This is a genomic window from Myxococcus sp. AB056 (assembly GCF_006547365.1).
GTDB classification, from domain to species: Bacteria; Myxococcota; Myxococcia; order Myxococcales; family Myxococcaceae; genus Myxococcus; species Myxococcus virescens.
On record NZ_VHLB01000033.1, the window covers coordinates 1 to 82,559 of the forward strand.

Annotated in this window: 70 protein-coding genes; 35 read left to right on the forward strand and 35 right to left on the reverse strand. The window is 69.8% G+C overall.

Translation table 11 applies throughout. The annotated features are described in order from the left end of the window. On the reverse strand, positions 1–408 hold a 408-nt coding region (locus FMP39_RS16495), incomplete at its 3' end, for an RIO1 family regulatory kinase/ATPase (protein ID WP_301340265.1). A gap of 306 nt (positions 409–714) precedes the next feature. Here FMP39_RS16495 and FMP39_RS16500 point away from each other — a divergent pair. The 5 genes from FMP39_RS16500 to FMP39_RS16520 all read left to right on the forward strand — a co-directional run bounded on the left by FMP39_RS16500 (position 715) and on the right by FMP39_RS16520 (position 7,985). Continuing rightward, positions 715–1,404 (forward strand): EF-hand domain-containing protein, encoded by a 690-nt coding sequence (locus FMP39_RS16500; protein WP_141591196.1) that lies wholly within the window; start codon positions 715–717, stop codon positions 1,402–1,404. Positions 1,405–1,444: 40 nt separating this feature from the next. After that, the gene (locus tag FMP39_RS16505) at positions 1,445–4,279 is read left to right on the forward strand and encodes a response regulator (protein WP_141591198.1); all 2,835 of its coding nucleotides are present in this window, start codon (positions 1,445–1,447) and stop codon (positions 4,277–4,279) included. Positions 4,280–4,402: 123 nt separating this feature from the next. Beyond that, the gene (gene gor, locus FMP39_RS16510; RefSeq protein ID WP_141591200.1) at positions 4,403–5,821 is read left to right on the forward strand and encodes a glutathione-disulfide reductase; all 1,419 of its coding nucleotides are present in this window, start codon (positions 4,403–4,405) and stop codon (positions 5,819–5,821) included. An 83-nt stretch (positions 5,822–5,904) separates the two neighbouring features. Next, positions 5,905–7,200 carry a nucleotidyltransferase domain-containing protein gene (locus tag FMP39_RS16515; RefSeq protein WP_141591202.1) on the forward strand — a complete coding sequence of 432 codons (1,296 nt, stop codon included), beginning with the start codon at positions 5,905–5,907 and terminating at the stop codon, positions 7,198–7,200. Continuing rightward, complete coding sequence (locus FMP39_RS16520; protein ID WP_194858424.1) at positions 7,197–7,985, forward strand: nucleotidyltransferase domain-containing protein; 789 nt, start codon at positions 7,197–7,199, stop codon at positions 7,983–7,985. Before FMP39_RS16515 ends, FMP39_RS16520 begins: the two co-directional genes overlap by 4 nt. An 8-nt stretch (positions 7,986–7,993) precedes the next feature. On the opposite strand, the gene FMP39_RS16525 is transcribed toward FMP39_RS16520, so the two are convergent. The 3 genes from FMP39_RS16525 to FMP39_RS16535 all read right to left on the reverse strand — a co-directional run bounded on the left by FMP39_RS16525 (position 7,994) and on the right by FMP39_RS16535 (position 10,931). Then, positions 7,994–9,160, reverse strand: coding sequence for a serine hydrolase (locus FMP39_RS16525; RefSeq protein WP_228558045.1), 1,167 nt, complete (start codon positions 9,158–9,160; stop codon positions 7,994–7,996). A gap of 35 nt (positions 9,161–9,195) precedes the next feature. Then, positions 9,196–9,453 carry a DUF504 domain-containing protein gene (locus FMP39_RS16530; RefSeq protein WP_171410160.1) on the reverse strand — a complete coding sequence of 86 codons (258 nt, stop codon included), beginning with the start codon at positions 9,451–9,453 and terminating at the stop codon, positions 9,196–9,198. Positions 9,454–9,560: 107 nt separating this feature from the next. Then, positions 9,561–10,931 (reverse strand): BamA/TamA family outer membrane protein, encoded by a 1,371-nt coding sequence (locus tag FMP39_RS16535; protein WP_228558046.1) that lies wholly within the window; start codon positions 10,929–10,931, stop codon positions 9,561–9,563. 116 nt (positions 10,932–11,047) lie between these two features. Here FMP39_RS16535 and FMP39_RS16540 point away from each other — a divergent pair, with 116 nt between their 5' ends. Beyond that, positions 11,048–11,779: a M90 family metallopeptidase gene (locus FMP39_RS16540; RefSeq protein WP_194858425.1), complete on the forward strand. Its 732-nt coding sequence runs from the start codon at positions 11,048–11,050 to the stop codon at positions 11,777–11,779. A 69-nt stretch (positions 11,780–11,848) separates the two neighbouring features. Next, entirely contained in the window at positions 11,849–12,802 is a 954-nt protein-coding gene (gene coaA, locus FMP39_RS16545) for a type I pantothenate kinase (protein ID WP_141591208.1), read from the forward strand. A 7-nt stretch (positions 12,803–12,809) separates the two neighbouring features. Here the strand turns inward: coaA and FMP39_RS16550 are convergent, their stop codons facing one another. From FMP39_RS16550 to FMP39_RS16560, 3 genes are all read right to left on the reverse strand, one after another. Beyond that, positions 12,810–14,201, reverse strand: coding sequence for an aldehyde dehydrogenase family protein (locus FMP39_RS16550; protein WP_141591210.1), 1,392 nt, complete (start codon positions 14,199–14,201; stop codon positions 12,810–12,812). 138 nt (positions 14,202–14,339) lie between these two features. After that, the gene (locus tag FMP39_RS16555) at positions 14,340–15,914 is read right to left on the reverse strand and encodes a DUF1570 domain-containing protein (protein WP_141591212.1); all 1,575 of its coding nucleotides are present in this window, start codon (positions 15,912–15,914) and stop codon (positions 14,340–14,342) included. A 100-nt stretch (positions 15,915–16,014) separates the two neighbouring features. Beyond that, a complete protein-coding gene (locus tag FMP39_RS16560; protein ID WP_194858426.1) occupies positions 16,015–16,488 on the reverse strand; it encodes a GNAT family N-acetyltransferase in 474 nt (157 codons plus the stop codon). Between the two features lie 93 nt (positions 16,489–16,581). Between FMP39_RS16560 and FMP39_RS16565 the strand changes: the two genes are divergently transcribed. Together FMP39_RS16565 and FMP39_RS16570 are read left to right on the forward strand one after the other, a co-directional pair. Continuing rightward, positions 16,582–17,652, forward strand: a complete 1,071-nt coding sequence (locus tag FMP39_RS16565) for an AbrB family transcriptional regulator (RefSeq protein WP_228558055.1) — start codon at positions 16,582–16,584, stop codon at positions 17,650–17,652. A 128-nt stretch (positions 17,653–17,780) separates the two neighbouring features. Further along, positions 17,781–18,644 (forward strand): NAD-dependent protein deacetylase, encoded by an 864-nt coding sequence (locus FMP39_RS16570; protein ID WP_141591219.1) that lies wholly within the window; start codon positions 17,781–17,783, stop codon positions 18,642–18,644. Positions 18,645–18,659: 15 nt separating this feature from the next. Here the strand turns inward: FMP39_RS16570 and gspC are convergent, their stop codons facing one another. Next, the gene (gene gspC / locus FMP39_RS16575) at positions 18,660–19,529 is read right to left on the reverse strand and encodes a type II secretion system protein GspC (RefSeq protein ID WP_141591221.1); all 870 of its coding nucleotides are present in this window, start codon (positions 19,527–19,529) and stop codon (positions 18,660–18,662) included. A 372-nt stretch (positions 19,530–19,901) separates the two neighbouring features. Between gspC and FMP39_RS16580 the strand changes: the two genes are divergently transcribed. Next, positions 19,902–20,864, forward strand: a complete 963-nt coding sequence (locus tag FMP39_RS16580; RefSeq protein ID WP_194858427.1) for a trans-aconitate 2-methyltransferase — start codon at positions 19,902–19,904, stop codon at positions 20,862–20,864. Positions 20,865–20,887: 23 nt separating this feature from the next. On the opposite strand, the gene cysI is transcribed toward FMP39_RS16580, so the two are convergent. From cysI to FMP39_RS16615, 7 genes are read right to left on the reverse strand one after another with little or no spacing between them, the layout of a single operon-like run. Then, positions 20,888–22,576 carry an assimilatory sulfite reductase (NADPH) hemoprotein subunit gene (cysI, locus tag FMP39_RS16585; RefSeq protein ID WP_141591225.1) on the reverse strand — a complete coding sequence of 563 codons (1,689 nt, stop codon included), beginning with the start codon at positions 22,574–22,576 and terminating at the stop codon, positions 20,888–20,890. A 24-nt stretch (positions 22,577–22,600) separates the two neighbouring features. Beyond that, positions 22,601–24,427, reverse strand: coding sequence for an assimilatory sulfite reductase (NADPH) flavoprotein subunit (locus FMP39_RS16590; RefSeq protein ID WP_141591227.1), 1,827 nt, complete (start codon positions 24,425–24,427; stop codon positions 22,601–22,603). Then, positions 24,424–26,136: a sulfate adenylyltransferase subunit 1 gene (locus FMP39_RS16595; protein WP_141591229.1), complete on the reverse strand. Its 1,713-nt coding sequence runs from the start codon at positions 26,134–26,136 to the stop codon at positions 24,424–24,426. Before FMP39_RS16595 ends, FMP39_RS16590 begins: the two co-directional genes overlap by 4 nt. Beyond that, positions 26,136–27,053 (reverse strand): sulfate adenylyltransferase subunit CysD, encoded by a 918-nt coding sequence (gene cysD / locus FMP39_RS16600; protein WP_141591231.1) that lies wholly within the window; start codon positions 27,051–27,053, stop codon positions 26,136–26,138. Before cysD ends, FMP39_RS16595 begins: the two co-directional genes overlap by 1 nt. Further along, positions 27,046–27,846 (reverse strand): uroporphyrinogen-III C-methyltransferase, encoded by an 801-nt coding sequence (cobA, locus tag FMP39_RS16605; protein ID WP_141591232.1) that lies wholly within the window; start codon positions 27,844–27,846, stop codon positions 27,046–27,048. Before cobA ends, cysD begins: the two co-directional genes overlap by 8 nt. Continuing rightward, positions 27,843–28,508, reverse strand: coding sequence for a bifunctional precorrin-2 dehydrogenase/sirohydrochlorin ferrochelatase (locus FMP39_RS16610; protein ID WP_141591306.1), 666 nt, complete (start codon positions 28,506–28,508; stop codon positions 27,843–27,845). Before FMP39_RS16610 ends, cobA begins: the two co-directional genes overlap by 4 nt. Beyond that, positions 28,505–29,227, reverse strand: coding sequence for a phosphoadenylyl-sulfate reductase (locus tag FMP39_RS16615; RefSeq protein WP_141591233.1), 723 nt, complete (start codon positions 29,225–29,227; stop codon positions 28,505–28,507). Before FMP39_RS16615 ends, FMP39_RS16610 begins: the two co-directional genes overlap by 4 nt. Positions 29,228–29,922: 695 nt before the next feature. Here FMP39_RS16615 and FMP39_RS16620 point away from each other — a divergent pair. Both FMP39_RS16620 and FMP39_RS16625 read left to right on the forward strand, forming a co-directional pair. Continuing rightward, entirely contained in the window at positions 29,923–30,360 is a 438-nt protein-coding gene (locus tag FMP39_RS16620; protein WP_194858428.1) for a DUF2383 domain-containing protein, read from the forward strand. Between the two features lie 219 nt (positions 30,361–30,579). Next, positions 30,580–31,353: a hypothetical protein gene (locus FMP39_RS16625; RefSeq protein WP_090489643.1), complete on the forward strand. Its 774-nt coding sequence runs from the start codon at positions 30,580–30,582 to the stop codon at positions 31,351–31,353. 13 nt (positions 31,354–31,366) lie between these two features. Here the strand turns inward: FMP39_RS16625 and FMP39_RS16630 are convergent, their stop codons facing one another. Together FMP39_RS16630 and FMP39_RS16635 are read right to left on the reverse strand one after the other, a co-directional pair. Next, entirely contained in the window at positions 31,367–32,461 is a 1,095-nt protein-coding gene (locus FMP39_RS16630) for a hypothetical protein (protein WP_141591236.1), read from the reverse strand. 93 nt (positions 32,462–32,554) lie between these two features. Beyond that, positions 32,555–32,923 (reverse strand): hypothetical protein, encoded by a 369-nt coding sequence (locus FMP39_RS16635; RefSeq protein WP_228558047.1) that lies wholly within the window; start codon positions 32,921–32,923, stop codon positions 32,555–32,557. Positions 32,924–33,433: 510 nt separating this feature from the next. On the opposite strand from FMP39_RS16635, the gene FMP39_RS16640 reads away from it, so the two are divergent. From FMP39_RS16640 to purL, 3 genes are all read left to right on the forward strand, one after another. Beyond that, positions 33,434–34,819 (forward strand): hypothetical protein, encoded by a 1,386-nt coding sequence (locus FMP39_RS16640; protein ID WP_228558048.1) that lies wholly within the window; start codon positions 33,434–33,436, stop codon positions 34,817–34,819. A 36-nt stretch (positions 34,820–34,855) separates the two neighbouring features. Continuing rightward, complete coding sequence (locus FMP39_RS16645) at positions 34,856–35,710, forward strand: metal-dependent hydrolase (RefSeq protein WP_141591242.1); 855 nt, start codon at positions 34,856–34,858, stop codon at positions 35,708–35,710. 292 nt (positions 35,711–36,002) lie between these two features. Then, positions 36,003–39,911, forward strand: coding sequence for a phosphoribosylformylglycinamidine synthase (gene purL / locus FMP39_RS16650; protein WP_141591244.1), 3,909 nt, complete (start codon positions 36,003–36,005; stop codon positions 39,909–39,911). A 72-nt stretch (positions 39,912–39,983) separates the two neighbouring features. Here purL and msrB read toward each other — a convergent pair whose 3' ends face one another. Further along, positions 39,984–40,406: a peptide-methionine (R)-S-oxide reductase MsrB gene (gene msrB, locus FMP39_RS16655; protein ID WP_090489950.1), complete on the reverse strand. Its 423-nt coding sequence runs from the start codon at positions 40,404–40,406 to the stop codon at positions 39,984–39,986. Between the two features lie 189 nt (positions 40,407–40,595). Between msrB and FMP39_RS16660 the strand changes: the two genes are divergently transcribed. Beyond that, positions 40,596–41,033: a CBS domain-containing protein gene (locus FMP39_RS16660; RefSeq protein ID WP_228558049.1), complete on the forward strand. Its 438-nt coding sequence runs from the start codon at positions 40,596–40,598 to the stop codon at positions 41,031–41,033. 45 nt (positions 41,034–41,078) lie between these two features. On the opposite strand, the gene thrS is transcribed toward FMP39_RS16660, so the two are convergent. Together thrS and FMP39_RS16670 are read right to left on the reverse strand one after the other, a co-directional pair. Next, complete coding sequence (gene thrS / locus FMP39_RS16665) at positions 41,079–42,287, reverse strand: threonine--tRNA ligase (protein ID WP_141591248.1); 1,209 nt, start codon at positions 42,285–42,287, stop codon at positions 41,079–41,081. A gap of 279 nt (positions 42,288–42,566) precedes the next feature. Beyond that, complete coding sequence (locus FMP39_RS16670) at positions 42,567–44,384, reverse strand: OPT/YSL family transporter (protein ID WP_141591250.1); 1,818 nt, start codon at positions 44,382–44,384, stop codon at positions 42,567–42,569. Between FMP39_RS16670 and FMP39_RS16675 the strand changes: the two genes are divergently transcribed. Continuing rightward, entirely contained in the window at positions 44,355–45,740 is a 1,386-nt protein-coding gene (locus FMP39_RS16675; protein WP_228558050.1) for an MBL fold metallo-hydrolase, read from the forward strand. The genes FMP39_RS16670 and FMP39_RS16675 overlap by 30 nt on opposite strands. A gap of 20 nt (positions 45,741–45,760) precedes the next feature. On the opposite strand, the gene FMP39_RS16680 is transcribed toward FMP39_RS16675, so the two are convergent. Then, positions 45,761–46,741, reverse strand: a complete 981-nt coding sequence (locus tag FMP39_RS16680) for a hypothetical protein (RefSeq protein WP_141591253.1) — start codon at positions 46,739–46,741, stop codon at positions 45,761–45,763. Positions 46,742–46,840: 99 nt separating this feature from the next. Here FMP39_RS16680 and FMP39_RS16685 point away from each other — a divergent pair, with 99 nt between their 5' ends. Beyond that, positions 46,841–47,659: a methylase gene (locus FMP39_RS16685; protein ID WP_141591255.1), complete on the forward strand. Its 819-nt coding sequence runs from the start codon at positions 46,841–46,843 to the stop codon at positions 47,657–47,659. A gap of 160 nt (positions 47,660–47,819) precedes the next feature. Beyond that, entirely contained in the window at positions 47,820–49,118 is a 1,299-nt protein-coding gene (locus tag FMP39_RS16690) for a carbamoyl-phosphate synthase (RefSeq protein WP_141591310.1), read from the forward strand. Here the strand turns inward: FMP39_RS16690 and FMP39_RS16695 are convergent. The 3 genes from FMP39_RS16695 to FMP39_RS37440 all read right to left on the reverse strand — a co-directional run bounded on the left by FMP39_RS16695 (position 49,108) and on the right by FMP39_RS37440 (position 51,718). Beyond that, positions 49,108–50,550 carry a pyridoxal-dependent decarboxylase gene (locus FMP39_RS16695; RefSeq protein WP_141591257.1) on the reverse strand — a complete coding sequence of 481 codons (1,443 nt, stop codon included), beginning with the start codon at positions 50,548–50,550 and terminating at the stop codon, positions 49,108–49,110. The two genes, FMP39_RS16690 and FMP39_RS16695, sit on opposite strands and share 11 nt — an antisense overlap. Continuing rightward, a complete protein-coding gene (locus tag FMP39_RS16700) occupies positions 50,547–51,398 on the reverse strand; it encodes a glycosyltransferase family 2 protein (protein WP_171443547.1) in 852 nt (283 codons plus the stop codon). Before FMP39_RS16700 ends, FMP39_RS16695 begins: the two co-directional genes overlap by 4 nt. 65 nt (positions 51,399–51,463) lie before the next feature. Continuing rightward, positions 51,464–51,718: a hypothetical protein gene (locus FMP39_RS37440; protein WP_141591259.1), complete on the reverse strand. Its 255-nt coding sequence runs from the start codon at positions 51,716–51,718 to the stop codon at positions 51,464–51,466. Between the two features lie 197 nt (positions 51,719–51,915). Between FMP39_RS37440 and FMP39_RS16705 the strand changes: the two genes are divergently transcribed. After that, positions 51,916–52,665, forward strand: coding sequence for an arginyltransferase (locus tag FMP39_RS16705; RefSeq protein WP_141591261.1), 750 nt, complete (start codon positions 51,916–51,918; stop codon positions 52,663–52,665). Here FMP39_RS16705 and FMP39_RS16710 read toward each other — a convergent pair. Beyond that, on the reverse strand, positions 52,635–53,531 hold the full coding sequence (locus FMP39_RS16710; RefSeq protein ID WP_141591263.1) for an alpha/beta hydrolase: 897 nt from the start codon (positions 53,529–53,531) through the stop codon (positions 52,635–52,637). The genes FMP39_RS16705 and FMP39_RS16710 overlap by 31 nt on opposite strands. 199 nt (positions 53,532–53,730) lie before the next feature. On the opposite strand from FMP39_RS16710, the gene FMP39_RS16715 reads away from it, so the two are divergent. Beyond that, positions 53,731–54,888, forward strand: a complete 1,158-nt coding sequence (locus FMP39_RS16715; protein WP_141591265.1) for a glycosyltransferase — start codon at positions 53,731–53,733, stop codon at positions 54,886–54,888. Between the two features lie 178 nt (positions 54,889–55,066). After that, positions 55,067–56,755: a glutamine--tRNA ligase/YqeY domain fusion protein gene (locus FMP39_RS16720; RefSeq protein WP_141591267.1), complete on the forward strand. Its 1,689-nt coding sequence runs from the start codon at positions 55,067–55,069 to the stop codon at positions 56,753–56,755. Positions 56,756–56,828: 73 nt separating this feature from the next. Here FMP39_RS16720 and FMP39_RS16725 read toward each other — a convergent pair whose 3' ends face one another. Further along, positions 56,829–58,289: a serine hydrolase gene (locus FMP39_RS16725; RefSeq protein WP_141591268.1), complete on the reverse strand. Its 1,461-nt coding sequence runs from the start codon at positions 58,287–58,289 to the stop codon at positions 56,829–56,831. A 207-nt stretch (positions 58,290–58,496) separates the two neighbouring features. On the opposite strand from FMP39_RS16725, the gene FMP39_RS16730 reads away from it, so the two are divergent. Together FMP39_RS16730 and FMP39_RS16735 are read left to right on the forward strand one after the other, a co-directional pair. Continuing rightward, positions 58,497–60,218: a hypothetical protein gene (locus FMP39_RS16730; protein ID WP_141591269.1), complete on the forward strand. Its 1,722-nt coding sequence runs from the start codon at positions 58,497–58,499 to the stop codon at positions 60,216–60,218. 16 nt (positions 60,219–60,234) lie between these two features. After that, on the forward strand, positions 60,235–61,866 hold the full coding sequence (locus FMP39_RS16735; RefSeq protein ID WP_141591270.1) for a cytochrome c family protein: 1,632 nt from the start codon (positions 60,235–60,237) through the stop codon (positions 61,864–61,866). On the opposite strand, the gene FMP39_RS16740 is transcribed toward FMP39_RS16735, so the two are convergent. Continuing rightward, positions 61,856–62,350, reverse strand: coding sequence for a GNAT family N-acetyltransferase (locus FMP39_RS16740; protein ID WP_090489601.1), 495 nt, complete (start codon positions 62,348–62,350; stop codon positions 61,856–61,858). The two genes, FMP39_RS16735 and FMP39_RS16740, sit on opposite strands and share 11 nt — an antisense overlap. Before the next feature lie 202 nt (positions 62,351–62,552). Here FMP39_RS16740 and FMP39_RS16745 point away from each other — a divergent pair, with 202 nt between their 5' ends. Together FMP39_RS16745 and FMP39_RS16750 are read left to right on the forward strand one after the other, a co-directional pair. Continuing rightward, the gene (locus FMP39_RS16745; protein ID WP_228558052.1) at positions 62,553–65,030 is read left to right on the forward strand and encodes a PAS domain S-box protein; all 2,478 of its coding nucleotides are present in this window, start codon (positions 62,553–62,555) and stop codon (positions 65,028–65,030) included. A gap of 43 nt (positions 65,031–65,073) precedes the next feature. Beyond that, positions 65,074–65,907: a 3'(2'),5'-bisphosphate nucleotidase CysQ gene (locus FMP39_RS16750; protein WP_141591273.1), complete on the forward strand. Its 834-nt coding sequence runs from the start codon at positions 65,074–65,076 to the stop codon at positions 65,905–65,907. 22 nt (positions 65,908–65,929) lie between these two features. Here FMP39_RS16750 and FMP39_RS16755 read toward each other — a convergent pair whose 3' ends face one another. Both FMP39_RS16755 and mug read right to left on the reverse strand, forming a co-directional pair. Beyond that, entirely contained in the window at positions 65,930–66,517 is a 588-nt protein-coding gene (locus tag FMP39_RS16755) for a GAF domain-containing protein (RefSeq protein WP_141591275.1), read from the reverse strand. A 131-nt stretch (positions 66,518–66,648) separates the two neighbouring features. Beyond that, entirely contained in the window at positions 66,649–67,149 is a 501-nt protein-coding gene (mug, locus tag FMP39_RS16760; RefSeq protein ID WP_141591312.1) for a G/U mismatch-specific DNA glycosylase, read from the reverse strand. A 231-nt stretch (positions 67,150–67,380) separates the two neighbouring features. On the opposite strand from mug, the gene FMP39_RS16765 reads away from it, so the two are divergent. The 3 genes from FMP39_RS16765 to FMP39_RS16775 all read left to right on the forward strand — a co-directional run bounded on the left by FMP39_RS16765 (position 67,381) and on the right by FMP39_RS16775 (position 70,513). Next, positions 67,381–68,328 carry a 1-phosphofructokinase family hexose kinase gene (locus tag FMP39_RS16765; protein ID WP_141591277.1) on the forward strand — a complete coding sequence of 316 codons (948 nt, stop codon included), beginning with the start codon at positions 67,381–67,383 and terminating at the stop codon, positions 68,326–68,328. A 159-nt stretch (positions 68,329–68,487) separates the two neighbouring features. After that, a complete protein-coding gene (locus FMP39_RS16770) occupies positions 68,488–69,891 on the forward strand; it encodes an amidohydrolase family protein (protein WP_141591280.1) in 1,404 nt (467 codons plus the stop codon). 4 nt (positions 69,892–69,895) lie between these two features. Continuing rightward, on the forward strand, positions 69,896–70,513 hold the full coding sequence (locus FMP39_RS16775; protein WP_141591282.1) for a cupin domain-containing protein: 618 nt from the start codon (positions 69,896–69,898) through the stop codon (positions 70,511–70,513). Between the two features lie 4 nt (positions 70,514–70,517). On the opposite strand, the gene FMP39_RS16780 is transcribed toward FMP39_RS16775, so the two are convergent. Further along, the gene (locus FMP39_RS16780; protein ID WP_141591284.1) at positions 70,518–71,807 is read right to left on the reverse strand and encodes an amidohydrolase family protein; all 1,290 of its coding nucleotides are present in this window, start codon (positions 71,805–71,807) and stop codon (positions 70,518–70,520) included. 58 nt (positions 71,808–71,865) lie between these two features. Here FMP39_RS16780 and FMP39_RS16785 point away from each other — a divergent pair, with 58 nt between their 5' ends. Then, positions 71,866–72,174 (forward strand): hypothetical protein, encoded by a 309-nt coding sequence (locus FMP39_RS16785; RefSeq protein ID WP_011552451.1) that lies wholly within the window; start codon positions 71,866–71,868, stop codon positions 72,172–72,174. A gap of 7 nt (positions 72,175–72,181) precedes the next feature. Here the strand turns inward: FMP39_RS16785 and FMP39_RS16790 are convergent, their stop codons facing one another. Beyond that, a complete protein-coding gene (locus FMP39_RS16790; protein WP_141591286.1) occupies positions 72,182–72,556 on the reverse strand; it encodes a DUF423 domain-containing protein in 375 nt (124 codons plus the stop codon). Positions 72,557–72,651: 95 nt separating this feature from the next. Here FMP39_RS16790 and FMP39_RS16795 point away from each other — a divergent pair, with 95 nt between their 5' ends. The 3 genes from FMP39_RS16795 (at position 72,652) to FMP39_RS16805 (ending at position 74,959) form a co-directional block, all read left to right on the forward strand. Further along, entirely contained in the window at positions 72,652–73,314 is a 663-nt protein-coding gene (locus tag FMP39_RS16795; protein ID WP_141591288.1) for an SET domain-containing protein, read from the forward strand. 165 nt (positions 73,315–73,479) lie between these two features. After that, a complete protein-coding gene (locus FMP39_RS16800) occupies positions 73,480–73,917 on the forward strand; it encodes a hypothetical protein (protein WP_228558053.1) in 438 nt (145 codons plus the stop codon). A gap of 100 nt (positions 73,918–74,017) precedes the next feature. Then, on the forward strand, positions 74,018–74,959 hold the full coding sequence (locus FMP39_RS16805) for an acyl-CoA dehydrogenase family protein (RefSeq protein ID WP_141591290.1): 942 nt from the start codon (positions 74,018–74,020) through the stop codon (positions 74,957–74,959). Positions 74,960–75,133: 174 nt separating this feature from the next. Here the strand turns inward: FMP39_RS16805 and FMP39_RS16810 are convergent, their stop codons facing one another. After that, positions 75,134–76,003: a hypothetical protein gene (locus FMP39_RS16810; protein WP_090489578.1), complete on the reverse strand. Its 870-nt coding sequence runs from the start codon at positions 76,001–76,003 to the stop codon at positions 75,134–75,136. Here FMP39_RS16810 and FMP39_RS16815 point away from each other — a divergent pair. After that, a complete protein-coding gene (locus FMP39_RS16815) occupies positions 75,948–76,748 on the forward strand; it encodes a hypothetical protein (RefSeq protein ID WP_141591292.1) in 801 nt (266 codons plus the stop codon). The genes FMP39_RS16810 and FMP39_RS16815 overlap by 56 nt on opposite strands. A 56-nt stretch (positions 76,749–76,804) precedes the next feature. Further along, positions 76,805–78,115 (forward strand): M18 family aminopeptidase, encoded by a 1,311-nt coding sequence (locus FMP39_RS16820; RefSeq protein ID WP_194858429.1) that lies wholly within the window; start codon positions 76,805–76,807, stop codon positions 78,113–78,115. 12 nt (positions 78,116–78,127) lie between these two features. On the opposite strand, the gene mdoH is transcribed toward FMP39_RS16820, so the two are convergent. From mdoH to FMP39_RS16835, 3 genes are read right to left on the reverse strand one after another with little or no spacing between them, the layout of a single operon-like run. Next, a complete protein-coding gene (gene mdoH / locus FMP39_RS16825; RefSeq protein WP_141591296.1) occupies positions 78,128–80,161 on the reverse strand; it encodes a glucans biosynthesis glucosyltransferase MdoH in 2,034 nt (677 codons plus the stop codon). A 41-nt stretch (positions 80,162–80,202) separates the two neighbouring features. Next, positions 80,203–80,706 (reverse strand): hypothetical protein, encoded by a 504-nt coding sequence (locus tag FMP39_RS16830; RefSeq protein WP_090489571.1) that lies wholly within the window; start codon positions 80,704–80,706, stop codon positions 80,203–80,205. Next, positions 80,694–82,283, reverse strand: a complete 1,590-nt coding sequence (locus tag FMP39_RS16835) for a glucan biosynthesis protein (protein ID WP_141591298.1) — start codon at positions 82,281–82,283, stop codon at positions 80,694–80,696. Before FMP39_RS16835 ends, FMP39_RS16830 begins: the two co-directional genes overlap by 13 nt. Between the last annotated feature and the right edge of the window lie 276 nt (positions 82,284–82,559).

Below are 82,559 nucleotides of genomic sequence, written 5' to 3' on the forward strand. Positions count from 1 at the left end.
GGCTTCCACCATGCGCGGGGCGGGGTGGCCCTCTGGGTCCAGCACCACCTCCATGAGGAGGATGCCCTCGTAGAACAGCACCGGCGTGGGCACGCGCACACCTTGGGCGTGCAGCTTGTAGAGCGAGTCAGACTCCGCGCTCTTCCAGGCATCCTCGGCGGCGTTCTGGCCGAAGCGGCTGCCCTTCTCCATGGCGCGGCGCGTGCGCGAGTTGCGCACCTCGCGGCCTTCCCGGTAGCCCGCGTTGTTGCGGAAGTTGCGCTCGTGGCGCTCCTTGTACAGCTTGGCCGCGACCACCTGGCCGGCATGCTGGACCAGCCATACCTCGGCCTCCTTGCCCGTCTTCAGCTGGCCGATGATGGCTTCGATGATGCCATCGGCCAGGAGGGTCTCTAGCGAGTCATTCATTCCGACGCGGGGTTCCAGTGGGGGCCGGGCAGGATTGGCGGCGCAGTAGCGAGCGTGCGGGCGGCCCTGTTCGCGGCGCACGGCGGCATGTGAACATCTCGCGGGCCCTTCTTGCTACCAACACAGTGCGGCAAGCAGTCAAGAAGGCTGGCGGACGGCCTGCTAGCAGTTTGCCTCCCGGGGTTCCAGGGTAGCCTGGGCTTTGAATACGCGGGGTGGGTCATCTTGGACCATGTTTTGGGCTTGATTCCAGGCCCTCCCCACGGTCCGCGTTCGCCAGGGGACGGAGGCCGCACCCCATAATGGGTGGGTTGGGGCGCGCGCCGATGCTTGGACCCGAACGAGGGAGCGCTACGATGCGCGCGGTCCAGGGAGGGGTTCATCATGGCGACGAAGTCACGCAAGACGGCTGTTGCGAAGAAGTCATCCCGGCGTACCGCGACGGCGAAGAAGGCCACGCCGAAGAAGGCGGCTGGCAAGGCGCGCGGCGCGAAGAAGACCACCGCGAAGAAGAAAACCACCACGAAGAAGACGACGGCGAAAAAGACCACGGCGAAGAAGGCGGCGGCGAAGAAGGCCCCCGCGAAGAAGACGACGGCGAAGAAGGCAGCGGCCAAGAAGACCCCTGCGAAGAAGGCCACCACGCGCAAGGCGGCGACGCGGCGGACCTCCAAGTCCCGGCGTGAGCGGCCCACGCCAGGGGCGCCCTTCGTCGAGCAGGTGGAGACGACGTCCGCGGGGCTCCAGCCCCTGGCGCCCGTCCACGCCGCGGTGGACGAGTTCACCAGCTCCGGCGACGAGGTGCTCGACATCTTCCAGCGGTACGACCGCGACCGGACCGGCACCATCGACCGTGCGGAGTTCGCGCGCTTGCTGGAGGCGCTGGGGCAGAACATCTCCGACGAGGAGTTGGAAATCGCCGTCGACATCGTCGACACGGACCGCACCGGGAAGATTTCCTGGAACGAGTTCAAGGCCTGGTGGAACAGCCGCTGACGGCCCGTCGCAACACCGACCTGATCCGCGCGCGTCTGGCATGATGCGGTCCGAGCGGGCCTTCATTCTCGTGGCAGGGGGAAGGGTGGCTGACCTGGCGTCAAGCGCACATGCAGCGATTTTCGAGCACTCGCGGGATGGAGTGCTCGTGCTGGATGCTGGGCAGCGCATCGTGGAGGTCAACCGCGCCGCGGAACGCATCTTCGGGCCGCGTGGCAGACTCGTGGGGCAGCCGGTGGGGCTGCTCCTGCCCGGCTGGCGTCCTCCCGAGCCCCGCGCTCCCGCCGATGCCGCCCTGCGCGAGACGGAGCTGGCTGGACATCGCCCGGGCGGCTCCGGCCCCGCGCACTACCTGCGGGTGGTGACGCTGCCCCTGTCCGGAGAAGAGGACGGGGGCTGGGTCTTGCAGCTCCATGACATGACGGCCCGCCTGGAGGTGGAGGCCTCGCTCCGGCAGCAGAAGGAGTTCTTCGAGGCGGTGGTCATCAACAGCCCGGTGGCCATCATCACCATCACCCGCCAGTTCCGCGTGCTGTCGTGGAACCCCGAGGCCACGCGCCTGTTCGGGTATTCGCCGGCGGAAGCGCTCGGCAAGCACATCTTCGAACTGGTCGCCACCGAGCCCACCGTCCTCCCGGAAGCGGAGCAGGCGTCGCGCGAGGTCGTGCAGCGCGGGCGGCTGCGCTCCGTCACCCGGCGGGTCCGCAAGGATGGCAGCGTGGTGGACGTGGAGCTGCGGGCGCTGCCGGTGTCGGTGGGTGGGCGGCAGCTCGGCTTCATCGCCATCTACCACGACATCACCGACCTCGAACGGGCACGCAAGGCGGCGGAGGCGGCCAATCAGGCCAAGAGTCTGTTCCTGGCCACCATGAGCCACGAAATCCGCACGCCGATGAACGCCATCATCGGCATGACGGGCCTGCTCCTGGACCGGGCGCTGACGGAAGAGCAGCGCGACTTCGTCGCCACCATCCGTCAGAGTAGCGAGGCGCTGCTGACGTTGCTCAACGACGTGCTGGACTTCTCCAAAATCGAGGCCGGTCGCTTCGAGGCGGAGCTGCGGCCCTTCGACTTGCGCCAGTGCGTGGAGTCCGTCCTGGACCTGATGGCCGTGCGCGCCAGCGAGAAGGGGCTGGACCTGGGGTGTGACCTCGCGCCGCATCTGCCGCAGATGCTGGTGGGCGATGCGTCGCGCCTCCGCCAGGTGCTGCTCAACCTGGTGGGCAACGCGCTCAAGTTCACCGAGCACGGCGGCGCGGTGGTGAGCGTGGAGGGATTGGCCCTGGGCGGCGCGGAGGGCGCGGCGGACTGGGAGCTGACCTTCAGCGTGCAGGACACCGGCCCCGGGATTCCCGACGACCGGCGTACCGGGCTGTTCCAGCCGTTCAACCAGTTGGATGCCTCCGTGTCGCGGCGCTTTGGTGGCACGGGGCTGGGGTTGGCCATCTCCAAGCGGCTGGTGGAGGCCATGGGCGGCACCATCTGGGTGGAGAGCGAGGGCGTGCCCGGACAAGGCACCACCTTCCGCTTCACCCTGCGCGCCCAGGCCGCGCCACAGGCCTACGCGGTGCAGCCGCGCCAGGAGCAGGGGTTGTTGCAGGGCCGGCGCGTGCTCGTCGTGGATGACAACGCCCTGTTTCGAAGGTTGCTGGGCCGGCAGCTCCAGGCGTGGGGCCTGGTGCCCGTGGAGTCCGCGTCGGGGATGGAGGCGCTCGCCCAACTCGAGGCGGGGGCTTCGTTCGACGCGGTGCTCATCGACCACCACATGCCGGGGCTGGATGGCACCGCGCTGGCCGAGCGCATCCGGCAGCGCGATGAGACGCGGGCCCTTCCCCTGGTGCTGGTGTCGACGCCGGGCCGGCGGGGCAATCCCCCCGAGGGCCTGTTCGCGGCCGTGTTGTCGCGTCCGCTGAAGGACTCGCAGCTCTACGACGCGCTGGTGTCGTGCTTCTCGCAGCACCTTCCCCAGCTCCCGGAGCCCCGGCAGACGCGGCCCTCGCAAGCGGGGCCCTTTCCGGGGGAGCGGCCGGGGGACACCGTGCCGCTGGACATCCTCCTGGTGGAGGACAACGCCACCAATCAGAAGCTGGCGCTGCTCGTGCTGGAGCGGCTCGGCTACCGCGCTGACGTGGCGCTGAACGGACGCCAGGCGCTGCAGGCGTTGTCCCAGAAGCGCTACGACGCGGTCCTCATGGACCTGCAGATGCCGGAGATGGACGGCCTGGAGGCCACGCGCCGCATCCGCCAGGAACTGCCGCCCAAGGCGCAGCCCTGGGTCATCGCGATGACGGCCAACGCCATGGACTCCGACCGGGAGCAGTGCTTCTCGGCGGGCATGGATGACTTCCTGGGCAAGCCCATCCGCGTGGAGGCGCTGACGGCGGCGCTGCTGCGCTGCCAGCCCCGGCGTTCGGAGGTGGCACCGGAGCGACGGGTCGCGAGCGGCGCGGTCGCGCTGACGCCGCTGCAAACAGTCATGGAAGGCCTGCCGGACGCGGCGCGCATCCCGGGCCTGGAGTCTGCCGCGCTCGCCCGGCTGTGGGCGGAGCTGGGGGCGCAGGCGGCGCAGATTCTCCCCGAGCTCATCGACACCGCGCTGCACAGCATGCCGGCGCTCCTGGAGGACGCGTACTCGGCGCTGGTGCGTGGGCACGCGGACGACCTGGGCCGGGCGGCGCATACGCTCAAGTCGAACGCGGCCTGGTTCGGCGCCAGCGCGCTGGAGTCGCAGGCCCGCGACATCGAATTGCAGGCGGACTCCGGGCTGCTGGAGGACATGCCCGAGCGGCTCGAGCGGTGTCGGGCGGAGCTGGAAGTGACGCGGCTCTTGCTGGGCCGCCTGCGGGACAGCGTCCTGGCCCTGTCCGGCGCCTGACACGCGGCGAGTGGGGCGGCCCGGATTACGCAGCGGAGGCGCACGTCGACCGTGCGCGACGCCCCATTCGAGCGCTATCTCTTCAGGCTCATTCGCGAATGCCACCGAGGAGAGTCAAAACGCATGGCCCGATACGACTTCGACCTGTTCACCATTGGCGGCGGCTCTGGCGGTGTGGCGGCCAGCCGCAGGGCCGGGGCACATGGGGCCCGGGTGGCGCTGTGTGAGGACCGCGACGTGGGCGGCACGTGTGTCCACCGCGGCTGCGTGCCCAAGAAGCTCCTGGTGTACGGCGCGCACTTCCGGGAGGAGTTCCAGGACGCGGAGGGCTACGGCTGGACGGTCCAGGAGCCGCTGTTCACCTGGAGCAAGCTGCTGGCCGCCAAGGACAAGGAGTTGGACCGGCTGCGTGGCGTGTATGCGCGCTTGTTGCGCGACTCGGGCGTGACGCTGCTGGAAGGGCGCGGGCGCGTGGTGGACCCGCACACGGTGGAGGTGGCCGGAAAGCTGTACACGGCCGAGCGCATCCTGATTGCCACCGGCTCGCGGCCCTACCTTCCGTCCGACATCACCGGCATCGAGTACGCCATCACCTCCGATGAGGCGCTGTCCTTCCCCGAGCTGCCCCGGCGGCTGGCCGTCGTCGGGGCCGGGTACATCGGCGTGGAGCTGGCGGGCGTCTTCCACGGGCTGGGCTCCAAGGTGACGATGTTGATTCGCGGCGCCAGCGTGCTGGGAGGGTTCGATGACGACGTCCGCTCCTTCCTCACGGACGAGATGCGCAAGAAGGGCATCGAGCTGATGACGGACACCTTCATCCGGGACATCGAAAAGCGCGCCGAGGGTGGGGTGAGCCTGCTGACGGGCGGGGGCGAGACGGTGGAGGCGGACGCGGTGCTGTTCGCCACCGGGCGCGTTCCCAACTCGGGGGGGCTGGGACTGGAGGAAGTGGGAGTGACGCTGGACGCGCGCGGCGCGGTGGTGGTGGACGCGTGGTCCCGCACCTCGGTGGAGAGCATCTATGCGGTGGGCGACATCACGGACCGCATCAACCTCACGCCGGTGGCCATCTCGGAAGGGCGTGCCCTGGCGGAGACGCTCTTCAACGACAACCCGACGCGGATGGACCACACCAACGTACCGTCGGCTGTCTTCAGCCAGCCGTCCGTGGCTTCCGTGGGACTGACGGAGCAGGAGGCGCGGGAGCGCCATGGGAAGCTGGACATCTACGTCACCAGCTTCCGCCCCATGAAGCACACCCTGAGCGGGCGCAACGAGCGCACCATGATGAAGGTGGTCGTGGAGCGCGAGTCCAACCGCGTGCTCGGCTGTCACATGGTGGGGGCGGATGCGCCGGAAATCATCCAGGGACTGGCGGTGGCGGTGAAGTGTGGCGTCACCAAGAAGCAGCTCGATGCCACCGTGGGCATCCACCCCACCGCGGCCGAGGAGTTCGTCACCCTGCGCGACAAGCGGCCGGACCCTGACGAGCGGCTGGCGGCGGAGCTGGGCCGTGATGCGGCGGCGTCTACCCGGCGCTGAGGCCCGCCTCGGGTCGGGTCAGGGGGGCGCTCGTCCCGCCGTCCCTGGGCGGCTTTCGCACTGATTCGAGAGGTGACGACCCCATGAGTGATTCATCGACGGAGGCTCCCTCCCCAGGCGGCGCGCGCATCCGGGGGCTGGAGCAGGTGGACCGGTTGTCGGTGCCGTTGCCCCACGGCACCGAGGTGACGACGCGCGTGGAGCGCCTGGCCTCGGGAGGCCGCCGCATTCCGCAGGGCGTCGTGGGCCGTGTGGTCCGCGCGCATGACGGCGGCTTCGACGTGCAGATTGTCGGCGTGGGGGAGGTGTGGTTCGCGCGGGACGAACTGGTGCCCCGGCGTCCGGGGCAGGTGCAGTTCGCCCAGCGCCGCGAGGCGGCCTGGAGCGCGCTGACGCCGTGTGTGGTGCTGGAGACGCGCGTGGGCAGCCATGCGTGGGGGCTCGCCGACGAGCGCTCGGACGTGGATGTGCGCGGCGTGTTCGCCTTGCCGCTCCCCTGGCGGTTCGGACTGGTGGACGCGCCCAGGGATTTGGTGAGCGCGGATGGCAGCACCACGTACTGGGAGGTCCACAAGGCGGTGGAGCAGGCGCTCCGCGCGGACCCGAACACGCTGGAGACGCTCTTCGTGCCGGGCGCGAAGGCGTTGGACCCGGTGGGCGAGTGGCTCCTGGCGGAGCGCGACGCCTTCGTGTCCAAGGCCCTGTTCGGCAGCTTCGGGCGTTATGCCATGAGCCAGCTCGACAAGCTCACGCGCAGCCAGCGACTGGCGGAGCATCGGGACCTGCTGCTCGAATGGCTGTGCGAGGAGCCCGCGCCGGACCTGGACGAGGTGGCGCGCCGGCTGTCGGCCGTGTCGCCCCGCGAGGCGCCGTCGGCGCAGGACGCGCTACTGGCGGCGAAGACCTACGTGAAGCAGCTCTATCGCTCGCTCTGGGACCAGGGGCTGCTGGCGGCCAACGACTTCAAGGCGCTCACCGCCTATGCGCGAAGCGGCGGTCAACGGCCTCCCTCCGCGCGCGAGCTGCGCCCGAAGAACGCCTACAACCTGTTGCGGCTGGTGGCCACGGCGACTGGGTGGCTGCGCCAGGGCACGCCCGTCTTCGAGGCCTCTGGCGCACTGAAGGCGCGGCTGCTGGACATCAAGGCGGGCCGCGTGCCGCTGGAGGACGTGCTGCGGGACGCGGAGGCCCTTGCGCCAGACCTGGAGGCCGCGCACCGGGAGAGCCATCTGCCGGAGCATCCGGACTTCGAGCGCGCGGACCGGTTGTTGCGGCGCGTGGGCGAGGAGCTGGCGCGGCGCTGGGTGCTGAAGGAACCCGGGCCGCTGGGACGTGACGCGCCGGAGGCCCCGGCCATGGGGTGGAGGGATTCGGAATGAAGGGCACCTTGACGGAACATCAACGCGCGATGGCGGACCGGGTGCTGGACGAGGAGTCCCGGCACCGCGCGCATCTGGTCGTCTCCTTGTCCGGAGCGCACGCCTATGGCTTCCCCTCGCCGGACAGCGACCTGGACCTGAAGTCCATCCACGTCGCGCAGACCGCGGCGTTGTTGACGCTGCAGCCCGTGCACGTCCCCACGGAGCGACTGGAGGTGCTGGAGGGCGTGGAGGTGGACTACTCGTCCAACGAGCTGCTGCCGGTGCTCCAGGGCATCCTGCAAGGCAATGGGAACTACCTGGAGCGGGTGCTGGGGGCCATCCCCCTGCGCGTGTCTCCGGAGCTGGAGTCGCTGCGTCCGCTGGTGCGCGCGGTGCTGTCGCGCAAGATGTACCGGCACTACAACGGCTTTGCCCAGGGACAGTTGCGCGAGTGGGAGAAGAGCGGCTTCCGTTCGGCGAAGCGGCTGCTCTACGTGCTGCGCACCACGTTGACGGGGACCCATGCGCTGCGGACCGGCGTGGTGGAGACGGACGTCACGGAGCTCCTGTCGCAGTACGGCTTCGCGGAGGCCCATGCCCTGGTGGAGCAGAAGCTGCGCGGGGAGAAGAGCGAGCTTCCGGAGGCCCTGAGCGAGCGGTGGCGCGGTGAGGTGTCGCGTGCGTTCGAGGTGCTCGAAGCCGCGCGGGCGGACTCGGTGCTACCCGAGTCTCCGCCCGACGAGGCCGTGGCCGCGCTGGAGGCGTGGATGCTGGACCTGCGGCGGAGGCGCTTCGACGGATAGCCGCTGGTTCAGGGGGCCAGCGCCGCCCGGATGAGGGGCTTCACCTCCGTGGAGAGGTGCATCGCGAAGCTGACGACGCCCGCGCCCGGGTCATCCCGCTGAAGGTGCATCCCGAGGACGGCGTAGTAGCCCGCCTCCCGGTCCACCCAGGGCGTCCATCCGAACGCCCCTGGCGAGCTGATGACGGCGCAGCCCTGCGCGGGTGTGGGGCACTCCAGCCACGCCGTCAGGCCATAGCGGAGGTCCAGGCCCATGTCCGCCGCTGGCGAGTTGCCGACGACGACGCCAGGGAAGGGCTCGATGGCCTGTGCGTCGAAGAGCTCCGGCGTGCCCACGACACCTCCGGCATGCGTGCCCCGGTGGAAGACGAGCGCCAGCAGGGGCGCGTACTCGCTCATGGACGCGCGCAGCCCGCCCGCGACCAGGGGATTGGTGGTGCCCAGCGGGTGATTGGGCGCGGTGAAGTAGGTGACGCCTGAAGGCAGGCCCAGCGGCTGGGCCAGCGTCTGGGTGAAGAGGGCGTTCCACGTCTTGCCCGTGCTCACCTCCGCCATGCGCGCGGCGACTTGCAAGTGGGTGCTGCCGTAGTCGAAGCGCGTCCCGGGAGCCGCGACCAGTGGGGTCTGGGCGATGCTGGCGACACAGTCCGCCAGGGTGATGCCGGATTGGAACGTGCAGAGGTGCGAGGGCTGCAGTCCCGACGTGAAGGAGAGCAGGTGTCGCAGGGTGATTCCCGCCTTGTTCCCCGTCCAGCCGAGCACCTGGCCCGTGGTGGAGTCCAACGAGAGACGGCCCTGGCGGATGAGCTCGAAGAGAAGGGTGCCGGACACCATCTTCGACGCGGAGGCCACGGCCACCCGCCGGTCCGGCGCGAAGTCCCCGACGATGTGCTCGTACACCTTGCGGTCCTGCGCGTCGTACACCGCGAGGCCCAGCCCCGGGACGGAGGCACCCGCCTCGGCGACGCGTGCCTCCAGCACGGCGGTCACCGCGGCCCACGGCGAGCCGGCGTCCGGCTCCGGGGTTCCGGCATCGCCAGGAGGGCTCCCCGCGTCGGGCTGGGGAACTCCCGCGTCCGGGGCGGGTGGAGACGCTCCACCATCCGGGGTGGGCGCGTCTGATTCACCACAGGCAGCCAGGACGACTCCAAGGACGACCAGCAGGGTTCGCAACATGCTCGTGATTTTCGCCTCCGTCCCCCTTCAACGCGCTACCCGGGCGGAGGTTGCGGCGAATTCAGCAGGTCCAAGCGCTGCTCGCGGTCCCAGACCACCTGGTGGCCCCGCTTGAAGTACCAGACGCGGTGCCAGGGAATCTCGCCGTCCGGAACGAAGGCCGCGAACGGCATCTCCTCGCGCGTCTCTCCATGGGCGTCGTAGCCGATGGTGAACTCGCGGGGGTCGAACCGCGGGTCCCACTGGATGCGGTGGTAGACCTCGCGGCTGGTCGTGAAGCGTTCGTCGGACATGGCGGACTCGCGGGAAGCGGGGAGGGGAGACGCGCATGTCCTCATGACATGGAGGCATGGCGCGCCGCACCCGACGCCCCACCGCGGGGCCGCCTGACTTGTCGTCCCTAGGACGGATTCACCCCCGCCACCAGATAGAAGCGGAACTCGCCCGAGTTGACGCTGTAGGCCGCGTCCACGCCCACGAGGGGCAGCACGATGTTGCGCAGGTACAGCCGCAGGCCCGCGCCCACGCCCTGGGCCACCGTGGCGTTCCCCAGCCCGCCTTCCGCGTCCGGGAGGTAGCTGCGCACCACGCGCCCATTGACGTCCCGCAACTCCCGGTCCCCGGGCAGCTTGCGCCACATCATCATCCCCGTGTCGGAGAAGGCGACGCCGCGGAAGGACAGCGGGTTCACCGTGAAGAGGGGGAAGTGGTACTCGGCGGTGAAGGACAGGCGCGTGTCGCCCCGGAACTGGCGGTAGACGAAGCCGCGCAGTGAATTGCCGCCCATCACGAACTCCTGATGGAACGGCAGGTCCACCCCCGCCACGGCCTCGCCGCGCAGCACCAGGTTGTGTTCACCCACCAGCCGCAGGCCATGGCGGTACAGCAGTCCGAAGCGCTCGTAGCGGAAGTCACTGCCGACGCTGGGATTGGAGCGCTCGTAGGAAGCCTCCAGGTTGAGGCCTTCCATCACCGCGTGCAGGTTCTGCCGTGTGTCGATGCCCACCATCAGCCGCAGGGACGCATCCTGCTGCGACGGGCCGAGGGAGAACGCGGGCGTCGTCACCTCCTCGGAGGTGTCGGGGGACTTCGCGTCGATGGACATCAGCCGGTACTTGGCCGCCGCGCGGACGCGCTCGAACAGCAGGAAGCCCAGCTCTCCGGCGATGGACGCGGAGTTCATCCGCGTCCGTCGCACCACCTCGGGACGCCGCTGGCCGGAGCCGGCCTGGTACTCGTCTACCCGGTCGCTGCGAAGCTGGCCTTCCAGGCTGAAGCGGAGCTGGGGCAGCCCGAAGAGGTTCGGGTCCAGGAAGCCCGCGAAGATGCCGCTCTCCGCCGTGCTCACCTGGGCCGCGGTCGCGAACTTCTTACTGCGGCCCCAGAGGTTGTTCTCCGCGTACAGCACGCCGCCGCCGACGTTGTCGGATTGCAGCACGAAGGTGGGCGCCACCACCCAGGAGGCCTTGTCCTCCACCTCCAGAATCAGCCGCACCCGGCCTGGCCCGGAAGGCTCGTAGCTGACCTTCACCTCCTGGAAGAGGCCCGTGGCGACCAGCCGCCGCTCGACCTTGGCCAGGTCCTCGAGCGTGAGCGGGTCTCCTTCCCCCACACGCGCATAGGCGCGCACCGTGTCCGGCTGGGTCTTCTCCGGGCCGCGGACCACCACTTCCTCGACGACCGGGTCTGACTCCGTGATTTGCGCCGGTGCCTGGGACGCCAGGAGGCTCAGCCCCAGCGCCGCGCATCGAACCCACACGCGTCTGCTCATCACTCGTTGCACGTCCGTGAAAGGGGCTGCCGGCCGGGCCCGCGAGGCACAATCTACCTCCAGTTTCGTCCCGGGAGGTGCTCCTCGCGCCGTACACGTCTGCTATGCCAGGGCGCATGTTCTCCTTCATCCGCCAGTTCCGGCGTCGGCGACTGCTTCGCCGCCCCATTCCGGAGGCCTGGCTGGGCTACCTCGACGCGCGCGTGCCCTTCTTCCGCACCCTCTCCCCGGAGCTGCGGCAGTCCTTCCTGGACAAGCTCAAGGTGTTCGCGTGGGAGAAGGAGTTCATCGGCGCCGGCGGCCTGGAGGTCACCGACGAGATTCGCGTGGTGATATCCGCCACCGCGGTGCAGCTCGTGGTGCACCTGGGCCTGTCGTATTACGACCGGCTGCGGGAGGTCATCGTCTATCCCAGCGCCTTCCGAATCCCGGACCGCACGGGAGGGGTGCTGGGTGAGGCGAAGAACTGGGGCTCCGTCATCCTCTCGTGGGAGTCGGTGCTCGCGGGGCTGCGCAACCCGGGCGATGGTCACGACACCGCCACGCATGAGTTCGCCCACGTGTTGGACCGGGCCGACGGCGCCTTCGATGGCACGCCCAACCTGCGCGCGTATTCGCATTACCGGGCCTGGAGCGCGGTGATGAGCGAGCACTTCCACAAGCTTCAGCAGGGCCAGCGCCGGGAACGGCAGGTGCTGGATGACTACGGTGGGCTCAACGAGGCCGAGTTCTTCGCGGTGGCCACCGAGTCGTTTTTCGAGAAACCCCGGCAAATGCAGGAGAAGACGCCGGAGCTCTATGAGGAGCTGAAGCGCTTCTACGGGTGGGATCCTGCGGCTGGCACCTGAACGTCCGAGCGTGAATGTCTCGGCTGTGCTACGCGGCGGCTAGGATGTTCATCTCCTGGAGTGGAATCCATGGCCTTAGCCACCGGTCTGTCCCCATCCATGTTCATCGACCTGGAACGGGAGGCCTGGCGGGCGCTGCGTGCCGCTACGCCTCTGCCGCTGAAGTCCGAGGACATTGATGGACTGCGGGGCCTGGGAGAGCACCTCGACCTGGACGAGGTGGTGGACGTCTACCTGCCCTTGTCCCGGTTGCTGAACCTGCAGGTGGCCGCGGCGCAGCGGCTGTGGGCGGAGCAGCAAGCCTTCCTGGGAGGTTCGGCGCAGAAGGTGCCGTACATCATCGCCATCGCGGGGAGCGTGGCGGTGGGCAAGAGCACGACGGCGCGCATCCTCCAGGCGTTGCTGAAGCGGTGGCCGGACCACCCGCGCGTGGAGTTGGTGACGACGGACGGGTTCCTCTTCCCCAACGACGTCCTCACCGAGCGCGACTTGATGAAGCGCAAGGGCTTCCCGGAGAGCTACGACCGGCGCGCCCTGGTGCGCTTCCTGGCGGAGCTGAAGGCCGGACGCGCGGAGGTGGCGGCGCCGGTGTATTCGCACCTCGTCTACGACGTGGTGCCCGGTGAGGCGCAGGTGGTCCGCCAGCCCGACATCCTCATCCTGGAAGGGCTCAACGTCCTCCAGGCCGGGGCGCAGGAGGGGAAGCAGATGCCGGCGACGTTCCTCTCCGACTTCTTCGACTTCTCCATCTACGTGGACGCGCACGAGCACGACATCCGCCGCTGGTACGTCAACCGTTTCCTCAAGCTCCAGCAGACGGCGTTTCGCGACGAGCGCAGCTATTTCCGCCGGTTCTCCGAGCTGAACCACGAGCAGGCGATTCAGCTCGCCGAGTCGGTGTGGGGTGAAATCAACGGGCCCAACCTGGCCCAGAACATCGCGCCCACCCGTTCGCGCGCGCGCCTCATCCTCCTCAAGGGCCCCGACCACAAGGTGAAGCGGGTGAGGCTGCGCAAGTTGTAGCCGCGCATCAGAAGCGCAGGCGGTAGTGGAACGCCTTGGGCCGCGTCAGGGCGTCGAAGCCCAGCGCGCTCAGCGTCACGCCGCGTCCGGAGTCCTTCACGCCGCTCCATGGCAGCGCGGGGTCCAGCGCGTCACAGCGGTTCATGTAGACGGTGCCCGCTTCCAGTTGCCGCGCCAGCCGGTCCGCGCGCTCCCGGTCGGACGTCCACACGCTCGCGGTGAGGCCCAGCCGCGAGGCATTCATCAGCGCCAGGGCCTCCTCGTCCGAGTCCACCGGCGCGATGGGCAGCAGCGGCCCGAAGGACTCTTCGCGCATCAGCCGCGCCTGGGGGCTCACGTCGCGGAGCAGGGTGGGCTCGAAGAACCGGCCCCGTCCTTCCACTTGTGCCGCGCGGCCACCCGTGACGAGCCGTGCGCCCAGGCTCGTGGCATCCTGGACGAAGGACTGCAGCTCGGCGGGGTGCCAGGGCTGGGCGATGGGGCCCATCGTCGTCCGCTCGGACTCCGGGTCGCCCAGCACGTAGGCGCGCACGAGTGGCTCCGCGGCGGCGATGAAGCGCTCGTACAGCGAGCGGTGCACGTACACCCGCTCCACGGCGCAGCAGCTCTGCCCCGCGTTGTACATGGCACCGTCGACGATGTTCTCCACCGTCTTGTCGAAGTCACAGTCCGGCGCGACGTAGGCCGGGTCGTTGCCTCCCAGCTCCAGGCCTATGTGGAGGAATCGCTCACGCGCGGCCGTCTGCATTCTGTGGCCGCCGAGCACCGAGCCCGTGAAGAGGACGTGGTCCACCCGCGCGTCACCGACGAGTTGCTCCGTCCCTGGGTAGTCCAGGAAGATGGCCTGCACCGCGCCATCGGGCGCGCCTGCTTCGGCGAAGGCGCGCGCGAAGTGGCGACCGCACAGGGGCGTGCGCGGCGAGTGCTTCACGATGACCGCGTTGCCCGCGAGCACGGCGGGCGCGATGGCATTCACCGCGGTGAGGAGTGGGTAGTTCCAGGCGGGCAGGTCCAGCACCACGCCCAGCGGCTCCTTCGCGATTCTCCGCTCAAAGCCGTCCTTGGGCGGAAGGACGATGTCCGCCAGGGATTCCTCGGCGATGGCGGCCATGTGGCGCAGGCGTCCCGCCATGCCGCCCACCTCGCCCCGGGCCTGGGACAGCGGCTTGCCCATCTGCCGGGTGATGTCCCGTGCGATGGCGTCGGTGTTCTTCTCCATCGCCTCGCACGCGCGCAGCACCAGCTTCACGCGCTCCGCCACGCTCAGGGCGCGCAGCGCGCGCGACGCGGCGCGGGCTCGCTCCAGTACGGAGTCCAGCTTCGCGGGCGACGTGGGCTCGACCGAAGCGGCGACGTCACCGGTGAAGGGATTGTCGACGATGTGAGTGAACTGGCTCATGGCCTCGCAGGAAAACCATGGACGCGCATTGCGTCATGGGTCCACGAAGTCGCCAGCCGCCCCATCCACCCCGGCGCGTGAGGTACGCGACAGATGGCGTCCGGGAAGTGTTGTCAGCCCATCGCCAGCCTCCGTGCTTCAGGTGTCGGGCGGGGACGCCACGCAGAGGGTGCCGTCCTCGAGCCCGGCGATGCGCTGGCGGAGCAGTTGCTCCAGCTCTGGCGCGCCTTCCTCCTGGATGAACTCCAGGGCCCGGTGCTCCGCCTGCCGTGCCTCCTCGCAAGCGCCGGTGCCGGCCAGCGCCAGGGCCAGCGTGTCCAGGGCGTTGGGGCTCCACGGCGCGAGCGCCACGGCCCAGCGCGCCAGCGGCAGGGCTTCCTCGCTCCGGTCCTGGTTGATGAGCATCCACGCCAGCTCACGCGCCGCGTTGGCGTTGCGCGGATCGAGCCGCAGGGCTTCGCGATAGGTGGCCTCGCGCTCCTCTTCCGCGGCGGGGGCGTGCCGCAGCGCCATGCCCAGCAGCAGCCACGCCTCGCTCTCGTGGGGATGGGCCTCCACGATGCTTCGGCCAATGGCCACCTGTTCGGACGGCGGCGCGCCGCGCAGCTTCGCGGACAGCGCCAGGAGTCCCGTGGGGTTCAGCCGGAGCGCCTCGTCGAGTTCGTCCCTCGCCACCTTCTGGCGGTTGGTGATGAAGGGTTCCCGATGCGCCAGGTGTGCCCCCAGCGCGGCGAGCCTGGCGCGGATGGCATGGACTTGGGCGTCATCGAGGTACTCCTCGACGAAGGCCGTTCCCACGGACGGCACGGAGACGGTTCGCTGCACGAAACGGCGGTTGCGCAGGTAGTCGTAGAGCACGCCGTCGAGCGAGGGGGACATCAGCTCGGGCAGCGCCCGCGCGAGTGCCTGCTCGGGGGCGACTCCCTGGTTGAGCAGCGCCAGGTATTCGGCGAAGGGCTGGGGCCGCTCATTCAGCAGCCAATGCACCAGCAGCCAGCTCCCCGCGTAGTTCGTGCCAACGGCCTGGTCTTGCTCGCGAGCCTCCAGGGTTCGGTCCCACTGGAGGACTCGCTGCATCGTCCAGCCTCGTGCCACGTCCCGCCGGACGCCGTCGAGCCAGGACGTCATTTGCGCGATGGCCGTCCAGTGCGGCACGCCAACGACAGCAGTCTGTCCATCCTCCGAGAGGCGCAGCGTTTCCAGGTACTCGGCCAGTCCCTCGGACAACCAGCGGGGCTGACGAGAGAGTGGATAGGCGCTCAGGTAGTGGGCGAGTTCGTGGTTCAGTGAGGATGAGGACGCCAGGGACATTCCGGAGAAGGTCTGCTCCCAAGTATCGGGCCGTCCCGACAGGACGATGAGTGCCTCGCTGTCGGAGCGGAAGAAGAAGGCGCGCACGCGGCGTGGGTAGAGGCCCTCGAACTCGCGCGGGTTCTGAAGCACGTAGACGTCCAGCTTCGCCATCTGCTGGCCCAGGGACTGCGGCCACATCGACGTGAGGATGGCGGCGCGGGTCCGCTCCAGGCGCTGCATGGCCTCCCGGGCCTCTTCGGCGGGGAGGTCCGTGTGCAGCGTGTAGTGGTCGCTGTCCAGGCGCAGCCAGGGTCGGCCGCCTTCACCCGGGCACGTGGTGAAGCGCGGGCCCACGACGCACGCGAGCTGGGTGGTGGAGAGCAGTGCAAGCAGTGCCCCCATCGCGAGGCCGTGGCGCAAGTCGGGTCGTCTCCTCGGCCGGGGCGCGGTCCCCGGCGCATGGGCCATGTAACGTCTGACCACCCGGGACATAGCGGCGAGTGCTGGCCGTGGCCCGGCGTCAGCGCGTCCCGCCCGCTGGCCGCACCATGTCGATGTGGGGAATGCCGTCCTCGTCATAGACGTCGCCCTGCGTCTGGAAGCCGAAGTCTTCGTAGAAGCGCTGGAGGTAGTGCTGGGCCCCGATGTGGACGGCGGCCTGTGGGTACAGGCTGTCCAGCCGGGCAAGGCCACGCGTAACCAGCTCGCGCCCCAGCCCCTGGGCCCGTGCGCGGGGCGACGTCACCACGCGGCCCAGGCTGCTCTCCTGGGGATACTTCACACCGGGAGGCAGCACCCTCAAGTACCCGGCGAGCAGCCGGGCACCCTGCGACTCCGTGTGGAGCAGCAGGTGTTCCGCGCTCCGGTCGAAACCGTCCACGTCCTGGTAGATGGAGCGCTGCTCCACCACGAAGACTTCCTGTCGCAGGGCGAGCACGTCGTACAGCTCGTCGAGGGACAGCGCCTGGAAGGACTTCCATTGCCAGCATCGCATGAGGAGGGCGTCTAGCACGGGTAAGCGTGCGGGGCTTTCCTCGGCGGATACCCGGCGCATGTCCCACCCTTCATTGGTACGTTCGGCGCCGTGATGACGAATGACTCCGCGCCTGGACGCCGCTCACGCCGCGTGGTGGCCGTCACCGTGGCGACGCTGCTCGCCGCTGGACTCGCGGAGCTCGTCCACCTGCCTGCCGGGGCATTGCTGGGGGCGATGGTGGTGTCCATCGCCGCGTCGCTGACGCTGTCCGTGCACGTCCCGGTGCCGCGCCGGGGGCTGCTGGTGGCGCATTCGGTGCTAGGGGGCGCGCTGTGTTCGTCCTTCTCTCCGGAGGCCTGGAGCGCGCTCGCGGAAAGCTGGGCTGTGTCACTGGGCGCCGTGGTGGGCGTGGTGGCCGTGGCGCAGGGCGTGGCGTGGGGGTGCGCGAAGCTGGGCTACCTGGACTCGCGCACCGCCACCTTGGGGCTGATGCCGGGGGGCGCGTCCGCGATGGTGGCGCTGAGCGACGAGCTGGGCGCGGACGCGCGGCTGGTGACGCTCTTCCAGTTCATGCGCCTGTGCATCGTGATTCTCGTGGCCGTGGTGGTGGGGCGGTGGGTGGGGGATACGCCGGACGTGGCGGTGGCCCGCGCGGCGGACCTGCCGGGCTCGCCGCCACCGTTGTGGGCATGGCTGACGACGGCGGGAGTGTCCGTCGTGGGCAGTTTCCTGGGGCTGCGCTTGAAGCTGCCGGCCGGTGCCTTCCTGGGGCCCGTGTTGCTGGGCATCCCCCTCACGGCGCTGGGCCTGCCGGTGGGCGCGTGGCCTCCGGGCCTCCTCCCGTTGGGCCTGTGGGTGCTGGGCGTGCGCGTGGGCAGCCAGTTCGATGCCTCGGCGGTACAGGATCTGAAGCGCGTCGCTCACGTCGCACTGGCCGCCTCGGTGGCGATGGTGGTGGGGTGTCTGCTGCTGGCGTGGGGCTGGTCCACCGCCACGGGCGTGGACCTGCTCACCACCTACTTCGCGACATCTCCAGGCGGCGCTGACTCCGTGCTGGCCATCGCGCTGGGCACGCGTGCCACTTTGTCCGTCGTGCTGGCGGTCCAGGTGGGACGGCTGCTCTTGATCTTTCTCGTCGCGCCGACGTTCCTGCGCAGGCTGTCTTCCGCCCGGAGCGCGTGAGCCCCCCGCTGGCCGGGCTGGCAGGCGTGCCTGCCCCAGTGGGTGGGGGCAGGTGTGCGCCCGGGAGGTCCCAGGCGAGGGCGGACGTTCGGCGCGGCCAGGGACGCGCGGTTAATATGTAGGCCGCGATGACTGCCCCGCACGATGCCCTGTCTGTCCCCAGCCTCGCTCCGAGCATGGAGGCGCTGGTCTCATTGCTCACGCGCCGCAGCACGGTGGTGCTCACCGGGGCGGGGTGCAGCACCGAGTCAGGCATCCCCGACTATCGGGGGCCCGGGACACGGGCGCGGGCGCGCAATCCCATTCAGCATCGCGAGTTCCTCACGCGCCCCGAGGTCCGGGCGCGCTACTGGGCGCGAAGCCTGAGGGGCTGGCTGCGCTTCTCCTCGGCCCGGCCCAACGCGGCGCACGCGGCGCTGGCGGAGCTGGAGCAGGCGGGCCATGTCCGAGGCCTCATCACCCAGAACGTGGACGGGCTTCACCATGCCGCTGGCAGCTCCCGGGTGATTGAGCTGCATGGCGCGCTGGCACAGGTCCGGTGCCTGGCGTGCGGCGCGCAGGAGGCGCGCGAGGCATTGCAGGCGCGGCTGCTGTCGCTCAACCCTGGCTTCTCCCTCGAGGTGCTGGAGCTGCGTCCGGACGGTGACGCGGACCTGACCTCCGAGCAGTTGTCTTCCTTCCAGGTCCCTGCGTGCCTGGAGTGTGGTGGCACGCTCAAGCCGGACGTCGTCTTCTTCGGAGACAACGTGCCGGTTCCCACCGTGACGTCGGCGTTCGCCCTGTTGGAGGAGGGCGACGCGCTGCTGGTGGTGGGCTCTTCGCTGGCCATCTTCTCCGGCTACCGCTTCCTGGTGCGCGCTTCCGAGCGCCGGATGCCCATCGCCATCCTCAACCTGGGGGAGTGCCGGGGCGTGGAGCTCGCGGACGTGCACCTGGAGGCACGGGCAGGGGATGCGCTCCCCCGGCTCGCGGCGGCACTGGCCCGGAGCTGAAGGGCCATGCGGCAGTCACTTCACGTCGTACACCTTGCGGACCGGGCCCCCTCCTCGCTCGATGTCGAGCTCGAGGTGCGAAGCGCCCCGTAGCAGCATGAAGGCCTCCAGGGCTCTGTCGGGCGCGTCGAGCGAGATGCCATTGACGCGCCGGAGCACGTCACCAGACTGGATGCCGAGCTGCTCGTAGAGGGAGCCCTTCTTGATGGAGAAGACCTTGAAGCCCTCGGGCGTGCCGTCGCGGAAGGCAGGCACCACACGGGCCTGGGTGAGCAGGCCGTCCATATTGGCAAGCGCATCTTCGACAGCGCGGCGGGACACCTCATAGGTGTGCTCACCCACCGTGCGGATGCCCGTCTGCGCGGGCGCGGCGTTCGCCAGGAAGGGCGCGTGTGAGACGCCGCCATGGCGGTCGGCGTGGATGAACTCCTCCCGGCCGTCCACCAGGAAGGTGATGCGCTCGCGCTCGATGGAGACGACGCGAGCGCCCTGCAGGTCGTCACCGGTCATCACGCTGCGGATGCGCTTCGCGTCGAGGTCCTCGATGGAGGCGAGCGACCACTGCGAGTCATGCGCCACCAGGGTGCCGAGCAGCTTCAATCGCAGGGACGTGTTCATGGCCGTGCCGCCACCCGAGGGCGGCAGCTGCTCCGGCGATTTGTCGAGGGTCAGTCCTGTGAGCTTTGCCAGACGACTGCCTTCCAATGCCGCGCGAAGGCGTGAGGCCGCCTCGGCCGGCGAGGCTTGCTCATCCCGCATGTTTGAAACGCGTGGAGTGAATGCGAACTCCACGAGCAGGTTCGTCGTGCTCGCCAGGAGCAGCATGGCGAGTGCGATGAATGTCGTCGTGACGAGCCAAAAGTGCTTCCGGAGTGGGGTGGCCATGGCCGAGTGCCTTTGGGTTCAGGAGTGACACGCGGCCCTTGAGCAAGCACGAGGCCAGGGCCTGAGTGGGGCTGCGCTCACTCTGGACGCCTTGCCCGCACGGGACTTCCCCAGCCACCGCTGTCACGGAAGGGGGACACGTGTGTGACTTGCTGTCACGCCACTTGAAGAGTCCGGACGCGTTCGAGAACGCGCCCACGCGGGATGGTGGCACCACGGGCTCTGGCACGGCCAACCGTTCGGCGAGCGCCGCCAACGGTCAGGTTCGCGACGGCGACCACCGCCACGCGGTACGGGCCTTCGATTGGGGAGATTGTGCGGGGCGCGGAAGGCATGGAACAGGACAGGTGCCGCGCTAGGCTCCGCGCCATCATGTCGAGCCCCACCGAGTCCGCCGCGCAGCCTCGCCGCTTCCATGCCGAGTCCCTGACCCACATCCATCGGCACTTGCTGGCATCGCTCGGGGCGGGGCCTGTCACCATCGAGGTGCCAGACCCGGACCTGGGCAGGGGGTGCTACCCCGGCGAGCGGGTGGGCCCGTCCGGCGCGCTGCTCCATCGGCCCCTGCGCAGTTGGTGCGACCTGGCGGAGGGGCTCGCGTGCCGGCTGCGCACGCCCCGCGCGGTGGATGCGACGCACATCTCGCTGACCTTCGAGCGGCTGGGGCCCGAGGCGCCCTGGCACGCGGGAGGCCAGGCGGACGAAGCGGTGTCACCGCAAGAACGCTATGGCGCGGCCTCCGCATTCGCGCGCCTGCGCAAGCTGGAGGACGCGGGCTTCTTGCTGCCGTGGCTCGAAGCGCTTGGGCGCATCCGGTTGCCGGAGTCCGGCCGCGTGCTCGACCTGGGTGTCAACCGGGGGGATGAGCTGGCGGCGTTCTCGTGGCTGGAGGAGGCCCCGGATGTGCGCTTCGTGGGGGTGGACCACAGTGCCAGCGCCATCGAAGAGGCTCGTGCCCGCTTCCCCGATGCGCGGCACCGCTTCGTCGTCGCCGACCTCAACGCGCTGCCGGAGGACCTGGGACGCTTCCACCTGGTGGTGTCGGTGGGCACGTTGCAGAGTCCCGGCGTGGATGACCATGCACTGCTGCGCAGGCTGGTGCAGGAGCACCTGGAGCCGCGCTCGGCGCTGCTGCTGGGCTTCCCGAATTCCCGCTTCCGGGACGGTGAGGTCGTCTATGGCGCGCGGGTGCGGAACCTTCGCGAGCCCGACCTGTCGCTGCTGGTGAAGGACCTGTCCTTCTACCGTCGCTATCTGCACCAGCACGGCTTCCGCACGTTCCTGGGCGGCAAGTACGACCTGCTCCTCACCGCGGTGCGGGACGCGGGCGAGTGAACGCGCGCGAGGGCCGCGTTGGCTCAGGACGGCCGAGGCTGAGCGGCTGGGCTGGGGACGTGGCCAGCGCGCACCACGAAGTCGCCAAAGCCCTCGCCGGGCTGACGTTCGCGTGCGTAGCCTTCGAACAATGGCTCCAGCGCGGCGAGGATGGCGTCCTCGTCGATGTTCTCCCTGTAGAGGTGACTGAGGCGCTGGCCTCGCGCATCTCCGCCCAGGTGCAGGTTGTAGCGGCCCGGCGCCTTGCCCACGAGTCCTACCTCCGCCAGGTACGGCCTCGCGCAGCCGTTGGGGCACCCGGTGATGCGCAGCAGCAGGTTGGCGTCCTGCAGGCCATGCGCCCGCAGCCGGTCCTCCAGCCGCCCCACGAAGGTAGGCAGGTAGCGCTCCGCCTCCGCCATGGCGAGCCCGCACGTCGGCAGCGCCACGCACGCCAGCGCGTTGCGGCGCACCGGGCTGGCGCTGCGGAAGCTGTCCAGCGCGTGCGCCGTCACCAGCGCGCCGATGGCGTCGCGTGCCTCGGGCGTCACACCCGCGATGACGAGGTTCTGGTTCGCCGTGAGCCGGAAGTCCCCGGTGTGGATGCGCGCAATCTCCCGCAGGCCCGTCAAGTGCGGGGCGCCGGGCCGGTCCGCCACGCGGCCGCTGTCCAGGTGCAACGTCAGATGCCACCGGCCGTCATGGCCCTCCGTCCACCCGAAGCGGTCTCCGTTGTGCTCGAAAGCGAAGGGGCGCGCTGGCTGGAGCGGGAAGCCGAGCCGCTTCTCCAGCTCCGCCGTGAACCAGGGAACGCCGCGCTCCTCCAGGACGTACTTCAGGCGCGCGTGCTTGCGGTTGGTACGGTCCCCGAAGTCGCGGTGAATCTTCACCACCTCCTCGGCGACGGCGAGCGTCTGCTCCGGCGGGATGAAGCCGACGACGTCCGCCAGCCGGGGATAGGTGGCCGCGTCACCATGCGTGGCGCCCATGCCGCCGCCCACGGAGACGTTGAAGCCCACGAGCGTGTCGCCCTCGACGATGGCGATGAAGCCCAGGTCCTGCGCGAAGACATCCACGTCGTTGAGGGGCGGAACCGCCACGGCGGCCTTGAACTTCCGGGGCAGGTACGTGGCGCCGTAGATGGGCTCGTCCTCACCGCCGGCCACCTTCTCCTTCCCCAACCAGACTTCGTAGTAGGCGCGCGTCTTCGGCAGCAGGTGCTCGGAGATGCGCACCGCCCACTGGTACACCGTCTCGTGGACGCGCGAGTCCACCGGATTGGGGTTGCACAGCACGTTGCGGTTCACGTCGCCGCAGGCGGCCAGCGTGTCCATCATCGCTTCGTTGATGCGGGCGATGGTGGGCCGGAGGTCATCCTTGATGACGCCGTGCAGTTGAAAGGCCTGCCGCGTGGTGATGCGCAGCGTGTGGTTGGCGTGCTCGCGCGCCAGGGCGTCCATCACCAGCCACTGGGCCGGTGTGCACACGCCTCCAGGCAGGCGGGTGCGGAGCATGAAGCTGTAGTCGGGCTCCAGCTTCTGCTGACGCCGCTCCTCGCGCACGTCGCGGTCGTCCTGCTGATAGCTGCCGTGGAACTTGATGAGGTTGGTGTCCGGCGTGGCGAGGCCGCCCGTCACCGGGTCCTCCAGGCTCTCCGCCAGACTACCCCGGAGCAGGCGGCTCTGGGTCTTGATGTGCTCCACTTCGGAGAGTGGCTTGGGCTGGTGGCTCATGTCGTTGCTCGCAATCGGAATGGGTCAGTAGACGTCGCGCAGGTAGCGCCGCTGCTCGCGCAGGGTTTCGAGCCAGGCGTGCGCGTCCTCGCGGCTCTTGCCGCCGTGGGTGGAGACGACGTCCACCAGTGCCGCGTGGACATCCGGGGCCATGCGCTGGGCGTCGCCGCACACGTAGAGGTGGGCGCCGCCTTCGAGCCATTCGTAGACGTCACGTCCGGACTCACGCAGCCGGTGCTGCACGTAGACCTTCTGTGCGCGGTCCCGCGAGAAGGCGAGTGACAGCCGGTGCAGCGTCTGCTTCTTCAGGGCCTCTTGCCACTCCGTCTGGTAGAGGAACTGGGTGCGGAAGTGCTGCTCACCGAAGAAGAGCCAGTTGCGGCCCTTCGCTCCGGTCTCCGCGCGCTCCTGGACGAAGGCCCGGAAGGGCGCCACGCCGGTGCCAGGGCCAATCATCAGCACGTCCTTGGCGCCGTCCTCCGGCAGTCGGAAGCGTTCGTTCGGCTCGATGAAGACGCGGACCGTGTCGGCTCCGGCCGTGCGCGTGGCCAGGTGGTACGACGCCGCGCCGAAGTGCCGCAGGTCGAACACCGTGTAGTCCACCACCGCCACCGTGAGGTGCGCCTCTTCGCCCACGCGCTTGGGGCTGGAGGCAATCGAGTACAACCGGGGCGTCAGCCGGCGCAGGGACTGGACCAGCTCCGTGGCGTCCCAAGTGGCCTTGTGGGCGCGGAGTACGTCGATGACCTGATGCCCCGCCAGCAGCGCGCGGAAGGCCTCGGCGCGGCCCGGTTCGAGCACCTCGCGCAGCGCCGCGCTGCCGGACAGCGTGGCGTGCCGCTCCAGGAAGGGGCGGTTGAGCCTGGTGATTTCCAGCTCGTCACTCAGCCAGCGCGCCAGCGGGAGCGTGCGGCCCTCTCGGGTGACCGCCGCTTCTCCGTCGAGGCGCAGCTCGGACAGGAAGGACGCGACCAGCTCCGGCGGATTGTGGGGCCACACGCCCAGCGCGTCGCCGGGGGCGTATTCCAGCCCGGAGCCCGCGAGCGACAGCTCCAGGTGTCGCACGTCCTTGAGCGCGCCGCGTGCGGTGATGCGCTGATTGAGCAGCACCTCCGCCGTGTAGGGCACTTCCTTGGTGAACGCGGGCGTGGCGGGCGGCTCCCGCAGCGGCACGACAGTGGCCGTCACCGCCGTCTGCGGAGTCAGTGCTTCGCGCGCCAGGGTGTAGGCCTGGTCGAGCCAGCCCTTGGCCACGGGCTCGAAGTCCACGTCGCAATCGGCACGCGCCAACAACTGGCTGGCGCCCAGCTCCGCGAAGCGGGCGTCGAGCCGCCGGCCCACCTCGCAGAAGCGCGGGTAGCTGGAGTCTCCCAGCCCTAGCACGGCGTAGCGCAGCCCCTCCATGCGAGGCGCGCGTTTGCCGAGGATGAACTCACAGAAACCGCGTGCGTCGTCCGGCGGGTCGCCATCTCCCTGGGTGCTGATGACCACGCAGAGCAGCTTCTCCTTGGCCAGCTCCCGCACCGGATAGTCGCTGGCCCGGAACAGCCGCGTGGCGACCCCGGCGGACTCCACCTGGTGCTTGAGGCGCTCGGCCAGGAGGCGGCTGTTACCCGTCTGCGTCCCGTAGATGATGGTGAAGTGGCCGGCGGGGGCCGCCACGGGTACGGGCGTCACGGGGACGACGGTGACCTGGGGGGCGCGGACGGCCAGTCCCGCCGTATAGCCGCTCAGCCAGTGCAGGGCGGAGGCGTCCATCTCCTCCACGAGCTTGAGCAGCAGGGCACTCTTGTTCTCACCCAGCAGCGCGTTGATGAACGGGGGAGCATGGGTGGCAGGGGATGCGCTCATCGTGCGGCCTCCCGGAGGGAGATGATTCGGTCGAGGTGTTGCTCCAGGTCTTCAGTGGCTTCCAGCTCCAGCCACGCGGCGCCGGCATCGCGGGCCTCCGCGCGCAGGGCCCGGCGTGTCTGGGGCGTGTCGGTGTGGACCAGGGCCACCAATCCCGCCGCCGCGAGCGCCAGCGCGACCTCCACATCACCGGGGCTGGTGGTGACGTGCCAGCCCAGGTCGAACAGCCGGCGCTCCAACTGGAAGGCGCGTGAGCCCGCGTCCGGCGTGGCGGGCAGCAGGACGATGGCGCCGGGCTGACCCAGCCGTCCCCGCCGCTCGGACTGCGTGATGAGCGACGAGGCCACGTCGCCCTTCGTCGACTCCTCCGCGGGACCCAGGACCATTCCTGCGGCCACCGTGTCGTGCGTGAGCGCGTCGATGACGATGAAGGCGCCCGTGCGGCGGTTGTCGCGGTACGGGTCGGTCAGCAGCGGCCGACGGCACACCACCCGCACCCGGCCGATGTCGTTGAGCGACAGGGACTCGGCGGGTTGCTCGGACAGGTCCGCCAGTTCCTTGCGCCACAGCACCCGCTCGATGTGCGCGGGCGCGGTCCGCGAGGCCTGCTTCACCAGGTAGCGGCGCGAGCAGTCCAGCGGCTGTTCTCCGAACCACACGAGCATCGCGTCGAGCTGGTGGAGCGACAGCGGCGGCTGGTCCACATGGGCCAGCACGTCGCCTCGGCTGGCGTCCACTTCGTCCGCGAGTCGCAGCGTGACGGACGCGGGGGACGCGGCCTCCTCCAGCGGTCCGTCGAAGGTGTCGATGCTCGCCACGCGCGTGCGCCGCCCGGAGGGATGGACCTGGATTTCATCCCCGACGCGGACGGTGCCGGAGGCAATCTGTCCCGCCAGCCCTCGGTAGTCCTGGTGGGGCCGGAGCACGTACTGAACGGGGAAGCGGAAGGGCGCGTCGTCCTGCCGGCGCTGGTGGGGCAGGGACTCCAGCCACGCGAGCAGGCTGCCGCCTTCATGCCAGGGCGTGCGGGCGCTGGGCCGGGTGATGTTGTCCCCGCGACTGGCGCTGATGGGGAAGAGCCGAATGCCCTCGAAGCCGAGCGCGTGGGCGAAGTCCACCAGCTCGGCGCCGATGCGCTCGAAGGTGCCGCGGTCGAAGTCCGTGAGGTCCATCTTGTTCACCGCCACGGCCAGGTAGGGGATGCCCAGCAGCGAGGCGATGTACGCGTGGCGGCGCGTCTGCGGCAGCACGCCCAGTCGCGCGTCCACCAGGATGACCGCCGCGTCCGCGGTGGAGGCGCCGGTGGCCATGTTGCGCGTGTACTGGATGTGGCCCGGCGTGTCCGCGACGATGACCTTGCGCCGCGCGGTGCTGAGGTAGCGGTAGGCAACGTCGATGGTGATGCCCTGCTCACGCTCAGCGCGCAGGCCGTCGGTGAAGAGGGAGAAGTCCAGTTCCTCCCCGTCCGCGCCGGCCGCGGCCTTCAGTCCCTGGGCCAGCGCCTCGGAGGGCACGGACACGGCGGCGGCGGTCCGCTTCGCGCTGGCCTTCCGCACGGCGGAAATCTGGTCCTCGAAGAGCCCGTCGCACTCGTAGAGGAGCCTGCCGATGAGGGTGGACTTCCCGTCATCCACGGAGCCGACCACGACGAGTCGGAGCAGCTCCCGGGAGGCATGCTGGTCGAGCAGTTGCTGCAAGCCGGTGTCCATTAGAAGTAGCCCTCGCGCTTCTTGAGCTCCATGGAGCCCTCTTCGTCGTGGTCGATGAGTCGGCCCTGCCGCTCGGACTGGCGGGCGTTCACCATCTCGTGGATGACGGTCTCCACCGTGGTGGCGGAGGATTCGATGGCGCCGCTGAGCGGGTAGCAGCCCAGGGTCCGGAAGCGCACGCGCCGGAGTTCGGGCTTCTCCCCGGGCCGCAGCCGCATGCGCTCGTCATCCACCATGAGCAGCGTTCCGCCCCGGTCAATGACGGGACGCTCCGCCGCGAAGTAGAGCGGCACCACGGGGATGCGCTCGCGCAGCACGTAGTGCCACACGTCCAGCTCCGTCCAGTTGGACAGCGGGAAGACGCGCATGCTCTCGCCCGCGTCGACGCGGCCGTTGAAGAGGTTCCACAGCTCCGGCCGCTGGCGGCGCGGGTCCCACTGTCCGTGCCGGTCCCGGAAGGAGAACACCCGCTCCTTGGCGCGGGACTTCTCCTCGTCGCGCCGCGCGCCACCGAAGGCCGCGTCGAAGCCATGCGCCGCCAGCGCCTCCAGCAGCGCCTGCGTCTTCATCGCATGGGTGTACTTCTGGCTGCCGTGGTCGAAGGGGTTGATGCCCTCGGCCAGCGCGCGCTGGTTCCGGTGGATGATGAGGCGCAGTCCGTGGCGCGCCACGAAGGCGTCCCGGAACGCATACATGTCCCGGAACTTCCAGGTGGTGTCCACGTGGAGCAGCGGGAAGGGCAGGGGCGCGGGGTGGAAGGCCTTGCGCGCCAGGTGCAGCAGGACCTGGGAGTCCTTGCCGATGCTGTAGAGCATCACCGGGTTGGCGAACTCGGCCACCGTCTCCCGGAGGATGTGGATGCTCTCCGCTTCCAGCTCCGACAGGTGGGACGACCGCGCGAACGTGTGCTCACTCATGACCGCCCTCCGCCACGCGCGCTGGCGCGTGTCCATGCTCCGAGGTTCCTTGCGCCACCAGCGAAGGCAGGCGCCCGCGCAGCGAGACGACCTCGCCCACGATGAGCAGCGACGGCGAGCCGAGCGCGTCACGCGTCGCCGCCTGGGCGATGTGGCTCAGCGGAGCCTCCACCACCCGTTGATGCTCCCACGTGCCCGCCTCCACCACGGCGGCTGGGGTGGACGCGGAACGCCCCGCGCCGACCAGCGCGCGCACCGTCTCCTCCAACCGGCTGCCCGCCATGTAGAGGACCAGCGTCTGGGCCTTCGCCAGGAAGTCCCAGGCCGGCGGGCTGCCGCCTCGGTATGCGGTGGCGAACGTCACCGCCCCGGAGACACCCCGGTGCGTGACGGGAATGGCCGCCGCTGCGGGCACGGCTGTCCCCGCGGTGAGGCCGGGAACGACTTCATAGGGGATGCCCGCCTCTTCCAGCGCGAGCGCTTCCTCACCGCCGCGGCCGAAGACGAAAGGGTCACCGCCCTTGAGCCGCACCACGCGGCGCCCCAGCATCGCCTGGGCGATGAGGATGACGTGAATCTCCTCCTGGCTCACGGAGTCTCCGCCGCCCTCCTTGCCCACGTAGATGAGCCGGGCGTGGGGGCGCGCATGCTCGAGTACGCCAGGGTGGACCAACCGGTCATGAACGACGGTGTCCGCCTCCCGGAGCACGCGCGCGGCGCGCAAGGTCAACAGCTCCGGGTCTCCCGGACCCGCGCCGACCAGGAACACTCGGCCTCTCGTTTGCTCTCTCATCGTGTCTCTCCAGGTATCTTCGAGTGCTCCAACTCCGTGCGGAGCCGAGCCCAGGCGGCCTTGCGCTCGCCTTGCTCCAGCAGCGCGCCGATGTCTCCCACCGCCACCTGCTTCAGCAGCCGCTGGCGCGCTTCGCCTCGGGGCAGGTGTTCGCGGAGCCAGCCGCTGAGTCGCGCCAGCCAGATGTGGTGTCGCGTCACCTGCCCGGTGAGCGTTTTGCGCAGGTGGCTGGCGAGCGCGGGGGCCCGCCCCGCCGAGGACACGGCGACGGTGATGGGGCCGCGCCTGCCGACGGAGGGCAGGGTGAAGTCACACATCGCCGGTTCGTCCGCGGTGTTGACCCACAGGCCCAGGTTTCGGGCTTCGGTGGCCACCTGCCGGCCCACGGCCACGTCATCCGTGGCCGCGAGCACCAGGTGATGGCCGCGCACGTCGCCGGCCTCGTAGCAACGGGGCTGCCACTCCAGGCGTCCATCGGCTGCGAGCCGCCGCAGCGTGGCGGTGGCCTCCGGCGCGATGACACGCAGTCGCGCGCCGGCGTCGAGCACCGCGAGAGCACGGCCCTCCGCGATGGCGCCGCCGCCCACCAGCAGGACGGAGCGTCCCTCGAGTCGAAGGCACACGGGATAATCCAGGGGGTGTGAAGGCATGGCGCGTTTCATCGGACCGGGTGGAGGCCGCACTCGCGGTTCTCCGCGGACTCCCACCACCAGCGGCCCGCGCGCTCGTCCTCGTAGGGTTTCACCGCGCGCGTGCAGGGCGCACAGCCAATGGACGGGTAGCCACGGTCATGGAGCGTGTTGTAGGGCACGCTCTTCGCCCGGACGTAGGCCCAGATGTCCCGGCTGCTCCACGTGGCCAGCGGGTTGAGCTTGAGCAGCCCATGCGCGCTGTCCACCTCCAGCGTCGCCACGTCGGTGCGGGTGACGGACTGCTCACGGCGCAAGCCCGTCACCCACGCCTGTTGGCCCGCGAGCGCGCGCGACAGGGGCTCCACCTTGCGGATGGCGCAGCACGCCTTGCGTGCCTCCAGGCTCTGGCGGAAGGAGAAGTACCCGTTCGTGGACTCCAACTCCTCCACGCGCGCGCGCTCGGGGAAGTACGTCTCCACGGTGACGCCGTAGCGCTTCCGCACCACCTCCATGAGCTCGTACGTCTCCGGGGGCAGGCGTCCGGTGTCGAGCGTGAAGAGGCGCAGGCTGGGCGCATGCTGGCGCGCCAGGTCGATGAGGACCATGTCCTCCACGCCGAAGCTGGAGGCGATGGCCGCGCGCGCACCGAAGCGGCGCTCGGTCCAGGCGAGGAGGTCCTGCGCGGGGGCGTCCTTCACTTCAGCGGCTTCGGCGAGCAGGGCCGAGGCCTGGGGCTGCGAGGGCGACATGGTGACTCCAGGAAAAGAAAAGGCCCGCCTCTTTCGAGGGCGGGCCGCACGAGCAAGAAGGTTCGAGAAGGACGCGCTACACGCTTCTCGATGCTCGGCACCCGCCTGCAGGCGGACACACGGGACACGCACGGCACAGACAGAACGCGCCACCCGTGGCACAGGCGTCATCATTCCCGGCGGGGAGCACGGGAGAGCAGGGGACACGGGCGTCGGCGGTGAAGGTCATGGGAGAGGCGCGGTGCAGGGCTGGCTGGGTGAGGAAACGAAAACGGCCCGGTTCCTGGGAGAGGAGACCGGGCCGGGAAGAGCGCGAGCAGGGAGGCTTGGAAGGGCGTCCCGTGTGCGCGTCAACAACCCAGGTCCGGCTGACGACAGCAGGCACACGACGGACAGCAGCGGCTGGCAAACGGCGCGGCGGTCGGTGTGGGGAAGTGCGTCATCGCGAACACCTACGCTAGCGGCTGTTTCAGGCGCGCGTCAACCCGTCCACCTCAATGCGGTATGCGGGGCTGGGCCAGTCCGAGGGGACGCCCGCTCGCCCGCACGCCTGGGGAGCGGGACGCGGCGCCATCGGGTGAACGTCCGCGCAGACCTTGGAAGGAGGCGGGGAGGCGAGCCCTCGTTGCCCATGCGGCAGCGGGCATCACCTTTTGCGGCAAGCCGGATTCACCCGTCACCCATGGAGGCCATCGATGGCGAGCACCAACAAGGACGTCGAGATGCTCAACTCGTTCCTGCGCGGCGAAATCTCCGCCGTGGAGACCTATCGCAAGGCGATCGGGCACGTCTCGGACGGACTGGCTCGTGACGCGCTGGAGTATTGCCAGCACGACCATGAGCACCGGGTCGAGGAGATTCGCGAGCGCATCCTGAAGATGGGCGGTGAGCCCGTGGAGAGCTCGGGCATGTGGGGCACCTTCGCCAAGCTGGTTCAAGGCGGCGCGGACATCCTGGGCGAGAAGGCCGCCATCCAGGCGCTGGAGGAGGGCGAGGACCATGGCCTCGCCGACTACCAGCGCGACGCGGACCAGGTGCATGGCGAGAATCGACGCTTCGTGCGGATGGAGTTGATTCCCGCGCAGAAGCGGACGCATGAGCGGCTCAGCCGTCTCAAGCGCACCCTCCACTGAGCGCGTGCCGCGCGGATGCGCGCCGGCCGGGTGTCTCGTTCCGGGCGCCCGGCCGGATTTTTCTCAACCCGTGCGACACGACACCGGCTTGAATCCCCGGGCATCCCGCCCGTCTCAGTCCACGCGCGGCGCCCTGTATCCTCCCCTGATGGGGTGTTGGAGCTTGTGCGCAGGGCATGCGATACCTGGGGTAGCTCGTCGCGTTGAGGGAGGCGGAGCATGTCGCCGGACCGCGGTTCATCGGAACGGGAGCCACGCCCGGAGCAGGTCTCCGGCGAGGAAGCCCGGACCGTGCCCGCGACCTCCACCTCGCTCATGGACGCCAGCCATGCGGGGACGCTGAGCGCGGGTTGTGAAGCCCTCTTCCGCTCCACCGAGACGACGCTCCAGTGGGCCTGGCGGGTGCTGAAGTGCGCGAAGGCGGGTCCGGGCGCGGGCCCCCTGGCCACGTCCGCCCGTCAGTGCGCGCTCGAGTTCCTGGATCGCGTCCCGCCTCATGTGCGCCGCGGCGTGGCGGAGCTCCTGGGGTACAGCAACCTGTGGCAGGCGGTGTGTACGCGGCTGGGACGCCCGGTGGCGCGCTCCACCGAGGAGCTGCAGCATGAACTGGGCGAGGACCTCCAGGTCCTGCTCCACGGCGCCCAGGCGCGGCTGGGGACCGCCGCCGCGCTGGAGCAGGGGCTCCTGGTCCACCTGGGGCGGCTGCGCGATTCCCGCCGGGGGGAGCCGGGCGCGCCGCTGGAGCTGCGCGCGGCCCTGGACGCCTTCACCCACTCCCTGTCCGAGCTGATGACCGCGGCCAGCGCCTACCGCCGCGCGTGGGAAGCCGCGGAGACGGAGCTGTCCGAGTCCGCGGCGTGGCTGGGCGCCGGAGACCCGGGCTTCTGCTCGTGGATGGCGGACCACCTGTCAGAGACAGTCTTCGCGTGGCGCAACGCCCACGCCTCCGTCCGCACGCTGCGCGAGCTGGGAGAGCTGTCCCAGCAGTCGTAGCCGGACGCCTGCCTCAGGCATCCACGAGGATGCGGTGCCGGTACAGCTCCAGCAGGACGTCCTCGGACAGGTCCGCCTGCTTGTGCTCGCGCAGGTGCTTGCGCACGGCGTCCACGGGCTCGCGTCCGGTGAAGTCGACGAGCAGTCCATAGGCTTCACCGGGCAGGGCCACGGCGTCGTATTCGCTGTACGCGCCCAGGGCCACGCTGCCGTCCTGCATCCACTGGACGGTGGCATCGGGGTTGAGCTTGAGCGTGCGCGGCAACTTTGGCGCCACGGCGGTGTGGCGGAGCTTCTCCAGCGTCTTCAGCTCGATGGTGCCATCCAGGCCCAGCAGCTTCTCCACGCCGTCCGGGGGCAGCGCCTTCACCAGGCGGTAGCACTCCCGGAAGTAGTCGAGCTCGAGTCCCTCGTAACCCTGCCACAGCGCCGCGTAGGTCTTGGCGGGCGGCGCGGTGTCATCCAGGTCCTCCACGGTGAGCGGCCCGGGCTGCGTCTCCGCGCGGTCCTTGCCCGACAGCACGTAGTCGGGGAGGAGCTGGAGCGCCGTCCAGCGTGACAGCTGGATTTCGGCCAGCGTCAGGTACGTCTTGAGGGACATCCAGAACTTGCGACCGTCCGCGCCCGCCACGTACTTGCAGAAGAAGGTGGAGCAAACGGCTTCGCGGTAGGGCCAGATGGTGCAGCCGCCGCTGTCCGCGGAGTAGTAGCCGCAGCGCAGGGACGCGGCCCGGCCGAAGAACTGGTGGCCGTTCTTGTAGAGGAACTGGAACTTGGCGGGAGGCTTCACCCACTGCGGCGTGACGCCCACGCGGCTGGCGATTTTTGCCTCCATGCGGCGCCGGCCCTCGGCCAGCTCGGGGCGGTCATCGGACAGCAGCGCGCCCACCAGGTAGTTGGGCAGGCGCGGCGAGTACGTGCAGCACTTGGTGTCCGGCCGGAACATGCGGCTCACGCCGTCCACGGAGTCGACGGCGCCCTGCGCGGAGTCCTGGCTCATGGCGCAGTTCGAACAGGTGGCCTTGCTCTCCTCGGGAACGTCCTGCCGGAAGAAGTCAGGAAGAAGGTCGCGGTAGAGAAGGGGAAGGCTGTCGAGCATGCGTGGCATGGCGGCTCCGGGAAGGTGTCCACCGACGCGCCGGACTCACTGGCGCGGGCTTTCTTCCCGGAGCCTGACGAGCGGAACGACGCGTCGAGCGGCCTAGAAGTAGCAGATGGAGTCGAAGCCGCAGTAGCCCTGACGGTCTCCGCACTGGCAGTCGTAGTCATCCGCACAGAACATCGCCGAGCAGAAGGGGCCACCTGAGCCGCCGGAGCCTCCGCCCGTTCGATAGGTGTACTCGCACATGGAGTTCACGCAGGCGGCCGTCTGCGCACTGGGACACGCGTTCGCACACTCCCAGTCCTCGTCACAGAAGGACTGGAAGCAGATGGCCAGCGAGGACTCGGCGCTCGCGCTGTTCTCACAGAGCGCCTCGGGCTCGGAGTTGATGGGGTCAGCCGCCGCGACGGTCGCGAACGTCAGCAGCAGGGCGGCACTCCAGGCGAAGGGACGGGGGATGAAAGACATGGATGCTACTGAGCCGACACCCCGGGCGGGAGTGCATGGGAATGTCAGGCTGTCAAAGAATACCAGGATGTGTCTGGGGTGAAGGCAGGCGTTCTTGCTCGCTTGCATTCAATGTCAGACATTCGTGCTGGCCGACGTGGCACGTCGCGCGAAGATTCCGTCCCGGCTGATGCACTGCGTATCACGCCCGCTGCGTGAGCTGCCCATGCGCTCCGTGAGGGGACGCCTTCGTGAGTCGTGTTTCACCCGCGCAGGCAGGTCAAAAAGCATGGCTGTAAGTGAAATAACGCTATGACCTGACGGTACAGGTGGCGTGTCCGGTAGGCTACGCAGCCAATGCCGTGGGTCATCCCCCCGTTGACCACTCGGAGGTGTGCCATGGACGGATCCGGTCCCCTCCCGTTTCCGGTTGAAGCCCAGGACGTTGGCGTCATCGGACGCGTGCATGCTGCGCTGACACATCAGTTTCCACACCTGCATCCGGCGGCGCGTCAAGCCATCAGCGGGCTCGTGCGTTTCTGCGACGGGTGGCGGCGGCTGTTTCCGGCGCGGCGGCCGACCCAGGTGGTGCCCGCGCTGACGACGTGGGAGCAGTTCCTGACGACCGAGCCCCGCTCGCGCCGCATCATGGTGACGGTGCAGCCGTTGGGCGTGGAAACGGACGGTGGGACGTGGGCACCGGTGCTGCTGGCGCGTGTGGCGCGCTGGTACCGCGACAGTCGCGGCGTGCGCCGGCAGAACCAGCCCCTGGACGTCTGGGTGGCGCGCCTGGGCCGCGAAGGCTCCGATGCACGCCAACGCGTCCAGGACGCGGACGTGCTCACCGCCGCCATCACGTGCGAGGACGGTGGGTTCCAGGTGGTGCGTTTGTCGCTGGACGACGCGGCGCTGACGCCTGATGCGGTGGCGGCGTTGCTGGCGGGCACGCCCAGCCGCTCGCTGGCCGAGGCACGCCGGGATGGCTTGTTCCCGCAGGTGCTGGTGGACCGCGCCTCGCGAGGCGACAGCGCCTGGACGTCCCACCTGCTGACGTCGAGCGCCTGGCTCGGTGCGAGAGTGGACGCGGCGACGGGCGCCCTGGAGCTGAGCTTCGACCACCTGGTGATGGATGGCACCGCGATGGCCGAGCTCTCGCTGGCCGCCTCGGAGGGCTTGCCGCGCAGGGAGGGCCGCGCGGCGCCGGGCGAATGGCTCACCGGTCCCGAGGAGCCGTCGCCGCTGCTGCGAGTGGAGCTTCCGGAGGGGCTCGACTTCCGGAACCTCACCTGCGCGATGCTCCAGGCGGTGCAGCGGGCCGGCGAGGGTGTGTTCCCCGTCGACAATCCCACGCTGCTGGTGCCGGTGCTGCCCGCGTCGCCGCACACCGTGGCGCGGAAGTGGCGGCGCATTGATATCGCGGTGGTGCCCTCGCGGACGCGCACAGGGCCGATGACGCCCGCGCACGTCGCGCACCTGCTGGAGCAGACGCGGCGGGGCGGCGGCGTGCTGAAGGACATCTTCTCCACGTTGTACTCACCGGCGCTGCCGTGGTGGTTGCCCTCGCTCACCACGCACGGCTTCGCCTTCACGCCCTTGCTGCGGCAGGTGCCCGCCGCTCTGGGAGGCAATGCCCTGCTGTCCAAAATCACCTTGGAGGTCGACGATGATGAAGCGCTGGCGCGGCATTCCCCGCTCTTCTTCAACACGATGCGACCGCTGTGTTCCGTGGGGGGCGGCGTGGCCCTCTGCGTGACGGAGGTCCTCCACGCGACGCCCTCGGGCGTGCGCAAACGCTTCTTCGCGGCGCTCGCGGGCAGTGGTGCCCTGGGCACGCGCGAGAAGCTGCTGGCCTTCCGGGATGTGCTCGTCGCGGAGGCGGTCAGCAGGGCCCGGCCGCGACGTCCGGCACTCCCTTGAATGAACCTTCCTGGTCTTCCGTCACGAGAGCTCTCCATGGTCTCCCCCCACGACCCCGGACGCATCCGGCCGCGACCGCACCTCCAGTTCCCCTTCGACGCGAGCTTCCCACGCATCTGGCACCGCAACGGCCCTGGCACCACGCACCTGTGGAACGGGCTCAACATGCTCTTCCCCCAGGGCGAGCGGTTCTTCGTGCGCAGCGTCAACCACTACATGCCGCAACTGGCGGACACGCCCGCGCTGCACGCGCAGGTGAAGGCATTCTTCGCGCAGGAAGGCAAGCACGCGCGCGAGCACCAGGACTACATCGAGCTGCTGGAGTCCCAGGGCTACGACATCCGCCGCTTCATGCGGCGGTACGAGTCATTCCTCTGGGGCGTCATCGACGCGAAGCTTCCGCCGTCGCTGCGGCTGTCCATCACCGCCGCGCTGGAGCACTACACGGCGCTGATGGGGGAGAACACGCTGACGCTGGGCGTGTTCTCGGACGGCCACCCGGCGATGCGCAACCTCATCGAGTGGCACGCCGCCGAGGAGATTGAGCACAAGGCGGTGGCCTTCGACGTGCTGCGGAAGGTGGCACCGGGCTATGGGCTGCGCGTGCTGGGCATGGTGCTGGGCGTGTTGTCCCTCTTTGCCCTGTGGTTCGCCGCCACGGTGACGCTGCTGCGCCAGGAGCGTGGGCTGGGGTGGACGGGGCTGCTGCGCGAGCTGTGGCGCGCTCACCGGAAGGACCCGGTGCTGTTCCAAGTGCTGGGGCGGGGCTTGCGGCAGTACCTGCGCCCCTCCTTCCACCCGCTGGACAATGACAACCTGGAGTTGGCCCGGGCCCACCTGGCGCCGCTGGAGGCGCCGCCTCCGGAGGTCCCGGAGCGCGAAGCGGCATAGCGGCGCGAGCGCGCGCCTGGTGAGGGGGCATCCCGCGCGGGGGCCCTGGAGGAGCGTGAAGGTTGCTTGCTCCTGCGATGCCCCGTCCGGCGCCCTGCAGGAATCGGTCAGTCTGTTGGCGGAGCTTCCCGCTTTGTCACGTGCGCCGTGCAGGCTCTGACGTGCGGCTGACACCTACCGTGGCTCCTGCCCGCATGTCCGGCAGGCGTCCCGGCGCGAACTCTTCACGCGCCGGGCCGACACACGGTGATAAGGACGGTCCCGCTGTTACCCAGAGCCACGATCTCGACCCATGTCCAGCATGCACACCCTGCGTGGGGCTCCGGCCCTTTCTGACTTCAGGCTCGCCAAGCTCCTGGCCCAGTGCCGTGAGCGGGTGCCCTCCGTTTCATCCGTCTATGCGGAGTTCGTGCACCTCATCGACGCTCCGGCGCCCCTCTCCGAGGCGGACCTGGCCACCCTGGGCCGCCTGCTCGACTACGGGCCCCGCGTGGCCACGGGCGCGCGCACCGGCAGCCTGCTGCTCGTGCTGCCTCGGCCGGGCACCATCTCCCCCTGGTCGTCCAAGGCCACGGACATCGCCCACAACTGCGGCCTGGGCGAGCGGGTGCGGCGCATGGAGCGCGGCACTGCCTTCTTCATCGCGGGCCCCGACGGGCAGGCGTTGCAGGACGCGGGGCTGGAGCGCCTGACGCCGGTGCTGCATGACCGGATGACGCAGGCGGTGGTGGGGCGTCTCGAAGACGCGGCCATCCTGTTCGCCGGGCACACGCCCCGGCCCTTCACGACGGTGGACGTGCTGGGCGGAGGCCGCGCGGCATTGGCGACCGCCAACCGCGAGCTGGGCCTGGCCCTGGCCGACGACGAGATGGACTACCTGGTGGCGCGCTTCACCGAGCTGAAGCGCAACCCCACCGACGTCGAGTTGATGATGTTCGCGCAGGCCAACAGCGAGCACTGCCGGCACAAGATCTTCAACGCGAGCTGGACCATCGACGGCAAGCCGCAGGAGCGCTCGCTATTCCAGGCCATCAAGAACACCTACGTCCAGCACAAGGAAGGCGTGCTCGGCGCGTACAAGGACAACGCGGCCGTCATCGAAGGCTTCGAGGTGGACCGCTTCTTCCCGTCCCCTGAATCCGGTGAGTGGGGCTCCGTGCGCGAGCCGGCCCACATCATGATCAAGGTGGAGACGCACAACCACCCGACGGCCATCTCCCCGTACCCGGGCGCCGCCACCGGCGCGGGCGGCGAGATTCGCGATGAGGGGGCCACCGGCCGTGGCGCCCGGCCCAAGGCGGGCCTCACCGGCTTCAGCGTGAGCCACCTGCGCATCCCGGGCTTCGAGCAGCCCTGGGAGCAGCCCTACGGCAAGCCGGACCGCATCGTCTCCGCGCTGGACATCATGGTGGACGGCCCCCTGGGCGGCGCGGCCTTCAACAACGAGTTCGGCCGGCCGAACCTCACGGGCTACTTCCGCAGCTACGAGGTGCAGGTCCCCACGCCCGGTGGCGTGGAGGTGCGCGGCTACCACAAGCCCATCATGATTGCCGGTGGCCTGGGCAACATCCGCGCGTCGCACGTGCAGAAGGGGCGCCTGCAGCCGGGTGACAAGCTCATCGTCCTGGGTGGGCCCGCGATGCTCATCGGCCTGGGCGGTGGCGCGGCGTCCTCCATGGCGCAGGGCGCGAGCGCGGCGGACCTCGACTTCGCCTCCGTGCAGCGGGACAACGCGGAGATGGAGCGGCGCTGCCAGGAGGTCATCGACAGCTGCTGGGCGCTGGGCGACAAGAACCCCATCCGCTCCATCCACGACGTGGGCGCCGGCGGTCTGTCCAACGCGGTGCCGGAGCTGGCCCACGACAACGACCTGGGTGGACGCCTGGAGCTGCGCGCGGTGCCCAACGCAGAGCCGGGCATGTCGCCGGTGGAGATCTGGTGCAACGAGGCGCAGGAGCGCTACGTGCTGGGCGTGGCGCCGGAGGACCTGGCCCGCTTCGCCGCCCTGTGTGAGCGGGAGCGCGCGCCCTTCTCCGTGCTGGGTGACGCCACCGCCGAGCAGACCCTGAAGCTGGGGGACACGCAGTTCGGCAACGCGCCCATCGACCTGCCCATGGACGTGCTGTTCGGCAAGCCGCCGCGTATGCACCGTGACGTGACGTCGCGCCGGGTGTCGTTCGAGCCGCTGAAGCTGGATGGCTCGCTGGCGGTGCTGGCGGAGCGCGTGTTGAGCCACCCCACGGTGGCGGACAAGAGCTTCCTCATCACCATTGGCGACCGCACCGTGTCCGGGCTCAGCAGCCGGGACCAGATGGTGGGCCCCTGGCAGGTGCCGGTGGCGGACTGCGCGGTGACGCTGTCCACCGTGACGAGCACCACGGGCGAGGCCATGGCCATGGGTGAGCGCACGCCGCTGGCCCTCATCGACGCGGCGGCCTCGGCGCGAATGGCGGTGGGCGAGGCGCTCACCAACATCGCCGCGGCCCGCATCGGCAAGCTGTCCGACGTGAAGCTGTCCGCCAACTGGATGGCCGCGGCGGGCAGCCCGGGCGAGGACGCCAGCCTCTACGCCGCCGTCCATGCGGTGGGCATGGAGCTGTGCCCCGCGCTGGGCATCACCATCCCGGTGGGCAAGGACTCCATGTCCATGCGCACCGTCTGGGAGGAGGGCGGTGCCCGCAAGGCCGTGACGTCGCCGGTGTCGCTCATCATCTCCGCGTTCGCGCCGGTGCTGGACGTGCGCAAGTCCCTGACGCCGCAGTTGGTGGACGTGGCGGACGACACGCGGCTGCTCTTCATCGACCTGGCGCGCGGGAAGCAGCGGCTGGGCGGCTCCGTGGTGGCGCACGTCAACGGGCAGGTGGGGCCGGAGAGCCCGGACGTAGAGGACCCGGCGCTACTGCGGGGCTTCTTCACCGCGGTGCAGGCGCTCAGCGAAAGCGGCTCGCTGTTGGCGTACCACGACCGTTCCGACGGCGGTCTGTGGGCCACGCTGTGCGAGATGGCCTTCGCGGGTCGCTGCGGACTGGATGTGGACCTGGCGCCGCTGGGCGGTGACGTGGCGGCGGCCCTCTTCAACGAGGAGCTGGGCGCGGTGGTGCAGGTGCGCGCCTCGGATGTGGCGCGCGTGCGCGAGGTGCTGGCGCAGCACGGCCTGTCACGGGATGTCCACGAGCTGGGCCGCCCGGTGACGGCGTTGCAGGTGCGGGTGCGCCACGGCGGCGACACATTGTTGGCGGAGGACACGTTGGCCCTGCGCCGCACGTGGTCCCGCGTCAGCTACGAGATGCAGAAGCTGCGCGACAATCCCACCTGTGCGGACCAGGAGTCCGCCGCGAGGACTGACGCAGCGGACCCGGGCCTGTCGCCGAAGCTGACCTTCGATCCGGCCCAGGACGTGGCCGCGCCCTTCATCGCGAAGGGGGCCCGTCCTCGGGTGGCCGTGCTGCGCGAGCAGGGCGTCAACAGCCAGCAGGAGATGGCCGCGGCCTTCACGCGGGCGGGCTTCGCCGCGGTGGATGTCCACATGAGTGACATCCTGTCGGGGCGGGTGTCGCTCGAAGGCTTCAAGGGCGTGTTGGCGTGCGGCGGCTTCTCCTACGGCGACGTGCTGGGCGCGGGCGGCGGGTGGGCGAAGTCCATCCTCTTCAACCCTCGCGCGCGGGACGCCTTCGCCGCCTTCTTCGCGCGGCCGGACAGCTTCGGCCTGGGCGTGTGCAACGGCTGCCAGATGATGTCGCAGCTCAAGGACATCATCCCGGGCGCGGAGCACTTCCCCCGCTTCGTGCGCAATGCCTCCGAGCAGTACGAGGCGCGGCTGTCGCTGGTGGAGGTGTCGAAGACGCCGTCGCTCTTCTACCAGGGCATGGAAGGCAGCCGGATGCTCATCGTCACCTCGCACGGCGAGGGCCGCGCGGAGTTCCCCAGCGCGGAGGACGCCGCCCGCGTCAACGGGCTGGGGCTGGTGACGACGCGCTGGGTGGACAACCACGGGCGCGTGGCGGAGTCGTATCCCGCCAATCCGAACGGCTCGCCCCACGGCATCGCCGGTCTGACGACGCGGGATGGGCGCTTCACCATCACCATGCCGCACCCGGAGCGCGTGCACCGCTCCGTGCAGCACTCGTGGCGGCCTCGCGAGTGGGGCGACGACGGCCCCTGGATGCGCATGTTCCGCAACGCCCGCGTCTGGCTGGGCTGAGCGCCGCGGGTCCGCCGAGCGAAAAGCAGGGCCGGGACAGCATCCGGCCCGCTCACCCGTTCCGTGAGGAGGCTATGCCTTGACCAGCTCCAGCGGCTGGCCTTCGGGGACATGCTTCATGGACACCGAGTTCATGCAGTAGCGCAGGCCGGTGGGCGGGGGGCCGTCGGGGAAGACGTGGCCCAGGTGCCCGTCGCAGCGTGCGCAGCGGACCTCGGTGCGAATCATGCCGTGCGAGACGTCCTGGATTTCCGCCACCGCGTCGGGTGCCACCGGCTGCGTGAAGGACGGCCAGCCCGTGCCGGACTCGAACTTCGTTCCCGCCTTGAACAGGGGATTGCCGCAGCCTGCGCACACGTAGGTGCCGGGCGTCTTCGTGCCCAGGAAGCACCCGGAGCCAGGCCGCTCGGTGCCCTGGCGGCGGAGGACTTCATACTCCTGGGGGCTCAAGCGCTTGCGCCATTCGTCGTCGCTGAGGGTGAGCTTGTCGACCATGCCTTCCTGCTCCTTGTCCGGGCCCGGACCGGGGCCCACGCGCACATCAGATGCGCATCCTGCCCCAGCGTCGCGCCTGGTGGGCAGCAAGGTGTGAGGGAGCTCGTCCGGCTCCTCGCTCCAGGGCCAGGCGCAATCCGGGAGGCGACGGCGGGGCGTCGGGGTTCAACGGGAGTGGGGAGGGGCGTCATGCCAAGTGAGGAGCGTGCAATGCGGATTGGCGAGCTGATGACCAAGAACCTGGAGACCATCGAAGCGGGCGAGCCCATCCGGGCCGCGGCGCTGAGGATGCGCACGTGCAACATCGGCTCCCTGCCAGTGCTGGAGGGTGGGCAGTTGGTGGGCATGCTGACGGACCGGGACATCGCGGTGCGGTCCGCGGCGCTGGGGCAGGACCCGAACACCACGCCCGTGCGCGAGGTGATGACGGCCACGGTCATCACCTGCGACGTGGACGCGACGCTCGACGTGGCGGAAAAGGTGATGGAGGAGAAGATGGTGCGTCGCCTCGTGGTGGTGGACGGTGAGCGGCGGCCGGTGGGGCTCTTGAGCCTGGACGACCTGGCCACGGTGCCAGAGGAAGTCCTGCACGCGGGCGAGGTGCTGGAGCGGCTCCAGCAGGTCTGAAGCGACGGGGCGCGAGCGGTGCGGTTCACCGCTCGCGCCCTGGTGTCACCCTCTGGCGTCCGGGGCCGGCCGGCACGACGCGACGAGCTCCGCCGCGGCGTCCTCCCACGGGACGTCCCGCTGCGCGCCGTCCCGCTGCCGCAGGCGGACGTTGCCCGCGGCCACCTCGCGTGCGCCCGCCACCACCAGCCACGGGACGCCCGCCGCGTGGGCATCCAGGACCTTGCGGGACAGGGATTCACCCCGCCGGTCCACGCTGGCGCGGCAGCCCGCCTCCTGGAGCTTCGCGGCGAAGCGCTCGGCGTAGTCGGCCGCGCCTTCACCCACGGCGGCCACCACCACCTGCTGCGGCGCCAGCCAGGGCGGCAGCGCGCCGCCGTGGTGTTCCAACATGACGCCGATGAAGCGCTCCAGGCTGCCGAGCAGCGCGCGGTGAAGCATCACCGGACGGACGCGGGCCCCGGAGGCGTCGACGTAGTGGAGGTCGAAGCGCTCCGGCAGCACGAGGTCCAGTTGGATGGTTCCGCACTGCCACGCACGCCCCAGCCGGTCCTTCAGAACGAACTCCAGCTTGGGCCCGTAGAAGGCCCCCTCGCCCGGCTGCATCTGGCACTGGAGCCCCGCTTCCTTCGCCGCGAGGAGGAGCCAGGACTCGGCCTTGTCCCAAAGCTCATCGCGCCCCGCGCGCGACGCGGGCCGGCCGGAGAAGGCCACCTGGACGTCGTCAAAGCCGAAGCCCGCGTAGAAGTCCTTCAGCGAGCGGGCGAAGCGGACGACCTCCGGCACCACCTGCGGCTCGGCGCAGAAGATGTGGCCGTCATCCTGGGTGAACTGCCGCAGGCGGAACAGGCCATGGAGCGCGCCGCCGGGCTCCGCGCGGTGCACCAGGCCGAACTCGCCCAGGCGCAGCGGCAGGTCGCGGTAGCTGGGCGCCATGCGCTGCACCAGTTCGATGTGGCCGGGGCAGCTCACTGGCTTCACGCCCAGGTGCCGCGCGCCGTCCTCCACCAGGAACATGTTCTCCCGGAAGTTGTCCCAGTGGCCGCTGCGCTCCCACAAGGGCTGCGCGTAGAGCTGTGGGGTGCGGACTTCCTGGTAGCCCTCGCGGCGCATGCGCTGGCGGACGTGCTCCTCCAGCAGCCGGTACAGCACCAGCCCGCGCGGGTGCCAGAACACCATGCCGGGTGCCTCTTCCTGCAGGTGGAAGAGGTCCAGGCGTTGGCCCAGCGCGCGGTGGTCGTGTTCGTCGAGCATTGCTTCGTCTCCGATTCGGAAGGGTGAAACGCCATCCGGTCGGAGCGCTGAGCGAGCGCACGGTTGCCCCGGCCGGAGAAGGCGGGGCAGGGAACCGTGCGTTCGTCAGCTCACCACGTGACGCGCACGGTTCCACGCCCGCCGAAGCGAGTCGTGGTGCCGGTGGTCGTGGTGGTGATGACGAAGCTCACGGCGAAGAAGATGCGAGGGGCGCGGAGAATTGTCAACTCGCCCCCCTGCACGGACCCTGCGCCATTGGGAGGGCCCGTGCAGGTGTTGCTACGCCAACAGCGACGCGAGCCCGATGAGGCCGGCGATGAGGAAGAACAGCGACTCACCGGCGATGAGGCCACCGCCCATGAGGGACATGGTGCTCATGTCCTCCGGAAGGGCCTCGCCTTCACCCGGGCTGCCACTCACCGCGGGCGCTCCACGCTTGGAGAACGTGTTCCAGACGGACGTCACGATGCCGCCCGCGCCGAACCACAGCGACACCGGGAACGCCACGAAGCCGCCGAACGACGACGCGTAGGGGCTGGGCAGCAGGATGGCGTCCACCGTCCAGCCGACGGCGAAGCCCTGGCGGGAGCCCTTCACGTACCGCTGGTAGCGCGCGTTGCCTCGCACCACCTTGCGCAGCAGTTCGTAGATGAAGCCGATGGCCAGTCCGAGGAGCAGGGCATTCACGACGGCCTGCGACAGCGAGCCGAGGTCGCGGATGGCGCCCACCAGCTTGTACGTCATCGCGGAGCCCCACTGGCCCACCTCGGCGTTGGGGTTGTCGAGCTGGTTGATGGTGAGCGCCGGGTAGGCGGTCATGAATACGCGCGCCAGACCCACGCACAGCAGCGCGCCCATGATGACGCCCAGCACCTGATAGCGGAACTGGGTGACGCGGTTGGTGCCCAGGCGCCAGCCGGTGGAGCGGTCCTGCTGCATGTCGCAGCCCACCGAGGTGGAGATGAGCAGGATGGTGGCGGCCATCATGCCCACCAGCGGGACGCGCAGGCCCATCATGGACATCATCAGCACGGAGATGACGAAGGCGCTGGAGATGGGGTTCTGGTCGGTGATTCCAAACGAGATGCCGTTGATGAGCACGAACAGCAGGGCGAGCAGCATGCCGAAGAGGAGCCAGCCGACGGGCTGATTCAGCACCTGCGTGCCTACCACCAGCGTCGCGCCGCCCCAGACAACCACCCAGGCCAGCAGCCGGGGGATGTTGACCTTCTTCCAGGACTCCTCCGCCTCTTCGTCTTTCGCCGAGGCCCGTTCGCGGATGCGCTTCGCCGCCTGGACCGCCAGCAGCGACAGGTCCACCACGGCCGCGCCGCAAATCATCCCCAGGCCGATGACGAAGCCGATTTTACGGAACGGGTCCTGAGGGCCGAGCCAGCCTATCTCTCGGAGGGTGGGCACCAGCACCGCGCCGATGACGGCCATCACGATGGCGGGGACGGTGATGCGGCTTCCGACAATCATGCCCGCGCCCAGCGTCGCCGCGCTGGTGCCGATGGAGGCGACGAAGGCCACCTTCTCCGTCATCCACGCAGCCAGGGCGCCCAGCAGGGTGCCGCCGCCCAGCTTGGAGATGGACGCCTTGAGCAGGCGCTTGTCCGTGAGGGCGCGCAGGATGTTGGCCACCGCCAGCCCGGACGGATAGTCGAGCTGGAGCTTGTCCACGAGCAGGGGCGTGTAGAGCATGCCCACGCCCACGGCGAACATGCCCACGCAGCCGACGAAGAGCATGAGCTGCCAGGCCGCGGGCATCTCCATGCCCAGCCACACCATGGACTGGATGAGCACGGACATGGCGCACAGCGAGGCCACTGACGCGGCCATCGTCTGCATGTAGTTGGCGCCGTGCTTGCCCTCCGCGCCGTACCCGTAGGTGACGGCGCTGCCGAGGATGCCGGCCAGCACCTGGCCGCCGACGAAGAAGCCCACGCTGAAGTTCATGTACGAGGCGGCGATGCCGCCCAGGGGCCCCAGGATGAACAGGGCCACGGCGCTCAGCAGCAGGTGGTACTTCCACGTCCCCACGGGGGGCAGCCAGTGGAAGCGACGATGGGAGGGCTCCGCGAGGGCGCGCTGCATGATGCGGAGGCGCTGGTGCGTTGGCTGGAAGACACCCCGCGCTATGCCGCGCTGTGCGTGGGCAAGCAGCGGCGCATGGGCCGACGCGTGTTGCGTCCCGACGTGTTGTTCCCGGTGGCCACGCGACACCGGCCGCGCGTGCTGCACCTTCGCCAGGAGGAACTGGGCCTGGATGTACCCGTGCGTGCGTCCGAGTGGCCCGCCGTGGCGGACTTCTTCGCGGCGCTCGCGCGCGGCGCCACGCGCGCGGAGCTTCGGGCCTTCGCGGCGCTGCCCGTGCTGGCGGAGTTGGTGGCGGACCTGGGGCAGGCGGGCTGGCTCGTGCGCCATGAAGCGCCCGTGGAGGTGCCCTCGCCCGGCGCGCTCTTCGTGGGGCACAACACGGTGCTGGTCGCGGGCCGCGAGGGACGCGTGCTGGTGGACCCGTACTTCCGGCCCGAGGGCGCGGTGGACGCGCCGGGCTATCCGCCGATGCAGCCCCGCGACGTGGGGCGCGTGGACGCGGTGGTCATCACCCACTCACATGGGGACCACTTCCACCTGGGCTCATTGCTCCAGTTGCCTCGCGATACGCGCATCTTCGTGCCGGCGGTGGCGCGTGAGAGTCTCTTCTCCACGGACTGTGCCCTTCGGCTGGCGCAGTTGGGCTTCACGCGCGTGGAGCCCTTGCGCTGGGGCGAGTCCCGGCAGGTGGGCGACGTCACCGTGCGCGCGCTGCCGTTCTACGGCGAGCAGCCCACGGATGGAGAAGGCCCGTACCCGGACCTCTTCAATGAGGGGAACGCGTGGCTGGTGCGGGCGCCCGGCTTCTCCGCGGCGTTCTTCGCGGACTCGGGGCACGACGTGCGCGGAGACATGGCGGCGGTGTGCCGGCGCGTGCGCCGCGAGGCGCCGGTGGACGTGCTCTTCTGCGGCGTCCGCGGCTTCCGGCTGGCGCCCATCTTCTTTGGCTTCACCACGCTGGAGGCGTTCCTGGTCAACGTCCCCCGCGCCATGCTGAAGGCGCCGCAGCGGCTCATGGCCGGGCCAGAGGAGGCGCTGCGCTATGGCGCCTTGCTGGGCGCGCGCTACGTGGTGCCCTGCGCGGATGGCGGGGCGCCCTGGTACTGGCGCGAGGGCATGGGGCCTCGCTACGCAGGCTACCCCGGCGAGCCCGTGAGCGGCGCCAGTCACCTGGATGAGAACCCGGACGCGGACCCCTATCCGGAGCGGCTCGCCGAGGTCCGGCGGAAGATGAAGGACGTTCCCAGGCCCCTGGTGCTGCGGCCGGGAGAGTCGCTGCGCTGGAAGGGCGCGAGGACGCCGGAGGTGGTGCGCCACCCTGGCTTCGTGTGGCCCTTCGGCGACGCGGCGTGACGCGTCCGCCGCGCGGGGACTCAGCGCGCGGCGAGCCGGGCCCGGCCTCGCACGAACTGCACCACGTACACCCCGGCGACCACCGCGAAGCACACGGTGGCCACCGTCAGGTACCTGCCGATGAGCTGGTGCTCGCCCCAGTTGTGGGGCATCCCCACCAGCTTGCTGGCGTCGCTCAGGCCCACGCCTTCCATCCTTCCGAAGGGGATGGCGTTGAAGTCCTTCTTCGACCTCCACCACGTGAGGAGGCCGTCCACGAGCGACAGCGCACCGAGCCCCAGGAAGCCCCAGCGCAGGGCCTGCTTGTGGAGGTAGCTGCCCGCGGGGGCGTAGATCGTCAGCATCATCACCGTGCCCAGCACCATCATCCCGCCATCGCCGTTGAAGGTGATGAGCATGTCCACCGTCTGCGGCGACAGCAGCAGCGTGCCCACGGCTTGAAGCGCCAGCAGGCTCGCGCCGCAGGCCACCCACAGCCATTGGCGGCGCCTCCACCCCCACCACGCCCACGCGCCCAGCGCCGCGGCGAGCATCAGCGCGAGGACATAGGAGCGGCCAAAGATGGCCGTCTTCCACAGCGTGGGGAACGCGGACCGGCCGCAGAACCAGGCCGTCATGGCGTGGCCCAGTTCATGGAACGGCATGGTGATGAGCCGGGCCGCGAAGCCGCTGAAGTTGCCGTTCAGCGCCACGTAGGACACGACGAGTGCCACGGGGATGGCCCAGGTGCGCAGGCGGTGCTCGAACGCGGCCTCCTCGGCGTCGCCGTCCCAGGCGGGTGTCTCCGGTGGCAGCACGTCCGGGCGCAGGTCGGGCGTCGCCAGCCATGCGGGGTCAACGAGCGGCGGTGGTTCCTCGGGCGCCCCTGAGGGGGCTTCCTCGCGCTGCCGCGCCGCCCGGGCCTCCGCCTTGGCGTAGATGATGCCGCAGCGGGGGCACTCCGGCCCGGCGGCGCGAGGTGACTGGCAACGGGGGCAGGCCTGGGGGGACGAGGCTTCCACGATAGTCCCACTCTAGGAGGCCGCCGCATCCGGCGAAAATCAGGGGGGATGGGGCGGGGGGGGCTTGACGGCCACGTCAGACTCACCCAAGAGCGCACCATGCCACCGCTGGACACGAAGACACGGGGACGGACGTCGCGCGGGCGCCTGCGCGCGCTGGACGCGTTCCTGTGCCGCTTCGAACGCCCGTTGCTCGAACGCCGTGACGGGCCCTGGGCACACGCGGTCTTCGTCGACGTGGGGTTCGGCGAGCACCCGTGGACGACGCTGGAGAGTGCCCATGCCTTTCGCGCGCTCAACCCGGAGCTCGTCGTGGTGGGCGTGGAGCTGGACGCGGAGCGCGCGCGGGCGGCGCAGGCGGACGCGGATGCCCGCACGTCCTTCCGCGAGGGCGGCTTCGCGCTGCCCCTGCGTCCCGACGAGCCCGCCCGGCTGGTGCGGGCCATGAACCTGCTCCGCCAGGGTCCCCCCGAGCGTGTCCCCGAGGTGCACCGCACCCTGACCCGCTACCTGCTGCCGTCGGGCCTGCTGGTGGAGGGGAGCGCGGACGCGACGGGCGCGGTGATGGCCGCGCACCTGCTGCGCCGCGGCGTTGGGGAGGGCGTGGAGCTGCCGCTGCGCGAAGCGCTCCTGTTCCACACCGACTTCAGCCTGGGCTTCGCGCCCATGCTCTTCCGGGACTGGCTGCCCCGGGACTTGCGCCGCCGGGTACGTCCGGGTGAGCCCATCCATGACTTCTTCTCCGCATGGAGCGCCGCCTGGCAGCAGGCGCGGACCCTGGGCCATACGCACCCACCCGATGCGTTTCGCGAAGCCGCGCTGGGGCTCTCCGCACGCATGGAGGGAGTGGCGACCGACCCGTGGCTCTTGTCCCAGGGTTACGTTGTTTGGAGGCCCAAAGGGGGCGTCTGTTTTTGACGACTGGGGGCCGCATCTTTCTCAGAGAAGGAGAGGGCGCAGCCGAGGGAAGCCAAGTGGGGTGGCGTGCGGTTATCCTTCGCGCGACCAGGACTTGAAACGGCACCTCCTCTCCTTCGCGTGAGGCGTGCCGGGAACGCAGCGGGAGAACGACACCGTCATGTTGGAGCAGGCACCCCAGGTTCGAATGGAGGGCCGTCCGTCCGTGCTGCTCTTCTCCGCGGGCTTCTACGGCACGCTCGCGGCCGCGCGTTGCTTCGGACGCAATGGCATTGACGTCACGGTGGCGGACCCCGGCAAGCTGGGGCCCGCGAGCTGGTCACGCTTCGTGGGCCGACGCGTGCAGTGCCCTCCGGAGTCCCAGGCCGAGGCCTTCATCGAGTGGCTGATGGACCTGGGCCGCCGCGAGCCGATGCGGCACGTGCTCTATCCGACGAGCGATGAGCTGGCGTGGCTGGTGTCCGTCCACCGCGAGGCGCTGTCGGAGTACTTCCACCTCTACGACCCGGGCGTCGACGCCGTCTACGGCCTGCTCAACAAGCGCAAGCTCTTCGAGGTGGGCCAGGCGGTGGGCCTGAAGCTGCCGCGCACCTGGTTCCCCGAATCGGAAGCGGACCTGAACGTGGTGTCCCGCGAGGCGCGCTTCCCGGTCCTCATCAAGCCCACCACGCAGATTCTCTACTCCACCCACCGCAAGGGGCAGCCGGTGCAGGCGCCCGAGCAGCTCGCGGAGGAGTACCGCGCCTTCTCGCGAGACGGGTACGCGCCCATGCTGGTGCGCTTCGACCCCGCGGTGTCGCGCCCCATGGTGCAGGAGTTCCACCCGGAGGCGGCGGAGGGCATCTACAGCCTCTCCGGCTTCGTGGACGAGACGGGCGAGCTGTTCGAGGTGCGCGGCGCCATGAAGGTGCTTCAGCGTCCGCGGCGGCTGGGCGTGGGCGTGTGCTTCGAATCCGCCCCGGTGCGCGAGGAGCTGGCCGCGGGGCTCCAGCGTCTGTGCAAGCGCCTGGGCTACCACGGCGTCTTCGAGGTGGAGTTCATCCAGACGAAGGACGACTTCCTCCTCATCGACTTCAACCCCCGCTACTACGGGCAGATGGGCTTCGACATCGCCCGGGGCCTGCCGCTGCCGCTCTTGGCCTACCACGCCGCGCTGGGGGACCGGGACGCCCTGCGCCGCGAGCTGCAGGCCGCGCGTGACTGGCGCGGCAACGGCGAGGTGTTCTGCAACCGCATCGCGCTGGAGATGCTGCTCAACCTCCAGCGGCTGTCCGGTGCGCTGCCGGAGGACGAGGCCCGCCAGTGGCGGAGCTGGCTGGCGTCACACCGGGACGTGGCGGTGGACCCGCTCATCGACTCGGATGACCTGATGCCCACCGCGGTGGAGGTGGCGCAGATTCTCTACGGCTCCGCGCGTCACCCCCGGGCCTTCATCCGGATGATGGTGCTCAACCGGTGAGCGCGGCGCGGCTGTCCAGCGCGTCGAACGTCACCAGGTCATCGAACGTCTCCGCGCGCCGCAGCAGCCGCTCCTTCCCGTCCTCCAGCGCGATGATGGCCGGCTGGGGATAGGAGAAGGACGTGGCGAAGGGCACGAAGTAGGCGCCCGCGTCCATGATGGCCAGCGTATCTCCCACGCGCAGGTCGGGCAGCCGCTTCGCGTGGTAGAGCGTGTCGCCCGGCGTGCAGATGGGGCCCACCACCGTGTAGACCTTGTCGGCCGGCGCGTCCGGCCGGTTCACGTGGAAGAGCTGGTGGTACTCGTTGCGCACGCACTCGGCATGGTTGATGCCGGCGTCCAGCACCGCCCACGTCCTGTCTTCCCCCGCCTTGAGCGCGTGCACGCGGCCCAGCAAGAGCTGCGTGTCGCCCGTCATGGAGCGGCCCGGCTCCAGGAAGATGCGGGGACGCTGACGGCCGCGCCGCGCGTAGTGCGTCTCCACCATCTCCACCGCCAGCGCCACGTAGCGGTCGATGGACAGCGACGCCGCCGGGTCGGGCGCGGGCACGTCGCGGAAGAAGGTGAGGTTGAGGCGCCAGTCGCGCTCGGCGATGTGCTCGACGGTGGGCGTGTTGAGGCTGCCGCCCAAATCGAGCACCTCCAAGTCCAGTCCCAGCTCCTGGTGCAGCGTGTCCGTGAAATCGAGCACCGACTCCACGAAGGCCGTGAAGTCGCCCTCCGTGCGGATGGTTTCTCCACGGTGCGCGTGCAGGCCCACCACGTTCAGGTGCTTCGAGCCGCGCGCCTGCTGGTAGGCCCTCAGCGCGGCGCCTCCCGCGATGGGCGTGCCGAACTGCGCGGACCAGCCGCTGTTCGTCGTCACCCGCACGGCGACGCGCGGGCGGCGGTCCAGCTCCGCGGCCAGCCGGGCGAAGACGGCAATCTCCTCCGCGTGGTTGGCGGCCAGCAACTGGATGCCCCGGGAGATGGCCTCGCGCACGGAGGCCTCCGACTTCACCGGGCCGTTGTAGACGATGCGCTCCGGGGGCACGCCCAGCTTCAGCGCCAGCCACATCTCGTAGGCGGAGATGACCTCCGCGCCCACGCCCATGCCGTGCAGGAAGGACAGCACGCCGGGCACCGGGTTCGTCTTGTACGAGTAATAGACTTCACAGCCGCCCGTGCGCCCCGGCGGCACCGCGAGGAAGCGCTCCGCGTTGCGGCGCAGCGCCGCCATGTGCACCACGTGCAGCGGCGAGCCCCAGCGCTCCACCAGTTGCGCCAGCGGGACACCCTCCAGGCTCAGGCCCTGGCCGGGCACGTCCCGCAGGCCCCAGTGCGAGGCGGGAATGTGGTTGCGCGCGGGGGCCATGGCACGCTGGAGCACCGGGCGCAGCGTCTGCTTCACCTGGCGCCTGGCCGTCCCGAGAAGCCGGCTCTTGAGGCTCATGATGCGCGGCCCTGGTTGCGCAGGCGCAGCGGCAGACGGCGGGCCACCTCAAAGGGCAGCACCCGCAGGGCGGCCTGCATGAGGCGGTACTCCAGCATGCCGTTCGTCTTGCGGTACTTGCCGTGAATCATCTCGTTGGACTGCACCACCAGCGTGCCGTCCTTGCCCAGGTTGTGCATCAGCGACGGCCGGCCAGTGCGGTAGTGCAGGATGGGCCGGTTGACGTAGACGTGGCCGAACGCGCGGATGCCGCGCAGGTAGAAGTCCACGTCCTCGTAGACGGGGATGGTGGCGTCGAAGCCGCCCAGCGGGGCGAAGTGCTCGCGGCGCACCATGCACGCGGAGTTCACATACAGCGTGCCTCGGAAGAGGATGTGGGCCACCGTCCACGCGCTGTTGGGCGTGCTGGCGCCCACCTGGGCGGCCCACTCGAAGTACTCGCTCTTGTCCTTGAGCCAGTCCGCGTCGTCGCCGAAGGGCACCACCCAGCCCACCGCCACGCCCGCGTCCGGCCGCGCGTCCAGCGCGCTCACCATGGCGTGCAGCGCGCCCTCGGCGAGCATGTCGTCGTCATCCAGAAAGTGCAGGTAGCGCCCGCGGGCCAGCGTGGCGCCGTGGTTGCGCACCACGGCCGGGCGGCCCTTCGACGGTGGGTCGTTCACCAGGTAGCGGACCCGCTCGTCCTTCAGCCCTTCCACCGCCTCGCGCGCCGTGCCCTCGGGCGTGTCGTCCAGGACGAGGACCTCGACGTTCACCCCTTCCTGGCGGAGGACCGAGCGGATGGCCTCCACCACTTCCTTCTCCCGCTTGTGGGTGGGCATCACCACCGAGACGTCAATGACGGACATAGCGGACTTATACGCGTTGGCGGCCACGCCTGAGAAGCCGCGCACCCGCGCGCCACCCCGTCACATCAGTAGCTCGCGAACTCCAGGTCGAAATCCACTCCATGCTCCGCTTCTGGGTCGCACTCGACCTGTGCCCGGACCGCCGCAAGTAGGACAGGAATGTCCGAATTCTGGCGGTTCCCACTCGGACGCGAGGGGGAGGTGGTGCTCACCACCACCCAGTCATGGCTGCCAGTGGCCGCACGGACCTGCCTGTCCGCTCGACCGAAATCCCAATGCGACAGGCGGTTCAGCGAAGGCTGTGTGCGGTGGCGGGCCATGGTCATCCTCCTGCCTCGACTCCGCGAGGCTGGCCGTTGGTTGTGCAGACGTCATGCCAGCCTGCCGGCTGGGCAGATGGGCGTGCCGCGGACGACGTTTTCCCTCTGAGAAGCGGGGGCTCGCCCGGAAGTGGTGGCTTCGGGGCACCGGGTCAGACTTGACGCCGGACGACGGTCGCGACAGGAACAGGCCACACATGGCGTTCCTCCTGGCACACGAAGTCGAGAAGCCCCGGGCCTGCAGCTACCTGCCGGAGCGGGAGGCCTCGCTCGAAAACCTCGTGCTGGAGGACGTCACGCCGGAGGAGTACGAGCACCTGCTGGTGCGAGGCTGGCGCCGCTTCGGCCTGGTGTACTTCCGGCCGGCCTGCGTGGGCTGCAATGCCTGCGTGTCATTGCGCATCCCCGTGGAGGGCTTCCGGCCCAACCGCAGCCAGCGCCGCGCGCGTGCCGCGTGCGCGCACCTGCGCGTGGAGGTGGGGCCGCCGCGTGTGGATGACGCGCGGCTGGCGCTGTATCTCCAGTGGCATTCGGAGCGCGAGACCAAGCGCGAATGGGAGCCGTCACCCATCACCGCGCGCGAGTACTCGCTCCAGTTCTCCTATCCGCACCCGTCCGCGCGCGAGGTGGCGTGGTACGACGACGGCGCGGAGGGCGGGTCCAGGCTGGTGGGCGTGGGCATCTGCGACGAGACGCCGCGCGCCTGGAGCGCCGTGTATTTCTTCTACGACCCCGCCTACGCGCACCTGTCGCTGGGCACGGCCAACGTGCTGCACCAGGTGGAGCTGGCGAAGGCGCGGGGCATCCCCCACGTCTACCTGGGCTACCGCGTGCTGGCGTGCGCGTCCCTGCGCTACAAGGGCGCCTTCCGCCCGCACGAACTGCTGGAGGAGCGGCCCGCGCTGGACGCGGCGCCTCACTGGGTGGCGCCGCCCGAGGAGGCTTGAGGCAGGGCCTGGAGCGCCGCGCCGAAGTGCTGGAGCAGCCGGCGCGCGTATTCCTCCGGCGCCACGCGCGCGTACTGGCCATGGCCCGCCCCCTGGACGACCCAGAGTGACTTGGGTTCGCACGCGGCCTGGAAGAGGCTGGCCTGGAGCTTCGCGGGCGCGTCCGGGTCCACGTCGCCGTTGACCAGCAGCAGCGGCCTGCCGCCCAGCCGGCACATCCCGTCAATGGGGCGCACCGCGTCCACCGTCACGCCCGCGCGGCGCAGGGCCCACAGCACCGGCTCCGCGCTCATCGCACCCCAGCGGCCATAGCCCGCGTAGATGTCCGCCTCCAGCGCGGGATAGGCCCCCGCGGCGGCCACCGCCTTCACCCGCGCGTCCTCGCTGGCGACCAGGAGCGACGTGGTGCCGCCCATGGAGAAGCCGAAGAGGCCCAACCGTCCCGGGTCCACGTCCGGGCGCCGTGAGACGAAATCCAGCGCCGCCGTCACGTCGCGCCGCTCCCGGTCTCCCCACGTCACCGTGTCGCCGCCGCTCTCGCCGTGCGCGCGTAGGTCAAAGAGCAACACACCGTAGCCCGCGCCCGCGAGCGTCCGGGCCTCGAAGAGCAGCTGCGCGCGGTTGTCCGCGAAGCCGTGTACCAGCACCACCGCGGCGCGGTTGCGGGAGGGCACGTACCAACCCTGGAGCGGCACCCCGTCGGACGTGGTGAAGGCCACGTCCTCCAGTGGCGACAACGCCGGCTCTGCCGGGGGACGAGTCACCGGAATGGGCGGCGGATGCAGCAGGCCCTGGCCAATGCGATGACCGTTCACCACGAGATATCCCGCCGCGGCGAGCAGCACGCAGAGGGGCGCCAGCGCCATGAGACAGCGGAATCGAGTGCGTGTTTTCACGGATATCTGGGATTGGCTTGGAATAAAGCGAACCCTAGCTGAGCCGGGGGGGTGGCGGAGCGAATGCAAGTTGGTTACACCGCGGGTGGGTCAGGTTGGAGCCGGGGGGAGTCCTGTCACTCCGAAGGTCCTGGACCGCGGTGTCTCGAAGCACGTGAGAGTGCGGGTGATGCTCGTAACGACACAGGGCGAGGCGCCTCCAGTAGCCGCTCGGAAGCGGGTGCTGTTCACGCTGGTGTTCCTGGGCTCGGGCGGCATCGAACGGTCCGTGTGCAACGTGCTGACGGGGCTGGACCCCGGCCGGTTCGACACGAAGATGTTCTTCCACCACCGGCCCCATCCGAAGAGTCAGAGCGACCGGATTCCGCAGCGCACCGAGGTGGTGTGGGGCACCGACGCCTTCGAGTACCGGCGGGACATGCTGCCGCGCTTCTTCTGGCGGCTGGTGCGCGAGGCGCGCGACGTGGACGTCATCGTGGCGGGGCAGGAGGGCCGGGCGGCGCTGCTGGCGTGCCTGGCGGGGCGGCTGCTGCGCAAGCCCGTGGTGGGCATGATTCACTTCGACTGGGGCGCCTTCCACCTGGAGCAGCCCCGGCGGCAGCTCTGGGGGCTGCGGTGGCTCTACCCCCGCATGAGCCGCATCGTCGCGTGCGGCCACGACTCCGCGAAGGCCTTCCGGGACCTGGTGCCGGTGCGGCCCGAGCAGCTCCACGTCATCCCCAACTTCGTGGACGGCGACCGGGTGCGCGCCGCCGGTGAGCACCCGCTGCCCGCCTGGGCGGAGCCCATCTTCCGCAAGCCCGTGGTCATCGCCGTGGGCCGGCTGGAGCACCAGAAGGCCTTCGACGTGCTCATCCGGAGCCACGCGCTGATGCGCCAGGCCGGGGTGGACCAGCACCTGCTCATCCTGGGGGAAGGCTCGCTGGAGGCGGAGCTGAAGGCGCTGGTGAAGTCCCTGGGCGTGGAGGACTCCGTCTTCCTACCGGGCTTCGCGCCCAACCCCCATGCGCTGATGCGGCGGGCGGCGGCCTTCGCCCTGTCCTCGCGCTTCGAGGGGCTGCCCATGGTGCTGCTGGAGGCGCTGGCCCTGGGCTGCCCCGTGGTCAGTACCGACTGCCCCTCCGGCCCCGCGGAGGTGCTGGAGCACGGCAAGCACGGCGTCCTGGTGCCCATGGAGCAGCCCCAGGCGCTGGCGGACGCCCTGGCGCGAATCGTCCAGGACGACGTGCACCGGGCCGACCTGTCCGCCAAGGCCCGGCGCCGCTCCGAGGAGCTGTCCGCCGACCGCGCCCTCAAGGCCTGGGAGTCCCTGCTCTCGTCGCTCTGACAGAGAGAGAGGGGCCCGGTCCCCCGCCTTCCGGACGGGGGGATGAAATGAGCCCTCTCGGGGGTTCCCCTGCACGGCTTCGGGACGTCCACCTTCGTCCCGGAGGCCCGGCCGGGCGGCACCCGAAGCAGGAATCCCTTGCCGGCCCCCGGCTGCTTCACGAGGATTCGCCCCCATCATGACGACGACGAACGAAACGCAGGGCCTGAACTTCCTCCAGGAAATCATCGAGGAAGACCAGCGGACGGGAAAGTACGCGGGCCGCGTGCATACCCGCTTCCCGCCTGAGCCCAACGGCTACCTCCACATCGGCCACGCCAAGTCCATCTGCCTCAACTTCGGGCTGGCGCAGCAATACGGGGGCAAGTGCAACCTGCGCTTCGACGACACCAACCCCGTCACCGAGGACACCGACTACGTCGAGGCCATCCAGCGTGACGTGAAGTGGCTGGGCTTCGAGTGGGAGGACCGGAAGTTCTTCGCGTCCGACTACTTCCCGAAGCTCTACGACTTCGCCGTGCAGCTCATCAAGCAGGGCAAGGCGTACGTGTGCAGCCTGTCCCCGGAGGAGATTCGCGAGTACCGCGGCGACTTCACCACGCCGGGGCGCAACAGCCCGTACCGCGAGCGCTCCGTGGAGGAGAACCTGGACATGTTCCACCGCATGCGCGCGGGCGAGTTCTCCGACGGCCAGCACACCCTGCGGGCGAAGATCGACATGGCGTCGCCCAACCCCGTGCTGCGCGACCCGCCCATCTACCGCATCCGTCACGCGCACCATCACCGCACCGGCGACGCGTGGCCCATCTACCCGCTCTACGACTTCGCGCACTGCCTGTCGGACGCGATTGAGGGCATCACCCACTCCATCTGCACGCTGGAGTTCGAGAACCGGCGCGTGCTGTACGACTGGATTGTCGACAGCCTCGTCAGCGGGGACCGGCCGTACCAGTACGAGTTCAACCGGCTGAACCTCAACTACACGGTGATGAGCAAGCGCAAGCTGCTCAAGCTGGTGACGGAGGGCTTCGTGGCCGGGTGGGATGACCCCCGGATGATGACGATTACCGGCCTGCGCCGCCGTGGCTTCACGCCGGCGTCCATCCGGGACTTCGCCACGCGCGTGGGCGTGGGCAAGGCGCAGCAGCTCATCGACATGAGCCTGTTGGAGCTGTGCATCCGCGAGGACCTCAACGAGACGGCCCCGCGCGCCATGGCGGTGATGCGCCCGCTGAAGGTGGTGCTGGAGAACTACCCGGAGGGGCAGACGGAGCTGCTGGAGGTGCAGAACCATCCGCAGAAGCCGGAGATGGGGACGCGCCAGGTGCCCTTCATGCGTGAGCTGTACATCGAGGCGGACGACTTCATGGAGGACCCGCCGAAGGGGTTCTTCCGGCTGGCGCCCGGCAAGGAGGTGCGGCTGCGCTCGGCGTACTTCATCAAGTGCGAGCAGGTCATCAAGGACGCGGCGGGCAACGTGGTGGAGTTGCGCTGCTCGTATGACCCGGCCACGCGCGGCGGCAACGCGCCGGATGGCCGCAAGGTGAAGGGCACGCTGCACTGGGTGCCCGGCAACGCGCCCGTCGCGGAGGTCCGCCTCTATGACCGGCTCTTCTCCGTGGAGGCGCCGGACGCGGACGACTCCAAGGACTTCACCACGTTCCTCAACCCGACCAGCCTCCAGACGCTGCGCGACGCCCGCGTCGAGCCGATGCTGGTGGATGCCGCCGTGGAGTCGCGCTACCAGTTCGAGCGCACCGGGTACTTCTACGTGGACCCGAAGGACTCGAAGCCGGGCAAGCCCGTCTTCAACCGCACGGTGACGCTGAAGGACTCCTGGACGAAGGAGCAGGCCAAGGGGAAGTAGTCCCTGGCGTGCTTCCGGGTGCCGCCCACGCTGGCGGCACCCGGCACGGTGCTTACTTCGGAAGGCTCGCGGCCTACCGCTTCGCGGCGGGCTGCTCGAGCGCCTTGAGCATCTTCACCGCGTTCTCGTTCTTGGGGTCCAGCTCCAGGGACTTGCGGTAGTTCGCGATGGCCTGTTCCTTGTCGCCGTGGGCTGCGTAGGCCTCGCCGAGGCTGTCGTAGCAGTTGGCCCCCTTGGGGAACGTCTCCACGTTGAGCTTGAACACCTCGATGGCATCCGCCACGCGCCCGCCGCTCAAGAGGTGGTAGCCCACCCTGTTCAACTGCGATTCGCTGAAGTCGTACTGGGCTTCCTTCGTCTTCTTCAGCGCGCGGTAGTTGGCGATGGCCTCGGCGGCGGAGCCCTTGCCGAGAGACTCCAGCATCACGGTGCCGATGGGCATCCGGGCCTGCCGGGGGGCGATGCCATGGAGGATGCTCAGCACGCCGCCCGCGATCTCCTGGAGGTCGCCGTGGGTGGCGTTGTCGAGGAGGATGACGACCTCCTTGCGCTCGGGCACGCGGAGCAGCAGGGATGAGAAGCCGTTGATGCCGCCGCTGTGGAAGATGCCTGGAAGCTTCGTCTTGCCGTCATGCAGCTGCACGGGGGCAATGACCCAGCCGAAGCCGTAGTGCTGAAGGCCCGGAGTGAGCATCTTCTGCTTGAGCTCCGCGGGCATCAGCGTGTCGCCGTAGAAGGCCCGGTCCCAGCGGTACAGGTCCTCCACCGTCGAGTACAGCGAGCCGGCGGCATAGGGCTGGCCCATGTCGATGTAGGGCGCGTTGACGTACCCGCCCGGCCTGGGCGTGTAGCCGCTGGCGCGCTTGGGCAGCACCGTGGCCGTGACGTCATAGCCGGAGTCCTTCATGCCCAGCGGCCCGAAGATGCGCGCCTGCACGGCCTGCGCATACGTCTGGCCAGTGAGCTTCTCGATGAGGGCGCCCAGCAGGTAGTAGCCGCAGTTGTTGTACGCGTACTTCGCGCCGGGCTCGAACTCCAGGTCGCCACTGCAGGACTTCTTCACGAACTCCGCGACGCCATAGGGGTTGACCGAGTCGGCCAGGAAATGGGGGGCTGACGTGTAGCTGGGGATGCCGGAGGTGTGGTTCAGCAGGTGGGTGATGGTGACGCGCCCGCCGGTGTCGCCCCGGTAGTCCGGCAGGTGCTTCGTGATGGGGTCATCGAGCTGGAGCTTTCCCTCGGCGACGAGCTGCAGGATGACGGTCGCCGTGAAGGGCTTGGTGATGGAGCCGATGCGGAACTTCGTGTCTGGCGCGTTGGGCACCTTCCACTCGAGGTTCGCGGAGCCGTAGCCCTTCTTGAGAAGGATGCCTCCCTCCGTGGCCACGAGCGCCGTTCCGTTGAACATGCCCTTCTGGTGGAACCCATGGATGTACCGGTCTACCTCCTGCTTCCGGTTCGCCGCCTCCGCCAGCGGTGCCACCAGCACCCATGCCACCAGTACGCCTGTGAGGCGCGTGCTCAGCCATCTCATTCAGACCTCCTCTTCATTTCGCGCAGTACGTGCGGGGATGCGGGTGATTGCAGCTGTTCTCGCGGGCCGCCCCGGTTTTCCCTTAGTCCAGAAGTCGGGTTTTCTGTCGGACGCTTGTTCATGAGAAGTGAAGGGGTGTCTTGAAAGGCAGTCATTCATGCACGACAAGGGTTGGCGTCAATGGCTGTCGAAAAAGGAGCCCATGATATGGCAAAGCCTTCCCCCGATGGCGTGCATCGCTTCCTGGCCCCGGCGAACCAGATTGATTTCCCCGAGGACCCGACAGCACAAAAGAAGCTCAACGAGGCATGGAACTTCAACCTCACGGGCTTCACCGACCAGGGCATCACGGGCAACCCGTGGAACATGTCCAACTCCGCCAACAATACCTGGTATTTCAACCCCGCGCAGACGGACACGGCGCAGGGGAGCTACGCCGCCATCCAATGGAATGCGTTCCCCGGCCGTCTGGGTTTCTACTTCGGCGGGCAGGGTGGGACGAATGCCAAGGGGCTGGTGCTGCCGGAGGAGGACCTGCTGGCCCTGGCGGACACGGGCCGGACGAAGGATGGAACGCCATTCTCGGACCTGCCGCAAATCACCAATCCCTGTACCGGGGATGTGAGCCACTACGGCCCCTTCGGCCCCCGGGGCTGGCAGGACGAATATTGCGAGTGGAGCGTCGAGCGCGACAGCCAGGGCAACATCCTCCGCATCGACTTCACGTGTGAGAATCCGGAGTACTGGAACACGCTGTGGGCGGTGGACCCGAACAAGGTGCTGGAGCTGTATCGCTCCACCCTGGGCAAGCGGCAGATCGCGCTGGAGGACCTGTATCTGTTGGACCCGTCCACGGGACGGCCGGTGGAGGACCCGTCCACGGGGCGCCCCGCGTACAACCCGCTCAACCGGTGGAACAGCGGGCCGGTGTCCACTGCGAGCCAGGGTGGCGCCATGCACCTGACGAGTACGCCCAACACGCTCCAGACGGAAATCGGGCTCGCGTCGGCCGCGACGGTGCCGCGTCCCGTGGGCAACTCCCATGCGCAGACGCTCATCTGCTGCGCGCAGTATGGCCAGCCCGCCCGCAACAGCGACCCGCACATCGGGCTGTCCGTGAATCAGCTCGTCGCGCCGCCCAATCCGCAGCGGCCGTCGAACAAGGCCACCCTGGCCAATCCGCCCGGGCTCTACATCCAGATGCCAGACTTCTCTGGCTACCAGACGCCGGACCAGACGAACGCGGCGGAGTTCTGGACCATCGTCCGAGGCACCTCGTCGCTGACGGACCCGGAGGGCAGGCCCATGCCGGGCAACTACATCCTGCACGCCACCTTCCGGGTACCGCCCAACAAGCGCTACACCGTCTCCGACATCACCATCAACGGCCAGAAGATTCGCTGGGCGGGGCAGGTGGCGCAGACCTTCCTCATGCAAATCACCGGCATGGGGCTGGCGCAGCCATCCCGCGCGCCGGTACAGGACTGCGTGGGCGTGCCGTCCACGGAGCTGGCGCAGCCGCTACAGCTCTTCCACTCCAGCGTGTTCAGCGCCCTGGCCGGTACCAACGTGCCCAATTTCATGGGCGTGCCCATGAACCTGGCCAGCAACAGCACCCTGATTGCCCCGACGGTGAGGGCCGGTGACACGAACGTCCCCATGTTGCTGACCGCGCTGCTGCCCGACATCTCGGCGCTGCCGACTGTGGCCTTCGACGGGGGCGGCATCACCGTCCAGGTGCAGGACATGAAGTCGGTGGACTACGCGGTGCCAGGGAACACCTATCCCGGGCCGGTGGCGGCCATCCGCATCCTGGTCTCCGTGCAGGCGGACGCGGCGCCGGGCCCACGGGGTGTCTTCGTCACCGGGGCGGGGCAGACGAAGACACCGACGCCGTTCCCCGCGGCGCTGCACGTCACCTCCCGGTAGGCCCGCGAGCGTGCCCATGCCCGTGCTCCAGAATCGCGTTGGCGTCGCGTTGGTGTCGCTGTTGCTTGCCGCTGGCTGTGCCAGGGACAGGGGCTCCCGGGAAGCGCCTCCGGGGGGGACTGTTGCCCAGGCGGAGACGGGGGCTCCGGCTCCCGCCCGTGCAGCCCCCTCCGGCGCTCCACCGCAGTTCAACTGTGGCAGCCAGCAGATTCTGGAGCTCGGCCCGGAGGTGCCTCCGGACTTCAGCCAGGTGGTGGGTCAGGAAGACGCGAACTGCTTCGCCTGGCAGCAGTTCATCGCGTTGAACTGGCCCGAGTCCGGCATGGACGGGGGGACGGCTGGCTTTGGCACCCCCGGGGACCTGGAGCCCGTGCAATGGCAGACGTACATGAGCACCGGCCAGCTCTTCCTGCCGGACGGGGGCGCGCCTCCCGCCTGGGGCACGCAGGCACGCATCACGGATGCGTGTCTGGCGGAAGCGGGGCTCTCCGTAGGGCAGGCCCGGGAACGCCTGCCGTTGATGGTCGCGTCGAAGTTCGCGGAGAACTTCTTCCCGGGGAGCGCGAACCAGGCGTTCCCCTTCGACGGCTCGCCCGCGTGGCTGGGGGCACCCGGAGACACCAACGTCTGGTACGACGTGAAGGTCAACCAGCCTGAATACGACTACATCGTCGACGCGGGGCTCTACAACGCGGCGAACCAGTTGGCCCTGGTGGATTCCGGCGTGCCCGTGGTCCTGCCACAAGGCGCGTACCAGCCAGCGCCCGGCTCGGTGGGCGCCATCGAGCTGAAGTCGGCGTGGATGGAAGTGGCCAATCCCTCCGATGCGCGCTGGAACACGTACAAGCTGTCGCCCGCCGTGGTGGTGGACCCGTCGACGCAGCGGTGCCGGACGGCGACCGTGGCACTGGTGGGGCTGCACATCATCCATGCCACCCAGTCCCAACCGTCCATCATCTGGGCCACGTTCGAACACGATGCGAATGCGCCGGACCAGGGCACCGACGCGGGGACGGACGCGTGGAACTTCTTCGATGCCGCCTGCTCGCCGCGCACGCTGACGGTGCCCGCCAACTGCGCGGCGGATGGGACGTCCACGGAGGTGACGGTGGGGTGCGAGCCCAACGTGCCGCCGCCGTACCACATTGGCGGTGGCTGCCCGGGGCCCGTGCCCATCCAGGTGACGCGGCTGACGCCCATCGACCCGATGGCGAAGCGGGTGAATCAGCTGGTCCAGCACAACATCGCGACGCACTTCCCGGACTCGGTGTGGAAGCACTACGTGCTGGTGAACGTACTCTGGTCCACCAATCCCAGCCCCAGCCCGACGAAGCCCGTGAAGGCGCCGCTGCCCTTCGCCGCGCCCACGCCCTCCGGTTCAGTGGCCATCGCCAACACGACGATGGAGACCTATATCCAGCGGACCGCGGACTTCGGCCAGGGGCCCCAGGCGAGCAACTGCATCGTCTGTCACCGGAACGCGACGCTCGCTGGCAAGACGGGCATCGCGTCGGATTTCAGCTTCGTCTTCGGACTGGCGCAGGGCCTGCCACCGTCCCAGGCACCGTCGCTGAAGTCCATGCGTCTGACGCCGAGCGAGAAGGCCGCGGTGGCCCATCCCCCGACGATGCGGCGAATCATTCAATAGCGTCACGAGGGGGCGCCTCGCGCGTCATCTCCACCATGGTGGGGCGCCACCCCAGCTTCGCGAACAGGCGCTGCGCGGTCGTGTTCTGCGCGGCGGTGTGGAGGACGACGCGCGGCACCCCCAGGGCCGTCAGGCGCTTCATCATCTCCTCCGCGAGCAGGACGCCCACGCCCGCGCCACGGGCCTTCTCGTCCACCCAGATGTCATGGAAGCCGCCGCTGCGGTCCAGCAGGGCATTCCAGTCCATTCCTTCCACGCGGCCGTAGGCGTAGCCCACGACCTCGCCGTCCAGCTCCGCCACCAGGACGACCGCGTCGGGCTTCTTGGCCTCGCGGCCCAGCCACCAGCGGTAGCCCGACTCCACGTCGTCTGGGAGCATGAAGCGCGCGGCGTCGAAGGCGTGGTGTTTCCGGGCGAGCGCCGCGCCCATGCGCCCCAGGGCGGGCTCATCCGAGGGCTTGGCGGGACGGAGGGTGACGGGCATGGTGGCTCCTGGCGAAGGCATGGCCCCTTCCTATAACGGGCTTCTTCACCGAGCGACGGCCTCGTTGGAATGCGCGGCTTGGCGGCGTGGCCACGAGACAACATTGTTGACGAGGAAGGGCGTCCAGGAGTCGTTGGTGGACGGGAGGCACGCCAACGGGGAGGGCGCCTCGTTGCCTCCTTGCGTTGGACGCGACCCTCCCATGGACCACCTGGATGACAGCACCTGGATGTCGGCTCCGCTCGCCCGCGACGATGGCACGCGTCCCGGCGGGCCTGCCTTCGCGGACGGCGAGGGCGGCATCCCGCTCGGCATCCTGGAGGCGATCTTCCTCAACATGGGAGATGGCGTGACGGTGGTCGACCGGCACGGCCGGTTCGTCCTCCTCAACCCCATGGCCCAGCAGATTTTCGGCGCGCTGCCTCCGCCGGAGATGCCGGTGTCCCAGTGGTCGAAGTACTTCGGGCTCTACCTTCCCGACACTGTGACGCCCTATCCCGTCGAGACGCTGCCGCTCAGCCGTGCCCTGTTGCATGGCGAGGCGGTGGACCAGGCGGAGGTCTACGTACGCAACGCCCGCCACCCCAAGGGCCTCTGGCTGCAGGTGGGCGCGCGCGTGCTCACCGACTCGACGGGAGACGTATACGGCGCGGCGTCCGTGTTCCGGGACATCACCGCCATCAAGCAGACGGAGGCGGCGCTTCGCGCGGAGGAAGAGAAGTTCCGGAGCCTCTACAGGTACACGCCCGCGATGATGCACTCCATCGACGCGGAGGGCCGGCTGGTCAGCGTCAGCGAGTTCTGGCTGCGCACCCTGGGCTATTCGCGCGAGGAGGTCCTGGGCCGTCGCTCCGTGGACTTCTTCACGCCGGAGTCTCGCCGGTATGCGACCGAGCACGTCCTGCCCGTGTTCTTCGAGACGGGCGTCTGCAAGGACGTGCCGTACCAGATTGTGAAGAAGAACGGCGAGGTGCTCGACGTCCTCCTCTCCGCCATCTCGGAGCGGGACGCGTCGGGCCGGATGGTTCGGTCGCTGGCGGTGCTGACCGACGTGACGGAGCGCAAGCGCGCCGAGGACGCGCTCGCCGAGAGCGAGAAGCGGCTGCGCGCCATCCTGGACAACGCCAACGCCGTGTTCTTCATCCTCGACCGGCAGGAGCGCTACATTTTCGTGAACCGCGAGTGGGAGCGGCTCTTCCGCCGCACGCTGCAGGAGGTCGCCGGGAAGTCCACGGCGGACATCTTCCCCGAGCCGCAGGCGGCGCGCTTCCATGAGACGAGTCAGGCCGTCTTCGCCACCGGGGAGCTCGTCCAGCGGGAGGAGTGCATCCCCCTGGAAGACGGCGTCCACACCCACCTCACGCAGAAGTTCCCGCTCATCGATTCGTCGGGCACGCTCTATGCGCTGTGCGGTATCTCCACCGACGTCACCGAGCTCAAGCAGATGGAGCTGGGGCAGCGCTTCCTGTCGGAGGCCAGCCAGGCGCTGGTGACGTCGCTCGACTCGGAGACCACGCTCCAGCGCGTGGCGGAGCTGTCCGTCCCCACCCTGGGGGAGCTGTGCGTCGTCTCCCTTTTGGGCAAGGACGCGGCGCTGCGCCCCGTGGCCGTCGCCGCCAGTTCGCCAGAAGGGGGCCGCACCGTTCGCGAGTTTCTCCAGGCCCATCCCCCCGTCTCCGGTCCGCGGGATGGTCCCTATGGGGTGTTGGAGACGGGACATTCCGAGTCGTCCCCGGATGCCATGGGCCTGCTGGACCCGGATGGGCTCCGGGACGAACGGTGGCGCGCGGTGAGGGCACTGAGCGCTCGGGCATCACTGAATGTCCCGCTGCGAGCGCGGGGCCCCATCCTGGGCGTGCTGTCCGTAGTCGCGGCGCATCCGGGGCGTCCGTATGGCCCACGCGAGCGCTCACTGGCCGAGGAGTTGGGGCAGCGCGCGGCCTTCGCCATCGAGAACGCCGAGCTCTATCGCAAGGCCCAGGAGTCCATCCGCGCTCGCGACGAGTTCCTGTCGATTGCCTCGCATGAGCTGAAGACGCCCGTCACCTCCATGAAGCTGCGTGTGCAGCAACTGACGCGGACCCTGTCTCGGCAGGAGTCCGGCCAGCTTCCGGTGGAGAAGGTGGCCGCCCTGCTGGATGTCTTCGGGGACCAGCTCCGGCGTCTGTCGCACCTGGTGGAGCACCTGCTGGACGTGTCGCGCGTCAACGAGCGCCAGGTGGACCTGCGGCGCGAGGACATGGACCTGGTGGCGGTGGCCCGGGACGTCACGGGCCACCTGCGGGGACAGATGGGCCGAGCGGGCTGCGTGTTCGAACTGGTGGCGCCCACGCCCGTCCTGGGGCGATGGGACCGGCTCCGGATGGAGCAGGTGATGATCAACCTGCTGACCAACGCGATGAAGTACGGCGCCGGCAAGCCCATCCGCATGGAGGTGTCACGCGTCGGGGAGGGGGCCCGCATCCGCATCCAGGACCATGGCGTGGGCATTCCCCTGGAGGCGCAGCCGCGCATCTTCGACCGCTTCGAGCGCGCCGCGTCCCGCAACTACGGAGGCCTGGGGCTGGGGCTCTTCATCACCCGGCGGCTCGTGGAAGCGCACGGCGGGACGATTCGCGTCGAAAGCCAGCCGGGGAAGGGCGCCACCTTCGTCGTCGACCTTCCCCCGGAGGCTCGCTGACCCGTGACTGGAGGAGGACGGAGGGGCAGACTTCGGCCACTACATGCATCCGCTCGACGCCGAACTCGACATCGCCCGCCGCGTAGCCCGCCAGGCGGGAGCCATCCTCCTGGAGGTCTACGCCACGCCTTTCACCGTCCATGACAAGGCGGGCGGCATGGGGCCCGTCACCGAGGCCGACGAGCGCGCCAACGCCTTCATCGTGGACGCGCTGCGCGACGCATTTCCTTCCGACGGGGTCGTGGCCGAGGAGTCCGACAACACGTCCGGCGCGAGCCGCTTCGAGCGCTGCTGGTTCGTGGACCCCATGGACGGCACGCAGGAGTTCGTCAACCGCAACGGCGAGTTCGCCATCCACATCGGGCTCGCCATCGCGGGGAAGGCCACGCTGGGCGTCGTGTACCGGCCCGTTGGAGACACGCTGTACTGGGGCGTGGTGGGGCAGGGCGGCTTCGTGGAGGACGCGAAGGGGCGCCGCGCCCTGCGGGTGTCGGACACGGCGGAGCCGTCCGCGCTGCGGCTGGTGGTGTCCCGCTCACACCGCTCGCGCCTGACGGACGCGGTGGCCCGGCGGCTGGGCATCACGCACGAGCAGGCGTGTGGCTCAGTGGGCCTCAAGTGCGGTCTGCTGGCGGAGGCCGCCTGCGACCTCTACCTGCACGTCAGCGACAAGAGCTATCGCTGGGACAACTGCGCGCCCGAAGCGGTGCTGCGCGCGGCGGGCGGCATCCTCACGGACCTGGGCGGGACGCCGTACACCTATGACGGTTCGGAGCTCCAGAACCGCCGCGGCCTGCTGGCCTGCAACGCCGCCGCCTTCGAGCGCGTGGCGCCCGTGGTGGCCGGGTTCGCCCGCGAGGCCGGCATTCTTCGCTGAGGCCTCGCGGACGCCGCTCGCGTCAGGACGCCGTCGTCTCGCAGCGCTGGATGATGGTGCGCAGCTGGGACTGCACGCCGGAGAGCATGCTGCGCAGCCGCGCATGGCGGAGCGAGCCCGCGAGCGCGTTGGACAGGGCCTGGAGCACGGAGACCTCCGTCGGCGGCCACTTGCGCTCCGTCCGGCAGTCGTCGAAGCCCACGAAGCCCCACCACTCGCCGCCCACGGTGATGGGGCAGACCAGCAGCGACCGGATGTCCTGGGCCTCCAGCAGCTCCCGAGCGGGCGACGGGAAGGCACGGGGCGGTCCCTGGACGGCCTTGCCCGACGACAGCGGCGCGACCCAGGAGGGCATGACCTCCGAGTAGGGGACGTTCTGGAGCTCGGGGTTGTCCAGCTGCGCGGAGGCCGCGGCCGCGGTCCACTCGTAGCGCTGGTTGCACAGCAGCTCGCCCGTGGGGCTGGTGGCGTTCTCGAAGATGTAGACGCGGTCGACGTCGAGCGCGACGCCCACCTGTCCCAGGGCCTCCGAGACTGTCGCGGCCTCGAAGCCGCGCTCCAGGAGTAGCTGCGATACGTTCATGATTGCTGCGAATGCCTTCGAGGCCATGGGGTCTGCTCCAGGTGGGGGCGCCTGTTGCGATGCAGGTCCGGGGGAACCTGGTGGGCAGCGTTGCATGCGGGCGCACCCATGGGTCAAGGCACGGTGCGCGAAGCACCGCGAACTCGCACCGGGAGTCGTCAGCCCTGCTCCACGGCGCGTCGCAGCTCGCCGAAAAGGCGGCCCAGCGCGTCGAGTTGGTAGTGCGCGTTGAGCCCGCTGGGATTGGGCAGCACCCACAAGCGCGTGTTGCCCAGGCGCTCCGGTTGCGCGCCCAGCGCGGCCTTGGGACGGCCAAAGGCGATGCGGTAGGCGCTCACGCCCAGCACCGCGAGGAAGCGGGGCTGGTAGCGCGCCACCTTGGCTTCCAGCGCCTTCGCGCCCCGGGCCAGCTCGGCGGGGTTCAGCAGGTCCGCGGTGGCGGTGGCGCGGTCCACCACGTTGGTGATGCCGTAGCCCAGCGCGAGCAAGGACTCCTGCTCCGTGGGTTGGAAGATGTGCGGGGTGATGCCCGCGGCATGCAGCGTGGGCCAGAAGCGATTGCCGGGCCGCGCGAAGTGATAGCCCACCACCGCGGAGTAGAGGCTGGGGTTGATGCCGCAGAAGAGCACGCGCAGCCGGGTCGCGATGACGTCCGGCATGGTGCGACCGGTGGCTGCGTCCAGCTCATCTCGCGAGGGGCGACGGAGCGGTGTCATGGGGGCGCATCTTCGCGAGCCTACCTGGGAAGGCAACCCCCCAGGGCCCCATGCACGGGGTGGGGTGTTGCCCTTGGGACGGAGCGGCGTGGGCGCTCGGACGGCTGGCGAATGCGCGCGGGGTGGGGCAGGCTCGGCCCTTTCGCGCCGATGCAACCCTGGAGGCCCTTCGCGATGCCGCACATCGTCACCCTGACGCTCAACCCGACCATCGACGTGGCCACGTCCGTGCCGGAAGTCACGCCGGAGCACAAGCTGCGCTGCGGCCCCGTGCGTAGGGACCCGGGTGGGGGTGGCATCAACGTGGCGCGCGTGGTGCGTGAGCTGGGCGGTGAGGCCATCGCCGTCTACACGCGGGGCGGGGCCACCGGGAGCCAACTGGAGGAGCTCCTGGAGGAGAAGGGCCTGCTGCGCCGCTCCGTGCCGTTGCAGGACGCCACCCGGGAGAGCTTCACGGTGGCGGAAGGCACGGGCGCGCGTGAGTACCGCTTCATCCTGCCGGGGCCCACGCTGTCCGAGCGCGAGTGGCAGCGCTGCCTCGACGCGCTGGAGGACGTGGCCGTGGGCGCGGCCTTCATCGTCGCCAGCGGCAGCCTGGCGCCCGGCGTACCGGAGGACTTCTATGCCCGTGTGGCCCGGCTGGGGAAGCGCCTGGCCGTGCGCGTGGTGGTGGACACCAACGGTCCGCCGCTGCGGGCCGCGCTGGAAGAGGGCGTGTTCATGGCCAAGCCCAACCGCCGCGAGCTGCGGGACCTGAGCGGCGCGTCGGTGGAAGACTTCGCCACCCAGGCCGCCGCGGCGCGCGAGCTGGTGGCCCAGGGCCGCGCCGAAGTGCTGGCGGTGTCCATGGGCGCGGACGGCGCGCTGGTGACGACGCGCACCGCCCAGTTCCGGGCGACGCCGCCCCCGGTGCGGACGTACAGCTCGGTGGGGGCGGGGGACAGCTTTGTCGCGGGGATGACACTTGCGCTCGCGCGGGGCCAGTCCACTGAGGACGCGCTGCGCTGGGGCATCGCCTCCGGGACGGCCGCGCTGCTCACCCAGGGGACGGACCTGTGTTACCGGGCGGACGTGGAGCGGCTCTTCACCCAGGTGAAGGCGGAGCCGGTGTCGCGTTCGTAGGCCCCCCGCCCGCCGTGGGAAGGAGGGATTGTCCCTTCCATTCCCAGGAGTGGAGGCGGCGAGGCCGAATTCGGGGTGCGAGGTGGTGGCGGCGCGAACATGTTGCCGGTGTACGAGCGGGCTTTCGCGGCGAGGTTCCGCGCTTCCGAGGTGACACGCATGAAGCATCCACTCCGCCATGCCTGGGGCCGGCTCCTCCTGGCCGGTGCCCTGACGACGGGACTGCTGGCCTGCCAGGGCCGACAAGGGCTGCGCAGCGAGGATTCGGAGAAGGTGACGGTGCTGCGGGGCGTGCGGGTCATCGACGGGCGCGGCGGTGCTCCGCTGGAGAACGCCGCCGTCGTCATCCTGGGCTCGACGCTTCAGCGCGTGGGGCCGGTGGATGAAGTGGAGGTGCCCGCCTCGGCCACCGTCATCGAGCTGCCGGGACGGACGGTGCTTCCCGGTCTCATCTCCAACCACTCCCACCTGGGAATGACGCGAGGCACGGATTCGGGCGGGCAGAACTACCTGCGCGACAACATCGCGCGGCAGCTCACGCAGTGGGAGTCCTACGGCGTGACGACGGTGACGTCGCTGGGCCTCAACACGCCGCTCATCTACGAACTCCAGAAGGAGGTCGAGCAAGGCACGCTGCCGGGTGCCTCCATCCTCAGCGGGGACCAGGGCATCGGCGTGCCGGAAGGGGCGCCGCCGATGAAGGTCGTCGAGCATCAGCTCTATCGCCCCGCGACGCCCGACGAGGCGCGACAGGACGTGCGCGAGACGGCGTCCCGCCACCCGGCGTTCGTGAAGGTCTGGGTGGATGACTTCGGCGGAACGGTGAAGAACAAGATGACGCCGGAGGTCTACACGGCGGTGATTGACGAGGCGCACCGACAGGGATTGCGGGTCGCCGCGCACATCCATGACCTGGAGGACGCCAAGCGCCTGGTCGCGGCGGGGGTGGATGTGCTCGCGCACGGCGTTCGCGACATGGAGGTGGACGCGGAGCTCGTGGACGCGATGAAGGCGCGGGGCACCTGGTACATCCCCACGCTGGGCCTCAATGAGTCGTTCTACATCTACGCCGAGGGACCGGCGTGGATGGCCGACCCCTTCTTCCGCCGCGCGCTGTCACCCGACCTGGCGCGCCAGTTGGATGACCCGGCGTGGCGCGCCAGCGTGCTGGAGGATGGAAAGACCGCGCCGGTGAACAAGCAGGCGCTGACCCTCAACCTGAAGAACGTGAAGACGCTCCACGACGCGGGCGTCCGGATTGGTTTCGGCACGGACTCCGGCGCCACGCCGGTGCGCATCCCGGGCTTCGCGGAGCACCGCGAGCTGAAGCTGCTCACGGAGGCGGGCCTCACGCCGTTGCAGGCCATCCGGCTGGCCACGGCGAACGCGGCGGAGTTGCTGGGGTTGAAGGACCGGGGCGTCATCGAGGCCGGGCGGCGGGCGGACCTGGTGGTGGTGCAGGGGGACCCGTCGACGAACATCGACGACCTCTCCCGCATCGAGTCGGTGTGGCACCGAGGCAAGCAGGTGCCGGGGCCCATCGCGGCCCCCTCCCAGGAGTGAGGCGATGACGCGTCTTCATCGGCGGTTGCTTCGTGCCGCCCTGGCCACCACCTTCCTGCTGGGAGCTCCGGGCATGACACAGACGACACTCCAACCGTCCACGTCGAAGGTGCAGCAGGCGGCATCGCCTGAGCGGCTGCTGTTCAGGGATGACGGGATGACGCCGAACAGCCGCTTGCCCACGCTCGTCTATCGCGGCGTGAAGCTGGAAGGGGACAAGGCGAGCGCGCTGGAGAAGCTGTTCTCCGCGAATGGCTGGCCGGCGCGCTGGCGGTACACCGTCTATGACTTCCACCACTACCACTCCAATGCGCACGAGGTGCTGGGCGTGGCTTCAGGCACCGCGCGGCTGAAGCTGGGCGGCGAGTCCGGGCAGGAGGTCACCGTCCGGGCCGGCGATGTGCTGGTGCTCCCCGCGGGCACGGGTCACCGCCGGTTGGAGGCCAGCGGGGACTTCCTGGTGGTGGGCGGCTACCCGGCGGGGACGGGCGACTACGACTTGCAGCGCCCGGAGAAGGCGACGCACGACGCCTCCGTCCAGCGGATTGCCCAGGTGCCCCTGCCCGGGGCGGACCCGGTGACGGGCAAGCAGGGCGTGTTGTCCTCGGCCTGGAAGCCGTAGCGCCTCAGCGACGCTCCACGGCGACCGTGCCGCCCTTCATCACCCAGCGCACCTTGCGCAGGGTGGTGATGTCCTTCGTCGGATCGCCCTCCACCGCCACCAGGTCCGCGAACAGCCCCGCCTTCACCTGGCCCAGCTGGTCCTCGCGGTGGAGCATCGCCGCGTTGGTGGAGGTGGCGGCCTGGAGCGCCTGCGCGGGCGTCATGCCGTAGGCCACCATCAGCTCCAACTCACGCGCATTCTCCCCGTGGGGGAAGACGCCGGAGTCTCCCCCCGCGCACATGGGGACGCCGGCGCTGAGGGCCGCGCGGAAGGTGGCGCGCTTCTGTTGGAGGTGGGCGGGCTCCGGGTCCACGCCGCGCTTGTAGCCGCGGTGTTCGAACATCGCTTCGCTGGCAGCCAGGGTGGGGCAGAGGTAGACGCCCCGCTGGGCCATGAGGCGGAACACCTCGGCGGTGCCTTCGTCCCCGTGCTCGATGCTCTCCGCGCCCGCCAGCACCGCGCGGCGGATGCCTTCGGGGGTGCTCGCGTGGACGGACACCGGGCGGCCGCTGCTTCGGGCCGTGTCGACGATGCGCTTCAGCTCCTCCAGGGAGAAGGTGGGGCGGGCTTCGTGGTTGGGGCCCCAGCGGTAGTCGCCGTACACCTTCACCCAGTCCGCGCCCTGGCCGATTTGCGCGCGCACCACCCGGGTGAGGGTCTCCACGCCGTCCGCCTCTTCCGCGCCCTGGGGGACGTGCCACTCCGAGGCGAAGCCCTTGGGGCCATAGCTGCCGGTGGCGACGATGGCGCGCGTGGCCACCAGCAGGCGCGGGCCGGGGATGATGCCCTGATAGATGGCCTGCTTGAGGCCGACGTCCGCGTCGGCCGCGCCTTCGGTGCCCAGGTCCCTGGCGGTGGTGAAGCCCGCCGCCAGCGTGGCGCGGGCGTGGTTGGTGGCGCGGGCCACCCGCAGCGCCAGCGACTCCTTCAGCACCTGGTCGTTCCAGGACGCCTCGTTGTACGGATGGAGGAGCAGGTGGGAGTGGCCCTCGATGAGGCCGGGCAGCAGCGTGGTGCCGCTCAAGTCAACGGACGTGGTGCCCTGGGGGACCTTCACCTTGGCTTCCGGCCCCACGGCGGCGATGCGGTCGCCCGTCACCAGGACGACCCAGCCCGTGTGCGGCTTGGGGGTGACACCGTCGAAGACGCGGTCGGGACGCAACAGATAGGACGCTGGTGGGGCGGTGTGCGTCGGTTCGGCAGCGGTAGCCACGGTGGTGGCGAACAGCGAGACGAAGAGGAAGGCGCGCATGGGCAGGGGAGCGGGCAAGCTCGGGCGGCGGGAAGGCCTGGGTGTTAAATCGACGGGCATGGCTTTCCAAGACCGCTCGAACGCACTGCAGGCGCTAGAGGCCGAGTTCCAGGCGGAGAAGGCCTCCTCGCTCCGAAAATTGGAAGTGAAGCTGGAGGAGACGCTGCGGGAGCTGTCCGAGGTCGAACGTCAACTGCGGTCCCTCCGGACCGCCGACCGGCGCGCGCAGATTGCCCGTCACCAGGCCCTGCGCAAGGAAGCCGAGCACCAGCGCTGGTGCTTCATGGTGCAGCGGGAGGCGTGTGGCTTCGTCAACCACGACGACCTCGACCGGTACTACCCACTCCCCCCGTCCTGGAGGGAGTGAGCGGGGCTCAGTTCGTGGTGCGCCAGGCGGCCACCGCGAACAGGAGCCAGCCGACGAGGAAGCCCAGGCCGCCCAGCGGGGTGATGGCTCCCAGGACGCGCACGCCGGAGAGGGCGAGCGCGTAGAGGCTGCCAGAGAACAGGACGATGCCCACCATCATCGCCCAGCCGGCGCCGTTGAGCAGGGACGAGGGGCGGAAGTGTCCCAGCAGGCCCACGGCCAGCAGGCCCAGCGCGTGGTACATGTGGTACCGCGCCCCCGTCTCGAAGATGACCTGGAGGTCCTGGGACAGCCGGCTCTTCAGGGCATGCGCGCCGAAGGCCCCCGCGCTGACGGAGAGGAAAGCGTTCACGGCACCCAGGACGAGCCACCACCGCATCATCGTTCGCCTTTCATCGGAAGTCGGACTGGTGCACGCTACACCGCCGCAGCCGGAGCGTCCTGGCCGACATCAACACCTGGGGCGCTCACAACAGAATGACCTCACCCAACTTCATTCCTTCAACGAAGCCGCTTCCCTTCGAGCTGCACCCGTCCTCCATCCAGGGCCAGGGTGCCTTCGCCATCCGCCGCATCCGCAAGGGCACGCGCATCATCGAGTACCTCGGTGAGCGCATCACGCAGGCGGAGGCGGACGTCCGCTACGACGACGAATCGATGGCGCGGCACCACACATTCCTGTTCAACCTCGACAAGAGGACGGTGCTGGACGCGGGGACGATTCACAACGAGGCGCGCTACATCAACCACTCGTGCGCGCCCAACTGTGAAGCCCTCATCGAAAAGGGCCACATCTACATCTACGCGCTCACCTCCATCGAGCCCGGTGAGGAGCTGGTGTACGACTACGGCTACGAGCGCACCGAGGACATGGGGCCCGAAGCCGAGGCGCTCTACGTCTGCCGCTGCGGCGCGCCCAATTGCCGGGGCACCATCCTGGCCCCGGCGAAGAAGGCGCCGGCCCGGAAGACGTCGGCCAAGAAGGCGAAGACCTCGTCGACGTCGAAGAAGAAGGCTGCGTCGAAGTCCCGGGGCAACAAGGGCGCGGGGGCCAAGAAGGCGGCGGGGAAGAAGTCATCCGCCGGTACCCGCAAGTCCACCCAGCGGGCGAAGTCGCCCAGCCGTAAGCGCGCGAGCTGAGCTGCGCGCAGGTTCCGGCGCCCTCCCAAGGAGGGCGCCGCGGTGCCGGCTGTGCGTGCCGTGATGGTGCAGGGCACGTATGGGGCTGCTCATTGACGGTGCGCTCGTGGTCTTTTGCGTTCTCTGCCGAAACATTTTCCGAGCTTCATTCACGGAGCCAATCGCATGCGGGCCGTCGCACTCGCTTTTGTTGTCGCGTTGATGTCATCCGGATGTGGGAGCGGCGCTCTGAGTGCCATCCGAGGGAAGGCTGCGCAGGACATGGCCTGTCCGGAGAAAGACCTGGCAGTCAATCCTGTCCATGATTACGCCGGGGCTCCGAACGAGTCGGGCGCGTACTATGCGGAAGGCTGTCAGAAGCTTCGGCGCTACGAGGTTGGCTGCAACGCCTTTGGGTATTGTCCTGATCCGCATGGGGTCGACATCCAGGAGCTCCTCCTTCGTCAGGCGGCCTTCGACCTGAAATGTGAGCAGGAGGCGATATCAACTCAGCGGCTGAATCGTGACACGTTTGGCGCGAGAGGCTGTGACCAGCAGGCCAGCTACATCCTGCTGTGCGGTCGCCGCAGTTGCCGCGTGGTTCAGAATACCCAGAGCCAGTAATAGAGCCCTGAGAAGTCCTGGGGGAGGGAGCGGTGGCCGCTCAACCATTGATTCAAGAACTGGTGGACGGGCCGGCGAGGGCCGCCAATAGACTCCCCCCGTGAACGACGTCCTTCATTTCCTGCTCACGGCACCCGCCGAGCCCCAGGTCCTCGACTCAGTCGACGCCTGGTGGCGCCAGCACCTGGGGCTGTCCTCCCGCTTCTCTTCGCCCGCGGACCTGGCGCTGGCCGGGGGCTTCCTCGCCGACCGGTTGGGGTTCGCCTTCGCTTCTGGCTACCACGCCGCGCACCGGCGCCTGTTTCCGGAGCTCCCGGCGGAGCGGACCATCGCGCTCTGTGCCACGGAGCCGGGGGGCGCGCATCCCAATGCCATCGAGACGCGGCTGACGGATGCCGGCGCGGGCCCGCGCCTGTCAGGCACCAAGACGTTCGTCACCCTGGGCACGCGCGCGGAGCTGCTGCTGGTGGTGGCGTCGGAGGGGCAGGACGCCCAGGGCCGCAACCGCCTGCGCATGGTGGCGGTGGACGCGAAGCGGCCCGGTGTGCGGCTGAGCGCGCTCCCGGAGCTGCCCTTCATCCCCGAGGTTCCCCACGCGGAGCTGTCCCTGGAGGACGTGGCGGTCGCCTCGGAGGACGTGCTTCCGGGAGACGGCTACGCGCGCTACCTCAAGCCCTTCCGCACCGTGGAGGACTGCCACGTCCAGCTCGCGATGCTGGGCTGGCTGCTCCAGGTCGGGCGCCGCAGCGGCTGGCCGGACGACGTGCGCGAGGAGCTGTCCGCCCTGGCGGTGATGATGCGGGGCCTGTCCCAGTTGGACCCGACGGCGGCGTCCACGCACGTGGCCCTGGGCGGAGGGCTGGCGCTCACCAAGCGCGCGGTGCTGGAGCGGTGTGAACCCCACTGGGCCGCCACGGATGCCATCACACGAGAGCGCTGGGCTCGGGACCGCGTGCTGCTGGGCGTCGCTGGCAAGGTGCGCGCGAAGCGGCTGGAGGCGGCCCGGCAGCGCATCCAGGAGGAAACGGGTCGAAGCGGCTGAAGGTTGGGACGCGCCCGCTGCCGGGGATTGCTCACACGGCACTGGCGGAGCGCTTCGAGGCGGCCCGGCCGCGCGAGCCAGGCCGTGGGGCAGGGCGCTCTTTGAAACACGAAGGGCCGGGCCTCCGCGCAGGAGGACCCGGCCCCGATGCTCACCGCGACGCGGTGGCGGTGCTCAGTACCGGCCGCCGCCCACGGCGGAGACGATGGCGGAGAGGACGCGGTTCTCCACGCCCCACACGGCCTTGTTCAGGCCCTTGATGCCGGCGCCGCGCAGGTAGTCGGTGAAGTCGTGCAGCGCGGTGGAGCGCTGCATGCCCTCGCCCTTGGCCGCGTAGAGCAGCGGCGTGTTGGGGGCGCCCGTCAGGCCCAGGTCCGGCACGGCCTCGGACAGCTTCTGCGGGTCGATGCCCGTCGCGGCGGACATCATCGCCACCGTGAACTTGTGCACCGGCAGGTCGCGCACGTTCGGGACCTTCTTGTAGACCTTCGCCTTCGTCTTCTCGTCGCTGGCGAGCTGGTCCAGCGACACGTTCGCCATGGCGATGAGCTGCTCGTTCGTCACGTGCTTGCTGTCGAGGATGGCCCGGCTGAACAGGCTGGCCGCGGTGTCACCCTTGATGGTGATGTTGTTCGCGTCCGGGTTCGACTGGAGCCGCGAGACGATGGACTGCACCGCCTTGCCCACCTCGGTGTCCGGGCCGCCGCGCCACGCACCGGGAATCGGCTGGGCCGCCGCGGCCGGACGGGCCCGGGCCGCGCCCTCGAAGGAGTTCACCTGCGTGTGACCCACGGCGGTGGCCCGGGCCACGTTGGCCGCCTGCTGAGCCGCCGGCTGGGCCCGCGCAGGCGCGGTGGTGGGGTTCGAGATGACGCGGGGGCGGCTGTCGATGCGGGACATGGCCTGGGGGGCTCCGGGAAAAATCAGCTTGTCGGTGATTATCGCAAGACAGCTGTAAAGGTTGCGTGGGGCGATATGTTCCACCGCAATGAAGGCCTTTCCCAAAGAGTTCGCTGACTGGCTGACCCCCCGGGGTCGCCGCATCCTCGACGGCAAGGAGCGTGACGTGGTGGGCGCGCTGCTCGACCCGGCGCGTCCCTTCGTGTCACTGCAAGGTGTCATCGACCCACGCCGTGCCGCCGCATGCCGCGATGCGTTGGACGCGGCGATGCGCGAGACGATGGTGCCCATGGAGGACCCGATTCCAGCGGACTCCATCTCCGGGCAGACGATGAACTACATGGAGTTGCTGCCCAAGACGGTGCGGGTGAGCACGGCGCTGCTGGAGAGCCGCCGCTCCCGCTCGTGGCGCGCGGCGGAGTCCGTGGGGCTCACGGACATGTTGCGCTCGGACACCTTCGCCGGGTTTGCCGCCGCGGTGACGGGCCGGGCGCTGCGGCGCAAGTGGGGCATCCAGGCGCTGTGCTACGGGCCGGGGGACTACTCCGGGCCGCACAACGACCACCACCCGGAGGAGCCCGAGGCCCGGGACGGCTACGTGGACATGCACGTCAGCCTCACGCTGCCCGGGGTGGAGCACCAGTACCTCATCTATGCCCAGGACGGGCACTTCACGCAGATGGCCCCCGTCAGCACCGTGGGCGGCATCACCGTGTACCGGCTGCCCTTCTGGCACTACACGACGCCGTTGCTGGCCCGGAAGGGGAAGGAGGAGACCTCCCGCCGCTGGGTCCTGTTGGGCACCTTCCTGGACGCGGCCCCGGGGGCCCGGCCCGCGACCACCATTCTCCCCGCACAGCCTCCAGCGAAACGCCTGCCCGCCCGGTAGGCCGGTGACTTTCGGGAGTGGCGGCGGGGCCGGACGGCGTTAGCTTGGGGCGCCCTATGAGCCCCATCGACACCGACGCCCTGGCCGGAGACCTCCTCGAGTACATCGACGCCTCGCCCACGCCGTACCACGCGGTGCGCGAGTCGGCCCGCCGTCTGACGCAGGCGGGCTACCGCCAGTTGGACGAGCGCGAGCCCTGGACGCTGGAGCCGGGCGCGCGCGTGTTCATCACCCGCGGCGACACGAGCATCGCGGCGTTCCACCTCGGCACCCAGCCCGTGGACCGGGCGGGCTTCCGGCTGGTGGGCTCGCACACGGACTCTCCCAACCTGCGCGTGAAGCCGAACGCGGCGGTGACGAAGAACGGCTACCAGCAGCTCGGCGTGGAAATCTACGGCGGGGTGCTGCTGCACACCTGGACGGACCGGGACTTGTCGCTCGCCGGCCGCGTCATGGTGATGGTGGAGGGCCGCCCGCAGCGGCACCTGGTGGACTTCCGCCGGCCGCTGCTGCGCGTGCCCAACCTGGCCATTCACCTCAACCGCGGGGTGAACTCGGACGGGCTCAAGCTGAACGCGCAGGAGCACATGGTGCCGGTGCTGGGCCTGGAGCGCGCGGGCGTCGCGGAGCTGCACGGGCTGCTGCTGGAGGAGTTGGCCAAGGGTGGCGTGAAGGCGCAGGCGGGGGACATCCTCGGCTACGACTTGTGCCTCTATGACTTGCAGCCGTCCATCCGCTCGGGCGCGCATGGCGAGTTCCTCCACGCGCCGCGCCTGGACAACCTGGCCAGCTGTCACGCCAGCCTGTCCGCGCTGCTCTCCAGCAGTGAGTCGCGTGAGGCCACCAGCGGCGTCATCCTGTTCGACCACGAAGAGGTGGGCAGCCGCAGCGCGCAGGGCGCCGCGTCACCCTTCCTGCGCACGCTGCTGGAGCGCCTGACGCTGGCGCACTCGGACGGCAAGCCGGACGCGTTCCACCGCGCCATCGCGCACTCGTTCCTGGTGAGCGCGGACATGGCGCACGCCATCCATCCCAACTACCCGTCCCTGCACGAGCCCAAGCACCAGCCGCACATGGGCGCGGGCCCGGTCATCAAGTCGAACGTGAACCAGTCCTACGCCACGGATGGCGAGTCGTGGGCCTTCTTCACGGCGCTGTGCCGCGAGGCCGGCGTGACGCCGCAGCACTTCGTCACCCGCACGGATTTGGGCTGTGGCAGCACCATTGGCCCCATCTCCGCGGGCCAGCTCGGCATCCGCACGGTGGACGTGGGCAACCCCATGCTGTCCATGCACTCCATCCGGGAGATGGCCTGCGCCACCGACGTGGCGCAGATGGTGGCCGTGCTCAGCCGCCTCTTCGCGTAGTCCCGCTGGTGCTCAGGAGACCGCGAGCGTCAGCCGGCGCTCGCGGGCTTCCGTCAGCGTGTGCGCGTCCATCAGCACCGCCGTCTTCTCCGGCGGGGACAGCGGCTCCACGTTGTCACCCAGCAGCTTGCGCCGCGCGGAGGCCAGGGCCATGGGCACGGCGGCCGGCGAGGGCTGGGACTCCAGCAGCGCCAGGTGCAGCGCGTGCGCCTTGGCATCGGAGATGACGTGGTCCACCGCGTCCTTCACCGGCTCCAGCGCGTGCTCCTCGGCCACCTCTTGCGCCCGCTCCAACACGCGCGGCGGCTCCGTCTCCTCGGGGATGACGAGCAGCCCGCGCCGCTCCAGCCAGATGCCCAGCGACGCGCGGGACGTGAAGACGGAGAGGGGGATGGACAGCAGCAGGCCGGCCACGACGGGTGACAGCCACAGCAGCAGCCCGGGCGACAGGAAGAACGCCACCGCCGCCAGCACCACGCCCACGGTGGTGTGAACGGCATGCCGCCGGGCCGCCTCGGCCCAGGGCAGGTCGGCGTCGTCGCGTTGCTGGCTGGACCACGTCACCTTGTAGCCAAGCAGCGTGCCGAAGACGAAGTGCGACTGGAACAGCATCATCACCGGCGCCATCAGCGTGGCCAGCACGCTCTCCAGCAGCACGCTCAGCACCAGCCGCACGCGGCCGCCCATGAGCGCCGAGTCCTGGGCGCTGGCCAGCGCCAGCAGCAGCCCGAAGCACTTGGGCGCGAACAGCATGGCCATGGACACGGAGAACAGCCGCACGGCGCCCGTGGTGTCGAACGCCAGCGCCTCCGGGCCCAGGTCCTCCAGCAGGTGTGGGTTGGAGAAGGACAGCCACCCGTCATAGAGGCCGGCAATCAGCCCGGACATCAGGAACAGCAGCCACAGCGGGGACGCCGCGTAGGACATCACGCCCATCAGGAAGTGGCCCCGGCTGATGGGGTGCAGGCCGCCCGCGGCCACCAGGCTCAGGTGCTGGAGGTTGCCCTGGCACCAGCGGCGGTCTCTCTGCGCGTAGTCCAGCAGGCTGGGGGGCGGCTGCTCGAAGCTGCCGCCCAGCTCCGTCACCAGCCACACGGTGTAGCCGGCGCGGCGCATCAGCGCGGCCTCCACGAAGTCGTGGCTGAGGATGTGGCCACCGAAGGGCTGCTGGCCGGGGAGCACCGGCAGGCCGCAGTGCTGGATGAAGGCCTCCGTGCGGATGATGGCGTTGTGGCCCCAGTAGTTGGACTCACCCAGCTGCCACGCCGCCGCGCCAGCGGCCACCACCGGGCCGTAGACGCGCCCGGCGAACTGCTGCAGCCGGGCGAAGAGGGTGCTGCGGCCCACGTTCAGCGGCGGCGCCTGGAGGATGCCCGCGCGCGGGTTGAGCTCCATCAGCCGCGCCATCGTCACCAGCGTGCGGCCGTCCATCAGGCTGTCGGCGTCCAGCACGATGGTGAAGTCGTAGTGGCGGCCCCAGCGCTCGCAGAAGTCCTGGAGGTTGCCGGCCTTCTTGCCGGTGTTGTCCGTGCGGCGCCGGTAGAAGATGCGTCCCTGGCCACCTACGCGGCGGCACAGGTCGGCCCAGGCGAGCTCCTCGGCGATCCACGCCTCCGGGCGGGTGGAGTCGCTGAGGATGTAGAAGTCGAAGGCGTCCAACTGCCCGGTGGCCTCCACGGACTCGTAGGTGGCCTGCACGTTGGCGAAGACAGAGGCCGGGTCCTCGTTGTGGACCGGCATCACCACCGACGTGCGCGAGGTGAGCCGCGTGGCGGACTCCTCCGCCGTGGGCCAGCGCAGGCCGGGCAGCCGCTTGCTCACGGCGAGCTGGAGGAACCCCGCCACCGCCGTCCAGAAGGACAGCGCAATCCACCCGAAGCACAGGGCGAAGAGCACCAGCAGCACGCCTTCGGGGACGGTGGTGCCGCGCGCGCTCAGCAGGCGGTGCATCTCCCACGTGCCCGCGAGGGTGGACGCGGCGGCAAGGCCCAGGACGAAGAGGCGCCGGATGCCGGCGCTCTCCGGTGAGAACGAATGAGCGTGCATGGCGGAACCTCGCGAGGAATCTCCCGGAGCAGGAGGCTGCGTCAGCGGGAGACGGACATGTCCGGCTGTCCGGCGCGCAGCCAGCGGCGCAGGCGCTCGCCCAGCGGCCACAGCACAAGCTGCTGCTCCGGCATCTGCGTGGCAACCTGCGCCGGCGTCGGCACCGGCACCGCGGCGCGCAGGGCGCGGTACAGCTCGCGCGGCACCGCGTCCCGGGTGAGCACGGAGGCGCCGAAGCGCGCGCCGTCACTGAGGACGAAGGCAGCGCGGCCACGGGTCAGCAGCCGGCCCTCGCCCACGACGTCCATGTCCAGCACGCGCGTCAGCCACGTCTCCATGCGGGCACGGGCCAGGGCCACGGCGGCCTGCGGCTTCACGTTGGACGCGGTGACACCCTCCAGCGCCCAGGCGGCCAGCGCGGCCAGGTCCTCGGCGGCTTCGAAGCCGAAGCCCTGGAAGAAGGCGTCGAGCGCCACGCACGTCTCCGGGCGGACCCAGTCGGTCGGCACGGAGGGGCAGGTGTTCGGCGTCGTCACGGAATCCATAGATAGCTCCAGGTCTCGGTGAGGGTCTCCGAACCGCGCCGCAGGAACGCGCGCAGCTCGATGGGTTCACTGGTGCCCTCGGGCTCCAGCTCGAAGGTGGTGCGCCAACCCCCGGAAGGTTCGTGGCGCTGGATGGTGGAGCGCAGCACCTGGCCCTTGGCCGCGGTGATGACGGCTTCCACCGGCCCGTCCTCGGCGCGGGCGGTACGAGAGAAGTCGAGGATGAACCGGCGCGTGGCCGGCGTGACGCCTTCGCCCACGGGCATGCCCGGGGTGATGGCGGAGGTGATGCGCGTCGAGGTGACGACACCGCCGGTGCTCTCCCAGGGCGACCTGGCGCCCCAGTGCAGGCGGTAGGCCACGCGCAGCGGCGTGCCCGGGGTGAGCGGCGCGTCCGGCACCCAGAAGGCGACGATGTTGTCGTGCGTCTCGTCCGGCGTCGGAATCTCCACCAGCCGCACCGCGCCGGCGCCCCACTCGCCCACGGGCTCCACCCACGCGCTGGGGCGGCGCTCGTAGTGGGCCTCCAGGTCCTCGTAGTTGTGGAAAGCCGTATCGCGCTGGAGCAGACCGAAGGCGCGCGGAGTCTCCGCGCGGAAGCTGGAGGTGCGCACTTGCCGCGGGTTCTGCAGCGGGCGCCACAGCTGCTCGCCGTCCCGGGTCCAGACGAGGAGGCCGTCCGAGTCGTGGACCTCCGGCCGGAAGTCGTCGAACTTCGCGCGGTCGTTCTCACCGAACAGGTACATGCTGGTGAGCGGCGCCACGCCCAGGTTGTCGATGGTGCGGCGCGAGAAGAGGGTGGCCTGCACCTCCATCACCGTGTTCGAGCCGGGGGTGATGGTGAAGCGGTACGCCCCGGTGATGCTCGGGCCGTCCATCAGCGCGTGCACCACCACCTGGCCCGCGCCAGAGGCCGGGCGCTCCAGCCAGAACTCTCGAAACTCCGGGAACTCCTCTGGGGTCGGCTGCGCGGTGTCGATGGCGATGCCACGCGCGGAGAGGCCGTAGAGGTTGCCCTGGCCCAGCGAGCGGAAGTAGCTGGCGCCCTGGAACACCGCGAGCTCGTCGAAGATGTCCGGGCGGTTGAGCGGGTGGTGGAAGCGCAGGCCCGCGAAGCCGTCCACGCCGCTGCGAGGCAGGGACGCCTTGTTGACGACCTTGCCGTAGCTGAAGAGGTCCTGGGAGAAGCGCAGCGGCTGCGAGCGGCCCGCCTCCACGACGTTCATCACCACCGGGGACTGGAACAGGAAGCCCGGGTGGAAGAACTGCACCTGGAAGGGCAGGCCCGCGTCGCGCCAGTGCGCGCGCTCCGGACGGAAGCGGATGTCGCGGTACTGGTCGTAGTTGAGCTGGGTGTACGCCTTCGGCAGGGACTTCGGCGGCGCCTGGTAGGGCCTGGCCGCCAGCGCCCGCGCGCGCTCCACCACCGTCTCCGTGGAAAAGGCCGTCGTGCCCTTCGTGGCCGCGGTCTGGGCCTTGGCCGGCGGAGCCGCCACGGCGGCGCCGCTCGACGCCACCGCCACGGCACACAGCCACGGCGCACCCAGCTTCAACGCTTTCTGCCGCAACGACGTCACGTCCGAGCGCCTCCGAAGGAGAGGTTTCGCCGAACGGCTCCGGTGTCCCGGACCTCGCCCGACCGCACGCTCCGCGTGGACTCGCGGTGCGGCGCGTCAGTGCCTCAGCAACCCGCGTACCAGCCCCGCAAGCCCGAATCCGCCGTCATAAAAACGCTGGGATTCCAATGGGTTGGGCGCGGTGTGTGACTGGAAAGTCACGGAAAGCACACTCTGCGCATGCCTCCTGTGGACGGTTCCCTGCCCTGCGGTCGGGGGCGGTGGGGAGGATAGGGG

Bases quoted from the DNA above. Each gene is read 5' to 3' on its own strand.
- FMP39_RS16740 (WP_090489601.1), bottom strand. From the start codon at position 62,350: ATGCCCGTCACCCTCCGTCCCGCCAAGCCCTCGGATGAGCCCGCCCTG.
- FMP39_RS16730 (WP_141591269.1), top strand. From the start codon at position 58,497: ATGGCAAAGCCTTCCCCCGATGGCGTGCATCGCTTCCTGGCCCCGGCG.
- FMP39_RS16815 (WP_141591292.1), top strand. From the start codon at position 75,948: ATGAAGGCCTTTCCCAAAGAGTTCGCTGACTGGCTGACCCCCCGGGGT.
- FMP39_RS16630 (WP_141591236.1), bottom strand. From the start codon at position 32,461: ATGCCACGCATGCTCGACAGCCTTCCCCTTCTCTACCGCGACCTTCTT.
- FMP39_RS16660 (WP_228558049.1), top strand. From the start codon at position 40,596: ATGCCAAGTGAGGAGCGTGCAATGCGGATTGGCGAGCTGATGACCAAG.
- coaA (WP_141591208.1), top strand. From the start codon at position 11,849: ATGGCCTTAGCCACCGGTCTGTCCCCATCCATGTTCATCGACCTGGAA.
- FMP39_RS16520 (WP_194858424.1), top strand. From the start codon at position 7,197: ATGAAGGGCACCTTGACGGAACATCAACGCGCGATGGCGGACCGGGTG.
- FMP39_RS16620 (WP_194858428.1), top strand. From the start codon at position 29,923: ATGGCGAGCACCAACAAGGACGTCGAGATGCTCAACTCGTTCCTGCGC.
- FMP39_RS16755 (WP_141591275.1), bottom strand. From the start codon at position 66,517: ATGGCCTCGAAGGCATTCGCAGCAATCATGAACGTATCGCAGCTACTC.
- cysD (WP_141591231.1), bottom strand. From the start codon at position 27,053: ATGAGTGAGCACACGTTCGCGCGGTCGTCCCACCTGTCGGAGCTGGAA.
- FMP39_RS16765 (WP_141591277.1), top strand. From the start codon at position 67,381: ATGCCGCACATCGTCACCCTGACGCTCAACCCGACCATCGACGTGGCC.
- FMP39_RS16570 (WP_141591219.1), top strand. From the start codon at position 17,781: ATGACTGCCCCGCACGATGCCCTGTCTGTCCCCAGCCTCGCTCCGAGC.
- mdoH (WP_141591296.1), bottom strand. From the start codon at position 80,161: ATGCACGCTCATTCGTTCTCACCGGAGAGCGCCGGCATCCGGCGCCTC.
- purL (WP_141591244.1), top strand. From the start codon at position 36,003: ATGTCCAGCATGCACACCCTGCGTGGGGCTCCGGCCCTTTCTGACTTC.
- FMP39_RS16530 (WP_171410160.1), bottom strand. From the start codon at position 9,453: ATGTCCGACGAACGCTTCACGACCAGCCGCGAGGTCTACCACCGCATC.
- FMP39_RS16725 (WP_141591268.1), bottom strand. From the start codon at position 58,289: ATGAGATGGCTGAGCACGCGCCTCACAGGCGTACTGGTGGCATGGGTG.
- FMP39_RS16800 (WP_228558053.1), top strand. From the start codon at position 73,480: ATGCGGGCCGTCGCACTCGCTTTTGTTGTCGCGTTGATGTCATCCGGA.
- FMP39_RS16610 (WP_141591306.1), bottom strand. From the start codon at position 28,508: ATGAAACGCGCCATGCCTTCACACCCCCTGGATTATCCCGTGTGCCTT.
- FMP39_RS16645 (WP_141591242.1), top strand. From the start codon at position 34,856: ATGGTCTCCCCCCACGACCCCGGACGCATCCGGCCGCGACCGCACCTC.
- FMP39_RS16695 (WP_141591257.1), bottom strand. From the start codon at position 50,550: ATGAGCCTCAAGAGCCGGCTTCTCGGGACGGCCAGGCGCCAGGTGAAG.
- FMP39_RS16670 (WP_141591250.1), bottom strand. From the start codon at position 44,384: ATGCAGCGCGCCCTCGCGGAGCCCTCCCATCGTCGCTTCCACTGGCTG.
- gor (WP_141591200.1), top strand. From the start codon at position 4,403: ATGGCCCGATACGACTTCGACCTGTTCACCATTGGCGGCGGCTCTGGC.
- FMP39_RS16690 (WP_141591310.1), top strand. From the start codon at position 47,820: ATGTTGGAGCAGGCACCCCAGGTTCGAATGGAGGGCCGTCCGTCCGTG.
- FMP39_RS16595 (WP_141591229.1), bottom strand. From the start codon at position 26,136: ATGGACACCGGCTTGCAGCAACTGCTCGACCAGCATGCCTCCCGGGAG.
- FMP39_RS16785 (WP_011552451.1), top strand. From the start codon at position 71,866: ATGGCTTTCCAAGACCGCTCGAACGCACTGCAGGCGCTAGAGGCCGAG.
- FMP39_RS16625 (WP_090489643.1), top strand. From the start codon at position 30,580: ATGTCGCCGGACCGCGGTTCATCGGAACGGGAGCCACGCCCGGAGCAG.
- FMP39_RS16710 (WP_141591263.1), bottom strand. From the start codon at position 53,531: ATGGCGCTGGCGCCCCTCTGCGTGCTGCTCGCCGCGGCGGGATATCTC.
- FMP39_RS16560 (WP_194858426.1), bottom strand. From the start codon at position 16,488: ATGCGATGCTGGCAATGGAAGTCCTTCCAGGCGCTGTCCCTCGACGAG.
- FMP39_RS16550 (WP_141591210.1), bottom strand. From the start codon at position 14,201: ATGAGCCAGTTCACTCACATCGTCGACAATCCCTTCACCGGTGACGTC.
- FMP39_RS16750 (WP_141591273.1), top strand. From the start codon at position 65,074: ATGCATCCGCTCGACGCCGAACTCGACATCGCCCGCCGCGTAGCCCGC.
- FMP39_RS16770 (WP_141591280.1), top strand. From the start codon at position 68,488: ATGAAGCATCCACTCCGCCATGCCTGGGGCCGGCTCCTCCTGGCCGGT.
- FMP39_RS16820 (WP_194858429.1), top strand. From the start codon at position 76,805: ATGAGCCCCATCGACACCGACGCCCTGGCCGGAGACCTCCTCGAGTAC.
- FMP39_RS16830 (WP_090489571.1), bottom strand. From the start codon at position 80,706: ATGGATTCCGTGACGACGCCGAACACCTGCCCCTCCGTGCCGACCGAC.
- FMP39_RS16525 (WP_228558045.1), bottom strand. From the start codon at position 9,160: ATGTTGCGAACCCTGCTGGTCGTCCTTGGAGTCGTCCTGGCTGCCTGT.
- FMP39_RS16535 (WP_228558046.1), bottom strand. From the start codon at position 10,931: ATGAGCAGACGCGTGTGGGTTCGATGCGCGGCGCTGGGGCTGAGCCTC.
- FMP39_RS16810 (WP_090489578.1), bottom strand. From the start codon at position 76,003: ATGCGGCGACCCCGGGGGGTCAGCCAGTCAGCGAACTCTTTGGGAAAG.
- FMP39_RS16705 (WP_141591261.1), top strand. From the start codon at position 51,916: ATGGCGTTCCTCCTGGCACACGAAGTCGAGAAGCCCCGGGCCTGCAGC.
- FMP39_RS16515 (WP_141591202.1), top strand. From the start codon at position 5,905: ATGAGTGATTCATCGACGGAGGCTCCCTCCCCAGGCGGCGCGCGCATC.
- FMP39_RS16590 (WP_141591227.1), bottom strand. From the start codon at position 24,427: ATGAGCGCATCCCCTGCCACCCATGCTCCCCCGTTCATCAACGCGCTG.
- FMP39_RS16700 (WP_171443547.1), bottom strand. From the start codon at position 51,398: ATGTCCGTCATTGACGTCTCGGTGGTGATGCCCACCCACAAGCGGGAG.
- FMP39_RS16775 (WP_141591282.1), top strand. From the start codon at position 69,896: ATGACGCGTCTTCATCGGCGGTTGCTTCGTGCCGCCCTGGCCACCACC.
- FMP39_RS16615 (WP_141591233.1), bottom strand. From the start codon at position 29,227: ATGTCGCCCTCGCAGCCCCAGGCCTCGGCCCTGCTCGCCGAAGCCGCT.
- thrS (WP_141591248.1), bottom strand. From the start codon at position 42,287: ATGCTCGACGAACACGACCACCGCGCGCTGGGCCAACGCCTGGACCTC.
- FMP39_RS16745 (WP_228558052.1), top strand. From the start codon at position 62,553: ATGGACCACCTGGATGACAGCACCTGGATGTCGGCTCCGCTCGCCCGC.
- msrB (WP_090489950.1), bottom strand. From the start codon at position 40,406: ATGGTCGACAAGCTCACCCTCAGCGACGACGAATGGCGCAAGCGCTTG.
- FMP39_RS16540 (WP_194858425.1), top strand. From the start codon at position 11,048: ATGTTCTCCTTCATCCGCCAGTTCCGGCGTCGGCGACTGCTTCGCCGC.
- FMP39_RS16715 (WP_141591265.1), top strand. From the start codon at position 53,731: ATGCTCGTAACGACACAGGGCGAGGCGCCTCCAGTAGCCGCTCGGAAG.
- FMP39_RS16675 (WP_228558050.1), top strand. From the start codon at position 44,355: ATGGGAGGGCTCCGCGAGGGCGCGCTGCATGATGCGGAGGCGCTGGTG.
- gspC (WP_141591221.1), bottom strand. From the start codon at position 19,529: ATGGCCACCCCACTCCGGAAGCACTTTTGGCTCGTCACGACGACATTC.
- FMP39_RS16635 (WP_228558047.1), bottom strand. From the start codon at position 32,923: ATGTCTTTCATCCCCCGTCCCTTCGCCTGGAGTGCCGCCCTGCTGCTG.
- FMP39_RS16790 (WP_141591286.1), bottom strand. From the start codon at position 72,556: ATGATGCGGTGGTGGCTCGTCCTGGGTGCCGTGAACGCTTTCCTCTCC.
- FMP39_RS16780 (WP_141591284.1), bottom strand. From the start codon at position 71,807: ATGCGCGCCTTCCTCTTCGTCTCGCTGTTCGCCACCACCGTGGCTACC.
- cobA (WP_141591232.1), bottom strand. From the start codon at position 27,846: ATGAGAGAGCAAACGAGAGGCCGAGTGTTCCTGGTCGGCGCGGGTCCG.
- mug (WP_141591312.1), bottom strand. From the start codon at position 67,149: ATGCCGGACGTCATCGCGACCCGGCTGCGCGTGCTCTTCTGCGGCATC.
- FMP39_RS16720 (WP_141591267.1), top strand. From the start codon at position 55,067: ATGACGACGACGAACGAAACGCAGGGCCTGAACTTCCTCCAGGAAATC.
- FMP39_RS16580 (WP_194858427.1), top strand. From the start codon at position 19,902: ATGTCGAGCCCCACCGAGTCCGCCGCGCAGCCTCGCCGCTTCCATGCC.
- FMP39_RS37440 (WP_141591259.1), bottom strand. From the start codon at position 51,718: ATGGCCCGCCACCGCACACAGCCTTCGCTGAACCGCCTGTCGCATTGG.
- FMP39_RS16505 (WP_141591198.1), top strand. From the start codon at position 1,445: ATGATGCGGTCCGAGCGGGCCTTCATTCTCGTGGCAGGGGGAAGGGTG.
- FMP39_RS16565 (WP_228558055.1), top strand. From the start codon at position 16,582: ATGACGAATGACTCCGCGCCTGGACGCCGCTCACGCCGCGTGGTGGCC.
- cysI (WP_141591225.1), bottom strand. From the start codon at position 22,576: ATGAGCCACCAGCCCAAGCCACTCTCCGAAGTGGAGCACATCAAGACC.
- FMP39_RS16685 (WP_141591255.1), top strand. From the start codon at position 46,841: ATGCCACCGCTGGACACGAAGACACGGGGACGGACGTCGCGCGGGCGC.
- FMP39_RS16735 (WP_141591270.1), top strand. From the start codon at position 60,235: ATGCCCGTGCTCCAGAATCGCGTTGGCGTCGCGTTGGTGTCGCTGTTG.
- FMP39_RS16795 (WP_141591288.1), top strand. From the start codon at position 72,652: ATGACCTCACCCAACTTCATTCCTTCAACGAAGCCGCTTCCCTTCGAG.